We start from the raw sequence: 115,343 nt of genomic DNA on the forward strand, positions 1-115,343 counted from the left end.
CTGTGCACTCGAGGATCCGGTCCCCACCACGACGATGTCGGGGAGGATGCCCAGGGTGTCCCCCGGGTTGTAGGTGCGCTGCTCGACCTCGATACCGGCGAGCTCCAGACGGTGCGCAAGCGCACGCCGGTTACCGGTGTCCCCGTTCAGGGCCAGGTCGTTGGAGAAGAGTTCAAGAATGGAGACGGTCACGAGGCCGCACCTGCTTCCAGGTCCTTATAACCCAGGTACTTCCGGGTTGCCATCATCTGGTCATAGTCGAGGAAGAACGTGTGCCGTCCGCTCGCCGGGCGCGGCCCGTCGAGCACCGCCTGCACGGCCTCGGTCACGTCCGGGATGATCCGGTCAAAGGTCTTGCCCTCATAGGCCAGTCGGGTCGCGACAAACGCACCCTTGGGGCCCGAGATGACATCCACGTGCTTGATCTTGGACAGATCGGCGTTGTAGAGCCAGGAGGGGTCGTAGGACGACTCATCGTAGGCAAACAGCACCGAGTCCGGCTCATAGGTGAGCGAATCCAGGTTCAGCTGCAGCGACGCCAGGTTCTTGAGCATCAGGATCTCAACCTCGCGGTCACCCACGGTCATGATCTCGCCGCGACCGTACACGGTCTTACCCGCCTGGACGGCCTTCAGCGCGATGTTGACATCGAAGCGCTCACCCAGGGTGTGCGCGGCGAGGGTCAGCGTGGCGGCCACGTCGACCGCATAGTGCAGTCCGCGGCTCGGCATGGTGATCGGGTAGTCGGTACCGGCGAAGCGGATGACCGCCTCGTTGCCCGAGGCCGAAACAACCTCGGCGACCGGGTGCGCGCCGTTGGCGGACGCCTCGATCTCCGAGTAGTCCCGAGCCGAAGCCTGACCGTGCGGGGCGGAGGCCAGCGCCTCGGGGGTCGAACCGAAGTACTCCACCCGGTGCTTGCCGCCCTGCTCGAGCTCGGTACCGAGCTTGGCCAGGAAGTTGTCGTCACGGTTCAGCGCCACGTAGCCGTCCACCGCGTGGGCAATGTTACGGAACATGGTTGCGACCCGGTCGGGCTCACCGAAACGGTAGATCTGGTCAACCAGCAGGTTGAGGATCACCGCGGCGCGCGGACGTAGCTGCTCGGCAATCACCACACCGTAGCCCTCGTCGATCTCCAGGATCGCGATATCCGCGTCCAGGCGACCGGTCAGCGAGGTCTCCTTGAGCAGCGCCGAGGCGATGCCCTGGGGCATGTTGGCGCCACTGGGGTTGGTGAACACCTTGAGGCCGTGTGCACGCACAACGTCGGTCATGATGTTGGTGGTGGTGGACTTCCCGTTGGAACCCAGGATGAACACCACGCCGTGCGGGAGGCCCGCCGCCACGTCACGCATGACGTTGGGCGCGAGCTTCTGGACAACCACTCCTGGCAGGGCGCTGCCGCCCCCGCGCAGACGGGTCGCGAAACGCGCGGCCCGTCCGGCGAGGATCGGCAGGACATACTTCACGCCGCCCGGCTTACTCAAGGTAGTCACGCAGCGACTGCGAGCGGGACGGGTGGCGCAGCTTGGCCATCGTCTTCGACTCGATCTGACGGATCCGCTCACGGGTCACCCCGAAGGTGTCACCGATCTGGTCCAGGGTCTTGGGCATGCCATCCCCCAGGCCGAAGCGCATCCGGATCACGCCGGCCTCACGCTCGGAGAGCGAGTCCAGCAGCGACTCCAGCTGCTTCTGCAGCATGGTGAAGCCCACGGCGTCGGCGGGGACCACGGCCTCGGTGTCCTCGATGAGGTCACCGAACTCGCTGTCTCCGTCCTCACCCAGCGGGGTGTGCAGGGAGATGGGCTCGCGGCCGTACTTCTGCACCTCGATGACCTTCTCCGGGGTCATGTCGAGTTCCTTCGACAGCTCCTCGGGGGTGGGCTCGCGGCCCAGGTCCTGCAGCATCTGCCGCTGCACACGGGCCAGCTTGTTGATGACCTCAACCATGTGCACGGGGATACGGATCGTGCGGGCCTGGTCGGCCATCGCGCGGGTGATCGCCTGACGAATCCACCAGGTGGCATACGTCGAGAACTTAAAGCCCTTGGTGTAGTCGAACTTCTCCACCGCGCGGATCAGGCCGAGGTTACCCTCCTGGATCAAGTCCAGGAACTGCATGCCACGACCGGTGTAACGCTTAGCCAGCGACACCACCAGACGGAGGTTGGCACCGAGCAGGTGGCTCTTGGCGCGCTGACCGTCCTTGGCCACCCACATCAGCTCACGCTTGAGCTGCGGGGTCATGCCGTCGGCCTCGTTGGCGAGCTTGTCCTCCGCGAACAGGCCGGCCTCGATACGCATCGCAAGCTCAACCTCCTCGGCGGCGTTCAGCAGCGCAACCTTACCGATCTGCTTGAGGTAGTCCTTGACGGGGTCGGCGGTGGCACCGGTGATGGCTGCCGAGTAGACCGGAACCTCATCCTCGTCGTTCTGCGAGGACAGAACCAGGGCGTCCTGGGGCAGGTTCTCGGGAATGTCCGACTTCTTGTCGGTTTCCTCCTCGTCTGCGCCCTCCTCGATGTCGGGTGCGTCGAGAACCTCGTCCACCGCATCCTTCTTTGCGGCACGCTTGGTCGCCGGCTTCTTTGCCGGTTCGGCCGCGGCGGCCTTCCTTACTGGTGTTTTCCGAGTCGCCTTTGCGGGCGCTACAGTTTCAGCTTCGGTGGCTTCCGAAGCCTGCACTTTCTTGGTTGCCATGGAGGCACCTTTCAGTCTTGAGGAGGGGTACGTGGTATCCCCCACCCATCCTCAATCCACGATAGTTTTCGGACATTACGAGGACCCATGTCAAGTCCGAATGTGTTGCGCGGCGATTAAGCCACCTCACGCTCGGTCAAGAACGGGTCCTTCCTTCCATTATGCCATGCTTTGGAAGGCCTTTTTGCCACAACCCCTTGCGCCATGAGCAAAACATGGGGTAGTAGCGAGGGTTTTTGGCGGGGAGACGCTGAATTTAACCCCGGGATCTGGGTTTTTATTCCCCAACTGGGGATAGCTCAGGAGGCGTCCTGACCGTCGCGACCATCTTTGCGGCGCAAACGTGCAATCATCGCGACCCACACCGGGCCCACCTCGATCCCGTCCTCGGACAGAATCGAGCGGGTGCGACGACGCGCTCGGAAGAGCATCACCACGCCGAATGCGATCACTACAAACTGCACGATCATCGCGAAGCGGAACGAATGTAGGGAGTACACCTCGGCGGGCGGACCGCCGTGGCCGCCGACGAGGTCCAGGATCACCCCCATCAGGAACATGATCACGAAGCTCGCGCTGAATCCACCCACGTTCACCAGGCCGTTGGCCGATCCGAGTACCCGCGAGGGGTTATAGGTGCGGGCAAAGTCGAAGCCTATCAGCGAGCCCGGTCCCCCGGCCCCCATCGCGACCAGCAGGATGATGACCAGCCAGAGCGGCGGCGTACCGGGCCAGAGCAGCACGGCGGCCCAGGCCACGGCGATCGCGAAGACCAGGCCCAGCACGATATTGCTGCGCCGGTACGGATACCGTGCACTCAGCAGACCCAGCACCGGACCGATCGCGATACCGGAGGCCACCACCACGAGCAGCATCGCCGCCGCAAAGCCCTCGGTGAAGCCGAGTCCATAAACCATAAAGGGAATACCCCAGAGCAGCGAGAACACGGTGCCCGGGGACTGAGTGGTGAAGTGCGACCAGAACCCCAGCTGGGTTCCCGGGCGGCGCAGCGCCATCCCCAGCTCGCGGACCGATTGGCCCCAGGTGCCCACGGGTGGCGGAACCGGAGCGTCCCGCGGACGATCCCGCACGGTAGCCAAAACCAGGACCAGGGCCAGCACGCAGAGGGCGGCGGCGCTCAGGAACGCCGGGCTCCAGCCAAACCGGTGCAGCACCCAGGCAAAGGGAAGCGCCGAGAGAACCTGACCCAGCTGACCGATGTTTCCGATCCACTGCGAGAGCTGCGGGACCCACTTTCCGGTAAACCAGGACGAAATCAGGCGCAGCACGGACACAAAGATCGCCGCGTCGCCCGCGCCCACCAGGATGCGCCCGAGGACCGCAACCCCGAGCTGGTCGGCAATCGCCAGGATGACCTGGCCCACCGCGAGCAGCCCCAGACCGAAGAGGATCAGGACCCGTGGGCCCAGTCGATCGATCAGCACGCCCACCGGCACCTGCATGCCCGCGTAGATGACCAACTGCATCACCGCGAGGGTGGAGAAGGCCGCGGCGGAGGCATCAAAACGCTCGACGGCGGCAACCCCGGCGACACCCATCGTGGCGCGCTGCAGGACGGCCACCATGTATGCCAGGGCACCGATCCAAAAAACAATCCAGGAGGTGCGCGTATTCACCGATTCAGCTTATCGGGCGACTCGCAACGATTCGACCTGCCCCGCAAGCGCATCCAGTGCACACTTGTGATCCGCCGCTGCACGCTCGCGCACGGCACGCCGGGCAGGTGGCGCGGAGAAACCGTGAGGGAGCCGACAGGGCTGCACCTACCCTAATGCTGCCCGTCTCGGCGACGACCCCTCGGCGGCGGGGCTACTCCCCCGAATCGCGCAGGTCCTCGCCGTTGTCCTCACCATCGGGACGGCCGGCGAGGAAGCGCTCGAGCTCGGCGGCAATCTCATCCGCCGAGGGCAGCGATCCATCCATCGCCACAAACGGCGAGGCCGGCATATTCGATTCCATATAGGAATCGTGTCGCTCCTCAAGGGTGGCCACCAGGCGACGCAGTTCATCGTTGCCGGCGACCTGCTCGTTCAGGCGCTCGACAAATTCACGTGCCTGGTCGCGCAGACCGTCGGTGGGAAGGATCAACCCGGTGGCGGCCCCCACATACTCGATCGCCGCGATCAGCACGTCGGGGTACTGGGTGTCGCTCAGATAGTGCGGGGTGAGCAGCGCGAGACCGGCCACGGCGAGGCCGTGCTCGGTCAGGCGGTACTCCAGCAGGTGCAGGACGTTGGCCGGCAGCTGGGTCTGCGGACGCCAGACGGTCAACGACTCGATCAGGTCGGCCCGGGTTCCGCTCACGGTCACCGGGACCGGACGCGTGTGCGGCACCGGCATCGGCACCGCGTGCAGCCAGGTCGTGCGGGCGATCCCCAGGGTATCGATCAGACCGGTGATGGAGCGCACAAACGCCTCCCACCGGAAGTCGGGCTCATAGCCGCTCAGGAACAAGAAGGGCTGGGACAGCTCGTCGTGGACGAGGGTCAGCTCGAGGCGCGGCGGCACGTAGTCGGAGAGGTGGTCCTCGTCGAAGGTCGCGATCGGCCGACGGGCGCGGTAATCCAGCAGCGCGTCGTTATCGAAGGTGGCCACGACCCGGGAATCCAGGTTCTCCCGGACGAAATCGATGAACTGCGCCGAGGCGCTTCCGGCATCCGAATACCCGGTGAGTGCCACCACGAGATCCAGCCCGGCGGGGATGTCCGCGGGGTCAACACTGAGGGAAAAGAGTCGGTCGGAGTCAGCCATGGATCCACTCTAGGGCTCACAACCGGAACAATCCTCCGTTTTTGTCCGGTCCCGCTTTGCCATCAGCGAACACGCGTGCAACCCGCGCACACACGGGCGGTTTCGCGACACATGGGCATACCATGGTGGCATGACCGTTCCCGTTCTTAATATCTCCACCACCCCTGCCGATTCCGCGGCCGCGACCGTTCTGGTTCTCGCCGCCCACGGAACCGGCGACAACGTCACCCTGGTCGCACCGGCCGGCTTCGAGGCCGTGGCCAAGCTTGTTGGCCCGCTGGGCATTTCCGGCGCCGCCGACCGTCTGGTTCGCCTGCCCGCCGTGGCTGGCATCGCCGACACCCTCGCCGTGATCGGCCTGGGCGGCGAGCCCACCACCGATCGTCTGCGTTCGGCCGCCGGATCCGCGATCCGTCAGCTGGCCGGCGTCGAGCACGTGGCCCTGGCCCTGCCGATCGCCGATGTCACCGAACTCTCGGCCGTGACCGAGGGTGCCGCACTCGGCACCTACTCGTTTGTGGACTACCGTGGTGCCACCCAGGCCGAGCAGAAGAGCGCGGTGGAGACCGTGACCGTGCTGACCGAGGCCGGAACCGGTACCGAGGAGGAGCACCTGGCGATCATCGCCCGTGCCGCCGCCGTGGCCGAGGCCGTCTCGCTGGTCAAGGACCTGGTCAACACCCCCGCCAACGACATGTACCCCGCCAGCATGGTGACCGCGGCCACCCAGGCCGCCGAGGGCCTGCCCCTCGAGTTCACCGTCTGGGACGAGGAAGCCCTCGCCACCGACGGTTTCGGTGGCCTGAGCGGCGTCGGTCAGGGCTCGACCCGCGGACCGCGCCTGCTGAAGATCAGCTACTCCCCCGAGGGCGCCACCCAGCACCTCGCGCTGGTGGGTAAGGGCATCACCTTCGACACCGGCGGACTCTCGCTCAAGCCCGCCAACTCGATGCTGGGCATGAAGTTTGACATGGCCGGCGCCGCCGCGGTGCTGGGCACCCTGACCGCCGCCGCCGAGCTCAACCTCCCCGTGCGCCTGACCGGCTGGCTGTGCCTGGCCGAGAACATGCCCTCGGGTTCGGCGATCCGCCCGGGAGATGTCATCACCATCCGTGGTGGACGCACCGTCGAGGTCACCAACACCGACGCCGAGGGCCGCCTGGTTCTGGCCGACGGCCTGGTCGCCGCCGGCGAGGAGCAGCCCGACGCAATCGTCGACATCGCGACCCTGACCGGTGCCGCGCTGGTTGCCCTGGGTGACCGCTACATGGGTGTGCTGGGTGACGACGCCCTGGTCGAGTCGGTCATCGCCAACTCCAAGCTCGTGGGCGAGCCCGCCTGGGCCATGCCGATGCCCGCCGAGCTGCGCGGCATCCTGAACTCCAACGTGGCCGACATCATGAACGCCAACGTGGGAAACCGCAACGGCGGCATGCTCGTAGCTGCGCACTTCCTGAAAGAGTTCACGACCCCGCGCGCGGACGCTCCGGAGACCACGATCCCCTGGGCGCACCTGGATATCGCGGGACCCGCCGATAATGGCGGTTCCGCCTACGGCTTTACCGGCAACGGCGCAACCGCATCGGGCGTGCGTCTGCTGCTGTCGCTTGCCGAAGAATATTCGCGTAGGTAGTAAGGTTCTTATGGTGGCCTTTACCACCCAGGCGAGCCACACAATGGTCTCGCAAAAACAGCTCAATTCAAGACTCATGAGGGAGTAGCTCAGTGACGGAGCAGAATTTTGACATCGTCGTGCTCGGCGGTGGAAGTGGAGGCTACGCGGCAGCCCTGCGCGCAAGCGAGCTCGGCTTCTCGGTAGCACTGATTGAGAAGGACAAGGTCGGTGGCACCTGCCTGCACCGCGGCTGCATCCCGACCAAGGCGCTGCTGCACGCGGCCGAGGTTGCTGATGTCACCCGCGAGGCCGCTCAGTTCGGTATCTCCGCAACCCTGAACGGTGTGGACATGGCCGGTGTGACCGCCTACCGCGAGAACATCATCGCCAAGAAGTACAAGGGACTTCAGGGCCTGGTGAAGGCACGTAAGATCACCACCATCGAGGGTGAGGGACGCCTGGTCGCCCCCAACACCGTCCAGGTGGGCGACCAGACCATCGTGGGTAAGGATGTCATCCTGGCCACCGGTTCCTACAGCCGTTCGCTGCCGGGCCTGGAGATCGGCGGTCGCGTAATGACCTCCGAACAGGCGCTTGAGCTTCCCTTCGTCCCGGGTTCCGTCGCGATCCTCGGTGGCGGCGTGATCGGCGTCGAGTTCGCCAGCGTCTGGAAGTCCTTCGGTTCGGATGTGACCATCATCGAGGGTCTGCCGCACCTGGTTCCCAACGAGGACGAGGCCATCTCCAAGGGCCTCGAGCGTGCGTTCCGCAAGCGCGGAATCAACTACTCGCTGGGCATCCGCTTCCAGAGCGTCACCCAGCACGAGAACGGCGTTGTGGTCACCCTGGAAGATGGCAAGACCATCGAGGCCGAGATCCTCCTGGTGGCCGTGGGCCGTGGCCCCGCAACCGCAAACCTTGGTTTCGAAGAGGTGGGCGTGACCATCGATCGCGGCTTCGTGATCACCAACGAGCGTCTGCAGACGAACATCCCCAACCTGTGGGCCGTCGGTGACATCGTTCCGGGTCTGCAGCTGGCCCACCGTGGTTTCCAGCAGGGCATCTTTGTCGCCGAGGAGATTGCCGGTCTGAACCCGGTCATCATCGAGGACGTCAACATCCCCAAGGTCACCTACAGCGAGCCCGAGGTTGCCTCGGTCGGCTACACCGAGGCCAAGGCCAAGGAGAAGTTCGGTGCCGACGCGATCACCAGCTACGACTACAACCTGGCCGGTAACGGCAAGAGCGAGATCCTGGGCACCGCCGGAAACGTCAAGGTTGTTCGTGTGAACGACGGCCCCGTGGTCGGCGTGCACATGATCGGCGCCCGCGTGGGTGAGCTGATCGGTGAGGCACAGCTCGTTGTCAACTGGGAAGCACACCCGGAGGACATCGCGCCGCTGATCCACGCGCACCCCACGCAGAACGAGGCACTGGGCGAGGCGTTCCTGTACCTCGCCGGCAAGCCGCTGCACACCCTTTAGTACGCACCGATACATCCGCACACACAATTTAGGTTTTAAGGAGACAAGGTCATGAGTGAATCCGTGGTCCTGCCGGCCCTGGGTGAAAGCGTCACCGAGGGCACCGTTACCCGCTGGCTGAAGAACGTCGGCGACCAGGTCGAGGTCGACGAGCCCCTGCTCGAGGTTTCGACCGACAAGGTAGACACCGAGATCCCCTCGCCGATTGCCGGCGTTATTGAGGAGATCCTGGTAGAAGAGGACGAGACCGTCGAGGTTGGCGCCGTCCTGGTAAAGATTGGCGATGGCTCGGGCGCCGCCGCGGCTCCGGCCGCTGAGGAACCTGCTGCCCCCGCCGCCGAGGCACCCGCCGCACCCGCCGCACCCGCCGCACCGGCAGCTCCGGCCCCCGCTGCCGCTCCGGCACCGGTTGCCGCTCCGGCACCGGTTGCCGCTCCGGCACCGGTTGCCGCCGCACCGGCGCCGACCCAGGCCGTTGCACCGCCGCCCACCGCGGCCGTAAAGCCGGTCTCGGTTCCCGCCGCTGCTCCGGCAGCCGCAGCACCCGCCGCTCCGGCAGCCGCTCCGGCGGCAAACGCCGGTGGCAACGGTTATGTCACCCCGCTGGTGCGTCGTCTCGCACAGCAGCAGGGTGTCGACCTGAACACCGTCGTAGGCACCGGCGTGGGTGGACGCATCCGCAAGGAAGACGTCCTCAACGCGGGCACCGCCGCACCGGCAGCATCGGCTTCGGCCGCGGCCGCACCGGTCGTGGAGAACTCGCCGCTGCGTGGCACCACCGTCAAGATGAGCCGACTGCGCAAGGTTGTGGCCGAGCGTGCCGTGGCCTCGCTGCAGCAGACCGCCCAGCTGACCACCGTGGTTGAGGTCGACGTGACCAACGTCGCCATCCTCCGCGACAAGTTCAAGGGTGAGTTCCTGGAGAAGACCGGCGCCAAGCTGTCCTTCCTGCCGTTCTTCGCCCTGGCCGCCGCCGAGGCGCTGCGTCAGTTCCCGATCATCAACGCGACCGTAGACGGCGACAGCATCGTGTACCCGGCCACCGAGAACATCTCGATCGCCGTGGACACCGAGCGTGGTCTGCTGACCCCGGTCGTGCGCGATGCCGGTGAGCTCTCGCTCGCCGACCTGGCCACCGAGATCGGTGACCTGGCCGCTCGCACCCGCGACAACAAGCTGACCCCGGACGAGCTCTCGGGCGGAACCTTCACGCTGACCAACACCGGTTCGCGTGGGGCCCTGTTCGACACCCCCGTGGTCTTCCTGCCGCAGAGCGCCATCCTGGGTACCGGTGTGGTCTTCAAGAAGCCCGCCGTCATCTCCAACGGTGGCGTGGACTCGATCGCGATCCGCTCCAGCGTCTACCTGGCCCTGTCCTACGACCACCGCATCGTGGACGGTGCCGACGCCGCTCGCTTCCTGACCACCATCAAGGCACGCCTTGAGGCCGGGAACTTCGAGGGTAACCTCGGTATCTAACCCACGTTAGAACCCGCCTGGGCCGGGAACTCCGAACGGAGTTCCCGGCCTTTGTTGTTGGATGTGCTCTGGGCGTACACACAAGCCCTCGGCAACCGGTATCCTGGGAGTATGGCACGTAAGGAAAAGCCCGCAAAGGCGCAGAAGGAACCCGGTCGCTTGAAGCAGATGTGGCAGGTCTTCCAGATGACCCGCCGCTACGACTCGAGTGTCGTTTGGTACATGGCTCTGGGCCTGATCGGCGGAATCGTCGTGGGTCTGGCGATGGCCCTCTGGCTCGCCTCGGGCAGCGTATTTGGTCTTGTTCTCTGGCTGATCGCCGGCCTGTTCGCCGGTATCCTGATCGCGATGATCATCCTGGGCCGCCGCGCCGAGCGCGCCGCCTACGGTCAGATCGAGGGTCAGCCCGGTGCCGTGGGAGCGATCTTCCGCTCCTCGCTGCCCCGCGGATGGCGTGGCGATGAGATGCCGATCCACGTGAACCCCCGCACCCAGGACGCCGTGTACCGCGCCGTTGGTCGCGGCGGAATCGCGCTGGTAGCCGAGGGCCCGCAGTCGCGCACCAAGCGCCTGCTGGACGACGAGCGCCGCAAGGTCGCCCGCATCCTCCCCAACGTGCCGATCAACACGTACTTCGTGGGCCCGGACCCCGACTCGGTGCCGCTGCACCAGGTCCCCAAGACCCTGCGCAAGGTTAAGAAGAACCTCACCAAGCCCGAGGTCATCGCGGTGAATAACCGCCTGTCCTCGCTGGGGAACAACCTGCCGATCCCCAAGGGTGTCGACCCCTTCAAGGTTCGCCCGCAGCGCGCCCGCTAAATCCCCTTCTTTACAAAAACCGCCCACCGGATTCCGGTGGGCGGTTTTGTGTATGCGGATCGTCCGAAAGCGTGGTCCGAGTGGGCGCATGTGGGTTCGCACTCGGAGGTCCGGGCAGGCGAGTGTTGTTTCGCACTCGGAGCTCCGTGCGGGATCGAGGCCTCGATCTTGGTTGCGCGGCCTGCAATACAGGAAACAAAAGGGCCGAGACCGCGAGTGCGGTCTCGGCCCGAGACGTTTGAGGAACTAGGCGCGGGTGCGGATGAGCACGGTCCCGGCGACCTTGTCGTGGAAGCCTCGCTGGTCCGAGTCCCAGACCAGGGCGGGCACCACGAGCATCAGCAGCACGGTGCGGACCACGGGCTTCCAGAAACCGATCCAGCCGCCCTCCCCCAGCCGCACCAGGTGCAGCCCCATGATGCGGTGGCCGAGGCTTCCGCTGAGGGTGGGAATGAAGATAATCTGCAACACGCCGAAGGCCACATGGGTCCACAGCGTGCCCAGCGGCAGGCCGAAGGGCAGCAGCACCGCCGAGGCAATGGCCCAGTCGATACAGAGCGCAACGAAGCGTCTTCCGACACGCGCGATACTACGCGGGCCCTGATTGGGCAGCCCGAGCCGCTCGCCGGGGTACTTACTGGGTTCGAGTTCACCAAAGGTGGTGGGCCGTTTTTCACCTGACACACCTCAAGTTTACGGTGAGTAGACTCGTAACATGCCCGAAACATGGGTGACACCATCGGGAAATGACTGCTGCGTACGCTCGGAGCAGGATGTTCCCCCTGCCATCCCCCTCTGAACAGATTTTTGGAGCTCAAACAAAATGTTTACTGATTCCGCCGAGGTGCTTGCGTTTATTAAGGAAACGGACGTTAAGTTCGTTGACATTCGCTTCACCGACCTGCCCGGTGTCCAGCAGCACTTTAACATCCCGGCCGCGACCGTCGACGAAGACTTCTTCGCCATTGGCCAGCTCTTTGACGGTTCGTCCATTCGCGGATTCGCAAACATCCACGAGTCGGACATGCAGCTGATTCCGGACGTCACCACCGCCTACATCGACCCGTTCCGCAAGGAGCGCACCCTGGTCATGGTGTTCGACATCTACAACCCGCGTAACGGTGAGCGTTACTCGAAGGACCCGCGTCAGATCGCCCGTAAGGCCGAGGACTACCTGGCCTCCACCGGCATCGCCGACACCGCCTTCTTTGCTCCCGAGGCCGAGTTCTACATCTTCGACGACATTCGTTACGAGTCGAAGCCGCAGGGTTCGTTCTACTCGCTGGACTCCGACGAGGCCGCCTGGAACACCGGCCGCAAGGAAGAGGGCGGAAACCTCGGTAACAAGACCGGCTATAAGGGTGGATACTTCCCCGTCAGCCCGGTAGACAAGCACGCCGACCTGCGTGACGACATCTGCCTCAAGCTGATCGACGCCGGCCTGATCCTCGAGCGTTCGCACCATGAGGTTGGCACCGCCGGTCAGGGTGAGATCAACTACCGCTTCGACACCATGGTCCACTCGGCCGATGACATCCTGAAGTTCAAGTACATCGTCAAGAACACCGCCGAGCAGTGGGGCAAGACCGCAACCTTCATGCCGAAGCCGATCTTCGGTGACAACGGTTCGGGTATGCACACCCACCAGTCGCTGTGGCTGAACGGTGAGCCGCTGTTCTACGACGAGAACGGCTACGGCGGCCTGTCCGACACCGCTCGCTGGTACATCGGTGGTCTGCTCAAGCACGCCGGTGCGGTCCTGGCCTTCACCAACCCCACCGTCAACTCGTATAAGCGTCTGGTTCCGGGCTACGAGGCTCCGGTCAACCTGGTCTACTCGGCCGGTAACCGCTCGGCCGCGATCCGTATCCCGATCACCGGTACCAACCCCAAGGCCAAGCGCATCGAGTTCCGCGCCCCCGACGCCTCGGGTAACCCGTACCTGGCCTTCGCCGCCCAGCTGATGGCGGGCCTCGACGGAATCAAGAACCGCATCGAGCCGATGGCTCCGGTGGACAAGGACCTCTACGAGCTGCCCCCGGAGGAGGCCAAGGAGATTCCCCAGGTTCCCGCGAACCTGGAGGCCGCCCTGTCCGCCCTGGAAGAGGACCACGACTTCCTGCTCGCCGGTGGCGTGTTCACCCAGGAGCTCATCGAGACCTGGATCGGTTACAAGCGTAAGGTCGAGATCGAGGCGCTGGCTCTGCGGCCGCACCCCTACGAGTTCGAGCTGTACTACGGCGTGTAACTAGCCGCCTGACACACAACCCTCGGGGAGTTTTGCTCCCCGAGGGTTTTGTTTGTTCGCCGTGATTTACCGGGTTCGGCGCCGCAGGATCGTGGCACCCGCGCCCAGCAGGGCGAGCAGCAGCGCCGCGAGCACCACCGGGAGCCACTCGCCGGCGCCGGTCGCACCGAGCGGGCCAGTCCCCTGTTGCCCATCTCCCCGAGCCGCATCCGCACTCGGCCGAGTTCCCGGATCAAGGCCGGTGGGCTGCGTGGTTTCGGTCGGATCCGGCGAGGGCGACGGGGCCGGCGAGACACCGAGAACCGGAACATCGAGGATCTGCGTGCGTGCCCCTCCATTCCCGCCCTCGGCCAGGTTGCCCGTTGCGTTGTGCAGGTTGAGGAGCAGCACACGCGAATCCCACGCGGCGTCGGGAGCGCGGTGTACCCGCAGCTCGGTATCGGTCAGGGCCGGAAAGAGCGGACCCTGCTCCCCCGCCGCGCCATCCACCCAGAGATCCGGGTTGTTCGGGTCAAATTCGACTGACTCGGTCTGATCCACCGGCTCCGGCGTGCCCCCGGGTGCCCACAGCGCGGATGCCGTCCGCACCCGATACTTCAGCGCGCCCACCCGATCCGGCGCGATCCCCAGGGAGGCCAGGCTCACCGGCATCACCAGCACGTTGCTATCAAATGTGTTGGTGTCCACCGCTCCATCCACAAAATTGACCGGCTGAGAGTCAATGACCACGTTGTCGGCGGGGGTTGCGCCCAGACGCGTGAGCCGAATCAGCGGTAGATCCAGGGACACCTGACTCGCAAACGCCACATCCAGCAGGTAGTCGTCGGTGCCGCTCCCCGTGGTATCAATCAAGACCTCGAACGCCGAGCTCGGAGTGAGCGCCGCCCAGTTTCCCCAGGTTGCGATGCCGAACGTGAGGTTCCCGGTGGTCAGATCGCCGCCGGCCGCACGCAGGGCCGGGAGGGTCGTTGCGGCCCCCACGGCTCGCAGATCCAGCGCCCGCACCGAGGGAATCTCCGGGCCGGTCCCTTCGCCCGAGAGGTCGGTCCGACGCGGGCTCTCCGCCCCGAGCTGGAAAGGTGCCAACAGCGAGGTATAGCCGTCCGTGCCCAGGGTTCCCTGATTGAGCTCACGCCCACCGAGGGTCAGGGGCGTATCGCCGTCCCCCGGGCTCACCGGCGTAATCGCCGCCGAGATTTCCGCCACGGGTTTGGGCGCCGCGTGGACCGCGACCCGCACCGGGGGCTGTCCCGGCGTGGTGACCCGCACCCGGCCGGACACCTCCGAGAGCTCCTGCCAGGCCACACCCCAGGTGGAACCCGCCCGGGTGGCATCGCGCTTCTTTCGCAGCGCGGTCGGATCATCGATGCGCAACGTGAGGGGAACCCGAGCCGTATCGCCCGCCGCCACAACCACCGAATCGGGCAGATCCAGTGCTGCACCGGGTACCGCGGTTGCCGCCTGATAGGACAGAGCATAGGTGCGGGACGCGTTCGAGGTATTGGTCACGGCAATCTCCCGCGTCTCCGAGAACGTGTCCGCCCCAATTTCCCGCACCCCGAATTCGACGCTGATTCCCTCGGGTGACTCGGCGTCGGTGACCCGGGTTTTGATGGTGACCGCTGCCAGGGCGTTCACGCCCCCCGTGCCCACGCGTCCCGGGGCAAACGGTGTGTCTCCCAGGGTGAGGTCGCCGTCGGCGGCGTTCACAACCGCCGCCTTGAGCTCGCTGCCGCGCAACGCGGTGCCCTCGGCAGCCAGGGCCGCGATCCCGGCGACCAGGGGTGTGGACATCGACGTACCCGTGGCCACCCGGACCCCGGTGCCACTGCCGGCACCGGCCGACGCGATCTGCGTGCCCGGTGCCGCCACATCGGGCTTCACGACCCCGATCGACCCGTGGGGCCCTCGTGAGGAACTCTCGGCCAGCGCGCCGCTGGTGCCCGACTCTCCGCGCGCCACTCCGCGTCCCTCCGGGGACAGGCGCACCTGCAGCGTTCCGATGCTCGAGCGCAGGGCCTCGGAACTGGCGCGGGTCAGCTGGATACCGGGGATCGCCGCGATGCCGGCGATGCCCGCGTCGAAGGCATTCAGAGTCGAGTCCAACACCACGCCGCGGGCACCGGCCCGGGCGGCCGAGTCGAAACGCACGGCCGATCCGCATGCGCGGGTGTCCGCGTTATCGTCCCAGCGCAGCCACACCCAGTTACCCGAGACGCGGGCGGCATCGTCGACCGAGAACGGCTCACATCCCTCGCTATTCTCGCCCGCGGGCCCGGCAACAACGGTGCCGGTGAGGGCGGACGGGTCGGCGCCGGTGTAGTCGAAATCGGCGCTGTACTGGCCGGTGGTCTCGCCGGGTGTTGGCGCCAGCACCTCGGCGCTATCCAGCGCGAGGGTGGATCCGATCGAGTTGGCCACGGTGAGCGCCGCCGGCGCGTTGCCGGGAGAACCACCCACGTCATACAGGTCACCGGCGTTACCCGCCGCGATGACCGGCAATACGCCAAATCGGGCGAGCGAGGCGATCATCTCGTTTTCGGGATCATCCACCGGGGCGTAGTCGCTGCCCAGCGAGAGATTGACGATGTCCGCGTGATCATCAAAGTTTCCATCCCCATTGGGATCCAGCACCCGATCCAGCGCCTGCAACACCAGGTTGGTGCTCCCGGTGCAGCCAAACACGCGGTAGGCCAGGAGCTTTGCTCGTGGCGCCGCGCCGGGGCCGGGCAGCTGGGTGGCCACCTCGGCATCACTCAGCGCGGAGAAGTCGGTGTTCGAATCCTGGGCGGAACCGTCGGCCCGGATTCCGAACCCGGCGGCCGTCCCGGCCACATGGGTCCCGTGCCCGGCCGCGGCGCAGTCCAGCGGATTCGCGTCGGGGGTCGGAGTGGGTTGGAAGGTCGGGCTGTTGGGATTCGGGTCATAGCTGTCGCCGGCAAAGTCGTAGCCGCCACCAAACTTCCGGGGGTCAAAGAGGCCGGCGGGCGGGGTCTCGGCTGTCGATGCCTCGGCAAATGCGGCGGCGGTGCCGGGACCACCAAAATCGGCGTGGGTGTAGTCGATGCCGGTATCCACCACCGCGATCGTGATGCCCTCACCCGTCCGCCCGGTCTTGCGCCAGGCGGCGGCCGTCTGGGTATCCCGCACGCTCCCGGCGTTATAGGTGGTGGCTCCCCCGCCGCCCGGTCCGGTACCGCGTGGTGGCTCGGTTGGTGCGCCCTGCCGCGCACTCGGCGCAAACTTGGTGACGATGGGGGTCACCTTGGAAACCTCGGGCCGGGCACGCAGCGCGGCGATCTGATCGGGCGCGGCGGTCAGGGCGATGCCCGGGAGCGCATCCGTGGTCACATACAGCGGTTCGGCCCCGATCGAGGCGGCGATATCCCGCGCCTGCCCGCGGATTCCCTCGCGGCTCTCTAACGCCGTCCGGGTACTGTCGTCTCCCCGAGCTCGGCTCACCGCGGCAAAGGCGCCGGGCCCACGCAGCTGCACAAACACCGAGACCGGTGCCGTCGCGGGGGCCAGCCCGGCCCGAGTCTGGGTGGGCGTCTGAATGGGCGTCTGGGGAACCGCCCCCTGCGCGCGCACAAGCCGGTCGGCGTTACCCGGGGTGGGGTCCCGGGCCTCCGACCAGGCGGAACCGGCGGACACGACTCCCCCGCCAATGATCAGTGCCGCCAGCGTGGCGGCGGCAATTCCTCGTAGTAGGGCCATCAACTTCTCCATCCGTGGTGAGATTTCGGCGCTCACGCGGCAGAGGTCCGCGTGGTCTCGGGGAGAACATGCTGCGGGTAACTGGGACCGAACCTCCGGAGGCGGGACGCGGTCTTGGGGCGAAGCTAGGCGCGTTCACTGGCAGCTGGCATGAGATACAGCTGGTATCCCCTGTGCGCCCGGAAGGACCGTGCGCGGGCCCCGGATCCTCTCGGCGACACGCGGCACCCTAAAATAATGGTTGTGATCGATTCACGATCCCCAAACCGAGGAGTATTTTCCGTGACCGACCAGACCGTCGCTCCCCAGCGCCCCGCACCCCGTCGTAACTCGGCCGGGACCAGCACGATGGCCTACCTTATCTTTGCCAGCCGGTGGATCCAGGCACCGCTCTACCTGGGACTGATCATCGCCCAGGTAGTGTATGTCTACGTTTTCGGCGTGGAACTCTGGCACCTCGTGGAGCACGTTGTTACGGACGCCGCCCACATCGACTCCAACCTGATCATGCTGAGTGTGCTCGGCCTGATCGACGTGGTAATGGTCGCAAACCTGCTGATCATGGTCATCATCGGTGGCTACGAGATCTTCGTCTCGCGGATGCGCCTGGACGGCCACCCGGACGAGCCGGACTGGCTCGCCCATGTGAACGCCAACATGCTGAAGCTCAAGCTCGCCGTGGCGATCATCAGCATTTCCTCGATCCACCTGCTCAAGACCTTCATCGAAATCGGGAAGCTCTCCACCGATGGGAAGGGCCTCGGTGACACCGAGTCGGCGATCCTCTGGCAGGTCCTCATCCACCTCGCCTTCATCGTCTCGGCGATCGCTCTGGCGTTCATCGACAAGATGCAACACTCCTATCAGATGGCCGCATCACACTCGGCGGAGGCGATCGCGCTTAACGCGCCGGCCGATGCCCGTATTCCCGCCGAAAACCGCTAAATCACGGGGATTTTCACCCCAACCCCCACGGCCCGCTTCCTTCGACCTTGCCGAGAAGGAAGCGGGCCGTTGCGCAAGCCGCCAATTACAGGTGCATAATGTACGAGGTAATCATCCGGCGCACCCGTCGGGTGACGTTTTTATTGGGGAGCACAGCGTGCATAACGAAGTTTCGCCGGGAGATCAACGCTCGGCTAAACGCATCCTTCTCGGCGATCCACTGCCGACGGACAAACTTGAGGGCCAGCTGCTCTCGAAGAGACTGGCCCTGCCGATCTTCGCCAGCGACGCCCTCTCCTCGGTTGCCTATGCACCGCAAGAACTGTTAATGATCCTGATGATCGGTGGCCTGGCGTTCCTGTCGCTGGCACCGTGGATCGCCGCCTGCGTGGTTATCCTGCTGCTCGTGGTGATGCTCAGCTACCGTCAGCTGATCAAGGCCTATCCCTCCGGTGGTGGCGACTACGAGGTGGCACGGAAGAACCTCGGCGAGACCGCCGGACTGACCGTGGCCGCCGCCCTGCTGGTGGACTACGCGCTCACCGTGGCCGTGTCCATCGCCTCGGGGGTGGACAACATCATCTCCGCACTGCCGTTCCTGAACGAGTGGCGCGTCGAGCTCGCGATTGCCTTTGTGATCATCCTGGTCGCGGTCAACCTGCGTGGCGTCTCCGAGTCGAGCAAGCTGTTTGCGCTGCCGACGTATATCTTTGCCGGCAGCGTGTTCCTGATGATCGTGGTGGGCTTTGTCCGCATGACCCTGGGCGACGCCCCGGTGGCCGAATCGGCAAACTACACGGTTCACGGTGAAAGTCTCACCCAGGCCGCCATGGTGCTGCTGATCCTGCGGGCCTTTGCCAGCGGTTGTAGCGCGCTGACCGGCGTCGAGGCGATCTCCAACGGTGTCCAGGCGTTCCGCCTGCCCAAGATCCAGAACGCCCAGAAGACCCTGGTGGCCATGGGCGGGATCGCGATCGTCCTGTTCGCCGGCCTGACCGCCCTCGCGCTGACCACCGGCGTGCACTACGCCGAGAAGCCCTGCGACCTGCAGGGCTTTGCCGATTGTGCCTCGACCCCGCAGCGCTCGCTGATCGCCCAGGTGGCCTCGGCCACCTTCGGCGACGGCAGCTTCCTGTTCTTCCTGGTGCAGGCCGCGACCGCCCTGGTGCTGCTCCTGGCCGCCAACACCGCGTTCAACGGCTTCCCGATGCTCGGTTCGGTCCTGGCTCGCGACGGATACGCCCCCAAGGCGCTCAACACCCGCGGCGACCGCCTGATCTACTCGAACGGTGTGATCATCCTGGGTCTGGTCGCGATCGGCATCCTACTGGTTTTCCAGGCCAACCTGACCCAGCTGATCCAGCTCTACGTGATCGGCGTGTTCCTCTCGTTCACGCTGGGACAGTTCGGCATGGTCAAGCACTGGCGTCGGGTACGCCGCGAAAACAAGTCGGCACCGGGCTCGATGTCGGGCCTGCTGATTAACGGCCTGGGCGCCACGCTGACCCTGGTTGTGCTGCTGATCGTGACCGTGACCAAGTTCACCCACGGCGCGTGGGTGGTGTTTGTGATCATGCCGATCCTCGGCCTGCTGATGGCCGGCGTGCACCGCTACTACCGCGATGTAGCCCAGGAGATCCAGGTCGACCCGGACATTCGCTTCGGATCCGACGGCGACCTCGCCGTGGTCCTGGTGGGCCGCCTGGACAAGCCGACCCTCAAGGCGCTGGACTATGCCCGCGCCGCCAAGCACGACCGCCTGATCGCGCTGCACGCCTCGATCGATCCCGAACGCAGCAAACAGCTCAAGGCCGACTGGGAGGCGCTGAATCTGGGAATCGAGATCTCCTGCATCCCCTCGCCCTACCGCGACGTGGCGATCCCGGTCTCGAAGTTCATCAAGCGCGACCGGGTGGAAAACGGCCCGGCCGTGGTCACCGTATACATGCCCACCTATATCGTGGGCCACTGGTGGGAGCGACTGCTGCACAACCACCGCTCGCGCCAGATCCAGCAGCGCCTGCTGCTTGTCCACGGCGTCACGGTGAGCCTGGTGCCGTGGCTGCTGGACTCCTCGGAGATGATCTACGGTCGTCGCTCCCGTCCGCTGCCCGGAGACGCCCGCCGCGGCCTGCCGCAGCGACCGGCCCCGATGCGTCCCGCGGGGGCTCGGGTGTCCAACGGCGCGATGCGCCTGCCCGAGGGTGCGGTCAAGCCTCCGCAGGAACCCGGCGCGGACACGATCGCCAACACGATCGTCCCGGAACCCGAGGACAAGTAGGCCCGGATAAACAAAAAGCCGGCCGTCACGAGTGTTCGTGACGGCCGGCTTTTTGCGTGGCGAAAAACTAGCGCGACTTGGGTGCGCGAATCATGGAGATGTAGGAGATAACCCCGACAATCGCACCGAAGGCGATGCCCGCGATGGCGAGGAAACCGAGGACGTGCATGGTCCACTCGGCCGAACGCTCACCCTGGTTGACCAGCAGCGGCAGCACGATCAGGGCCAGGCCCAGGACGGCGCTGGCGGCTCGGTTGCCGGTGCTCAGGCGCTTCCAGAAGGCCAACAGAACCAGGAGCACACCGATCACGATGAGCACGGTGTTCACGATCGGGCCCACGGAGGTCTCGGGCGCGGTGGAGGTGGTGGCATAGTAGATGATCCCCGAGAGGAAGACACCGAGTCCGAAAACAGAGAAAAGTGTTCCCGAGCTCCGCTCGTCCGCCGGGCTCATCTCACGGCTGTGTGTAGTGGTCATAGAGACACGCTATCAATACCGACCGCTATCCGAGAAGCGGACCCACCGCGGTGACCCGGAGGACCGCCTCGCCGGCCTCCACGGACTCGGCCAGATCGACCACGGCCGAGATCCCCCAGTCGCCGTCCCCCTCGGGGTCCTCGAAGACCTGACGGATCTTCCACACACCCTCGGACTCGGCCGGGGACTGGTCCACGGTGAGCAGCTGCGGGCCTCGGGCGCTCGGTCCATCGCCGAGCGAATCGTAGTCGTCGTAGTAGGCGTCCATTGCCTCCGACCAGGCGTCGGCATCGAAGCCCGCGGCGCCGTCCAGCGCCCCGAGCTCCTCGAACCGGTCGCGGGCGGCCAGCTGGACCCGGCGGAACATCTCGTTGCGAATGAGCACCAGGAATGCCCGCGGATTGGAGAGGATGTTGCGCGGTGCAGGCGGGAGCGCCTGAGCCTGCGCCGCGTGCTTTTCGGGATCCGGGTGGGCGAGCTCCTCCCACTCATCCAGCAGGCTCGAGTCGACCTGGCGTACCAGCTCCCCCAGCCACTCGATGATGTCGCGCAGCTCCTCGCTCTTGAATTCTTCGGGCACGCTCTGGCTGATCGCCCGGTAGGCATCGGACAGGTAGCGCAGTACCAGTCCCTCGGAGCGGGCGATCTTATAGAAGCTCACGTACTCGGTGAAGGTCATCGCGCGCTCGTACAGGTCGCGCACCACGGATTTGGGACGCAGCTCGAAGTCGCGCGCCCAGGGACGCTCGGTGGCGTACATCTCAAACGCCGCATCCAGCAGTTCGGCCAGCGGCTTGGGGTGGGTGACCTCCTCGAGCAGCTCCATCCGCTCGTCGTATTCGATCCCCTCGGACTTCATCGAGTTCACGGCCTCGCCGCGGGCGAGGAACTGCTGCTGGTTGATGATCGGGCGCGGGTCATCCAGGGTGGACTCGATCACCGAGATGACGTCCAGGGCATGGGTGGGCACATCGGGATCCAGCAGCTCCAGCGCGGCAATCGCAAAGGGCGACAGCGGCTGGTTGAGGGCAAAATTTGCCTGCAGCTCGACGGTCAGACGGTACTGGATGGTGCCGTCCTCCTCGGTGAAGCGCTCGATGATGCCCGCGGACACCAGGGTCCGATAGATCTCAATCGCGCGCCGGGCCAGCTCAAACTGGCGCGTCCGAGACTCATGGTTGTCAAAGACCAGGGCGCGCACCCGGGCAAACGCGTCCCGACCGTGGGCAACCACGTTCAGGATCATCGAGTGGGTGATCTCCATATGGCTCACCAGCGTCTCGGGCTGCGCCTCGATGATGCGCTCGAAGCTCGCCTCACCCCAGGAGACAAAGCCCTGCGGGGCCTTCTTGCGGATGATCTTGCGCTTTTTCTTGGGGTCGTCGCCGGCCTTCTGAATCAGCTTGAGGTTTTCGATCTCATGCTCGGGGGCCTCGAGGACCACGTCGCCGGCGGTGTCGAAGCCCGCGCGGCCGGCCCGGCCGGCGATCTGGTGAAACTCACGCGCCTGGAGCTGGCGCATCTTGACGCCGTCGTACTTGGTGAGACCCGAGAGCAGCACCGTGCGAATCGGGACGTTGATGCCCACGCCGAGCGTGTCGGTGCCGCAGATCACCCGCAGCTGCCCGCGCTGAGCCAGCTGCTCGACCAGGCGGCGATAGCGCGGCAGCATACCGGCGTGGTGCACGCCGATGCCCATCCGAACCAGGCGGGAGAGGGTCTTGCCAAAGCCGGTGGTGAAGCGGAAGTCCCCGATCGCCTCGGCGATCTCGTCCCGCTGCTCTCGGCTGACGATCTTGACGCTGGTGAGCGCCTGCGCACGCTCGGCCGCGGCCGCCTGGGCGAAGTGCACCACGTAGATCGGTGCACGCTGGGTCTGTAGCAGCTCCTCGATGGTCTCCTGGACGGGAGTCTGCACGTAGCTGTAGTGCAGCGGCACCGGACGGGTCGCCCCGGTAACCTCGACCGTGTCACGACCGGTGCGGCGGCTGAGGTCGGCCTTGAGGTCGGTTACATCGCCCAGGGTGGCCGACAGGAGCAGGAACTGCGTCTTGGGCAGGGTCAGCAGCGGAACCTGCCAGGCCCAGCCGCGATCGCGGTCGCCGTAGAAGTGAAACTCGTCCATGACCACCTGGCCGATATCGGCATCCTCACCCTCGCGCAGCGCCTGATTGGCCAGAATCTCCGCGGTGCAGCAGATGATCGGCGCGTCGGCGTTTACCGCCGAATCCCCGGTGACCATGCCCACGTTCTCGGCACCGAAGGCCTCCACCAGGGCGAAGAACTTCTCGCTCACCAGCGCCTTGATCGGCGCGGTGTAGTAGGTACGCTCCCCCGCTGCCAGGGCGGCGAAGTGCGCGCCCATCGCGACCAGGGACTTCCCCGAGCCGGTGGGCGTAGAGAGGATCACGTTCGCCCCCGAGACCAGCTCCATCAGCGCCTCCTCCTGCGCCGGATACGGGGTGATCCCGCCCGTGGTAGCCCAGTCGAGGAAGGACTCGAAGACGTCGTCGGCGCTGGCCTTGGCGGCGTACAGCTCATCGATGCGCGTGGAGAGTCCGGGACGGGAAGGTGCTGCGGAGGAAGACATGGGTCCATTCTCCCAGAAACGCGGCCCCGGATGCCGCACACCGCACGGGTGCGCGCAAACACCACCGGGCAGACACACGCTATGCGTGCGCGCCCGATCGGGGTCCCACGATGCCCATCAGCGTTGATTCAAGCGCGGCATCTGCGCATTAGACCATCGGGTCTCCGCGGCACCCCCGGCCAAGATCGGAGGCCGCGCTACTGGCCGGTGCGGGTACCGCGCGTTCGAGGATGGTGATCGTACGGGTGAGGGTGATGGTGCCGAGATCGGGGGCGCTCATGCGCACGGTGACGGTGTGCTCGCCCGGGCTCTGGAAGACCATTTCCAGCAGCGGCGAATCGCTCGCGCGATCGAATGTCCCGTCGCCGGTGGTGTCGTACTCATAGTGCACCGCTGCACCCAGCGGCAGGCCGGATTCGGCGCCCAACACCATCGACTGGCCGACAAGCCCGGTGGTGGCCGAGTTCAGCGCGGGCAGCGGTGCCGGGGCCGGTGCCGCATGCGGGGCGCTGGCATCGGCGATGCCGTCCCGGGGTGCGGGACTCGGTGCCACCGGCCCGGCGGGTCGGTCCCCCGCCCAGAGCGCGGCGGCCACCTCGGCCAGTTCGCGCGCCTTGATGGCGCCCTCGAGGCCCTCCAGATAGTTCAGGTGCGGCTCGGGTACCGTGAGCAGCGCGCCGAGTCCCCAGAGCCAGCTGTAGCTGCACACGGGGTCGCGGGGGTGACACAGGGCGCTCTTATAGCCGGCGAAGTTGTAGAACCCGTCGGTTCGGGTACGCTGCTGCTCGCCCATCCACCAGCGGATGATGCCCTGGCCGGCGATCTCACGCTCATTACCCGCACCCGCTGGCTGCTGATACGGATCACCGAAGGTCAGGATCGCCGAAACCTGCCCGGGGAGCGCCTGGGCCAGCGTGCGCGCGGCCATCGCCCCCTGCGAGTAGCCGATCGCGATGTACCGGGTGCGACAGCCCACCGGCTGGGTCGCGGCAAAATCACGCATGACCCGCTCGGCGTAGGTGGCCCCGTGGGCGGCCGAGTCAATCATGTCGTCGAAGATCGTGGTGCGTGCCTGGATAGGCACCGCGGTGTAGCCGGTCTCGTCGCTGCCACCGACGCCGAGTACCGGAACCTGGCCGATCGAGAAACCCGCGGGCCACCCGGACTCGGGCTCGACCCCGCCCAGGGCATCCACCAGGCGGGCCAGGGTCGGCCCCTCCCAGCCGTTGGTGACGCGTCCCGAACGCGGGTACAGCGTGGGGGCACCCTCGAGCGCGCTCACGCCGGGTGCCAGGTTGGCCTCGCCGCTCCCGCGGAACGCCAGAATTGCCACCGGGGTGCACGTCGCCGAGTTCTGCATGCTGAAGCGCGGCAGCGAGGCCGCCTGCACCGGAACCGGCGCGACCACCGCGGGCAGGGCCAGTGCGCCGCACACCACCACCATGCTCAGAAACGAGCGTCCAATCGCACGAACGGTGCGCGGAGCGCCGCTTCCACTTAGCAGCCGCCGCCCCACCGCAAGCAACGCCGTGTGGGGTTTCACACGTGCGTTGGATTCGGGGTAACGGGGGTGCTTGCGGGGCACGAGAGACGGGCACTTTCTCTGGGTAAAGCTGCATTCGGGGGCAGTAGTGCTGGGTGATTCGATGGGGCAAATCGGGGTGGACTCCGGGGTGGGAGTCCGGTGTATCTCGGGTGAAACGATGGTGCTCGGTGAAACGATGGTGAGGGAAACACAAACGGGCTAGCGCTCGGGGGTGTCGCTCCCCCATCCATAAAACAGCTGTTCGAAGACCGCTCGGGCACGACGGGTGATCCGGAGGTAGTCCTGCTCCAGATCCCCGGCGGATCCGGCCGGATACTCCAGGATGCGGGCGATGCCCTCCAGTTGGTCTCGATCTCGGGGTAAAACGTCGGTAGTGCGATTCAACCACAGGGTCATGGCCGAGCGCATGCGCGACGCAAACAACCATGCTTTTTCGAGCTGATCGGCGTCTTCCTGACCCACAAACTGGTGACGCTGGGCGGCGTGCAGGGCATCCAGCGTGCTGGTGGTGCGCAGCTCGGGGATCCCGGCCGCATGCTCCAGCTGAACCAGCTGGGTGAACCACTCCACATCGCTCAGCGAACCGCGCCCCAGCTTCACATGCCGGGTGGGGTCGGCACCCTTGGGCAGGCGCTCCCCCTCCACCCGGGCCTTGATCCGGCGCACCTCGCGCAGCTCGGCCGCGTCGATGGACACGGGGTAACGCACGGTGTCGGCCAGCGCGGTAAAGTCCGCACACAGGGCCGGGTCGCCGGCGATCGGGCGGGCCCGCAGCAGCGCCTGCGCCTCCCAGGTGAGCGACCAGCGGGCATAGTAGGCGCGGTAAGAGTCCAGCGTGCGCACCAGGGCGCCATTGCGCCCCTCGGGGCGGAGGTCAAGGTCCAGATCCAGCGGGAGGCGGGCATCCTGACTCAAGCGGCTGAGCTCGGTGGCGATCTTCCCGGCCGCGCGGGCGGCACGCTCGGGGTCGAGGGCGACGGGGCGATACACGTAGATGATGTCGGCGTCCGAGCCGAAGCCCAGTTCACCGCCCCCGAGGCGTCCCATCCCGATGATCGCAAACTCCAGCTGGGTGCCGTCGAGGGTCGCGTCCTCGCGGATCAGATCCAGCAGGCCGCCGATGGTCACCTCGGTGATGACCGTGAGTCCGGTGGCGATGGTGCGCACGTCGCACACCCCGAGCACCGAGGCCAGGGCGAGTCGCAGGATCTCCCGGCGACGCACCCGCAGTACCGCGCGAGCCGCACGGTCGGGCTCGCTATAGCGGCTGCGGATCGCCCGGACCTCGGCCGCCAGCGCGGCCTCATCCCGCGGATGCATCAGGGTGTCGGATTCCAGCCAGGCCGCGGCCTCGGGGAACTTATCCAGCAGCTCGCCGATGAAGCGTGATCCGCTCAAGACCTTCGTCAGGCGCTCGGCTACCCCCGAGGAGTCCCGCACCATGCGCAGGAACCAGTGGGTGCTGCCCAGGGCATCGCTCAGCCGACGGAAGGCGAGCAGCCCGTAGTCGGGGTCGGCGCCGTCGGCCAGCCAGCGCAGCAGCACCGGGAGGAGGTTGCGCTGGATCGCCGCGCTGCGGGAAATGCCGTTGGTCAGCGCGGCAATGTGCGCGAGGGCTCCGGCGGGATCGCGGAAACCGATCGCGGCCAGGCGCGCGCCGGCGGCCGCGGTGGTCAGGCGGGTCTCGTCCATCCCCAGCTCGGCCACCGCGCTCAGCAGCGGACGATAGAACAGGCGCTCATGCAGCTGGCGCACCCGCTGCTTGGTGGCCTCCCAGCGCCGCACCAGATCGCCCCCAGAGGCGGCCAGGCGGGAGCCGCGGGCAAGGATGCGCAGGGCGTCATCCTCGCGCGGCATCAGGTGCGTGCGACGCATCTGCTGAAGCTGAAGTCGGTGTTCGAGGACCCGAAGCAGGCGGTAGTCCGCCATGAATTCGCCGGATTCCTCGCGCCCGATATATCCGGCATCCGCTAGGGCGCGCAGCGCGGCCACGGTGCCGCCCACCCGCACGCTCTCGTCGGCGAAGCCGTGCACCAGCTGCAGCAACTGCACGGTGAACTCGATGTCTCGCAGTCCCCCGGGGCCCAGCTTGAGTTGGAAGCTCACGTCTTCGGCCGGGATGTTGGCGGTCACCCGCTCGCGCATCCGCTGCACCGACTCAACAAAGTTTTCCCGGCCCGAACTCGCCCACACCAGCGGATCGATCGCCCGGTGGTAGCGCTCGCCCAGCTCGGCGTCGCCGGCCAAATGCCTGTGCTTAAGCAGGGCCTGGAACTCCCAGCTCTTGGCCCAGCGGTCGTAGTACGCGAGGTGGGACTCGAGGGTGCGCACCAGCGCGCCCTGCTTGCCCTCGGGACGCAGGTTGGGGTCCACCTCCCAGAGCGCGGGCTCGATCGCCGACTCCGAGATGCTGCGCATCAGGATCGTGGCCAGCCGGGTCGCGATCACGATCGCCCGCTGGTTGTCGATGTCGGCGTCCTCGGCCGCCTCGGCGACAAAAATGACATCCACATCGCTCACGTAGTTGAGCTCGCCGGCACCGGCCTTGCCCATGCCGATGATCGCCAGCCGGGTCGCGGCGACCTCGTCGCGCGGGAAGCGGGGCAGCTCTCCCGCGGGATCCGCGGCCACCGAGCGGGCGATGAGCAGCGCGGCCGAGAGCGCCGCGGCGGCCGCGTCCGAGAGCGCCCGGGCCACACCATCGAGCACATCGCGGGGATCCTCGGCCTCGGTGTCCACCCGGACGATGCGCAGCACCTCGCGCCGGTAGGCCACCCGCAGGGCGATGACCGCCTCACGCTCGGGCAAGCTCGCAAACCCGTCCTCCTCACCCACGGCGAGGGCCAGACGCTCACGCATCTCGCTGGCGGTGGGCAATACCAGGGTCGGTTCGGCCAGCACCCGGCTTTCCTCGGGGTGGCGCAGCAGGAATTCGGCCAGCCCCTCGGACACGCCGATGACCCGGATCAGCGCGCGACGCCAGAACGGGTCCTGGGCAATCTCGCTCAGCAGATCCGGTCGGGTCTCCCCCAGGCGCAGCAGTGTGCGCAGCGCCTCATCGGGATCGGCGGCCGCCGCGAACTCCTCCAGGGTGTCCGGCTCCACCGGCCACCCCACCTCACCCAGCTGCTCGATGAGGGTGCGGGCGGCGGTGAGCTCGGCAAACCCGATCCGCGCGAGGACACTGAGGCCCGTGGCCGGACGCGGCACCGCTAGAGAATTTCGATGTTCTTGGCGAGCTCGTACGGCGTGACCTGCGCGCGGTACTCGTCCCACTCCTGACGCTTATTGGCCAGCACGTAGTTGAACACCTGCTCGCCCAGGGTTTCGGCGACCAGCTCGGAACGCTCCATCAGCGAGATGGCGCTGTCCAGGCTCGAGGGCAGCGGGGCGTAGCCCAGCGCGCGACGCTCGGCGTCCGAGAGCGACCAGACATCGTCCTCGGCCTCCGGCGGCAGCTCATAGCCCTCCTCGATGCCCTTGAGGCCCGCGGCCAGCAGCAGCGAGTAGGCGAGGTAGGGGTTGGCCGCCGAGTCGATCGCGCGGTATTCAACCCGGGCACTCTGACCCTTATTGGGCTTATACAGCGGGACGCGCACCAGGGCCGAGCGGTTGTTGTGACCCCAGCAGGCGTAGCTGGGAGCCTCGGCGAGGTTGTTGCTGCCGACGCTGCCCCACAGGCGCTTATAGGAGTTCACAAACTGGTTGGTGACCGCGGTGATCTCCGGTGCGTGGTGCAGCAGCCCGGCGATGAACTGGCGACCCACCTTGCTCAGCTGGTACTGCGCACCGGCCTCGAAGAACGCGTTGGTGTCGCCCTCGAACAGTGAGAGGTGCGTGTGCATGCCCGAACCGGGCTGGTTGGACATCGGCTTGGGCATGAACGTGGCGTACACACCCTGCTCGATCGCGACCTCCTTGATGACCGTGCGGAAGGTCATGATGTTGTCGGCGGTGGCCAACGCATCGGCGTAGCGCAGGTCGATCTCGTTCTGTCCGGGACCGGCCTCATGGTGGCTGAATTCCACCGAGATGCCCAGGTCTTCCAGCATCCGCACGCTGCGACGGCGGAAGTCGTGTGCGGTGCCCCCGGGGACGTTGTCGAAGTAGCCGGCCGAGTCCACCGGAATCGGACCCTCGGGACCGATCTGCGCGGACTTCAGCAGGTAGAACTCGATCTCCGGGTGGGTATAGAAGGTAAAACCGCGGTCGGCGGCATGCGCCAGCGCACGCTTCAGGACGTTACGCGGATCGGTGTTCGCAGGCTGACCATCCGGGGTCGTGATGTCGCAGAACATCCGGGCCGTGGGGTCCTGGCCGCTGCGCCACGGCAGGATCTGGAATGTCGAGGGGTCCGGGTGGGCCAGCAGATCCGATTCGAACCGACGGGACATGCCCTCGATGGCCGAACCATCAAAGCCCAGGCCCTCGGTGAAGGCACCCTCCACCTCGGCGGGGGCGATCGCGACGGATTTCAAGGTACCCACAACATCGGTGAACCACAAGCGTACAAACTTCACGCCGCGCTCTTCAATCGTCCGCAGGACGAAATCTCGCTGCTTATCCATGGGCTCCTCTTTCCCGCGACCGCACGTGCTCGCTGTGTCTAGATTAGTGGTTCGAGCACCCCCGCCGGAATGGGGTGACGGGTGTTTCGCGCAGTCGAAACACCCTGTTTACATTGGACTAGTCGTTCTCGGCGTCCTCGCGTGCCCAACGCTCGGCATTTTCTCGCAGTTTGTCCATCGCGTGGGCGGCCTCCTCGCGGGTTTCGAAGGGTCCCACGCGGTCGGCGGCGGGCGACACGAGTCCCTGCTCCACCGCTCCGGTGCGGGAGTTGTACCAATACTGGGTTGTCGGATCGGTTGCCATAGTTCCTCCTTGATCAGGGCCTAGACTGATCCTATGCCTCAGGACTCCCTCGGAAACCTCATCCCCGGTATCGTCTCGCCGCAGCGTCACGTGCCCGCCCACATTCCGCGACCCGAATATGTGGGGAAGGCGGCGCCCGCCCCGTTCACCGGTTCGGATGTCTATTCGGCCGAGGATGTGGAGCGTATTCGTCGCTCGGGCCGCCTGGCCGCCGATGCGATCGCCCTGGTCGAGGAGCACGCGGTCCCCGGAGTCACCACCGACCGGCTGGACCAGATCGCCCACGACTTCCTGATTGCCCACGACGCCTACCCGTCCACGCTGGGCTACCGCGGATACCCCAAGTCGCTGTGCAGCTCGCTCAACGAGGTGGTGTGCCACGGCATCCCCGATGACACCGTGCTGCGCGACGGCGACATCCTCAACATCGACATCACCGCCTACCTGGACGGGTTCCACGGCGACACCAACCGCACGCTGCTGATCGGCAACGTGGCCGAGGAAACCCGCCTGCTGGTCGAGCGCACCGAGGAGGCCCTGCGCCGCGGCATTCGCGCGGTGGCCCCGGGTCGCGAGGTCAACGTGATTGGGCGCACCATCGAGGCTTACGCCAAGCGTTTCGGCTACGGGGTGGTCCGCGACTACACCGGACACGGTGTGGGTGCCGCGTTCCACTCGGGCCTCATCATCCCCCACTACGACTCGGCGCCGCGCTACAGCGACGTGATGGTCCCCGGCATGGTCTTTACCATCGAGCCGATGCTGACCCTGGGCGGAATCGAGTGGGATCTCTGGGCGGATGACTGGACGGTCACCACCCGGGACAAGAGCCTCACCGCGCAGTTTGAACACACCCTCGTGGTCACCGAAACCGGTGCCGACGTGCTGACCCTGCCGAGCGCAAAGTGAGCGCCCCGCACGCCGCACGCGCCGTCGGCATCGACATCGGCGGAACCGGAATCAAGGGTGGCATCGTGGATCTCGCCTCGGGCGAGCTGATCAGCGACCGGGTCAAGATCCTCACCCCCGAGGGTGGACGGCCCGACGACATCATCAAGACGGTCGCCGAAATCATCGACCGCCTGGGACCGGACGCCGAATCCGTCCCCCTGGGTGTCGCATTCCCGGCGATTGTACGCGGGGGAAAAACCATGTCCGCGGCCAACGTGTCCAAGGAGTGGATCGGCCTGGATGCTCACGCGCGCTTCGGCGAGGCGCTCGGACGTCCGCTGACCTTCGTCAATGACGCCGACGCCGCCGGTTTCGCCGAATCGGAGTTCGGGGCCGCCCGCGGCGAGGACGGGCTGAGCCTGGTTATCACCCTGGGCACCGGCATCGGGGCGGGCGCCGTCTACAACGGCACGCTGATTCCCAACTTCGAACTCGGCCACCTGGAGATCGACGGGCACGACGCCGAAACCCGCGCCTCCTACCGCGCCAAGGAGCGCGACGACCTGGACTGGGCCGAGTGGGCCGCACGCCTCCAACGCTACTTCGAGACGCTGGAGTTCCTCTTCTCCCCCGACCGCATCATCGTCGGCGGCGGTGTCTCCAAGCACCACGAGCACTTCCTGCCGCTGCTCACACTCGACGCCCCGATCATGCCCGCGGTACACCGCAATAAGGCGGGCATCCTGGGGGCTGCGGCCTTCGCGGCCCGCGCCCAGTAGACGCGGAAACACCGCGGCCCCTCCGAGTATTCGGAGGGGCCACGGCATTTTACGTGGTGGGAATGGGCCGACTCTTACGCCGGGTTCTGTCCCGAGGGAAATCCCTCATGGGCGACCATCTATCTAGGCCCGCCGTTGCCGACGGGCTCAAGCAATCTACCCGGAAACGGGACGAGCAGCCCCATGGTTTCCTGTCTGATCTTGCTCCGAGCGAGGTTTACCAAGCCGGCCGGGTCACCCCGGTCGCTGGTGGGCTCTTACCCCACCGTTTCACCCTTACCCCCGGAAAACCGGTGGCGGTCTATTCTCTGTTGCACTGTCTCGCGGGTTACCCCGGGTGGATGTTATCCACCGCCCTGCTCTGTGGAGCCCGGACGTTCCTCGTCATCGTTGCCGATGCCGCGATCGCCTTGCCGACCCATTCACCACTACTGTAGCGCGCGCGGCGCCCGCATCCCATTCGGGACCGGCGCGGCGCACGCCGCAGCGGCTAGGCCTGGGTCTGGCCCCAGAGGCCGGACTCCTCGGTGCGAACCATGATCGCCGAGCACTCGGGGCACTGCAGCACCTCGTCGAGACCGGCGTTACGCACGGCCTCCAGCTCGTTGCCGGTGGAGGCAATCTTGCAGGCACCACAGGCACCACGCTGGAACAGGGCCGCACCCACACCGCCGCGCGCCCGCACCCGCTCGTACAGGGCGAGCAGGGGCTCGTCCATGCCGATGGTGAGGTTGCCACGCAGGTTTTCCTGGGCCGAAAGCTCCTCGGCGATGACCTCAAGGGACTCGTCCCGGCTGGCCTCGACGGTCTGGATCTGCCCGGTAATCTCGGCCTCGGCGCTGCGGCTGCCGTCCAGGACGGCCTGGGCGGCCTCGACGGCCTCCATGCTGATCAGCTGCGCCTCATCCAGCACGCTGCGACGCACGCGCAGCGACTCCAGCTCGGCCTGAATGCCACTGAGGGCCTGCGGGTTGGCACTGCCGGATTCGATCAGCTGGTTGTCGCGGGCGATGCGTGCATCCACCACAACCGAGTCGGCCTCGAGGCGGTCCAGCTCCACCTTGACGTCCTCGAAGCTGCCGAGGTCGCGGGCCAGGGTTCCCCGGGCGGCGTCACGGTCGGCCTCCAACGAGGTCAGGGCGGCGAGCTCGGGCAGGCTGACTCGACGGTGGGCGAGCTTGGTGATCTCGGCGTCGATGGCCTGCAGGTCGAGGAGTTTGGCTTGCGCGGCGGCGGTGGCTTTCACGGGTTCTCTTTCGCTGGGAGTGGGAGGCATGGTGTCACTGGGTGACAACAAAGTCCCACGGGTCGGTGCGGATATCGCTCACCGTGACGGTGAGTTCGGGCAGGGAGGCACGGAGCTGCGCGGCGGCGGCATCCAGCCACAGCCATTCGCTTGCCCAGTGCGAGGTATCGATGAGTGCGGGGCCCGACCCCAGCAGCGCCTGTTCGCGCGCCTCGGATGCGGGATGGTGACGCAGATCGCTGGTGATGTAGAGGTCGGCACCGCGGACGGCGGCCTCGCCCAGCAGGGAGTCACCGGCACCGGCACACAGCGCGATGGTGCGGATCTCCCGGTCGTATTCTCCGGCCGCGCGGATTCCCGTCGCGGTCGCGGGGAGGATCTCGGCGAGCTCGCGCGCGATCTGACCCAGGGTCTTGGGCTCGGGCAGGGTGCCCACCCGGCCAATCCCGCGGGTCGGGGATTCACCGGGCAGGATGGGTGTGGTCTCGACCAGACCCAGGCGATCGGCAAGAACCTGCGAGGTACCCGCCTCGACCACATCGGCGTTGGTGTGGGCGGCCAGAAGGGCGGCGCCACCACGAATCAGGGTGTGGATGACCGATCCCTTATAGCGGTCGGCGGCCACCGAGGTCACCCCGCGCAGGAGGAGCGGATGGTGGGTGATCAGCAGCTGGGCACCCACCGCCAGGGTTTCGGCGGCGGTTTCGGCCACCGGATCCACCGCGAGGTGCACCGCGGAGACCTGCTCGCGTGGGTCGCCGGCGATCAGCCCGGACGCATCCCAATCGGATGCGCCACGCGCCGGCCAGAGGCGTTCGGTCACGTCGAGGATCTGCTGCAGTGTGTAGGTCACGACTCCAGGATACGGCCTCCCGGACCCCGCGCGCTCCGGGCATGCCGAGAACGCGGCGCACGGAACCGACGCGCGCGACGCTTCGACACACCGAGGCCACATTCAGACCCCGGGTTTAGGATTGAATCCCGTAGCGACCAGCGCCGTTCCCTGCTTCCCGTCCCCCGAACCGGAAGGAGGAGCAATGAGCTCCGATCACGAAATCAATTTCCGCACCCGCAAGTGGGTGCGTCCCGAGGATCTCAACGCGAATGGCACCCTGTTTGGTGGGAGCCTGCTGCGTTGGATCGATGAGGAGGCGGCGATCTACGCGATCCTCCAGCTGGGTAACCACCGCGTGGTCACCAAGCTGATCTCGGAGATCAACTTTGTCAGCTCCGCCAGACAGGGCGACATTATCGAGATGGGTCTGCGCGCCACCCACTTTGGTCGCACCTCGCTGACCATGCGCGCCGAGGTGCGCAACATGTTCACCCGCCAGTCGATCCTGACCATCGAGAAGATCGTGTTTGTGAACCTGGATGAATCGGGCACCCCGGTCCCCCACGGCTATGACACGATCACCCTGAATCGTGACCGACTGCCGCACGGCATCAGCCCCGCGGATATCGTGACCGTCTAGCCGACACACCCCGCGAACCCGAGGGTCCCCGACCCCAGGACCTCACGACCTCACGACCTCACGACCTCACGGGCCCACAGGCCCACAGGCCCACAGGCCCACAGGCCAGCATCGCCCCACGTCGCCCCCGGAACCCGCTTCCGGGGGCGACGCGTGTTTCCTCGACCGACAGATAGTAAATCCTTTTGATTTACTATAAAGTGGCATCAGAGCCCGAGCGCGAAATTCATGCTCGCCCGCACCGTCCACATCACCGTCGAAAGGACCCCCGCGTGACCTCCCCCCTGATCCTCTCCGGCAACGCCGCCGCCCCCGGAACCCCGCTTACGCACTACTGGAGCACCGTGGTCGGTGCCGGCCGCGCAAACGAGGGCCTGCGCGCCGACTGGCAGCGCCAGCTCACCGAAGCCCGCGCGGTTGCCGACTTCCGCTATATCCGCTTCCACGGACTCTTCCACGACGACATGTTCGTCTACACGGAAAAGGAGGACGGCACCCCGGTCTTCAACTTCCAGTACGTGGATGCACTGGTGGACGCGCTGCTCGACATCGGCATCCGCCCCTTCGTGGAGCTCGGCTTTAGCCCGCGCGCGCTGGCCCGGGAAACCGAAACCGTGTTCTGGTGGGGTGCCCACGGTGCCCCGCCCACCGACTCCGCACGCTGGGCCGAGCTGGTCGACCGCCTGATGCGACACTGGATCCGCCGCTATGGCCTGGCCGAGGTGCGCACCTGGTATTTCGAGGTCTGGAATGAGCCGAACCTCTGGGGCTTTTTCCACGGCACCCGCTCGGAGTACTTCGAGCTGTACCGGGTGAGCGCCGAGACGATCAAGGCCATCGACCCGGGTCTGCGCGTGGGCGGCCCGGCAACCTCCAACTTCGTGCCCGACACCCGCTTCGATGGGGAAAAGGAGGACTTCGGTGCGCAGATCGTGGCCGGCCGCGACGACCTGGACACCCTGGACTGGCGCCCGGTCTGGCTCGACGCCTTCCTGGAATACTGCGCCGCCCACAACCTCCCGGTGGATTTTGTCTCCACCCACCCCTACCCCACCGACTGGGCGCTGGATGAGCACGGCCAGGGCGAGAAGCTAACCCGCGGCGTGGATGCCACCCCGACCGATCTGGCCACCATTCGTCGCATCGTCGACGAGAGCGTCTACCCGAACGCCGAGATCCACCTCACCGAGTGGAGCTCCTCCTCCTCGCCGAGAGACCACACCCACGACACCGTGCCCGCGGCGACGTTTGTGGTGCGCACGATCCTGCACTCGATCGGCACCGTCGACTCGCTGGCCTACTGGGCCTTCACCGACGTGTTTGAGGAGGGTGGCGCCGGGGACGAACTCTTCCACGGAGGTTTTGGCATGTTTACCCTGCCGGGCATCCCCAAGCCGACCCTGCACGCCTACCGCATGTTGAACGGCCTGGGTGATGAGCTGATCGCGCGCACCGACGGCACGATTCTCAGCCGGGACGCGGAATCTGGGCGCCTGAGCGCGCTGGTCTACCACTATCCGAGTGAGCAGCCCAAGTCGATCCCCGCGTCCTTTGATTCCCGCGAGGTCGCCGATGCCAACGGTCGGATCGGCTCGCCACGGACCCTGAGTATCCGTCTGGAAGGGCTCGCTCCGAGCACCCGTTTCGAGGTGGAAACCCTGGATCTGGAACACGGCAACGCAATCGCCGAGTGGCGGAAACTCGGCGAGCCCGAGGCCCCGACCCGCGAGGAACTGGCGCTGATCAACCGCGGCGCGCGTGCCACCGCCCTTTTCACGGTTTCAGCCGATGAGAGTGGTATTCTCGCGAGTGAATTAGAGGTTTCCCCCTGGGCGATTGTTGCGTTGCGACAACTACCCTAGGCCCACGCAGCACGGTGTGGGCGACGGCAGCGCAGCCGTGGCCCACACCCCGTTCAGTCCCGGAAGGAAATTCGCCACCCATGGCCAGACCCTCGCACCTCACCGAGCAGACGCCGGTCTCCGCGCGCCGCGGCACCAACCTGCCCCGCCTCAAGAACTTCAACGAGTCGGTGGTCCTGGATTCGCTGCGTCGCGCCCCCGACGGGCTGAGCCGGGTCGAGCTGGCCACCGCGAGCGGGCTCTCGGCGCAGACGGTCTCGAATATCTGCCGCCGGCTGATCGATCAGGGCGTGATTCTGGATGAGGGCACCGTGGTTCCCTCGGCTGCCGGGGTCGGGGGCAAGCGGCGCACGCTGCTGCACCTGAACCCCGACGCCTACTATGCGATCGGTGTGCACCTGGACCCGGCGGTCGCCACCGTCGCGGTGCTGAACGTGACCGGCGCGGTGCTGGCCGAACGCCGCCACCCGATGCACGATGTGACCGAGCCCGACCGGGTTCTCGGAGATATCGCCCGCCTGGTGTCCGAGCTGATCGAGAGTGCGAAGCTTCCGCGGGACCGGATCCTGGGTCTCGGGGTGGCTGCCCCCGGCCCGATCGACCTGGATTCCGGGGTCATCATCGATCCCCCGCAGCTGCGGGGCTGGGGTCGTGTCCCCGTACGGGAGCGCCTGGCCGAACTGACCGGGCTGCCGGTCATTCTGGACAAGGACGTGACCGCCGCGGTCATCGCCGAGCGCTGGGCCGCCGGGCCCGCGGCCGCCGATGTCGACACGTTTGTGTTTTTCTATATCGGCACCGGATCGGGCATGGGCCTGGTGGTGAACGACACCGTGCTGCGCGGCGTCTCGGGCAACGCGGGCGAGGTGGGCGGATTGGATGCGTCCTGCACCACCCGAGACCTGGCGGAGGAGGGGGTGCGCCGCGGCGTGCTGACCGGGCTGAGCCTGCCCGTCTCCCCCACCGAGGCCGAGGACGCCCTGGTCGACCTGGTCCGCATCGCCCACGATGGTGACGCCGAGGCCCGCGACATCATCGACGGCTGGGCGCGCCGGGTTGGCCGCGGAGTTGCCGCCGCCGCAACCCTGGTGGATGCCCCACTGATCATCTTCGGCGGTCCCGCCTGGACCCTGCTGGCCGAACGATTCCTGCCGATCGTGCGCGAGATCGTGGACGCCTCCCCGTTTGTGGAGAAGACCCGCGAGACGGTGGTCACCACCAGCGCCCTGGGCGACGCCGTCGGCGCCATCGGCGCCGCCTCCCTCGTGCTCGACACCCTGCTCTCGGTCCAGCCGCAGTCGCTGGTGCTGCAGTAGGAACCGCCCAACCGCCGCCTCTCACGCAGGAACCCCGTTGTGATGTTTCACAACGGGGTTCCTGCGAATCAGGGCACCGGGGCTACGGACGCTGGGCCGCGCCGTCGGTCGCGCGCAGCAGGGCCCAGCGGTCGTGCTGTCCGGGGGCGGTGACCGGGTACTTCCGGGCGGCCGCCTCGTCGAAGTCCACGCCGAGGCCGGGCTTGGTGCTCGGGTAGAGCACGCCGCCCCGGGCGACCGGGGCACCGGGGAACACCTCGAGAGTGGCCTCACGGAATCCGGCCGCCTCCTGCACGCCGAATGCGTGGGAGGACACGTTCATCGCCACGTTCGCCGCCTGGCCGAGCGGACTGACGTCGCCCGGGCCGTGCGGGGCCGAGCGCACGCCGAACAGTTCGGCGGCCGCCAGGATCTTGCGGGTCGTGGTGAGCCCGCCCAGGGTGGGGATCCGTAGCCGGGCGAAGTCGATCGAGCGGGTGGTGAACAGGCGCGTGTACTGGGACGCCTCGGTGTACAGCTCTCCCACCGCGAGCGGGGTGGATCCGGCCAGGCGCATCTCGGCAAAGTGATCGGCGTCCTCGGGAGCCAGCAGGTCCTCCACGAAGAACAGCCGGGCGGGCTCAATCTCGGTCATGAAGCGCCGCGCCTGGGCGGGGGTCAGTCGCTCATGCGAGTCGTGCAGCAGCTCGACACCGTCGCCCACCAGCGAGCGGATCTCGGCCAGCACCGGCGGGACGTGGTGCAGGTAGGACAGCGAATCCCAGCGATCCTCGCGCAGGTGCCGGCGACGCTCCTCGGCGGCATCGGCGGCGGCGGTTCCGTAGGTGTCGGTCCCGGGCACGGCAACCTGCACACGCACGTGACGGTAGCCCTTCTCGGTGGCGGCCAAAACCTTGTCGGCAATCTCGCCGGCGGTGAAGCCATCCACGTGGGTGTAGGCGGCGGCACCATTGCGGGCGCGTCCACCGAAGAGCTCGTGCAGCGGCAGGCCCGCGCGCTTGCCGGCGATGTCCCACAGGGCCACGTCGATCCCGGCCAGGGCGTTATTGGCGATCGATCCACCGCGCCAGTAGCCACTATTTAGGAGTAGGCGGTGGATGTCCTCGATGTCGGCGGCGGGGCGGCCGATGATCATCGGGGCGAGGTAGTCGTTGACCACCGAGGCGATGGCCAGGGTGCGCTGCGGGTCGCTCGAACAGCCCAGTCCATACAGGCCGGGCACGTTGGTTTCGACCCGGACGATCACGTAGGGGCAGCCCTGTGGGGCGGTGAGGAAGGTGGTGACGCCGGTGATCCGCACGGTGTCGTCGCGGTCGAGGTCGGCGGGGTCGATGTCCCAGGGTGCGCGGGCCAGCACCACACCATCGGTGGGCTCGGCGGCGGTGAGGGCGAAGGGGAGATCGGGCGAAGTCGTCATTGTCTAGCGTTCCGTTTCGGGGTGGTGGCTGCTTTGCCAGGGGTCTTGGAAACGTGTCCCACACGGATTTTTGAATCCGCGTTGACACAGTCTATCAAATTGATTTAGATTCGTCATGTGTTCACCAACGACGGCAAACACCAACCCCCAGCGAAAGGCACCACACAGTGAAAAGACATCGGAGTCTCACACGAACAGCGGCTTTAGCCACAACCCTGACCCTTGGCCTCGCCCTCACCGCCTGCGCCTCCAGCGGCGATAACGCGGGAGGCGGCGACGGAAAGTCGCTGACCCTCTGGACCTTCAAGCAGACCCACGCCACCGCCCTGGAAAAGACCGCCGAGGATTTCAAGGCCAAGACCGGGATCACGGTCAAGGTGCAGGCGATCACCCCGGATGACGCGTTTGTCACCAAGACTCAGGCCGCCGCCAAGACCGGTGACTTCCCCGACCTGCTCGAGGTCCACTCGCGCGGCGAGGACTTCACCTTCGGCGCGGCCGGGCTGTTGGAAAACCTGGCGGACAAGATCACCCCCGAGTGGGACAAGAACTACCTCGAATCCGTGCGCAACGAGGGCACCGTGACCGCGGCGGACTTCAAGTCCTCGCAGGAAACCGGGTCGAAAATCGCCGGCGTCGAGGAGGGGCAGCGCCTGAGCGTGCCGCTGACCATCGGCACCTTCGGCATCGTCTATGCCAACAAGGAGCGTCTGGCCGCCGCGGGCATCACCGAGGCCCCCAAGACCTGGGAGGAGTTCATCGCCGCCCTGGATGCAGTCAAGAAGACCAACCCCGACAACGGCGGCGTGACGATCGGGCTCAAGTCCCCCTCGACCGGCCTGGAATGGTTGATGCAGCCGATGGGCTTCGGTCAGCTGGGCAAGGGCCCGTTCGAAGCCCTGTTCACGGATGACAAGTCCAAGAACTGGAGCTCGGAGAACGGCACCAAGGTGCTCAGCGAGTACAACAAGATCACCCCGTACTGGATGCCGGGCTCGCAGACCCTCGACATCGACCAGGCCGACCTGAGCTTCGCCCAGGGCAAGTCCTCGTTCCTGGTGGGTGGCACCTTCACGCTCTCCTTCCTCAACCAGAACGGTTTTGACACCGAGAACCTGATGACCTTCCCGGTCCCCCCGCCCGCCGACGGCGCGGTCAAGGATCTGGCGCTGGCTCCGTTCTCACTGACGGGACTCTCGCTGTCCTCCACATCCAAGAACAAGGATGCGGCGCTCAAGTTCATGGAGTTCGTCTCCGAGCCCGACAACGCCAAGAAGTTCTCCACCAACGCCCTCGACCTCGCCCCGGTTGACCTCGGCGCGGACCCCTCCACGGAGGTCGGCCCGGTTCTCGGTGCGATGATGGCGGCGTTCGGCGAGGCCGGACCCAACACCTACAACCCGGGCAACACCTCCTACCGTCCCAACCAGTACGACCCGGGTGACGTGGGTGCGCTGCTGATGAACATGACCCCGCTCGCCCAGACCGATCCGGCGCAGACCGGGTCCAAGATGGCCGAGCTCATCGACTCCTACTGGGTCACCCAGAAGGGCTAAGCAATGACCAGCCACGTTACTCCCGACTCCGCACTGCGCGGGGTCGGGGGTGACGGGGACCAGAACGGTCCCCGCCACTCCCCCCACACCGCGGCGGCCACCTCGTCGCCGCCCGCGACGGACGCCACCGCTCTCGCCGCCACTCCGGCATCCGCCACGGCTGCCGCGTCGAACTCCGCGCAGAAATTCGCTCAGAAATCCGCTCGGGGTTCCGCTTCGGGCCCGGCTAAGACGCGGCGCCCCCGCATCCGCTACAACCGCACCGAATCCCGCTGGGGCTACGCCTTTGTGGCCCCCGCCCTGATCCTGTTTGCGATCATGGGTGTGTATACGATCGGCTACGGCCTGGCGCTGAGCTTCGCCCGCTGGAACGGCTTTAGTCCCAACTGGGAATGGGTCGGCTTCCAGAACTTCACCGACCTTCTCTTCGGCAGCAAGACGTATGCACCCCGCGTGCAGGCGGCGGCCCTGAACACCCTGTGGGTGTGTATCGCGGTACCGGTGCTGACCATCGCGGTGAGCTTTCCGTTGGCCATCATCCTGAACTCGGCCAAGCGATTCCAGGGCATCCTGCGCTCGGTCTACTTTGTGCCCTACGTCACCACCGGCATCGCCGTATACCTGGCGTGGCAGTACATCCTGGAGCCCAACGGGGCGATCAACGGCCTGCTCAGGGTGCTGGGACTCGGGTCCCTGACCCAGCCGCAGGGCTTTCTCGGCAACCCCGATACCGCCCTGCCCACGCTGATCATCGTGCTGGTCTGGTCGGCGGTCCCGGTGGCCATGCTGCTCTACCTCACCGGTTTGCAGTCCCTGGACACCTCGGTGTTTGAGGCCGCCACACTCGACGGCGCGGGATGGTGGCGCACCAATACGTCGATCGTCTGGCCGCTGCTGCGTGCCACCACCGGCATCGTGTTCCTGCTGAACCTGCGCGATGCGCTGCAGGGCTTCCAAATCTTCCTGATCATGACCAACGGCGGGCCGGGCAACCACACCAACGTGCTAGGCCTGGAAACCTACCGCCTGGCGTTCCTGTCCGAGCTCTCCCCCACCCTGGGCTTGGCCAGCGCCCTCGGCTGGATGCTGTTCCTCGCCGCGCTCGCGATCGCCCTGATCAACCAACGACTCGAGAAGAGGGCCCAGTAGTGGTAGACCTCGCCCCCGCGCCCAGCGCGCGAAAAGCCCCCGCATCCTCGCCCTATACCCCCAAACCCTGGTACACCCGACTGTTTAACCTCAGCGGGAAAACCGTGGTGGGTCTGGTGCTTGGACTCTACGCGGTGGTCAGCCTGTATCCGTTTGCCTATATGGTCTCGGCGGCCTTCAAAACCACCGAGGAGGTCAACGCCGGCAACAACCTGATCCCGGCCAATCCCACCCTCGACACCCTGATCGACACCTGGAATCGGCTGCACTTCTTCGACTATTTCCTGAACAGCCTCTGGGTCACCGGGGCCACGACCCTCGGCGTGATCGTCATCTACTCCTGCGCCGCCTACGCCTTCTCGGTGCTGCGCTTCCGCGGCAAGACGCTGCTGTTCCGACTGTTCCTGGTGCTGCTGTTTGTGCCAGGCGTGGTCACCCTGCTGCCGGTGGTGATGTTGGAAAACGAGATGGGCATTCTGGGGACGCACCTGGGCCTGATCCTGCCCTTCATCAACGGATCGGCCCCGCTGGCGATCCTGCTGCTGACAAACGCGTTCAACGCGGTCCCCGGGGACCTGCGCGAGGCCGCCCGTGTGGACGGTGCCGGGGAGCTGCGCATTTTCTCGCGGATCTACCTGCCGCTGGCGCGGCCCGCACTGATCACCATCGCGCTGCTCACCGCGATCCCCACCTGGAATGAGTATCAGCTGACCCGCGTCTCGCTGAACGATCCGACTCGCTACACCCTGCCCATTGCCCTACAAAGCCTGCAACAGGGCGACACTGTTCAGTACAACACGCTCATGGCCGCGGCCCTGATCGTGGTGATTCCGATCATCATCCTGTTCTTCAGTCTGCAGCGCTACTTCGTGAACGGCCTCGTCGGGGCCGTGAAAGGTTAGGAACCTTCGTGAATACCATCTCCCCCACCCTCGTGATCACCGGTGCGGCCGGCGGGATCGGCGGTCCGGTCGCCCGGGCCGCCCTCGACGCCGGCTACCGGGTGATCGCCGCAGATCAGGCCCCGTTCGAACTGCCCGGCGCGGCCGCCACCCTGGTGGGCGACCTGCGCGACCAGGCGGTCGTGGATGCGGTGTTTGACGCCGCCGGGCCCGATGTCTATGCGGTGCTGCACCTGGCCGCGATCCCCTCACCCGGTCAGTTTGATGATCATGACACCCTGGTGCGCAACGTGTCCTCGGCCTACCGGGTGATCGGCACAGCCGGCGAGCACGGCGTCCGCCGGATCGTCGCGGTCTCCAGCGCCTCGGCCGTGGGCTTCGCCTGGGCCGACCGTGATCTGACCCCGGACTACCTGCCGGTGGATGAGGACCATCCGATCGTTGCCGTGGATACCTACGGCCTCTCCAAGGTGTTCATGGAGCAGATTGCCGCGTTTACCCACCGCCGCTGGCAGGTGCCGACCATCACGCTGCGCTTCCCATTTGTGGGCACCGGCGAGCGCCTGCGGTACCGCCTGGACGAGATGGCACAGTCCCCGGCAACGGGCAGTCGCGACCTCTGGGCGTGGCTGGACACCCGGGATGCGGTGACGGCGATTCTGCGTTCGGCGGAGGTGCCCTTCGAGGGGGCCGAGGTGCTTAACATCAGCGCACCGGACACCATGTCTCCCTGGCCCACGCGAGAAATCGTCGCGGCGGCCTTCCCGAGCCTGACGGTCCCGGACCGGGTCGGCGAATACGGCGGACTCTACGACACCACCCGAGCCGCAGAACTGCTGGGCCTCACCGAGTATCACGGCTGGCGTGCCGGTGCCTAGCGCGCCGGCCCTCGACTCCACAGGGGTATCTCAGGCTCCGGATTCGCACACCCTGGTTTCCCTCACCCGGGACTCGCTCGGCGCACAAATCGATCCGATCGGGGCGCGCCTGGACTCGCTGATCTATTCCCAAGACGGCGGCGATCCGGTCGAGCTGCTCTACCGACGTGAGCCCGAGCCGGACCTGCCCACGGATGCACCGGGGTCCAACGGGCAGTGGCACCGACGCTATGCCGGCGGCTGGCACACCCTGGTCCCGCACTCCGGAGATGAGCGCAGAGTGGACGGGATCGCCCAGCCCTTCCACGGGGAGGCAGCCTGGAAAACCTGGCGGGTTTCAGCGGCGACCACTGCCCAGGGCTCGGCAGCGCGGGTGCACGCGAGCGTGACGCTGGACACGGTTCCGATACTACTCGAACGTGTGTTCGAACTAATCGACACCACACTGCGGATCACCCAGCGCGCAACCAACCTCGGCGAGCGCCCGCAGCCGATCAGCTGGGCCGAACACCCGGCGTTTGCACCACCACTGGTGGGACCGGGGCTCGGCATCACGCTCGGCGAGAGCGTGCTCCCGCTGCACATCCCCGCGCCGCCGGAGACCCACGGGGCGTTTGCCGCGTATCCGTGCGGCGCCATCGGACGTGCGGTCCTGGATAATCCGGTATCCGGACTGCGCGCCACGCTGGAGTGGGATGCCGAGCTGTTCCCCTATGCGTTCATCTGGCAGGAGCACCGGGCATCGCAGGGCTCCCCCTGGCATGGGATCGCAGACGTTCTGGCGGTCGAGCCCTCGGTGCGTCCCTACGATCCCGAGGATGAGCGTCTGGGCCCGCTGGTCATCGCGCCGGGCGACACCATCGCCACCACCTTCACGCTGACCCTGGCCTAGGCAGCAAACGGACGGCACCCCGCTCGGGATGCCGTCCGTTTGTGTGGGCGCGGGTTTACCAGCCGGCGCGGAAGATCTGTCCGGTCTGCTCCCCGGCGACCGAGCGCAGGACCCACTGGGCAACCTGCGCCGCGGGGATCTGTTCGAAACCACGGAACGCTTCGTGATACCGCACGGACTCGGTAACCACGGTGGGGCTCACGGCGTTCAGCCGAATTCCCCGGGGCAGCTGGGGGGCAGCGCCCACCACAAATCCGTTTACGGCCGAGTTGATGGAGGATGCCGCAGCCGAGCCCGGCACGGGGTGGTCGCTGAGAATCCCGCTCACCAGGGTGAACGAGCCCCCGTCGACCACGTGCGCCACCCCGCGCTGCACGGCCTCAACCTGACCGAGGAACTTCGAGGTGAATCCCGTCTGGAAATCTTCTCGCGACAGCTCGGCCAACGGGGCAAATGGAACGGCACCCGAGAGCACCACCACCGCTTCAAACGGATCATGGTTGGCAAATAGCGCGTCCAGGGTCTCCGGTTCGGTGAGATTCACCGAGGGATCGGTGGAACGGCTGACGCCCAACACATCATAGTGCGCACTCAGTGCGGATACGGTAGCGCGACCAAGTTCGCCGGTTGCACCGATTACCAAAACCGTCATCAGTATTCCTTCCATTGCCGTGCAGCCTTGTGCGCACGTGGTCATTACAACCGAAATGCGGCCGAGATATTCCGGACTATGCCACGGCGTCGTACCGTTCCCGGGCGTCCTGCACGCCGCCCATGTGCTCGCGCGCCCAGTCCTCCAGCGCGCGCAGCGGCTCCTGCAGGGTTTCCCCCACCGGGGTCAGCGCGTACTCCACCCGCGGGGGCATCTCGGCATACACGGTGCGTCGCACCAGGCCGTCGCGCTCCAGGCCGCGCAGGGTCTGGGTGAGCATTTTTTGCGAGACCCCGTCCACCCGGCGCGAGATCTCCCCGAACCGGCGCGGTCCCTCGCCCAGCGCCCCGACAATGAGCACCGTCCAGCGATCGCCGATCCGATCCAGGAGCCGGCGCGTGGGGCAGTTTCGATCGTAGGGATCCATTGCCAACTGCGTCATTTTTCTTCTCATTTCGCCGAAAATGCATGGTTACCGCAAAGTGCCTACTTCACAGGGTCGCTTTACTCTCTTATCGTAACTAATGCGACGCCGAATACGGGGTACGCACACTGAAAGGACACACAATGACTCAGATCTCCATCCTCGGCGGCACCGGATACGCCGGATCCCACATTGCCCGCGAGGCGATTGCGCGTGGACTGTCGGTGCGCGCCTTCTCCCGCAGCCTGCCCGAGTCTCCGATCGAGGGCGTGGACTATGTGACCGGCGACGTCCAGGATCCCGCAACCCTGACCTCGGCCCTCTCGGGTGCCGACGCCGTCGTGGTTGCCCTCTCCCCGCGTGGCGGACAGGAGGGGAAGGTTGCCCCGCTAATCGCGAAGCTGGCAGCCGAGGCCGAAGCCGCGAACGTGCGGGTGGGTGTCGTGGGCGGCGCCGGATCGCTCCTGGTTGCCCCGGACGGACCGCGCGTGGTGGACACCCCCGATTTCCCCGAGGCCGTCAAGCCCGAGGCCTTCGAGATGGGCGAGGCGCTGGAGCACCTGCGCACCACCCCCGAGACCCTGGACTGGTTCTATGTCAGCCCGGCCGGTGGCTTCGGTGCCTGGGCCGAGGGTGAGAAGACTGGCAACTTCCGCGTGGGCGGCGACATCCTGCTGGTCGACGCGGACGGCAAGTCGGAGATCTCCGGTGCCGACTTCGCCCAGGCGATCGTGGACGAGATTGTCACCCCCACCCACAAGCGCGCCCGCTTCACCGTCGCCTACTAGGCACGAAAACACAAACGCACCCCGGGATTCCGGGGTGCGTTTGCATATGGTCCAACCTAGGCGCGCAGCGAGTCCGGCAGCGCCTCGTCGGTAAAGAGCAGCGCGAGGAATGCACGCATGGTCTCGGGCACGCTGGCCCCGGGGACCTCGATCAGCCACTCCTGCTGGATGCCATCCCACAGCGCCACCAGGGCGGTCGCCGCGAGCTCGGGGTCCACGCCCGGGCGCAGCTCGCCGGCGGCGGCATGGCGACGCAGCGCCCGCGCATAGCGGTCGCGCACCCGGACGAAGCGGTCGCGGAAGTATTCGCGCGCCGGGTGATCGTGGGTGGTCGCCTCCCCCACCAGGACCGCGTAGAGGGCGACGGGGTCGGGATTGTCCTCATTGGCGCGGGCAAGATCCACCACCATGGTCACGATGTCCGAGTCGCCCACCAGGTCGTCGCCGCGCTCATCACGATCGTGCAGCACTGCACGCAGAAGGGCCTCCTTCGTGGGAAAGTGGTGCAGGAGGCTGGACTGCCCCATCTCCGCACGATCCGCGATCTCCTGGAGGCTGCCGGAACGATACCCGCGCGCGGTGAATACCCAGGCGGCGGCGGCCAGAATCTGATTGCGTCGCTCGGCACTCTTGGCGTACGGGCCGCGCGGACCACGCTTCTTCGGGACAGTCATGACCCCCATGGTACAGCCCTCGCAAAAGTTTTTTGAACCAAAACCGTGTGTACGCTCGGTTTTAGTGTTAGTCTCGCTGCATCCCCCGAATTGGATACCCCATTCGACCCCAACCCACGACGATGTGGAGGCACCATGGTAGGACTCACCCGCAGGCAACTCCTCGGCTACGGCGTGGCCGGGTTGAGCGCGGCCCTTCTGGCGGGGTGCGCCTCCCCGGCGCTCACCCGACCCGGTGCCGCCACCCTCAAACCCGCCGCCCGTGCCGGCGAACGCGTCACCCTGACCTACTGGACCTGGCTCAAGGATATGCAGCAGGTGGCCAACATGTGGAACCGGGACAATCCCGACATCCGCGTCAACGTGGTGCCGATTCCGCAGGGCAACTCCGGCGGCTATCAGAAGATGTACGCGGCCCTCGCCGCCGGTGGTGGGCCCGATCTCGCTCACGTCGAGCTGCGCACCATCCCCGAGTTTCTGCTGGCCGGCGGACTCACCAACCTCTCCGACTATGGTGCCGACACCCTGAGCTCGCGCTATGACCCCACGCTCTGGGGTCAGGTCAGCTATCTCGACGGCGTCTATGGGATTCCCCAGGACTCGGGCCCGATGGCTCTCTACTACCATCGGCCGCTGTTCGACCGGGTGGGGGCCGATGCGCCCACCACCTGGGACCAGTGGGCGGACATCGCGGTGGAGCTGCGCAAAGCCAAGGCGTGGATCGACTGCTTCTCCCTCTCCGACGCGGGCCCCTTTGCCGCCTTCGCGACCCAGGCCGGGGCGCGCTGGTTCACCCGAGGTGCGGGCGGCTGGGAGATCAACCTGCTGGATGAAGCCACCCTGGAGGTGGCACGGTTTTTTGATTCGGCCCTGGACCGTGATCTGCTGATCACCGGGTATGGTGCCTTCTCCCCGCCCTGGTCTGCGGCGGCCGCCAAGGATCAGATCGCCAGCCTGACCAGCGCCAGCTGGGCCGACTCCATCCTCGCCGATGTGCACGGCGGAGCGGGAAAATGGCGGGTGGCACCGATGCAGCGCTGGGCTAACCGGGGGTTTGGATCAAGCGCGCTGGGCGGATCCACCGTCGCGGTACTAGCGCACTCCGAGCACCCGCATGAGGCGCTGCGGTTTGCCACCTGGCTCACCTCCTCCCGGGAGGGCATCGACGCGGAGATTGCCTCCGGGATCGGCTGGTCCCCCACCCCCGACTACATCGGTGCGGCGCGAACCCAGCCGGTGCCGTTTTTTGATGGGCAGAACTATAACGAGGAGATCATGCGGCCGGCCGCCGCCGATCAGAACCCGGACTGGGAATGGTGGCCGCTCACCTTCCAGTCTTACAACATCCTGGCCGACGAGTTCCGGAAGAAGGCCGGCGGGCAGAGCCTGGTGGACGGGCTGCGCAACGCCGAAAATCAGATCATCATGGCCATGAAAAACAAGGGCCTCACGATCACGAAGGCGGCCCGCTGATGTCCACACACACCCACACCGTCACTCCCGCACCAGCCGCACGGGCCGCATCTCGCCGCCGCGGGAATCCCCAACGGTCCACCCAGGCGGCGCCGTGGCTGCTGATCGGGCCGTTCCTGGCGCTGTTTATCCTCACCTTTGCCCTGCCGATCCTGATGGCAATCGTGTCCAGCTTCCAGCGGGTCGAGCGGCGCGGCCTCTTCGGCGAGGAGGGGGTGAGCACCGTGTTTGCCGGGTTCAACAACTATGCCCAGGCCCTCGGTGACGCTAACTTCATCACCTCGATTGGGCGGATGATACTGTTTGGGATCGTCCAGGTACCGGTCATGATCGCGCTGTGTACGCTCCTGGCGCTGCTGCTGGAATCCGCCTCGGCGCGCTGGCCCGGGGTTTTTCGGGCGGCGTTTTTCCTGCCGTATGGAATTCCCGGCGTGATCGCGACGATCCTGTGGTCCTTCCTCTATACGCCGGGGCTCAGCCCGCTGATCGATGCCGCCAAGATTGTGGGGATCGAGGTGGACCCGCTGGGGTCGGGCATGGTGCTGTGGTCGATTGCCAACATCGTCACCTGGACCTACACCGGCTACAACATGCTGATTGTGATCGCCCAGCTGAAGTCGATCCCCGGGGACATTTACGAGGCCGCGAAACTCGACGGTGCCGGTCCGGTGCGGATCGCCCGGAGTATCCAGCTCCCGCTTATCCGTCCGGCCCTGATGCTCACCACCGTGTTTTCGATCATCGGAACCCTGCAGCTCTTCGCCGAACCGCAGGTACTGGCAACGTCCTCCACCGCGATCGACAGCGGCTACACCCCCAACCTCGCCGCCTATACCAATGCCTTCGCGTATAACAACTACAACGTGGCCGCGGCCCAGGCGGTGCTGATCGCCCTGATCGCGTTTGCCCTGTCCTTCACCTTCCTGCGCCTCTCGAATCGGGGTTCAAAATGACCGCCACACCGCTCACCCGCCGCGCCTCCGGTGCCGCCGCCCGTCCCGCGGCACCCGCTCCCCGACGCCCACGCACCCCGGGCACTCATCCGGCTCGCACCATTCTGGTCACCGGAATCCTGGTGGTGGTGGCGCTCTACTTCCTGGTGCCGGTGTACTGGGTGGTCGTGGCCGCCAGCAAAACCAGCAGCGACCTGTTTGCCACCCCGGGCCTGCTGTTTTCGGGCCATGTGGCCCTCTGGGACAACATCACCCGGGTCTTCGGCTACGGCGAGGGGATCTTTGGCCGGTGGCTGCTGAACTCGGTGCTGTATGCCGGGGTGGGGGCGATTATCGCCACCTATGTTGCCGCCGCCGGCGGATACGCGCTGGCAAAGTATTCCTTCCGCGGCCGGGACACCATCTACGCGGCAATTCTGGGCGGCGTGCTAGTGCCGGGTACGGCAACCGCGCTGCCGCTGTTTCTGCTGTTCAGCTCGATCGGGCTCTCCAACACGTACTGGGCCGTCCTGCTGCCCTCGCTGGTTTCCCCGTTTGGTCTTTTCCTCTGCCAGGTCTATGCCCGCACCACGATCGATGACGGACTGATCGAGGCGGCACGCCTGGACGGGGCCGGGGAGTTGCGCATCTTCCATACCGTGGGATTGCGCATCCTGACCCCGGCGCTGGTGACGGTGTTCCTGTTCCAGCTGGTCGGGATCTGGAACAACTACTTCCTTCCGCTGGTGATGCTCTCCGATGAGAAGCTCTACCCGGTCACGCTGGGCCTGCAGAACTGGAACTCGCAGATCACCCGGCTGCCGGAGTTTTACGAGCTGACCACCGCCGGGGTGCTGCTCTCGATCATCCCGCTGGCCATCGCCATGGTTGTGTTGCAGCGCTTCTGGCGTGGGGGCCTGACCGAGGGGTCGATCAAATAGCCTGCCCCGATCCCTCGTTTCCTCCACAAACGCCCTCAGTACACAGACGACCTCAGCACACAGACACCCTCGACCCGCACTCGCCCCAGCCAAGGAGCACCCCATGACATCCACCACCCCAGGCCAGCCGTCCACCCCGGCCCGGTTCACCACCCCGGGCCAGCCCAGCACTCCGAGCAACACCACCACTCCTGTCAGCGGACACGCCCTCGTCTCCAACCGCGCCCCCTTCGGCGGACGCGTCCGCCCCGCCCGCGCCTGGCTCCACTCCGACGCCCCGAGCATCAGCCTGAACGGGCGGTGGGCCTTCCGCCTGCTGCCCACGGCCGATCCCCGCGGCGAGCACGTGGATGCCTTCGCCCGGCCCGAGACGGACACCTCGGGCTGGGATCGGATCGCCGTTCCCGGGCACTGGGTCCTCGGCGAGCGCCCGCACGGCGCCCCGATCTACACCAACGTGCAGTATCCCTTCCCGCTGGATGCCCCGTTTGTCCCGGATGAGAATCCGACCGGGGACTATCGGCTGCGTGTGGACGTGCCCGAGTCCTACCTGGATCGCTCGGCAACCGAGGCGATCATCCTCCGCTTTGACGGGGTGGAGTCCCTGGCCCGAGTGTGGTGGAACGGCAGCGAGGTGGGACACTTCTCGGGATCGCGGCTGGCCCACGAGCTCGACGTGACGGACCTGGTGACCGCGGGAGAAAACACGCTGGCGGTGCGGGTGCACCAGTGGTCGGCGGCGAGCTACCTCGAGGACCAGGACCAGTGGTGGCTGCCGGGTATCTTCCGCGATGTGACCCTGATCGCCCGCCCCGTCGGCGGCATCGAAGACCTCTGGCTGAACACCGCCTGGCGCGAGGGCATCGGCACGCTCACCCCCGAGATTCGGGCGGAGGCTACGGCCTTCCCGATCAACCTCAGCATCCCCGAGCTCAACCTGGCGATCACCTGGAACACGGCAAAGGAGATCGCGCCGGTTTCCGTGCCCGCCGCGGCCTGGTCGGCCGAATCCCCGACCCTGTATACGGCGGTGCTCTCGGCACGCGGGGAGACAATCGCCCAGCGCATCGGGTTCCGCACGGTGGAGATCCGCGGCGACCGGCTCCTGGCCAACGGCACCCGCCTGGTTTTCCACGGTATGAACCGACACGAGGCCCACCCCGATCGTGGCCGGGTATTCGACGAGGCGCATGCGCGGGCGGATCTGATCCGGATGAAGCGCTTCAACGTCAACGCGATCCGCACCAGCCACTATCCCCCGCACCCGCGCCTGCTGGACCTGGCCGACGAGCTGGGTCTGTGGGTCATGCTGGAAAATGACCTGGAGACCCACGGGTTTGAACTCGCCGGCTGGCGGAACAACCCGAGTGACGATCCGGCCTGGCGCGAAGCCTACCTGGATCGTATCGAACGCATGTTCGAACGCGATAAAAACCATGCCAGCATCATCATGTGGTCCCTGGGTAACGAAGCGGGAACCGGGGCGAATCTGGCCGAGATGTCGACCTGGCTGCACCATCGCGATCCCTCGCGCCCCGTGCACTATGAGGGCGACTACACCGGACGCTACACCGATGTGTACTCGCGAATGTACGCCTCGGTCCCGGAGACCCGATCGATCGGTGACGGCAGCACGAGCGAGCTCCTCGGCTGCACCCCGATCGAGGCGGCCCGGCAGCGCGCCAAGCCGTTCCTGCACTGCGAGTACGTGCACGCGATGGGCAATGGGCCCGGCGCGATCGATCAGTACGAGGACCTGGTTCGGGACTTCCCCCGCCTGCACGGCGGTTTCGTCTGGGAGTGGCGGGATCACGGCCTGCGCACCCACACGCCCGAGGGCACCGAGTACTTTGGGTACGGCGGCGACTTCGGCGAGGAGGTCCACGACGGCAACTTCGTGATGGATGGGATGATCTCCAGCGACGATATCCCCTCCCCGGGGCTGTACGAGTACGCGTCGGTGGTTGCCCCGGTGCGGGTCGACATCGCCCCCGACGGCACCTCCCTCACCCTGACCAACCGCCGCCATACCCTGGACACCGCGGACCTGCTGCTGCGCTGGACGCTCTCCTCGGACGGAATCGAGCGGGACGGTGGCGCCTGGCCACTCCCGCCGGTGAGCGCCGGGGAAACCTGGGCGGCCCTCGCGCCACCCGAACTCCTCGCGGCGATCGCGGAGATGGGTGCCGAGGCGCCGGGCACCGAGCACTGGCTGGGTGTGGACGTGGAGCTGCGAGCCGAGACGGCTTGGGCGCCGGCCGGGCACGTGGTCGCGCGCAGTCAGACGCGCCTGGGTGCACCGTTGCCTCCGGCCCCCGGTGCACACATCATCGGATGGCAGGATGCCGCGGCACCCACCGCGAACATCGGCCCGGCAATCCTGACCGAGGGACGCCTGAGCGCGCTCGCCGGTGCCGCGGTGTCCGGCCCGACCCTCTCGCTGTTCCGCGCACCCACGGATAACGATCGCGGGCAGAGCCAGGGCAGCCTCGACGGCGCCGACCCCACGCTCGACCGAGGCCACGGGATCGAGGCGCCGCCGCATGCGGCCACCTGGGAGGCCCATCGGCTGCACCTGCTGCGCGCTCGCCGTGTGGGCAGCGCCCACACCCCCGATGCCGCAAGACTCCTGGAACGCTATGCCGCACCCTCCTCCCCCGAGGGGATGCGGATGGAAACCCGGTGGGAGCGCGTGCCCGGTGAGCCGGATGCGGTACTGCTGAGCGTGGATATCGTCCCGGATTCGTCCTGGGACCTGACCCTGCCCCGGATCGGGGTGCGCCTCGAGCTCCCCGGTGATGTGGATCACGCGCGCTGGTTCGGCACCGGCCCGCTGGAGTCCTACCCGGACACCCGCACCGCCGCCCGGGTTGGCACGTTCGAGGCACCGCTGGACGAGTTGACGGTACGCTACGCCCGCCCGCAGGAGAGCGGGCACCGTTCGGATCTGCGCACCCTCACCCTCTCGCGCGCCGGCGTCCCGTGGCTCCACCTGACCACGCTTCCGGATGCGGCGGGTCGCCTGCCGGGGTTTGGACTCTCCCGCTGGAGCGCCGAGGAGCTGGCCCGGGCAGCGCACTGGCACGAGCTTCCCGAATCCAACCGGGTGTTCCTGACCCTGGATGCCGCGCACTCGGGGATCGGATCGCGCGCCTGCGGCCCGGATATCTGGCCGGAGTTTGCGCTCCGTGCCGAGGCTCGCACCATCCGCGTGATCCTCCGCCCGGCGTCATAAAGCCCCGCACGCGTCCGGGTCCCCCATCGAATTGGCCCGGGCGCGTGCGGCCCGAGACTCCGACGCACGTCTCGGCCAGATAACACTTATTCTCCATTGTCAGCGATTTGGTTGTGCGGGCGACCAGGGGAGCATGGTCTCCGACTACTTCAACTCATCGATGGCGTTAACGGATCCCCCCCCAGAAACACTCGGGAAGAGGACGAAGTTTTTGTTGACCCTTTGAGAAAGTACACATCATGGACTGTCTAGCTAATACCGGCTTCGACTCCTGGCCGCTGCTGATCGCGGCACTTGTGGTACTAGGCCTTGGCCTCTACCTCGCTCTGCGTGCACGACACACCAGGTCGGGACGTGCGGCCCTCATCGCGCTGCCGCTGCTTCTGGCCCTGGGGTTGGCCACCCAATCGGCGCCGCCCGCCACGGCCGCGTCGGGAGCGGTTCCCTGCGCCTCGGCGAGTGCACCCACCCCGGCATCGGCTTCGGCGACGCCGTCTCCGTCGCTCACCCCCTCGGCCATCCCGAGCACCTCGCCCACCCCGCCGAATGACCCCACTCCGACCCCGACACCCACGCCCACTCCCGCGGGATGCCAGCAGGTCAACGATAAGTCGGACACCCTAAAGAACACCGACGGCGACGATAAGCCCGACTTCATCGACCTGCAGAGCAACCGCCTGGACTACGACATGTACCTCGTGGGCAACGCCGACCTCGACATCCTCGGGGCCGGATTCCTCAGTCCCGGCGTGGACATCGACCACGACGGCATCATGGACCAGGTCGACACCGACACCGCCCACCGCGGTTCCCCCGGCGCCGTGCACGCCACCTGGTAGCCACTGGCTCACCACACTGCGGGGCAGTCATTCGTTTCCTCGAATGGCTGCCCCGCCGTTTTATATGTGAGTGCGCCGAGGTCTGACCAAAGAGCGCACAACCAAAAAGACCGCCACCCAATTTCTTGGGTGGCGGTCTTGTTTGTGGGCCCTACCGGGATCGAACCGATGACATCCACGGTGTAAACGTGGCGCTCTACCAGCTGAGCTAAAGGCCCTTCGTTGCCGTAGCAACAAGATTTACAATAGCAGGATCCCGGGGCCCGGTGGCAATTCGGGCCCCGGCCCGGGCGCGCCGTCATCGCATCTCCCGGGCAAACTCCAAGCGGAACCCAAGCCACGAGGCGACCGCGGGTACGCGCCGCCCGCTATCCCAGCTGTGCCAGCGCCTCACGATAGCGCTCGATCGCCCGCGGCTCCCCCGGGCCCGTGATGAACGCGTCGCGAATGACGCCGTCGGTGCCGATCACAAAGGTCGCGCGTTCGGCCACGCCGCGGGACTGATCAAACACCCCGTAGGCCGAGGCGATCTCCCCGTGCGGCCAGAAGTCCGAGAGCAGGGAGAAGGTGTAGCCGGCACCATCTGCCCAGGTACGCAGCGCCCACTTGGAATCCACGGTCACCACGAGCAGCTCGGCGTTCACGGCGGCAAAATCGGCCAGGTTATCGCGCAGCGCATCCAGCTCCCCCGTGCACACCCCGGAAAAGGCCAGCGGCACAAAAACCAGCACCACGGGACGGGTGTCGCGGAATGCACTCAGCCGAATCTCTTCGCCAAACTGGTTCCGCAGATCAAAGTCCGGTGCCGGAGACCCAATTTTGCGCATCTTTTTCCCTCTGTTCGCCGCGGAAACTCTACGTTCACACTACCCGAGCATAAAAAACCTGCCGGGCGAATCACGTTAATGCCCTCCGGGTCGGTAGGCTTGGAGGAAACGTGCACAACCTTTGTATCCCAAATGCTGCGCGCGCTAAAACCCACTAAATGTTCGGCACGATCTGCCATGAAAAGAAAGGTCGACGGTGACTGTAAACGACCAGGACCCGTACTCCGTCAACAACTTTGACGTCGATCCGGAAGAAACCGCCGAGTGGCAGGAGTCCCTCGACCAGCTCGTTCACACCCAGGGCCCGGCCCGCGGACGTGACATGATGATGAGCTTGTTGAAGCGCTCCCGCGACCTCCAGCTGGGTGTCCCGATGGTTCCGACCACGGACTACATCAACACGATTGCTCCGGCCAACGAACCCGAATACCCGGGTGATGAGGCCATCGAGCGCCGCTACCGAGCGTGGAACCGCTGGAACGCCGCGATGACCGTGCACCGGGCCCAGCGCCCCGGCATCGGTGTCGGCGGACACATCTCCACCTACGCGGGTGCCGCAACCCTGTATGAGGTGGGCTTCAACCACTTCTTCCGCGGCCAGGACCACGCCGGCGGCGGAGACCAGATCTTCTACCAGGGCCACGCCTCCCCCGGCGCGTACGCACGTGCGTTCCTCGAGGGCCGCCTGACCACCGATCAGCTGGATGGCTTCCGTCAGGAAAAGTCGCACGCCGGTGGGGGCCTGAGCTCCTACCCGCACCCGCGTCTGATGCCGGACTTCTGGCAGTTCCCGACCGTGTCGATGGGTCTGGGACCGATCAACGCGATCTACCAGGCACAGGCCAATAAGTACCTGACCAACCGCGGAATCAAGGACGCCTCCGACCAGCAGGTCTGGGCCTTCCTCGGCGACGGTGAGATGGACGAGGTCGAGAGCCGCGGTCAGCTGCAGGTTGCGGCAAACGAGGGCCTCGACAACCTCAACTTCGTGATCAACTGCAACCTGCAGCGCCTGGATGGACCGGTGCGCGGTAACGGCAAGATCATGCAGGAGCTGGAGAGCTACTTCCGTGGCGCCGGCTGGAACGTCATCAAGGTTGTCTGGGGACGCGAGTGGGATGACCTGCTGGCCCGGGACGCCGAGGGCGCCCTCGTCAACCTCATGAACGAGACTCCCGACGGTGACTACCAGACCTATAAGGCCGAGTCCGGCGCGTTTGTGCGCGAGCACTTCTTCGGCCGTGACCCGCGGACCGCGGCGCTGGTGGAGAACTACTCCGACGACCAGATCTGGGGCCTCAAGCGCGGTGGCCACGACTACCGCAAGGTCTACGCGGCATTCAAGGCGGCGAGCGAGCACAAGGGTCAGCCCACCGTGATCCTCACCAAGACCGTCAAGGGTTACGGCCTCGGCCCGACCTTCGAGGGCCGCAACGCGACCCACCAGATGAAGAAGCTGACGCTGGAAGACCTCAAGCTCTTCCGTGACGCCATGCAGATCCCGATCACCGACGCGGTGCTCGAGGAAAACCCCTACCAGCCGCCGTACTACCACCCCGGTAACGACAACGAGGCGATCGAGTACCTGCACGAGCGTCGTCGCGCGCTGGGCGGCTACCTGCCCGAGCGTCGCAGCAAGTACACCCAGCTGAACCTGCCCCAGGACGATGCCTACCGCATCGCCAAGAAGGGTTCGGGCAAGCAGGAGATCGCCACCACCATGGCGTTTGTTCGACTGCTCAAGGACCTGCTGCGCTCCAAGGACTTCGGCAACCGCATCGTCCCGATCATCCCGGACGAGGCCCGTACCTTCGGTATGGATGCCTTCTTCCCGTCGGCAAAGATCTACAACCCCAACGGTCAGCACTACACCTCCGTGGACCGCGAGCTGCTGCTCGCCTACAAGGAGTCCCCGCAGGGTCAGATCGTGCACGTGGGTATCAACGAGGCCGGCGCACTGGCCGCCTTCACCGGACTGGGTACCACCTACTCGGTTCAGGGCGAGGCTCTGATCCCGTTCTACGTGTTCTACTCGATGTTCGGATTCCAGCGCACCGCCGACGCCATCTGGGCCGCCGGCGACTCGATGGCTCGCGGATTCATCGTGGGTGCTACCGCCGGTCGTACCACCCTGACCGGTGAGGGCCTGCAGCACGCCGATGGTCACTCGCCGCTGCTCGCGTCGACCAACCCGGCCGTGGTGTCCTACGACCCCGCCTACGGATACGAGATCGGCCACATCGTTCGCGATGGCCTGGACCGTATGTACGGCGGAAACCACGAAGACCCCAACGTCATGTACTACGTCACCGTGTACAACGAGCCCTACGTGCAGCCGGCCGAGCCGGAGAACCTGGACGTGGATGGCCTGCTGAAGGGTATCTACAAGCTGCGCGATGGCGGCGAAGGCGGAGTCAAGGCTCAGCTGCTCGCCTCCGGTGTGGCGGTCCCCTGGGCTCTCGAGGCTCAGGAGCTGCTCGCCACCGACTGGGGTGTGTCCGCCGATGTCTGGTCGGTCACCTCGTGGTCGGAGCTGCGTCGCGAGGGTCTCGCGGTCGAGGAGCACAACTTCCTCTACCCGAACGAGGAGCCCCAGGTTCCCTACCTGACCACCAAGCTCTCCGGAGCCGAGGGTCCGTTCGTGGCCACCAGCGACTACATGCACGCCGTTGCCGACCAGATCCGTCAGTTCGTCCCGGGTGACTACGCCACCCTGGGCGCCGACGACTTCGGCTTCTCGGACACCCGTGCGGCTGCCCGTCGCTACTTCAAGATCGACAGCCACTCGCTGGTTGTGCGCACCCTGGAGCAGCTGGCGAAGCAGGGCAAGATCGACCGGGCCGTTGTCGGCCAGGCGATTGAGCGCTACCGTCTGCTGGATGTCAACGCCGGTACCACCGGTAACGCCGGCGGCGACGCCTAGGCGGTTCGGACACAGATGAAGGAGCGTACCAAGGCAGAAACCCTGGCCTGGCTGCGCCGGATTTCCGGCGAGCTGGCCACGGTTACCCTCGGCAAGCTTGAAGAGGACCTGCCCTGGTATGCGGAGATGCCGCCTGGGCGACGATCGGCCGTTGGCCTCGTCGCCCAGGCGGGCATCACCTCCTTCATCTCCTGGTACGACGATCCACGCTCCACCCCGTGGATCGCGGCCGACGTGTTCGGGGCGGCTCCACGTGAGCTGCTGCGATCGGTCAGCCTGCAACAAACCCTTCAGCTGATCCGCATCACCGTCGAGGTGGTTGAGGATCGGGTGAAGAGTGGTGGACAGGGTCTGCGTGAGGCGATCCTGCTGTACTCGCGGGAAATCGCGTTTGCCGCGGCGGATGTGTATGCCCGCGCGGCCGAGGCCCGCGGTCTCTGGGATGCCCGGCTGGAAGCGCTCGTGGTGGATTCGATCCTCGCGGGCGAGGCCGACGATGAGCTCCCCAGCCGCATTGCTGCCCTGGGCTGGCACGGTCACGGCGAGGTTGCGGTCCTCGTGGGCACCACCCCCTCCCAGCTGGATGTTGACCAGCTGCGACGCGCGGCCCGCCACATGGCCGCCGACGTGCTGATCGGTGTGCAGGGCGGACGCCTGGTCCTGGTGATCGGCCGCTCTACCCCGCGCGATCAGATCCCCGAAGAGGAAACCATCGGCACCTCTCCGGCCAAAACCTTCTTTGAAATTGCCAGCCAGCTGGCCCCCATGTTTGGCGCCGGACACCTGGTTCTCGGCCCCGAGGTGGGCACCCTGGTGGAAGCCTCCCGCAGCGCCCGCGCAGCTCTCGCCGGCTTCGCCGTGGCCCGCTCCTGGCGCAACGCCCCGCGCCCCGTGGCCGCGGACGATCTGCTGCCCGAGCGCGCGCTGGCCGGCGACCCGATCGCCCGGCAGACCCTGATCGAAAAGGTCTACCGTCCGCTCCAGGCCCACTCCAACGAGCTGGTGCTGACCCTCTGGTGCTACCTGGATAACGGACGCTCGCTTGAGGCCACCGCCCGCGAACTCTTTGTGCACCCCAACACCGTGCGCTACCGCCTGAAGCGCGTCTCCGAGGTCATCGGCTGGGATGCCACCGGTGCCCGCGAGGCGCTGATTCTCCAGTCGGCCCTGATCCTCGGCTCGATCGGCGAGCCCGAGCAGCGGCGCAAGCGCTAACCCGAAGTGGGAGACGGCCCACCGGCGCGGAGCTCGATCCGCGTGCCGGTCGTGATGGCGCGGCGAGAAGTCTTCATGTTATGTTTCTGAGATCGCGACGATTGAACAGGAGGTGATACCCGTGTCCGCAGTATCCACACCGGGTGCCTCCCGCCCATCACGCGCGAGGTTCTAGGCGACCAGGGTCGTCCGGGAGAGCACCCGCAATCCTTCGGGAAAGGCTCACCATGCACACCTCACACACATCTTCTCAGCGTCGGATCGATCGCGCGCTTGTCCTCGGCGGAGGCGGTTCTACCGGTAATGCCTGGCTGATCGGCGTCATCGCCGGGCTTGCGTCCACCGGTCTGGACGTCGCCTCGGCCGACCTCACGATCGGCACCTCGGCGGGAGCCACGGCCGCCGCCCAGCTGACCGGCGACTCCCCCGCGGCCCTCTTCGAGGCGGCGCTCGCTGCTCCGCCGATGCGCCTGGGCCCAGGCTCGTCACAATCGGACGGCTCGCGCCCGGTCGCCTCACAATCCGACGGCTCACGTCCGGTCACCTCACATCTGGAGGCGCTCACCCGCACCATCGCCGCCTCGGCTGACCTTGCGGACTTCCGCCGCCGCATCGGCACCCACGCCCTGGAACGCGAGGCGGACTCGGACGACAGCTGGTCGAGCGGTTGGCGCGACACCGTGGCGGCCCGGCTCCCCCGCGCGCACTGGCCCCGGGACCGCGAGATCCTGCTCACCACTGTCGACGCCCGCACCGGCGTCCCCCGAGGGTTCTCCCGGGGCGATCGCCTGGACCTGATCGATGCAGTCGCGGCGAGCTGTGCGAGCGGTCTACCCTATCGGATCGGCGATCACGCGTATCTCGACGGTGGCTTCCGAGCCAACGCCGAGAACGCCGACCTCGCCGCCGGGGCCGAGCGCGTGCTGGTGCTCTCGCCCTTCGGTGGGCGCTCGCTGCACCCCGAGGACTGGGGCACCCACCTTGCCGCCCAGGTTGACGCCCTCCGTGCGGGCGGCAGCCGGGTGGAGGTCATCGTCCCGGACGCCGAATCCGAACACCTGTTTGGGTCGAGCGCGATGAACCCGAGCCTGCGCCCGGACGCCGCCAGGGCGGGCTTTGAGACCGGCCGCGAGCAGGCCCCGAGAATCCAGGCACTGTGGAACGAGTAGTTCCCACTCCGATCGGCGGGTGATACGCAGGAGGCCCCGGATCCGATGCCGGATCCGGGACCTCCTGTCTTCAGACGCTAGTGCGCGGGCGTCGGCTCGGCATCGGCCCGCGGACGCACCGCCGGAGCCAGGAAGATTGCCACGGCGACCACCGCGAGCACTACGATCATCGCCGAGCGCAGGCCATAGTGCTCGCCGAGGAAGCCGAGCAGCGGCGGACCCACCAGGAAGGCGATATATCCGGTGGTGGCGACCGCACTCACCCGGCGCGCCGGGTCCTCGCCCGGCTCGCCGGTGTCGCCGGCGGCGGAGATGGTCAGCGGGAACCCGAGCGAGGCCCCCAGACCCCAGAAGAACACGGCGATTCCGGCGAGCACCGGGTTGTCCACGAAGACCACCAGGGCGATTCCGATCGCGCCGGCCAGGGCGCTCCCACGCACCACGGCGACCCGGCCGAAGCGGTTGATGACCGCGCCGCCGGTGAAGCGTCCGATGGTCATCGCCAGTGCGAAGCCGGTGAACACCAGCGAGCCCCAGGCGGGATCGTAACCGTGACCGTCGACCATGAGCAGCGGCAGCCAATCATTGGCCGCACCCTCGGCCAGGGCCATCGCCAGCACGATCGCGCCGATCAGCAGCAGGCGGTGGTCCTTCCACAGCGGGCGACGCACCGGATAGATCGTCGCAATGCTGCCGGTGTCGGTCGTGTCACGCTGACGCCCAAACCCGCTGGGCACATAGCGAATGCCCCAGATAATGGGGAGCAGGCAGATCGCCGCAATTATCACCAGGTGCAACGCCACCGGGAAGTCCATCGCCGTGAACAGGATGCCCAGGCTCGCCCCCACCACGGTCCCCAGCGAGAACGCGCCGTGCAGGTAGGGCAGGAAGGAGCGTCCGGAGAGGCGCTCGATCTCGGCCCCCTCGACGTTCATCGCGATCTCGGCGAGCCCCTGGCCCGCGCCGAACACGGCCAGCCCGATAAACGCACCGATGCCGCTACTCAGCAGCACTCCGCCGCCGATCAGCGCGACGCCGCCCACGATGCACAGCAGACCCAGCAGGGTCACCGGCTTGGTGCCCAGACGGCGCACCAGCGGGGCGGATCCGAGGATTCCCGCCATCGATCCGATGGACAGCCCAAAGAGGATCAGTCCCATCTGGGCGGTCGACGCCTCGAGCTGATCGCGAACGGCGGGCGTCCGGGTCACCCAGGAGGCCAGCGAGATACCGGGGATAAAGAAGAAGGAGAGCAGCGCGAGGCGGCGGCGGGCCAGCTCGCGCGAAATGGGCGCGAGGGTGGTCGTGGCGGAGGTCATCGGGGAATCCTTGTGGGGCGAAGTGGCGGGGTGATGGCGGCTGTGGCGCACCGGACACCGGTAAGTGTACAAGCGTACACCTCCGGGACACGTGCGGTAAAGTGAAAAGGAACACCCCGATCAAAGGACCCTGGATGGCCACCGCCCACCGCCCGAAAGATCCGCAGCGTCGCGAGAAGATCATCGCGGCAACCCTCGACGTAATTGCCGAGCACGGCATCGCCGGCACCACCCACCGTCGCATCGCCGCGGCGGCCGAGGTCCCCCTGGGGTCGATGACCTACTACTTCTCCGGCATGGAGGAGCTGCTCACCGAGGCCTTCATGCTGATGGCTACCACCGTCTCTCGTCGCTACATGGAGATCATGGATGCGGCCACCACCCGCGAGGAGGCTCGCGAGGCCGTGGTCGAGGTCATCACCGGCGATATCTGGGAGACGCCCAGGACGCTAACCCTGAGCTACGAGCTCTATGCGTTCAGCGTGAAAAACGAGCGGGTGCGCGAGGTGATCCGACACTGGATGTCGCAGAGTCGCGTCGCGATCGGTCGCCACTTTGACCCGATGACCACCTACGCACTGGACGCCGCGGTGGAGGGCCTCACCATTCACCGGTCGTTTCAGCCCGAAATCACGCGGGAAACCGTGCGTGAAATCGTGGACCGCCTCACCCGCGAGGACGAACCGCCGGCGCGTCTGTAGGACTCCGCCAAACAAATTTCCATTTTTTATAAGAGAGTCAACACCGAAAGCGTCCAAACCCTTGGCAAGATAGAGGGGTGATTGTACTTGTATGTCCCGGACAGGGATCCCAGACCCCCGGTTTCCTGACCCCCTGGCTTGAACTGCCCGGCGCACGCGAGCTGCTCGCGTCCTACTCCGAGGCCGCCGGGGTCGATCTGATCGCCCACGGCACCGAGTCCGACGCCGACACCATCCGCGACACCGCGATCGCCCAGCCGCTGATCGTGGCCGCGAGCCTGCTGGCCCTGAACGCCCTGCGCGAGGCCGCCCCCGACGCCGTCATCGGCGGAGTGGCCGGACACTCGGTGGGCGAGATCGCCGCGGCCGCCGCCTCCGGCGTGCTGAGCGAAACCGATGCCCTGAGCTTCGTGGCCGCCCGCGCCCGCGCGATGGCCACCGCCGCGGCCGCCGTCCCCACCGGCATGAGCGCCGTCCTGGGTGGCGGCGACGAGGTGGTCGAGGCCGCAGCGGCCGCCGTAGGGCTCTCCCCCGCCAACTACAACGGTGGCGGACAGATCGTCGTGGCCGGCGAGTTTGATGGGCTTGAGGCCCTGTCCGCAACCCCGCCCGCCGGTGCCCGCGTGATCCCGCTGCAGGTGGCCGGAGCCTTCCACACCCGCTACATGGAATCCGCCCGCGAGGTCCTCAAGGACGTCGCCGCGAACGTAACCCCGGCCGACCCGACCCTGCCGCTGTGGACCAACAACGACGGCCGCCAGGTCGCCTCCGGCCAGGAGTTCCTGGATCTGCTGGTCACCCAGGTTGCCTCCCCGGTGCGCTGGGATCTCTGCATGGAGTCCTTCGCCGCCGCCGGCATCACCGGCCTGATCGAGCTGGCCCCCGCCGGTGCGCTGGTGGGCCTCGCCCGCCGCGGCCTGAAGGGCGTCCCCACCGTCGCCATCAAGTCCCCGAGCGACATTGCCGCAGCAGTCGAGCTGCTCACCGCACACGCGGAAGGAAACGCATCATGACCCGTCCCCAGCTTCGCCAGTCCACCGGCCCCCAGTTCACCCGCATCCTCGGCATGGGTGCAGCCCGCGGCGAGCTCGTGGTTCCGAACTCCGAGATCATCGAGCCGATTAACTCCTCGGATGAGTGGATCCAGCAGCGCACCGGCGTGATCACCCGCCACCGTGCCTCGGCCGATGTCCTGGCGATCGACCTGGCCACCGAGGCCGCTATGGAGGCCGTCGCCAACGCCGGGATCGAGCCCGGCCAGGTGGACCTGGTGATCATCGCAACCATCAGCAACGTGCAGCAGACCCCGTCGATGGCCACCGTGGTTGCCGACCGCATCGGGGCCAACCCCGCCGCCGCCTACGACTTCAACGCCGCCTGCGCGGGCTACGCCTACGCGGTGGCCCAGGCCGACGCGCTGATCCGCGCGGGTGCCGCCCACTACGCCGTGGTGGTCGGAGCCGAAAAGCTCTCCGACATCATCGACCCCACCGATCGCAGCATCTCGTTCCTGCTGGGTGACGGCGCCGGTGCGGCCGTGATCGGCCCCTCGGACTACCCCGGAATCGCCGCTACCGTCTGGGGCTCCGACGGTGCCAACGCGGACAAGGTGGGCATGAACGCCACCCTGATCGAGTACCGCGACGGCAAGGCACCCTGGCCGACCCTGCGCCAGGAGGGCCCCTCGGTCTTCCGCTGGGCCGTCTGGGAGATGGCCAAGGTTGCCCGCGAGGCACTCGAGGTGGCCGGGATCACCGTCGATGACCTCGCCGCCTTCATCCCGCACCAGGCAAACATGCGCATCGTGGATGAGTTCGCCAAGCAGCTCAAGCTTCCGGAGTCCGTGATCATCGCCCGCGATATCGCGACCACCGGCAACACCTCGGCTGCCTCGATTCCGCTCGCAGCCCACCGTCTGCTGCAGGAAAACCCGCAGCTTTCCGGCGGTTACGCCCTGCAGATCGGCTTCGGCGCCGGCCTCGCTTTTGGCGCGCAGGTGGTTGTACTTCCGTAGATCTCGGCACGTTATTGCCGCAAACACCCGTGATTCGCATACACTGTACGACGGTCACTCGATATTCAAGGAGAAAAATAATGGCACTGTCCACCGAAGAAGTACTCGCCGGCCTGGCTGAACTGGTTAACGACGAGACCGGTATCGCCGCCGATCAGGTGGCCCTGGAGAAGTCGTTCACCGACGACCTCGACATCGACTCGATCTCGATGATGACCATCGTGGTCAACGCCGAGGAGAAGTTCGACGTGAAGATTCCGGACGACGAGGTTAAGAACCTGAAGACCGTCGGCGACGCCGTCAGCTTCATCGTTTCCGCTCAGGCGTAGCCCCTCGGGAATTGCTCAGGCCCGGCCACTGGTCGGGCCTGATCTGCCCCACTCCCCCCGTTTTATTTTGACGAAAGAGTTCATCGAATGACCAAGCGAATCGTCGTCACCGGTATCGGCATCACCAGCCCCCTGGGCGGTACCACCGACGAAACCTGGACCAACCTTCTTGCCGGCAAGTCCGGTGCCTCCCCGCTCGAGCAGCCCTGGGTTGAAGAGCTGGGTCTGCCGGTCACCTTCGCCGCGCAGGCCGCGACCAAGTCCGTGGATGTTCTGGCCCGCCAGGAAGTCAAGCGCCTCGACCCGTCGAGCCAATTTGCCCTGACCGCCGCCCGCGAAGCCTGGGCCGACGCCGGAACCCCCGAGGTTGACCCCGAGCGCCTGCTGGTCGACTGGGCCACCGGAATCGGTGGCGTGTGGACCCTGCTGGACGCCTGGGACACCCTGCGCGAAAAGGGCCCGCGACGCGTACTCCCGATGACCGTTCCGATGCTCATGCCCAACGGCCCCGCCGCCGCAATCGGCATGGACCTGGGTGCTCGCGGTGGCGAGCGGACCGTGGTGTCGGCGTGCGCGTCGAGCACCGAGTCCCTGGCCAACGCCTATGACCACCTGCAGCAGGGCCTCGCCGACGTCGTGATCGCCGGTGGCTCGGAAGCCGCGATCCACCCGCTGCCGCTGGCCTCGTTTGCCGCGATGCAGGCGCTCTCCAAGCGCAACGATGAGCCGGCCGCCGCCTCGCGTCCCTACGATGTGGATCGTGACGGCTTCGTGCTCGGTGAAGGTGCCGCCGCCCTCGTGGTGGAGACCCTGGAGCACGCCCTAGCACGCGGCGCCAAGATCTACGCCGAGCTGCTGGGTGGCGCCGTCACCTCTGACGCGTACCACATCACCGCTCCGGACCCCGAGGGTACCGCCGCCGCCCGCGCGATGCGCGCGGCCGTGGAGAACGCCGGCTACTCGCTGGATGAGGTGGGCCACATCAACGCCCACGCCACCTCGACCCCGGTCGGCGACATCGCCGAGTACAACGCCCTGCGCGCCGTCTTCGGCGACCGCCTCGGCGAGATTGCCGTGACCGCAACCAAGGCATCGACCGGGCACCTGCTCGGTGGTGCCGGTGCGATCGAGGCCGCGTTCACCGCCAAGGCACTGGCCGAGAAGGTCATCCCGCCGACCATCAACCTGGACAACCAGGACCCGGCCATCGAGCTGGATGTCGTGACCGAGCCGCGCCCGCTGGGCGATGAGCCCGTGCTGGCGATCTCCAACTCGTTCGGCTTCGGCGGACACAACGCCGTGGTGGCCCTGCGCACCTACGTAGCCTAGTCTTCGGACACACGCATTCGGCGGCTCGTCTCCTTGGGGAGGCGGGCCGCTGTTTGGTATGCGCGCCGCTACTGAACAGGACCGAGCTCCGTGCCGTGCGGTGCCGAGGGTTGGCTAGCCGACGCGGTGCAGCCAGGTGACCGGGCCGGCCTCGCTCGCGCCGCGGAACACGTCGAGTTCAAGGTCCCAGGTGGTGCCGAGTAGCTGGTCCATCCGCTCATGCAGCCGCTGCGGCTGGTCGATGGCCTCGGCCAGGGCGAGCCGGATCCGGTTCTCGCTCACGACCACGTTGCCACCGGTATCGGTCTGCGCCGAGTGCATGCCCTGATCGGGTGTGTACATCCAGCGGTGTCCGTCCTGTCCCGCGCCGGCATCCTCGGTAACCTCGAAGCGCATCTGCTCCCAGGTGTGCAGGACCGTGGCCAGGCGGGCACCGGTGCCCGGGGCCGCGGTCCAGGCAAACTCGGCGCGCAGCGCACCGCGCTGAACGGGCTGGTCGATCCAGTCGAGGCCCAGCGCATGACCAATAACGCCTCCGACCGCCCACTCGATATGGGCGCGGAACGCGCGGGGGGCGGAATGGATGAACACCATCCCTCGACTCAGTCTTTCGTTGTTCTGGATGGACACGGGATTCCCTTCGTTTGTGGTGATGCGTCTTCCCCTACGCACCCAAACGAATTTCCCGGCAATCCGGCCCGTCTCAGTCATTATGTGCAGATGCGTCCAGTGGATGCAAGCGTTTTGCCGCCGTCTTCCCTATACTCGGTAGAAGATAACCGCTTGAGCGAAAGGCATCACGTGTCCGTGAAGGGCTCCCTGCTGGCAATCCTGACCCTCGGCCCCGCCTACGGGCTGCAGATTCGCGACGAGCTCACGCTGCGGGCGCCGCATCGGGCGGGCATCAACGTCGGCCAGATCTATGGGACGCTGGATCGCCTCCTCACCGCCGGCCTGCTCCGCTCGGCCGGGCTCACCGAGGACGCCCTCCCCCTGTACGAACTCTCCGACACGGGCATCGCCCTCGCCGAGACCTGGACTACCGAGCCCGAGCAGGTGCAGGCCCCGGACTGGATCGACATGCAGGATCAACTGTTGATCACCGCCTCGCTGCCCGGTAGCGCCGAGAACGTGCGTGCGCTCCTGGTGGGCTACCGCGCCGCGTGGTCGGCCTGGGCCGAGGTCACTTCGGAAACGGATCCCGCCCCCGCGGCCCAGCCGTTTGTCGCCGCCGCCCGTTCCGCGCAGACCGAGGCGGCACTCGCCTGGATCGATCGGGTCGGACCCGAGCTTGCCTCCGGTCGCGCCCTCGAACGCGCGGCGCGGCCGCTGCGACCACGCCGCGGGCGCAAACCCACGCGCGGCGTCACCGCATAACACTCTTGTAGGGCGGGCGGGACTTGAACCCGCGATCGTTCGGTTATGAGCCGAATGCCTTAACCAGCTTGGCTACCGCCCCAGGTTGTGTCCCCGAGGGAACACAACGGTCCTATCTTATCGCCAGCGGAGCCGACGACACGACGAGGCTCCCGGCTATTCGGCCGACTGTTCGGCACCGATTTCGGTGACCGGATCCACAACCTCTTCGCCGCGATACAGCGCCTCGAAGGTGTTGAGGGTGCGCTCGATATCGTGCGGCGCGATCAGGCGCAGCGAGGCGTTCTTGAACGCGTTGAGCTTGTCGGTGTCGGCCGTCAGCACGTCGGTCAGCTTCTCGGCCAGATCGGCCACATTACCGGGCTCGAACAGGTGGCCGTTTTCGCCGTCGTGCACCAGGTGCGGCAGCGCCATCGCATCGGCGGCTACCACCGGCAGCGCGGTGGACATGGCCTCCATCGTGGCGATCGACTGCAGCTCGGCAATCGAGGGCATCGCGAACACGGTGGCGTCGGTGTAGGCCTGGCGCAGCTCCTCATCGGTCACATACCCGGCGAAGTGCACCCGCTCCCCCAGACCCAGCTCGCTCACGAGCTCCTGGAGCGCCTTCTTCTGGTCGCCGCCCCCGATGATGGTGAGCTTGGCGTCGAGTTCGGGGGCGAGGCTGGCCACGGCGCGGATCAGCACGTCGATCTGCTTCTCGCCGGTGATCCGACCGACAAACAGAATCCGGTTCTCGGTGCGCGGCTCGAAACTCGGCGTGTAGCGCGAGGAATCGATACCGCAGGAGATCGCGTGGACGTCGCGAATGTTGGTGTAGCGCTCGAGGAAGTCGGCGGCGCGACGGGTCGGGGTGGTCACCGACTCGGCCCGGCCCAGGGCACGCTCGGCCAGGCGCCAGGCCCAGGCGATCAGCTGCTTCTGGAAGGCCTGCGGGACCATCGTGAACTCAAGCATGTTCTCGGGCATCACGTGGTTGGTCGCCACGATGCGGATGCCGCGCTTCTGTGCCTGCACCGAGAGTCCCCGGCCGATCACGAAGAAGGACTGCGAGTGAACCACGTCGGGCTTGAGCTCATCCAGAACCTTGGCCGCGTTGCGGTTGATGGTCCACGGCAGGGCAAACCGCAGCCAATCGTGCGGGTACCAGCGCACGCTGAACAGGCGGTGCAGGGTCATCCGCTGGCCCTCGTGGGGCTCGGTCCAGGTACCGTGGCGGTAGGAGGCGGCGGGGGCAACAACGTGGACGTCGTGTCCGCGGGCGACCAGGCCGGCGGCGAGACGCTCGGTAAACCGGGCGGCACCGTTAACGTCGGGGGCGAACGTGTCGGTTCCGATCACGATGCGCAGCGGCCGCTTTGCCGGAGTCGTCTCGGCGATGTGCTCGGGACGGTTTTCGGTTGAGTCGGTCAAGATGTGGAGGTCCTCCATGATTGCCGGTTTCAGACCGGTCTGCTGAGGCCAAACTGCGGCCTCGGGGTCACCCTATTCTAACGGCTCCGACCATCCCAACGCTTGTTATCCATGCGTGTGTGGCGCGAAGATCAATCGCTGGTATGAGGTTTAGTTTGCCACCTGCGGGTGATGCCGGGCGAGTTGGAACACTCCCCAGACCGCGATGGCCCCCGCCACGATGAATCCGATGATGGCCCACAGCGGCGCGCCGTCCGCCTCGCCCAGCACGATCACGGCGATGGCCACGGCGACCATCGGATCCACAACCGTGAGCCCGGCGATCACCAGGTCCGGCGGGCCCGACGCGTAGGCGTTCTGCACGAAGTACGCGCCCAGTCCGGTTCCGGCGAGCAGGCCGACGATGCAGATCACGGTGAGCCAGTTGAAGTCCGAGGCCTGCACGCGGCTGATCACAACCTTGGCCAGGGTCGCCACGAAACCGTACACCATTCCGGCGGAGATGATGTAGAACAGGGCGCGGGCGCGGGTGCGGAAGATCGCGAACATGGTGCCGAGAATGAGCAGCACCACACCGAGGATAATCAGGATCGTGATGAGCTTTTCGTCGGTCACCGGCTTTTCACCGCTGACGGTTGCGGCGATGCCCACAAACAATCCGATACCCAGCACACAGGCGGCAATCGAGATGATGCCGGCGCGAGTCATCCGCACCTTGGACACACGCGAGTTAACAATCGCGGTCACCACGAGCGCGATCGCTCCCAGCGGCTGCACCAGAATCAGGGGCGAGAAGGCCAGCGACACCAGCTGGAACACGATGGCCAGACCGAGCATCAGTGTGCCGATCACCCAGGACGGACGCTTGAGCAGCAGCGTCAGCTGGCCGAAGTTCAGCCCGTTTTTTCCGGTACCCTCGGTGGCGTTATCCACCTTGTTGACCCCGCGGTGCTGGAACTGCGCTCCAAGCGAAAGGAAGACGGCACCCACGATGGCGATGGGGACACCGATCATCTGGGTGGGGTTCTGGAAGGTCTCCAGACTGACCTCGGTCAGGAAATCTAGTACGGGGCTCACCCATTGAGCCTACCGTGAGCCGCGCGAAAGATAGGGTAGTGGCATGGCTATTCTTCCCATTTGCATCAAGGGCGAACCGGTGCTGCACACCCCGGCCGCCCCGGTGACCGAATTCGACGCGGAGTTGCGTACCCTCGTCGAGAACATGTACGAGACCATGGACGCGGCCCCCGGCGTCGGCCTGGCGGCCCCCCAGGTGGGCGTCGGCCTGCGTCTGTTTGTCTACAGCTACGAGACCCCCGAGGGTGAGCCCTGGCGCGGCGTGGCGATCAACCCGACCCTGCTGATCAGCCCGGCCGAGCCCGGCGAGCCGGACGAGGACATCGAGTCCGAGGGCTGCCTGTCCTTCCCGGGTGAGCGCTTCCCGCTACGCCGCTCCGAGCGCGCGGTACTGTCCGCCGTGGACCTGGACCAGAAACCCTTCACCCTGGATGTGACCGGATGGCGTGCGCGGATCCTCCAGCACGAGTACGACCACCTCGATGGATATCTCTACCTGGACCGCCTGGGCACCGGTGACTGGAAGACCCAGGACCGCCTGACCCGCAAGTACCGCTGGGGCGTTCCCGGCCTCAGCTGGACTCCCGGCGTGGACGACATCGACGCGTAGGTTTTCCGACACCACCACCAAAACGGGCCCGTCCACTTTCGTGGACGGGCCCGTTTTTTGTCCGGGGTATTAGCGTGTGAGGGTGCTGATAACCCACACCACGCCGACCAGGACGATCAATCCGATCAGGGTGTAGCGCACGGCTCCGCGTGCGATGCGTGCGGCCCGGCGGGTGCGTTCTTTTTCGTAATCGCTCATGCCCGTTCCTTCCCGCATAAAACAATACGCGCCGGGAGGACCCGGCGCGTATCAGTGGCTCCCCGACTTGGATTCGAACCAAGGACCTGCCGGTTAACAGCCGGCTGCTCTGCCGCTGAGCTATCGAGGATTACGGCGTTTGTTGCTACATCAGTTACTTTACTACAGGCCCGCGGCGCGCTTCAATTCGAGACGAAATCTGGGCGTGTCCCACATGTTTCCGGGAAACCGACCCGGCCGCCGACGCACCGCTCGCCCATGCCAGGCGGCAGAAATGAAGGTGCGAATGGTCCACTCCAGGGAAAGGGCGCACTATGACGCCCCCTCGCTTTCGGCACTCTGGGTACTGAAACCCCCGGGCCTTCGCAGGGGAGCTTCGCCGCGAGTTTTGGGGTACTAAAAAGCCCCGGGAAGGTGGAGCTTCCCGGGGCTTAGCTCCCCGACTTGGATTCGAACCAAGGACCTGCCGGTTAACAGCCGGCTGCTCTGCCGCTGAGCTATCGAGGAAGATGCCTGCTGGCGTGTTACTACTGTAGCAGCGCGATTGGGCCGGAACGAAATCGAGCGCGCCCCGGGCGATTCGTGTCGCATACACGCCCCGGGGCGTGCGCGAATGCTAGGCCGAAACGGGCTTGGCGGGCCGTGGAGCGCCCTCGGCGTAGGCGACCGGGGTTCCGCGATCCAGGGTCAGGATCGGCAGCGCCACGGAGCCACACAGGTCCGGTTCGTTACTGACCAGGAGGACGGTTCCGCCCTCGGTCAGCAGGCGGGTGATCGCGTCGGCGATGGCCGGGCGCACGTTGGGGTCCAGGCCCGCGGTGGGCTCATCCAGAATGAGAAAACTCGGGTCCCCGGCCAGCTGCAGGGCCAGGCCCACCCGCTGACGCTGACCGCTGGAGAGCTCATTGGCGAAGCGGTCAAGAACCGAGAGCGGGAGGCGGGCGTCATCCAGCAGGTGTGCAACACGCTGCCCCACCGCCGGATCATCCAGACCCGGATTGTGCTGACGTACCCGCTGGGCAAGCCCCGCCGCGACCGTCTGCATGCCCAAGATCGCACCCTGTTCCCGCTGGGGCAGGTACCCGATCCGGGCACGGGCACGCTTGCGGGCGCCGTGTCCGAAGCCTCTCAGGGGTGCGCCGAGCACGCTTCCGGTGCCCCCGATCACGCGCGCGGGTGCCCCCGGACGCAGGCTCAGGATGCGGGCGAGGGTGGATTTGCCCGAGCCCGCACCACCGGAAAGGACCAACCCCTCCCCCGCACCGACCTCGGCGGAGACACCGGAGAGCGCCACGTGTGCCGCGTGGCCGGGGCGCATCGGATACCCGATGGACAGGTCATCGAGGGACAGCACGGCGGTCATGAATTACTCCGATCGCAGGGTGCGACGCTCGGCTTCGAGCGCCATCAGTTCGGTTTGAACCGCGCGGTAGGCCTCGCGGTCGGTGGGGTCGGTGCGCTGCAAACGTCCACGCAGCTCATGGGACTGCCGCAGCAGATCACGATCGATCAGCGCCACGGTGATCCCGTTAACGTAGCCGCCGAGCTCGTCGGCACCGCGCTGCGGTATCGGTGCGATGGCCAGTTGTTCCACCAGGGTACGAATCGGCACCGGGACGGTGGCGGCCACTGTCTGGAACCAGTCGGGCTGGCCGAAGCGGTCGAGGGTCGCGGCGATCCCGTCGCGGACGATGGCCAGCGCGGGGTTCACAAACCCCGTGTGCATCGCCCGTGCCACCAGTTCCACCGGCACGGTTTCGGGATGCTGAAGCACGGCCATGATCGCGTCACGCTCCAGGCGCGTCACCGGATCCGAGGGCAGGTCGCGCAGCGACACCGGGGGTTCATCCAGGATGATCACCTCGGCCGAACCCTGCGCGGCGGACTCCATCCCCGCGGACGGCACCGCCGGGGCGGGCAGCTCGCGGCCGCGCGCGGGGGCCGCCTGCTCCCCGCGGCCGGGCTTGGCGCGCGCCACGGCCGACTGCACCTCGGGCAGGTCCATCCCCAGCTGACGCGCGAGCACCCGGGTGTAGCCGGGGCGAATCGCCGGATCGCGGATCTCGGCAATCACCGGGGCGGCCACGCGCAGCGCGCCCACCCGACCCTCGACACTCTCCAGGTCGTATTCGGAGAGCAGCTGCCGGATGACAAACTCAAACATCGGCTCCTTGTTATCCAGGAGCGCGCGGACGGCCGCGTCACCGCGCGCCAGGCGCAGGTCACACGGGTCCAGGCCGTCGGGGGCGACGGCCACATAGGTCTGGGCGGAGAAGCGCTTCTCCTCGGCAAAGGCGCGCATCGCGGCCTTCTGCCCGGCGGCGTCGGGGTCGAAGGTGAAGACCACCTCGCCGGTTCCGGAGTCGTCCCCCATGATCCGACGGATCAGGCGAATGTGCTCGACCCCGAACGCGGTGCCGCAGGTGGCCACCGCGGTGGTGATCCCGGCCAGGTGCGCGGCCATGACGTCGGTGTAGCCCTCGACCACCACAACCTGGCCGCCACGGGAGATATCGCGCTTGGCCAGATCGAGCCCGTAGAGCACCTGGTTCTTGTGATAGACCGCGGTCTCGGGGGTGTTGAGGTACTTGGGGCCCTTATCGTCCTCCAGCAGGCGACGGGCACCAAAACCGATAGTCTGCCCGGTCACGTCGCGGATGGGCCAGACCAGGCGGCCCCGGAAGCGGTCGTAGACGCCGCGGTCTCCCTGACTGACGAGACCGGCGGCGATTAGTTCCTCGACCGTGAAGCCCTGCGCCTTGAGCGCATTGGTCATCCGATCCCAGCTCTTGGGCGCGAAGCCCACGCCGAAGTGTTCGGCGGCCACCGGATCAAAACCGCGCTCCCCCAGGAACTTTCGTCCGGGTTCGGCGTCGGGGGCGCCGAGCTGCTCGCGGAAGAACACTCCGGCGGCGGCGTTGGCGGCGAGCAGACGGGCGCGCTGTCCGTGATCGGAGCGACCGCTGCCGCCCTCCTCGTACTGCAGCTGGATACCCGCGCGGGACGCCAGGCGTTCGACGGCCTCGGCGAAGGACACGTGATCGATCTTCTGCAGGAACGAGATGGCATCGCCGCTCTCGCCACAGCCGAAGCAGTGGTAGTAGCCCAGCTGCGGACGCACGTGGAAGCTCGGGCTGCGCTCATCGTGGAAGGGGCACAGGCCCTTCATCGAGCCCACACCGGCGGATTTCAGCGTGACGTGATCCCCCACAATGTCCGCGATGTTGGTGCGCGACTTTACCTCGTCGATATCGCTCTGTCGGATCAGTCCTGCCATTGCTCCAGTCTAGTCCCGCGGGCCGACATCCGGGGCCCGGACGCGCGCGGTCCCACCCCCGTAATCAGGGGTGGGACCGGGAAACGCGGTGCGGACTAACCCAGGCGCTCGAAGCGGCTGATCGCGGCCTGATCCGTCAGGCTTGCAACCTGATCCACCACGACCCGACGACGCTGCGCATCGTCCTCGGCGGCGGCCCAGTCGGCGGCGAAGCCGATGTCCAGCAGCTCGGGTCCGCGCTCGTAGATGGTCTCGGCGAGGGTGGTGAGGATGTCACGCTGCTGACGGTAGATCGGCTGGCGACTTCCGCGGCTCATCACGAATGCCGCCACGATGCCCTTGAGTACGGCAATCTCGGCGGCGATCTCGTGCGGAACCACGACGTCGGCGTTGAACCGGATCAGGCTCGCGGCGGGGAACGCCTCCCGGGTCGCGAGGGTGGCAGCCCCGGCGAAGCGACCGATCATGTCGCTGGTGAAGGTTTTCAGGCGCGCCTGGGCGGGCCGGGAGCCATCCCAGGCGGTGAGCCAGCTGGGGGCCTCGCGGATGCGCTCGAAGGCGGAACCGAGATCATCGATAGTGAACTCGTCGCCCGCCCACTCGCGAACCTTGACCAGCAGGACCTCGTGTCCGGCACGCGAGGCCAGCATGGCCGGATCGATATACTCGCCCACCACCGCATCCTCGAAGTCGTGCACCGAGTAGGCGATGTCATCGGAGAGGTCCATGACCTGCGCCTCGATGCAGCGGCGGCGATCCGGTGCCCCGGCGCGCAGCCACTCAAACGCCGCCGAGTCCTCGTCGAAGAACCCGTACTTGGCGCGCCCGCCGGGGTCGGCGACCGCCTGCGCGGCGGGCCAGGGATACTTGCAGCTCGCGTCAAGGCTCGCCCGGGTGAGGTTCAGACCGTAGGCACGCCCATCCGCCCCAAAGACCTTGGGCTCAAGCCGGGTGAGAATGCGTAGGGTCTGCGCATTGCCCTCGAAGCCGCCGATCTGCTCGGACCAGTCGTTGAGCGCACGCTCCCCGTTGTGCCCAAAGGGCGGGTGACCGAGGTCGTGGGCGAGGCAGGCGGTGTCCACCACGTCCGGGTCGAGGCCCAGGGCAAGTCCCAGCTCACGACCAACCTGGGCGACCTCGAGTGAGTGGGTCAACCGGTTGCGGGCGAAGTCCAGCCCCGCGGTGGGGCTCAGCACCTGGGTCTTTGCGGCCAGGCGGCGCAGCGCGCTGGAGTGCAGCAGGCGCGCGCGGTCGCGGGCAAAGTTGGATCGGTGCGACTTATGGGTCTCGGGGAACCACCGCTCGGTGTCGGCGGCCGAGTAGCCGCTATCCACCGCTGGTGTCTCCGGCACCCTCGGTCAGGCGCTCACGCTGGTCGCCCTCAAGCTCGCGCGAGTTCAGCCAGTTTTCCGGCAGCACCACACGCTTGGGGCTTCCGGCACGGCCTCGCTGACCCTCGGCACCCTCGGTCGGATACGGGGCATCGCCAAGGCGCTCAACCAGCTCATCCACCTCGGCGAGGCTCGACACCAGCGCCAGGGCGCTGCGAATCTCGCTGCCCACCGGGTAGCCCTTGAAGTACCAGGCCACGTGCTTGCGGATGTCGCGGCAGCCACGCTCCTCGCTCTCGAAGAACTCGGAGAGCAGTTCGGCGTGACGACGGAAGGCCTGCGCCACCAGGGCCAGATTGGGGCGGTGGCGCTCCTCGGAGCCGGTGAACGCGGCGGCCAGGTCGCCGAACAGCCACGGCCGTCCGAGGCAACCGCGACCCACCACGACGCCGTCGGCACCGGTCTCGCGCATCATCCGCGGGCCGTCTTCGCCGCTCCAGATATCTCCGTTGCCGAGCACCGGGATGCTAGTCACGGTTTCCTTGAGTCGAGCGATCGCCGACCAGTCGGCCTGACCGGAGTAAAACTCGCTCGCGGTACGGCCGTGCAGCGCGACGGCCGAGGCACCGGCGGCCTCGGCGATCCGGCCGGCATCAAGATAGGTGAGGTGCTCGGGGTCGATGCCCTTGCGCATCTTCACGGTGACCGGCAGGTCCCCGGCACCGCGCACGGCGGACTCGACGATGTCCTGGAACAGATCGAGCTTCCACGGCAGCGCAGAGCCGCCACCCTTGCGGGTGACCTTGGGGACCGGGCAGCCAAAGTTGAGGTCGACGTGGTCGGCGAGGCCCTCATCGTTGAGGATCCGCACGGCCTTATAGACGGTCGGGGCATCCACGCCGTACAGCTGAATGCTGCGGGTCTTCTCGGACGGATGGTGGGCGATCAGCCGCATCGTCTCGGGGGTGCGCTCGACCAGGGCACGCGCGGTAATCATCTCGCTGACGTACAGGCCGGCACCGTATTCACGACACAGCCGGCGGAACGCGGTGTTGGTAATTCCGGCCATCGGCGCGAGAACCACGGGCACGTCGAGGGTCAGGCTGCCGATACGCAGCGCGGGGGCGGGAGCAACAACTGAAGTGGACATCGCATCAATTCTCCCAGATGATCGCGCGCGCGGCGAACTCGAGGCCCGGGAGGCGGACATTTACCGTTCACAGCACGGATATACTGGAGTTTGCTATACGCGCTGATCGGAGCTTTTTCTCGTATGACCCTGCACGGCCCCACCCCTGCTTTTCACGCCGGTTCCGATGGAACCGACGCGGCACTCGCATCTCGTGCCCAGGGGGGATCGTTCCGTGACCGGATCACCCTCTACTACACGCTGACCAAGCCGGGGGTCCTCTACGGCAACGTGCTGACGGCCGCCGCCGGCTTCCTGCTGGCCGCCCGCGGGCAGGTGGATCTGTGGCTTTTCGCCGCGCTGATCATCGGTACGACCCTGGTGATCGCCGCCGCCTGTGTGCTGAACAACGTACTGGACCGCGATATCGACACCAAGATGGAACGCACCCGCAAGCGCGCCACCGTGAGCGGCGGCGTGGGGGTCCGCAATGCGGTGATCTTCACCATCGTCCTGTTTGTGGTGGGTAACGCGATGCTGATCGCCTGGACCAACTGGCTCGTGGTCGCCGTGGGTCTGGCCGGTTTTGTGGTCTACGTGGTCTTCTACGGCATGCTCTCCAAGCGCCTCTCGATCCACGGCACCCTGGTGGGCAGCGTCTCCGGCGCCGCGCCGATCCTCGCCGGATACGTGGGCGTGACCGGATCGATCGACGCCTCGGCGATCCTGGTCTTCGCGATGCTGTTCTTCTGGCAGATGCCCGAGTTCTACTCGATCGCCGTCTACCGTCGCGACGAGTATGCCGAGGCAGGTATCCCGGTAATCTCGGTGGTCAACGGGATCAAAAACACCAAGACGCAGATCTTCTGGTACACCCTGGCCTTCGTGGTCTCGACCCTGCTACTGCCGGTGTTTGGACACGTGGGGATCATCTACACCGTGGTCATGGGTGCGCTGGGCCTCTACTGGCTCTGGATCGGGTTCCTCGGTTTCCGCGCCAAGGATGACGACGCCTGGGCTCACCGCATGTTCCGCTTCTCGCTGATCATGATCTTGGCCCTGTGCCTGATGCTCTCGATCGGCCCGATCATCCCCTAGTTTTTGCGGCAAAAAGCCCCGCCCGGCGTAAACCGGGCGGGGCTTTTTCTTACCCGTTACGCCTGGGGGGCGTCGATCGCGCCGCCGAAGCGACGATCGCGGCCGATGTAGATCCCGATCGCCTCCCACAGCTGCTCGCGGGAGAAGTCGGGCCACAGGGTGTCCAGGAACACCATCTCCGCATAGGCCGACTGCCACAGCATGAAGTTCGAGGTGCGCTGCTCCCCCGAGCTACGCACAAACAGGTCCACATCCGGCATATCCGGGAGGTAGAGGTGCTTGGCGATAGTCTTCTCGGAGATGGAGCCGGGCTTGATCTTGCCCGCCTTCACGCCCTCGGCGATTTCCCGCACGGCATCGGCGATCTCGTTGCGACCCCCGTAGTTCACACACATGGTCAGGGTCAGCACGGAGTTAGATTTGGTCAGTTCCTCGGCGTACTTGAGCTCCTTGATGACCGACCCCCAGAGCTTGGGGGTGCGCCCGGCCCAGCGCACCCGCACGCCCCACTCGTTGAGCTGGTCGCGCCGACGGTGCAGCACGTCGCGGTTGAAGCCCATCAGGAAGCGCACCTCATCCGGGGAGCGTCGCCAGTTCTCGGTCGAGAAGGCGTACACCGAGAGGTGCTTCACGCCGGCCTGGATCGCGCCGGCCACAACATCGAGCAGCGCGGCCTCCCCCGCCTGGTGACCCTGGACCCGCGGCAGGCCACGGGCGTTCGCCCAGCGACCGTTGCCATCCATCACGATGGCCACGTGCTCGGGCACCCCGGCCCGCGGGAACTCGGGCGGATAGATGCCGGTCCAGTCGATCGGGCGATACGGGACCGCGTCGCGGTGGGTAAAGGGCTTCGGGGTCATGCGGTGGCCTTCGGCTCGGGAACGGACGGGGGCGTGGACTGCGGCACGGCCGCGACGGTGTGAGCCTGGGATCCGTCCAGGTGGTCGAGGGAGCGGAGGCTGCGATCCAGGTGCCACTGGGCGTAGGCGGCGACGATGCCGCTGGCGCGCTTTTGTACCTGCTCGGGGACATCCTCGGTGAGGTCCCAAGCCCCGGCGAGGAGCGCGATCAGGAGCTCACGGGTGGCATCATCGAGGATCGCGGCACCCTGCGGGGCGCAGTCGGAGCACACGGCGCCACCCACCTGCACCATCACACGGGCGTGCGGGCCGGGACGACCACAGCGGGCACAGTCTTGGAAGCTCGGTGCCCAGCCGGCAATCGAGAGGGCGCGCAGCAGGTAGGAATCCAGGGTCAGCGTGGGGCTGTGTTCGCCGCGAGAGAGGGAGCGGAGGGCACCCACCAGCAGCAGATATTGGCGCTGAGCCGGATCGGTTTCGGTCAGCCGGTCGGCCGCCTCCACCATCGCGGTCGCGGTGGTGTAAAGCGCATAGTCGGCCACGATGGGGGCACCATAGGAGCCGAGGGTTTCGGCCTGGCTGATGGTGTCGAGGGTGCGACCCTCATAAAACTGAATGTCGGCCACCATAAACGGTTCGAGCCGGGCACCAAACTTCGAGCCCACCTTGCGCACCCCCTTGGCGACCGCGCGAACCTTCCCGTTATTGCGGGTCAGCAGCGTACAGATACGGTCGGCCTCGCCCAGCTTATGGGTGCGCAGAACCACTGCCTCATCACGGTAAATTGCCACACCCCTATTATCCGCTACGCCGGTGACACCGGGCGAACCGGGCGGCCGTGTTCGGTTGATCCTCCCAGGATGACCCGGGCGGCGTCATGCGCGTCGTGTCCACTGGAATCCGGGCGAAACTGCGTGTTAGATGGGGATGTGACCCCTCTGTTTGTGATCCCCCTGTGGCTGGACCTGACCGCCGTCGCCATCGGCGCGGTGCAGGGCGCGATGTTCGCGGCACGCTTCCGGGAGAATCGCCTGGATCTCCTCGGGGTCGCGATCATCGGTCTGGTGATCGGCCTCGGCGGCGGTCTTGCCCGCGACATCCTGATCAACCAGGTTCCCGCCGCACTCTCGACCAACTGGTATCTGCTGACCGCCACGGGTGCGGCGTTTGTGGGCATGCTGCTGCTGCGCGTGTTCACCCGGATGAATGCCATCATCATCACCCTCGATGCGCTGACCATCGGCATGTTTGCGGCGATCGGGTGCGCCAAGGCGGTGGCCGCCGGGCTCCCCGAGGTTCCCGCGGTATTTGTCGGGGTCATCTCGGCGGTGGGCGGATCGGTGGTGCGCGACATGATGCTCAACCTGCCGATAGCACTGATGCACGTGGGCTCACTCTACGCGGTGGCTGCCGGCGCGGGCACGATCTTCATGCTCGCGGCCATGCACCTCGAGGTGCCGATCGTCTGGGCAGCGGTGGGCTGCGTACTGATCACCACGATGGTGCGCCTGCTCTCGGTCCGCTTCGGCTGGAGCCTGCCCGAACAGCGCGCGCTCAGCTCCTGGGCCACCTGGCGTCGCCGCGACTCGGACGCCTCGGGTGCCGGCGCTGCCCTGGGCACCGGCCCGCGCGACTCGGGCTGGCGTCGCTGGCTTCCCCGCATCCGCCGCTAACCTTTTCCCCGAAACGCCACGGGCCCGCACGATGTGTGCGGGCCCGTGGTGTGAGGGTGGAGGCTAGGCGTTGACCAGTTCCGGTTCGGCATCCACGCGCGAGCGCAGGGCGCGGTTCACACCCGAAACGATGGCCTTGAGCGAGGCGGTTGAGGAGTTGGAATCGATACCGATGCCCCACAGGCGCTGGTCGCCCACGCGCAGCTCCAGGTAGGACGCGGCGGCCGCGTCGCCACCGGCGCTGAGGGCGTGCTCGACGTAGTCGTACACCTCGACGTCGATGCCCTGGGCAGCCAGCACGTTGACAAATGCGGCGATCGGGCCGTTGCCGGTCGCGGTCTGGTCGGCGACCACGTCGCCGTCGCGCAGGGTTGCGGTCAGCTCGGTTGCACCGTCGCGGCTCGAGGTGTGGGTGTCGCGCAGCTCGAAGCGGCCCCACTTGGCGGCGGCGTCGGCGGCGGGCAGGTACTCGTCCTGGAAGATGTTCCAGATGTTCTCGCTGGTGAGCTCGCCACCCTCCGAGTCGGTCACACCCTGCACCACGCCGGAGAACTCGATCTGCAGCTTACGCGGCAGGTCCAGGCTGTGGTCGGCCTTCAGCAGGTAGGCCACGCCGCCCTTGCCTGACTGCGAGTTGACCCGGATCACGGCCTCATAGGAGCGACCCAGATCCTTGGGGTCCACCGGCAGGTAGGGAACGGCCCAGACGATGTCGTCCACGCTCTTGCCCTGCGCCTGGGCGTCGGCGGCCATGGCCTCGAAGCCCTTCTTGATGGCGTCCTGGTGGGAACCGCTGAACGCGGTGAACACCAGGTCTCCGGCCCACGGGCTGCGCTCGGGCACCGGCAGCTGGTTGCAGTGCTCGGCCGTGCGCTTGACCCGGTCGATGTCGGAGAAGTCGATCTGCGGGTCGATGCCCTGGGTGAACATGTTGATGCCCAGGGCGACCAGGTCGACGTTTCCGGTGCGCTCACCGTTGCCAAACAGGCAGCCCTCGATGCGGTCGGCACCGGCCAGATAGCCCAGCTCGGCGGCGGCAATCGCGGTGCCGCGGTCGTTGTGCGGGTGCAGCGAGATCAGCACGTTCTCGCGGTTGTTGATGTGACGGCCCATCCACTCGATCGAGTCGGCGTAGACGTTCGGGGTGGCCATTTCCACGGTCGAGGGCAGGTTGATGATGACCTTGCGCTCGGGGGTCGGCACGAAGACCTCGAGGACCGCGTTAACCACCTCGACAGCGTATTCCAGCTCGGTTCCGGTGTAGCTCTCGGGCGAGTACTCGTAGTAGACATCCGTCTCGGGGATGGTCTCCTCGTACTTCTTGCAGAGCTTCGCACCATCCACGGCCAGCTGGGTGATCGCGGCCTTATCGGCGCGGAACACCACCTCGCGCTGCAGCACCGAGGTCGAGTTGTAGAGGTGAACGATGGCCTGCTTGGCACCCTTCAGTGACTCATAGGTGCGGGCGATCAGGTGTTCGCGGGCCTGGGTCAGGACCTGGATAGTCACATCGTCCGGGATCGCGTTTTCCTCGATCAGGCTGCGCACGAAGTCGAAGTCGGTCTGGCTCGCGCTCGGGAACCCAACCTCGATCTCCTTATAACCCATCTCGACCAGCAGGTCGAACATGATGCGCTTGCGCTCGGGGCTCATCGGGTCGATCAGCGCCTGGTTTCCATCACGCAGGTCAACCGCACACCAGCGCGGGGCCTGGGTGATTTCCTTGCTGGGCCAGGTGCGATCGGGCAGATTCACGTTGATCTGCTGGGAGTACGGAACGTACTTGTGGATCGGCATGGCCGAGGGCTTCTGGTTGTTCTTCATTGCGGGAATCTCCTCAAAAACTATGGGTGAAGCCAACAAACGCCGCGACGAGAGGGGCTTGAACTAAGCCTCGTCGCGGCAGCTAAGGAGCAGACCCGCAAAGAACACGCTTACACAGTACCACCAAAACGCCACGCCCCGAGACACCCGTACCCCGAATGACACGCGGTCGTTCGGGGTACGGACGTCTGGCTTAGACGTGTCGATCGGCCTTGGGAAGCAGCCATCCGCGGTCCTGAGCAATACTGACCCGCACAAAATCCATCGGGTGCAGAATCTCCTCGACCGCCGGGTCGAACACCGAGGCAACCACGGTCCCCGAATCGGTTTCAATCTCGTATTCGACGCTTTCACCATGGAAGATGGTGGTGAGCACTCGGCCGATGTTACCGTTGACTTCCTCCGCTACAACCGGCCCCGAGAGCCGCACCGATTCGGGTCGGATCATCAGTAGCACCTCGGTGTCGATGCCAACACTCTCTCGGCAGGCGGTATCAAATTCCTCGCCCAGCACGAGAACCCGCGCTCGACCACCGCTCGGCTCGGCGAGAACCGTTGCGTCCAGGAAGGTGGCTCGGCCGATGAAGTCGGCTACAAAGACCGTGGCCGGGCGTCGGTACACTTCCTCGGGCAGTCCCACCTGTTCGATCCGACCCCGGTTCATGACCACGATCCGGTCAGAGAGCGTCATCGCCTCATCCTGATCGTGGGTGACAAAGATGCTGGTAATCCCCAACCGGCGCTGCAGGCGTCGAATCTCATTACGCATCAGCACCCGCAGCTTGGCATCGAGATTGGACAGCGGCTCATCAAAAAGCAACACCTTCGGCCGCATCACCAGCGCCCGGGCCAGGGCCACCCGCTGCTGCTGTCCCCCGGAGAGCTGATGGGGCGCACGGTCGGCATAGTTCATCAGGTTCATGATGGTCAGTACCGTGTCCACCTCCTCGTTCAGGCGCTTTGCCGGCGTGCGCTTGAGCTTGAGGCCGTATGCGACGTTTTCGCGCACCGAGAGATGAGGGAACAGGGCGTAGGACTGGAAAACCATTGACATCGGCCGCTGATTGGGGAGGACCTGAATCATGTCGGTCCCATCGAGCTCCAACGAACCCGAGGTGGGCTCCTCGAATCCGGCGATCATGCGCAGGGTCGAGGTTTTCCCGCATCCAGAGGGACCCAGGAGGGTGATGAACTCCCCCGGTTTGATATCCAGCGTGACCGAATCCACGGCCAACGGATCCCGCGGCTTAGAACCGTAACGCTTGGTGAGGTTGGTGAGGGTGATACGTCCCGAGCCGGAGCCGGATTCGGGACCTACGGCTGTAATGAGGGCATCGGTGTCGTCAACGACGGTGTGTGCGACCACGGAAGATCACCTTTCGAACAAGAAGATTGAGAACAAGAATGAGGCTGAGCACGATGATGATGAGGACGGTGCAGTAGGCGAATGCGTTGCCAAAACGGCCGGAGTCCACCTCGGCCAGGATCTGCGAGGTCATGATCTTGATGCCCGGAGTCGTGAGGAACACGATCGGTGAGAGCGTGGTCATCGACCGCGCGAAAGCGTAGGTGAGACCGGAGACCAGGGCCGATTGAATCAGGGGCAGCGTCACCGTGCGGAAGGTGGTGCCCGATCCGGCGCCGAGGGAGGTAGAGGCCTCCTCGATGGCCGGATGAATCTGGTTCAAGGCGGCTATACCGGCGCGCTGGCCCGAGGGCAGGGACCGGGTGATGTACACCATGACGATTGCAATTCCACCGGAGAAGGCTGCCGTTCCGCCGGCCAAGGCCGGCAGGATCTGAAGACCAAAGATCGTGGTGGGAGTGATGTAACTGAGCGCATACCCGATGCCGAGCACGGTGCCCGGTACCGCGAGTCCCAGCATGCCCACAAAGTCCAGCAGCCCCGAGGTGCGGCGCAGCTTTCTCACCACAAGCCAGGCAATCAGCATGCCGAGTACCCCGGCGATCGGAGCGGCAATGAGCGCCAGGCTGGCCGTGTCAATCATGGCCTTGGACCCCAGCCCGGTGAGGACAAACTGGAAGTGCTCCAGGGTAAACGCATTATTCACTCCGGGGACCTTCATGAAGCCTCCGGCCAGCACCGTGAGATAGATCGTGATGATCAGGGCGCTGATTACCCCCACGATGGCAAGCACCGGAATGCGAATGCTGCGGGCGGTGATCTGCTCGGTGTGCCCGGTGGGCTTGCCCGTGACGGTCACCACGCTGCGCTTGGACACCCAGTATCGCTGGACCAGGAACACCAGCAGGGCGGGCAGCAGAATCGTAAGCGAATAGGCAGCGCCGGCGCTGGTGTTGTAGTCACCGGTCACCGCCAGATAGGCGCGGGAGGCCAGGACCGTGTAGTCCCCACCCAGAACCAGCGGGTTTGCCAGATCGGCAATAGATTCGACAAAGAGCAGCAGGAAGGAACCGGCAAAACCGGGTACCAGCATGGGTACCGTTACCGAGAAAAACACCCGCAGCTTATTGGCGCCCAGACTCGACGCGGCCTCATCGAGGCTGGGATCCAGACTCTCCAGCATCCCGCGGAAGTTCATATAGGCAACCGGGAAAAACGAGAGCGACAGGACCAACACGAGTCCGGGCAGCCCGTAGATATCGCCCTTGATCCCGAACAGCCCATTGCTAATGGCACCGTTGCGTCCAAACAGGGTGATCACCGCGGTTGCAACGGCGAAGGGCGGGGCCACGATGGGAACCATGGCCAGCAGATGGAGTAATTTCTTCCCGCGAAACTGAATCCGCGTTTGAGCATAGGCGAACAAAAAACCGATCAGGGTTCCGGTGACACCGACGATCAGGCCCAACACCAGGGTGTTGAGCACGATGCGATGGTTGGCGGGCTCGGTGACGATTCGGCCCAGCACCGCGAGGCCGTCGGGAGCAAACGCGGCCGACAATAGGCTCACTACCGGATAGCCGATCAGGAGTAACAGAATCAGCGCTACGGCCGATCCCAAAATGATCACGCTGCGATCGGCACGGGCACGGGTACGTTTGGGCGGAGAAATCCGGGCGCTCGCGGCGGGCGGGAGGAGCCCACCCGCCGCGGGGGTCAGTGTTGTTGTCATGGTGATTCCGGGCGACTACTCCTTGGGAGCGGGCGCCACCTCCGCATCAAACTTCGCCGTCAGGGCGTTTCGGGCGGTGCCGGCGGCATCGATATCGGCGTGCACGAGCTTGAGCTTTTTCAGATCCACCATGTCGTCGGTGATCGTGGCGTCGGGATTGGTCGGCACGCTGTAGCTGCCGACGGTGGCCGCGAGGTCCTGAGCCTGCGCGGTGAGGGTCCAGTCAATAAACGCCTTGGCGCCCTCGGGGTTACGGGCATTTTTGATCAGCGATACCGCTCCCACCTCATAACCCTCGCCCTCCTTGGGGAATGTGGTTGTGAGGTTTGTGAAACCCTCCTTGATAAATTTTTGGCAGTCCTGGGCAAAGATGATGCCGGTGGCAACCTCTCCGCGGCCGGCCATCTGCCCGGGAGCGCTGCCGCTCTTTGAGTACTGGAGAATGTTTGAGTGGAGCTTGGCGAAGTATTCAAGCGCCTGGGCCTGGTCCCCGTTATCTAGTTCTACGTGGGTCCACAGGGCCTGGTAGGCGGTGCCCGAGGTCCCCGGGTGCGCCATCGCGATGTTGCCCTTGAACCGGGGATCCAACAGGTCGTTCCAGGAGGTCGGAGCCTTGGCCCCGATTTCCTTCAGCACATCGGTATTGGAGCAGAAGCTCAACGCCCCCACATAGACCCCGGTCCAGCGATCCTTGGGGTCCTTATACTCATCGGCGATCTGGTCGGCGTTGGGCGAAACGTAGGGTTCGATCAGTCCCTGCGCATCGGCGGCGAGGTGGCCTTCGGCCCCGCCCCCAAACCAGGCATCAAATTCGGGGGTATTGCCGGTGGCACTCAGCCGGGCCACGGCCTCACCCCCACTCAGGCGAACGTAGTTGGCGGGATAGCCCGATGCCTTGGTGAACTCGGCGGCGACAAGCTGGCACCAGTCCTCCTGCGGGCTGCAGATAAAGGTGACCGGCTTCTTCGCGCCGGCGGATTCGCTTCCCGGCGCCGTTTGGGAACAACCGGTAAAGAGAGCAAGGCCGGTGGCGGCGGCCAGAACGATGGTGAGTGGGGTGCGACGCATGGGGATAAACTCCTTCGTTTAGGTGCGTGCGAACTGCTGTGCGACTCCCACACTAGATTCGGGAGAACCACGCGTTCGTGACAGAGCGGTGACGTTTGGTGACAGTCCTGTCACCAAACCTCCTGCCGGTTCGGGCGCGCCGTTAGGGCTGAGCGCGAAGGATATATCCGGTACCGCGTACACTCTCGATCACCGCGGCGCTCCCCGGAACGGCGGCATCAAGCTTGTGTCTGATTCGATAGATCGCCGCCTTGATCATCTCCCGTTCGCCGATCCGATCCGACTCGCCCCAGCCCAGCAAGAGCAGCTGCGCAAAGCTCAGGATGACACCGGGGCGGCTCATCAGCGCCGAGAGAATCTTAAACTCGTTGGCGGTCAAGAGCACGCGCTCGTTACCGATAATCATGTCGTGGCTGCTTGGGTCCAGTTCGATCCCGCCCGAGGCCGTCATCAGGGCCCCGGCTGACTCGGAGCGCCGGACCAGTCGCTGGGCCCGAAGGGCAAGCTCACGCGGGTGAAAGGGCTTGGCGATGTAGTCGTCGGCCTCGGCCTCTAGCCCGGCGATTCGATCGGACACCTCCCCCTTGGCGGTGACCAGAATGACGGGGATGTCCCACCGCGCCTTGATCCGGCGGCACAGCGTGATTCCCGAGATACCAGGCAGCATCACGTCGAGAACCACGAGGTCCGGACGGGACGTCTGCAACTCGTTCCACGCGGTCTCGGCCGAGGTAAAGAGGGCCGTCTCAAACCCCTGGGTCTCCAGGGCAAAGCCGACAATATCGGCCATTGCCGGTTCATCGTCCACAACAAACGCAATCGGACCGCGCTCAGCCATGCGACACCGGACGTCGATTTCGCCCACCCTCCGACGCGGCAGTAGCCGAGACGGGTGCCTCCAGCGGAAGCGTAAACATCATCGTGGTGCCCTTTCCGGTGATCGTATCCACATAGATTCGACCACCGTGAAGCTCAATAAACTGCTGCGAAATAAAGAGTCCAATGCCGGTTCCGTTTCCCAGTGGTTTTCCGCTGGAAAAACGTCGAAACAGACGCTCACGCTGCTCCGGGGACATGCCTGCACCCCCATCACTGACGGAGATCATCACCTCTCCCTCACCGGGAACGATGCGCACCTCGACCCGGCCGCTGGCCGATTCGGTGGAGGCGGCGTTATTGATCAGGTTGATGAGCACCTGACGAATAAGCTGTGGATCGATCTCCGCACCCACCGGTGCTCCGGGAGCATCCAGGACGATGGTTGCTGCGGAAATCTGGGCCAACTCCTCCACGACGTTGCGAAAGAGCACGCGCAGGTCGATCTTCGACCGCTCCACCGAAAACAGCCCCGCCTCCAGCCGCGCACGAATCAACAGCTGCTCGGAGAAGGTGTGCATGCGCACGGCGTTATCCTCGATCCGTCGCACAAACATCGCCTGTCTCGGCGTAAGGGGGCCCGCAGACTCCTCGGCCAAAAGCTCCGCGGCCCCCTGAATGACCGCCAGCGGGGTTCGAATCTCGTGGCTCAGGACCGAGGCCTGATCGGCTCGACGAGTGTCCAATTCGGCGAGCCGCGCCAGGCGGTCGCCATCCGCACGATGTGCGCGGCGGGTTTGGAGAATCGCCACCCAGAGCAGACCCAGCGCCAGGGAAGCAAGCAGATAGCCGGGGTTTTCAGCATGCACCACAATAAGAGCCACCGCGGCGAGGGTGGCAATGCCCGATCCGATCATCAGCGACGGTGCCGACAGTCCAGCAAACCTCATGCGCTCAGCATAACCGACGATCACTCACAACTTTTCGCGCCACAAAACACCCGTGCGCCCCGAGAAATCGGGGCGCACGGGTGAGATGAATAAATCTCGAGAATCAGTCGGCGGCAAGGGCAGCCACCGCGCTACCGCGGGTTGCTCGGCGTGAGGGGGCCAGCGAGGCCCCGATCGCCACCAGGATCGCGAGCGCCAGGATGATCCCGAACACGCCCCAGGGTATCGCCGGGGTAACGAGTCCGTGTCCGAGCTGGGCACCGAGGGTTGCCTGCGCTCCGCACCAGCCGTAGAAGGTGCCCAGCACGAGTCCGAATCCCACCGAGACCAGCGTCATCTGGGCCGACTCGGCCACGATCATCCGGCGGATCTGCCCCGTGGTGAAGCCCAGGGTGCGCAGGAGGCCCAGCTCGGGAGCCCGCTGGATCACACCGAGGGCCAGGTTATTCACAAGACCCACCGCGGCGATGAGCGCCGAGAATCCGAACAGGCCGGAGAAGATTGCCAGGGTCATGGTGAGGATCTGGTTCATCCCCTCGGCATACTCGGGCTGCTCATCGGCAATACCGATCATCATCTGCACGTACGACGAGCTGGCCACCGCAAACATGCTCACCAGGGTAACCCCGATTACGATACCGACCATGCTGCGCGCACTGCGCTCGGGATAGCGCACCGCATTGGCCGCGGCGATCCGGGATGCGGGACTGCGGCCCATCCAACCACCGGTGAGACGCAGCAACGCCGGCATCAGCACGGGGGCAAACATCACGATACCGCTGAAGGAGAGCACGCCTCCCACCAGACCCACCAACACCCCGAGCGGCGACACCAGGCCAAGCACCACGCCACCAAGCAGCGCCAGAAGTCCGCCAATCAGCAGCACGGTGGCACCCACGCGGCGTCCGCGGGCCACCGGCCGAGTCGGATCCGCGGCGGCCACGGTGAGCGCCTGAATCGGGGTGACCTGGGATACCCGCTGCGACCCCACCCAGGAGGCCAGGTACCCCATCGCCACGGTGATCATCAACGGGGCTTTCAGCAGCGGATCCAGCACCTGATAGGGGATATCAGGCAACACCCTGGAGTCCACCAGCATCGGCACGATGATCAGACCGGCGATGACAACTGGGACCGTGCCGAACACCGCACCGAGGGCGGCACAGACCAGCCCCTCGCGGGCGATGCCGCGGCGCAACCGGGAGGAATCTGCCCCGATCAATCGGTATAGCGCAATCTCACGCACCCGCCCGGCGATCACCGTGGCCACCGTATTAGCCGTGACCACCGCCGAGACGTACACGGCAATTGCAAAGAAAACGGCGCTGACGATCAGTACGGTAATCCGTACCGAGTCGTGCTCGCCGGCCAGCTGGTGGGCGGAGATCGCCGAGGAAAGCACCCCGGTTCCAATCACCAGGGCCACACCAAAGGCCGCCGAGAGCGCGGCGACGATCATGCTCGCCCGGTAGTCACGCAGTCTCATTCGGGACTTTCCCGCTCCCCCACGTGCGCCGGTCGAGCGGTATTCGGCCGGCGAGGACGCCCGGTTGTCCGCGGTGTCCAGCCGGCTCACGCTGCCTCCTCCAGGGAGAGCATGAGGGCGGACACCTCGGCGGCACTGGTCTGCCCGATGTCATGACGCAGGGAACCATCGGCCAGCACCACGATGCGGTTGGCATAGCTGGCGGCAATCGGATCGTGGGTCACCATCGCGATGGTCTGCCCAAAGCGAGCGCACGCATCGGCCAGCAGGGTCAGCACCTCGCGGCCGGTCCGTGAGTCCAGCGCACCGGTGGGCTCGTCGGCAAAAATGATCTCGGGACGGGTGGCCAATGCCCGAATGATCGCCACCCGCTGCTGCTGGCCGCCGGAGAGCTGATGCGGGCGGTGGTTGAGCCGATCGCCCAGACCCAGGCTGTGGCACAGGTCGGTGATCCACGCACGCTGAGAGTCATCGATGCGACGCCCGCCCAGCTCGAAGGGCAGCACGATGTTCTCCCAGGCGGTCAGGGTGGGCACCAGATTGAACGACTGGAAAACGAATCCCATGCGGTCGCGGCGTACGCGGGTCAGTGCCGCGTCATCGAGCGCGCCGATCTCCGTGTCGCCGAGCCACACGCGCCCCGAGGTGGGGGAATCAAGCCCCGCGGCAATGTGCATCAGCGTGGACTTACCCGAGCCCGAAGGTCCCATGATCGCGGTGAAACGGCCGCGCTCGATGTTGAGGGTTACCGAGTCGAGGGCCACCACGGCACCCGAGCCGACCCCGAATGACTTAGTGACCGCGTCGAGGCGGGCGGCGAGCACGGGGCTGGAAGAAGAAGTGGTCATGTAACCACTGTAGAAATCTCGAGTTTTCCCGGCATCACGCGGCGGAGGTAACCCACGTCATCCCCCAGGATCATGCGTATGGCACCCCCATCAGCACCGCGGATGAGCGAACCCCGAACGCGCCGTGTGCGAACTAGACTTCTCGTACATCGAATCCCCGGGAGGAGCCACAACATGCGGATTTTGAGCCTGGTAGTGCTGGGCGTTCTGGCCACCGTGGGACTGACCGGATGCGCGTCCGGCGGCACATCGGACCCCTCCGCAACGTTCTGCACAGGCTTTCAAGATTCGTGGAATACCTTCGGCAGGGGCCAGGCCACCGACGGCTCGGAAGAGTCGGCAATCCGGGCCAGCCTGAGCCTGCAACAGGAGTGGGAGGACCTGTTCGCATCGAACCTCCCGGATCGAATCACCGATCTGGGACTCACCTCGAAGTTCGTTGCCGCGTGGAACGCGACGACGCGGGTCGAGCGTCAACCGGCGGAAGAGTCCCTGACAAACTCCGCGCAGATCCTCGCCATGGAGTGTTCAGCATCGGGCACCGAGATCACGCTGGCGCCACTCACCTATCCGCTGCGGCCGAGCGTGCGCTAACGCGACTACTGCTCGTGCGGAGTGTTGAGGCCGTGCTCGTAGGCGAAGACCACGAGCTGCACGCGGTCGCGCAGCGAAAGCTTGGCCAGCACCCGGCTGATGTGGGTCTTGACCGTGGCCTCGCTGAGGAACTCATGCGTGGCGATCTCGGTGTTGCTGAGGCCCGCGGCCGCCAGCCTGAAAATCTCGGTTTCGCGTCCGGTCAGCGTGGCGAAGGACTCGGGGACCGCGCGGGCCGCCGGTGCCGCCGAGACCGAGCTGAAGAGGTCGTGCACGGCGCCCGGGGCGATGACCGCGCTGCCCGCAAACACGGTCCGGATCGCCGCGAGCAGGAACTCGGGCTGGGTGTCCTTGAGCAGGAACCCGCTGGCCCCGATGCGCAGCGCGCGGGCGGCACCCTCATCCAGATCGAAGGTGGTGAGCACCACGATCTTCGGGGCGGGTTTCCCGGAGCGGTCGGCCTCCTCGAGGATGGCCGCGGTGGCCGCGATCCCATCCAGGTTGGGCATCCGCACATCCATCAGGACCACATCCGGTGCGGTGTTGCGCACCAGCTCGATGCCCTCCTGACCGTCGGCGGCCTCACCGGCAAACTCCAGGTCCGGCTGGGAGTCGATCAGCATCTTGATCCCGGCGCGGAATAGCGACTGATCATCAACGAGGGCGACACGAATCGCGGTCATGGGGTTTCCCTTCACGAGGAAGTCGGGCGGACGGCGCCCGCGGGCATATGAACCGTCACAACAAAATGATAGGCGTTGCCGGCACTCGGCGGGGTGAAGGCGACCGAGCCACCCGCCAGCGCGGCGCGTTCCTGCATCCCGGGCAGGCCGTGGCCGCCCGAGCGCGGGGGCAGGCCGGGGTTGGGTGGGAGCGTGGCATTGTCGATATGCACGGTGAGGGCCCCCGGTCGCCAGTGGAAGGCGAGGAGCACCGGACGGGCACGATCCCCGTGCCGCAGCGCGTTGGTCAGCGACTCCTGCACGATCCGATAGAGCGCGATCTGCTGGCCGGTGGGCAGCGGAATCAGCTCGCCTGATTCGATGTAGTGCACCTCGAGGCCGGTGGATCGCATCTGCTCGATCAGACCACCCAGGTCGCTCAGCACCGGCTGCGGACCATCGCCCTGGCTATGGCGCAGCTCGCTCAGCAGCAGTCGCACATCGGTCAGGGCGCTGCGCGCGGTACCGGCCACGGTTTCCAGCGTTCCGGCGAGGGCGTCGGGATTGCCGCGGTGCACATAGCGTGCCCCGTCGGACTGGGCGATGATGACCGCGAGCGAGTGCGCCACCACATCGTGCATGTCGCGGGCGATGCGGTTGCGCTCCTCGAGGGCAAACATCGCCTGCTGGGCGGCGAACTGCTCCCGCTCGGCCAGATAGCGTTGACGCCCCTCGGCGCGGGCCCGGCGTCCGGTGCGCACCAGCAGACCGATGGTCCAGGACAGTGCCAAGACCACCACGGCGGCCACCGCGGCCAGGGTGCCAAACACTGCGATAGTCCGCATGGTGTTCTCGGAGTCGGACGGAGTCCCCCGCACGATGATGAAGGCCGTGTAGTATCCGGCCAGGAGTCCGCCCACCAGGGCCGAGCCGAGTCCGAACCAGCGGGACGCACGCTCGGCATAGGCGCCGGTGGTGTAGAGGACGGCAAGGATCGCCGCATTCGCCAGGGTTGCGGGCAGTCCCGATGAGAGCTGCACGATGACCCCGACCCAGGCGATCAACAGTGCGAGGCCCGGGGAGAATCGGCGCAGCCCCAACGCGCTGACCATGGCCAGGACCAGGATTAGGCCGGGCAGTCCGTCGCCATAGCTGAGCGGCACCACGATGGCACCAAAAACCACGGCGACCACGAGGTCGACCACAAGCTGGATGCGCGTAAGCTGCCGGAACACGAAGCCCACGCTACCCGGCCACACCCAGGTGCGGGTCATAGATACCCCCTCCGGAGGCGAAGATCACTCTCGCGATGTATTTTGCGAGATCGCGGCTAGAATCCCAGGCGGCCGAGCTGGTTCGGGTCGCGCTGCCACTCCTTAGCCACCTTGACCCGCAGCGAGAGGAACACCTTACGGCCCAGCAGGTCCTCGATCTGCTCGCGGGCCACCTGGCCCACCTCGCGCAGACGCTGGCCCTTGTTCCCGATGATGATGCCCTTCTGGCTGTCACGCTCCACAAAGAGGTTTGCGTAGATTTCCAGCAGATCCTTGTCCTCGCGCTCGACCATCTCGTCGAGGGTCACCGCGAGCGAGTGCGGCAGCTCATCGTGCACACCCTCCAGCGCGGCCTCGCGGATAAATTCGGCGATGCGGTCCTCGTCCGACTCATCGGTCACGGTCTCCTCGGGGTACATGGCCCCGCCCACCGGCATGAGCTTGATCAGCTCGTCGGTGAGGATGTCCAGCTGGTCGTCGGTCACGGCCGACACCGGGATGATCAGGTCCCACTCGCGCAGCTCCTGCACGGCCAGCAGCTGGGCGGCGATACTCGCGCCGCCTGTGGTGTCCACCTTGGTGACGATCGCGACCTTCTTGGCACGCGGGTAGAGGTCCAGCTGCTCGTTGATGAAGCGGTCGCCGGGGCCGAGCTTCTCGTTGGCCGGCAGGCAGAACCCGATGACGTCCACGTCACCCAGGGTGTTCTGCACCAGGTCGTTCAGGCGCTGACCCAGCAGGGTGCGCGGACGGTGCAGACCCGGGGTGTCCACGATGACCAGCTGGCCGTAGTCGCGGTGCACGATGCCGCGGATCGCGCGACGGGTGGTCTGCGGCTTGGCGCTGGTGATCGCGACCTTCTCGCCCACCAGGGCGTTGGTCAGCGTGGACTTGCCCACGTTCGGGCGTCCCACAAACGAGACGAATCCCGAACGGTACTTGGGGAAGCCGCCGCGGGGCTTGCGGGTGGGTTCTTCGGTGGTCATACTGTGTCCTCTGTGGGGTGTTGGGGTGGAGCGTTCGGGGCTAGTTATCGCCCGGTGCGTCCGGAAGTGTGGGGATCGAGGCCTCGGCGATCAGCGCACGCGTGACCAGCACGGTGGTGACCCGGCCGCGCCGTCCATCGGTGCGTTCGGCGGTGAGTTCCAGGCCGCCGACGATGGTACGCGCCCCGGCCTCCGGCAGGCGACCCAGCGACTTGGCGATCAGGCCGCCGACGGTGTCCACGTCCTCGTCGTCCAGCTCGATGTCAAAGAGTTCGCCCAGCTCGTCCACGGGCAGGCGCGCACTCACACGGAAGTTGCCGGGGGTGAGTTCCTCAACCTCGTTGGAGTCGGAGTCGTACTCGTCGGAGATGTCGCCGACGAGCTCCTCGATGATGTCCTCCATGGTGACCAGGCCGGCGATCCCGCCGTACTCGTCCACCACGAGGGCCAGGTGGTTGGATTCCAGCTGCATGCGGCGCAGCAGGTCGTCGGCCTTGGCCGAGTCGGGCACAAACACCGCGGCGCGGGCGGTTTCGCGCACCTCGCGCTCGCGGGCAGCCGCATCCCCCTCGTGGGCGATACGGGCGATATCACGCAGGTAGAGCACACCGACGATCGCGTCGGCCGACCCGTCGATAACCGGGATCCGCGAGACACCGGTGCTCAGGAACAGGCTCATCGCCGCATCCGCGGTGGCGTCGGCATCGATCGTGATCATGTCGGTCCGGGGCACCATGATCTCCCGAGCGATGGTCTCGTTGAACTCGAAGATCGAGTGGATGAGCTCGCGGTCATCCTCCTCGAGCACGTCCAGCTCGGTAGCCTCGTCCACCATCGAGAGCAGCTGCTCCTCGTTGTTAAACGACACCGAGCGGGTGGTGCCCGGGGTGACCCGGTTGCCCAGGTGAACCAGTGCGTTGGCCAGCGGACCCAGCAGCACCCGCACCGCGTGCAGCAGCGGGGCGGCAACCTTGAGCAGGCCATCGGCGTGCAGGCGTCCCACCGTACGCGGGCTCGCCCCGACCAGGATGAACGAGACGATCGTCATCACCAGGGCCGAGATCGCCAGCGCCAGCCAGAAGTTGTCCAGCTGCGAGGAGATCTCCAGGGTGATCAGCACCGCGGCGGTGGACTCGGCCATGATGCGGATAAACGCCAGGGCGTTCAGGTGCGCGCCGGGGTCGGCGGCAATCGCCCGCAGCGAGCGAGCCGAGCGCGAGTTTTCGGCGAGTTCCAGCAGGTCGCTGCGGGACTTCACCGTGATCGCGGCATCCCCCGCGGCCATCAGGGCGGCGAAGGCCACCAGGAACAGGGCGACGATGGCGGTAATCAGCTCACTCATGCGGCGCTCCGGTGTGCTGCGGGGCAGGGTCTATGGTCACTCATTGGCGGCCTAGGACCGTCGCTCCTGCACGTGGAAGCCGAGCAGGATATCGCGCTGGATGCCAAACATCTCGCGCTTTTCCTCGGGCTCGGCGTGGTCATAGCCGAGCAGGTGCAGGATGCCGTGGGTCGTGAGCAGCAGCAGCTCGTCCAGGGTCGAGTGTCCGGCGGTTTCCGCCTGCGACTCGGCGACCTGCGGGCACAGCACGATGTCGCCGAGCAGGCCCGCGGGGGTCGGCTGCTCGGGGGTACCCGGGCGCAGCTCATCCATCGGGAAGCTCAGCACGTCGGTGGGACCGGGCTCATCCATCCACTGCACGTGCAGCTGCTCCATGGCAGCCTCATCCACGGCGACGATGTTGAGGTCGGCCTCGGGGCTCACGTGCATCGCGGCCAGGGCAAACTCGCCCAGGCGCTGCAGCGCGGCCTCGTCAATCTCGACGGCCGACTCGTTGTTGATTTCAATGCTCATGAGCTGGTGCCCCTCCTGGGGTTGCGGCCGCTCGGACCGCCGGTTCCGGTGCGCTTTTCGGCACGCTGTGCAAATTCGGCGGCACGATCTCGCTCGTGCCGGGCGGCGATCTGGCGAGCGTCATACTCGCCATAGGCGTCAACGATGTGACCCACGAGGCTGTGGCGCACCACGTCGTCGCTGGTCAGGTTCGCGAAGTGAATGTCTCCCACCTCGGAGAGCACCCGCTGGGCGACCTTGAGGCCGCTCAGTCCGGTGCCGAGGTCGACCTGGCTGGCGTCGCCGGTGATGACCATCTTCGAGTTGAAGCCGAGCCGGGTGAGGAACATCTTCATCTGCTCGGGGGTGGTGTTCTGCGCCTCATCGAGGATCACAAACGCCTCGTTCAGGGTGCGACCGCGCATATACGCCAGCGGAGCCACCTCGACGGTGCCGGCCGCAAGCAGCTTGGGCACGGTTTCGGGATCCAGCATGTCACCCAGGGCATCGTAGAGCGGACGCAGATACGGGTCGATCTTGTCGCTCAGCGTCCCGGGGAGGAAGCCCAGCCGCTCCCCCGCCTCCACGGCGGGACGGGTCAGGATGATCCGCGAGACCTCCTTGCGCAGCAGCGCCTGGACGGCCTTCGCCATCGCCAGATAGGTCTTACCGGTACCGGCCGGCCCCAGCCCAAACACGATGGTGTACTCGTCGATCGCGTCGACGTAGTCGCGCTGACCGGCGGTCTTGGGACGCACTGCCTTGCCCTTGCTGGACACGATGCTCTGGCCCAGCACGTCGCTGGGACGCTGCTCACCATCGGTGATGATCTTGATCGAGGCGGTCACATCGGCGGGCTCGATGGTGTGTCCACCCTGAACCAGGGCGATCAGCTCGGCGATCAGTTCCTCTACCCGGGCCACATCGTGGGCCAGCCCGGCCAGGGTGACCTCGTTGCCGCGCACGTGCACATCCACCGCGGGGAAACGCCCCTCGATGGTCGAGAGCAGGCGGTCCTCGGGGCCCAGCAGGTGGACCATCGCAACCCCGTCGATCGGGATGCGTCGTTCGATGCGGTTGCTGCCGACCGGGGTGTCTCCGGTCGAGGGCACGTTAGGCACCAAGTCGCCCCTCTTCCAGCTTGCCGGAGAGGACGTGGGCGTGCACGTGGAACACGGTCTGACCGGCGTTGGCACCGGAGTTGAAGACCAGGCGGAAGCTGCCGTCGGCGTGTTCGTTGGCGATGTTCTGGGCGAAAAGCACCAGCTCGGCGAGGAGTTCGGGGTCGGCGGCGGCCAGCTCGGCCACCGTCACATACTCTTCGGTTTTGGGCACAACCAGGATGTGCACCGGTGCCTGCGGTGCGATGTCGCGGAAGGCAATCAGGTGATCGGTTTCGGCGACGATGTCGGCGGGGATCTCTCGGGCGATGATGCGGCTAAAGATACTCGGCTCGGTGGCTGTCATAGCTCCATACTAGCGATCGGGGTGAACGTACGGGGTGTGCGCGCCGAAGAATTCACCGCGCACACCCTCCGAAGACCCGCTCCTACCACCGACCCAGCGCCGCGGTGATGACCGCGAGCGCCGCGGGGCCCGCGGTCGAGGTGCGCAGAATCGTGGTGCCGAGCACCACGCGGTGCGCGCCGGCCTGCTCCAGCGCGTCCAGTTCGCGCGCCGAGATACCACCCTCGGGTCCCACCACCAGCACGATCGGCCGGGTGTCGGCGGCCTCGCGCGCGGCCATATGCGCGGTCAGCGCGATCGGCGCGGTGGGATCCAGCACCAGCACATCGTGGTCGGCGGCGAGGGCTGCAACCCCGGCGAGGTCCAGCAGGTCGTGCACGTGCGCGAGGTGCGGACGAATCGACTGCTTGGTCGCCTCGCGGGCGATGGTCGCCCAGCGCGCCCGGCCCTTGACCTTCTTCTGCGCATCCCAGCGCGAGATGCTGCGCTCGGCCGCCCACGGGTACACCCCGGACACGCCGAGTTCGGTGGCCGCCTGGACCGCCATCTCGTCCCGGTCCCCCTTGGCGAGGGCCTGCACCAGGATCAGCTCGGGGGTCGGCAGCGGGTGCACCTCGACGCTCAGCGCCTCGGCCTCGAGCAGACCCGGGGTCGAGACGGTCACGCGGGCACCGATCAGCAGGCCCGCACCGTCGCCGAGGAAGATCTCCTCACCGACGCGGGTCCGGTTGACGGTCACCGCATGCTTGGCCTCGGCACCCTCCAGGGTGATCGTGTCACCCACGGCGGGCACCCCGACAAAATCGCGCAGAAATAGGCTCGACATGCTAGCCGCGCAGCTTATCGCGGAGCTTGGCGAACAGACCCTGCTGGAACTCGCCCAGCGCGGCGGTCTTGTCCTTGCGCTTGGCGGCGAAGCTCTCGATCAGCTCACGCTCCCGGTGGTCCAACTTGGTCGGGGTGATCACCTGGATGCCGATACGCAGATCGCCGCGGCCGTGGCCGCGCAGCTTGGTGATGCCGCGATCGCGCACGGTGATGACATCCGAGCTCTGCACGCCCGCCTTGATCTCGACTTCGAGGTCGCCATCGAGGGCGTGGATCGTGGTGGTTGAGCCGAGGATCGCCTCGGTCATCGGCACCTCCAGGGTGCACAGCAGGTCGTCGCCGTTGCGGCTGAAGACGTCGTGGTGGCGCACCTTCATTTCCAGGTACAGGTCACCGTTCGGGCCACCGGCGGGGCCGATCTCCCCCGAACCGGGCATCTGCAGGCGCAGGCCGGTGTCCACGCCGGCGGGGATGTCCACCGAAACGGTGCGGCGGGCGCGCACGCGGCCCTGGCCCTGGCAGCCGACGCAGGGGTTGGCGATGATCGTGCCGTATCCGCGGCAGGACCCACAGGGGGTCGAAGTCATCACGTTGCCCAGCAGGCTGCGAACCGGACGCTGGATCGTGCCCGAACCACGGCAGATGTCGCAGGTCACCGGCTGGGTGCCGGGCTGGCAGCAGGAACCCTGACAGGTCTCGCACAGCACCGCGGTGTCGACCTCGAGGTCGCGGTGGGTTCCAAAGACCACCTCGCCAAGGTCGAGTTCCACCCGAAGCAGGGCGTCCTGACCGCGCTCGCGACGCGACTTGGGGCCGCGCTGCTGGCCGCCGCCGCCGAAGAACTGCTCGAAAATATCGCCGAATCCGCCGAAGCCCGCGTCGCCGCCCTGGCCGGTCTCGCCGCGGTCATAGCGGGCACGCGAGTCCGCGTCGCCCAGCACATCGTAGGCGTGGGTCACGAGCTTGAAGCGCTCCTGCGCCTCCTCGGAGGGGTTCACATCGGGGTGCAGCTGACGAGCCAGCTTGCGGTAGGCCTTCTTGATGTCTTCAGCCGATGCGTCCTGCGAAACGCCCAGTACCTCGTAGTGGTCAGCCACCCGTGATCCTCCATGGTGGCGACGCCGAAGCGTCGCGCAATTGATTGTTGTGGCCAGCGGCCCGCGATGGGCAGCGGCCGGTTGAACGGCGGCGTAAACGCCGCGGGGTTAGTTCTCGCCGAGTTGGCGGGAAAGATAGCGTGCCACGGCGCGAACCGAGGCGATGTTGCCCGAGTAATCCATTCTGGTGGGTCCGAGGACCCCGAGACGGGCAATTTCGCCCGCAGAGGAACGGTAGTTCCCCGCGACGATCGAGGTTTCGGCCAGGCCGAAGGGTTCATTCTCGCGGCCGATCCGGGCGGTGATGCCCGCCGCATCGATGCTCATCTCGCCAAACAGGCGCATCAGCACCACCTGCTGTTCGAGGGCTTCCAGGACCGGATAGATGCTCCCGGCGAAGTCCTCCTCGCTGCGAGCAAGGTTCGCGGTGCCCGACATGACCAGGCGATCCTGGCGGTATTCGGCCAGCTGTTCGTCCAGCGCATCGCAGATTCGATCCACCAGACCCGGGTGTCCGGGAACCCCCAGCGCCCGCACCCGCACGAGCACCCGCGAAGCATCCTCGACGCTGTGACCGAGGAGTTCGTGGTTGATGCGCACCTTGAGGTCGTCCACGTCCTGGGTGGACAGCGGCGCGGTCACCTCGACCGTGCGCTGCTCGACCCGACCGTTATCGGTAATGAGGACAACCAGGAGACGGGCATCCCCCAGCGAGACCAGCTCGACGTGCCGCACCTGCGCGCGGGCGAACGAGGGGTACTGCACGATGGCCACCTGGTTGGTGAGCTGAGAGAGCAGACGCACGGTGCGCGAGAGCACATCGTCCAGGCCCACCCCGTCGCCCAGGAACTCCTGGATCGCCCCGCGCTGCGCGGGAGACAGCGGGCGCTGCTCGGCCAGGTGGTCCACAAACAGGCGGTAGCCCTTATCGGTGGGAATGCGGCCCGAGGAGGTGTGCGGGGCATGAATCAGCTCCTCATCCTCCAGCTGAGCCATATCGTTGCGGATCGTCGCCGCCGACACCCCGAAGGAGTGGCGCTCGACGATCGCCTTGGAGCCGACGGGTTCACGGCTGGACACATAGTCCGAGACGATTGCGCGAAGGACGGCCAGGCCACGCTCGGAGACCATCGGTCACCTCCATCTCATCGCGACTTCCCCGGGGAAATCTCATCGCATTCGTTGTGGGACGAGTCCGAGCCGAAACGGATTGGCACTCGTCATCACTGAGTGCTAATTCTAGCTCGCTCCGGCGTCCGGTTCCAATCTCTGACACCCGGTGCGGGGGCACTTTGGCGCCCAATCCGACGGTTTTTGGTGATAGTCGGTAATCAGACGTATCGAATTTACCTCGCGGCGGTTATCCTGATTCCACTATGAGCGATCACACGCAGTCGAACCCCGAACCCTCGGACGCCAACCAGCCCGGCGGCGCGGTGCCGCCGCTGCCGCCCACGCCTCCGCAGGGCGGGCAGCCCACTCCGCCGCCCGGATACCCGCAGCCGGGTGCCGCGCAGCCGGGATATCCGGCACCGGGTCAGGCTCAGCCGGGCCAGCCGCAGCCGGGTCACGGCCAGGGTCAGCACGGGTACCCGCAGCCGGGTGCCGCGCAGCCGGGCTACGGGCAGCCGGGCTACGGGCAGCAGCCCGGCTACACCCCGCCCGCGAGCTCGGCCCCGCTCACCCCCGAGAACGACCGCCTCTGGGGGTCGCTCGCACACTTCGCCGGCATCTTCGGCCCGATCATCGTGCTGATCGTGTGGCTGATCTTCCGCGACCGCGGCCCGTTTGTGAACCAGGAGGGCAAGGAGGCGCTGAACTTCCAGATCAGCGCCTGGCTCCTGGGCATCGCCCTCGGCATCGTGGGCGGGATCACCAGCTTTATCGGTATCGGCGTGATCCTGCTGATGCTGGTGTGGCCGGTCGGCATCGCCGCCTTCGTTTTTGCGATCATCGGCGGCGTGAAGACCAGCAGCGGCGCTCCCTACCGCTACCCGCTGACCTTCCGCTTCATTCCCTAGGTTGGATGTGCGGAACGGTCGGCCCCATGGGGTCGGCAGTTCCGTATTTTTGCGGCGCATTCAGTCCCAACCGCACGCTATCCTGGAGGCATCATGAGCGATCCCACGCAGTCCACCCCCGCCCCCGGCGAGCCACAGACCCCTGCTTTCGCCCCGGCGGATGATTCCGAACCCGTCTACCCGCACTTTGATTCGGCGGCATGGGCCCAGGCACCGTCCACGCAGATCGACTACACACAGATGGATGCCGCGGCGCTCGCCGACTCCATCACCGCAGCGCCGGACCCCACGCCCGCCCGAGCCGCGTACTCCACCGGACAGACCGGTGCCGGGACCTATTCGGTGCCCCTGCCCGCCGTGGCGCCGATCACCGATGCACAGGACCGCTTCTGGGGCTCGGCCGCACACTTCGCCGGGGTGCTCGGGCCGATCCCGGTGCTGATCATCTGGCTCACGCTGCGTCGCCGCGGCCGGTTTGTGAATCAGGAGGGCAAGGAGGCGCTGAACTTCCAGCTCTCCGCCTGGATCCTGATCAGCGCACTCTTCCTGGTTGGTGGGCTAACGTTGCCCATCCTGATCGGGTACGCACTCATTCCCCTGGTTATCGTGGTCCAGTTTGCCGAATTCATCTTCGCCATTATCGGCGGCTCGAAGTCCAGCGGCGGCAGGCCCTACCGCTATCCATTTACCTACCGCTTCATCAAGTAGCGCGCACAAAACCGGCCACCCAGGGGTGGCCGGTTTTGTGTCTGGGTGCTCCGTGCTAGCGTTCGGACGCGAATCGGCTGGGGCGTCGCTCCAGTCCGAGCCGCCCGGCGAGAGTGGCGTCCCCGGCGCTGTCTTCCCGAGCAGGCAAAACCCCGCCGGCCAGCAGCGCGTGCAGCCCGGCGGTATCGGTCCGAATCTCCGCACCGACGATCCCCGGGGTTGCTCGCCAGGCGGCAATCCGAGCGGCAAGACCGGGGGCATCCTCGCCGGCGAGTACCACGATCAGCCGCGCGGTGGTACCCGCGGGATACTCGGCAAGGACCGCCTCCGCATCCGCCTCGTCCACCAGGATCACATCGGGCGCCGTGGTTTCGGAGGGTCCGCTCCACAGGTCGCGCGCGGATGCCGCGCTCTCGGCGCGGGCGAATATCGGGGGCTGACCCTGCGGCGGACGCGGGGTGATCAGCGGCCCCTTCACCCGAAAATAGCGACCCTCATGCGCGATCTCATGCACCCGGGAGCTGTCCACATACTGACCGGTGGCCACGTCTCGCACCGTCGCGTCATCCTCCCAGGAGTCCCAGAGCTGGCGCAGCACGTGGGTAAACTCGGCGGCCTGGGCGCGCAGACCCGTCTCGTCAAGATCACTCGCCGCGGGGACCAGTCGGTCGGCGGTCGCATTTCTCCCCCGCTGCACCAGGGCGCCCGCGCGACCCTCGCTGACAAAGTCGAGGGTGGCCACCTGTTTGGCCGCGTGGAAGGGCTCCACATAGTGCGCGGCCACGCCGGGGATCAGTGCGATCCTGGCGGTGCGACGTGCGAGATAGGCGAGGGTCTCCCCGGCGGTGGCGCGCGGCACGCCGTCGCCGGGGCCCAGGAGCGCGTCGTCGAGACCGATGTAGTCGATCCCCGCGGACTCGGCCGCGCGGATCAGGTCCACCAGCTCGGCAATCCCCGATCCGTCCGCGGCCGCTCCGATCGGATCATCACCCAGGTGCACGCCGATCACAAATCTCTCGGTCATCGCGCGCCGCCCGACAGCGTGATCGACTCGGCGGTATCCACGACGGCCGCCGGTGCATCACCCCAGGCCTCGGCGCCGATCCGGCGCAGCCGCTCGGTAATCTCCGGACCACCCACCTGCCCGAGTACCCCGGCATAGTAGAGTCCGCGGGCGCTGGCGCCGGCCGCAAGTGCGATCTCGTGTTCGCGCCCCAGGTCGGTGCCAAACATCGCCGGGTCGTCGGTGTTCACGGTGACCGGCAGCCCGGCGGCCACCAGCGCACCAATCGGGTGGTCCTCGAGTCGATCGATGACGCGGGTACGCAGGTTGGAGGTGGGGCACACATCCAGCACGATGCCGCGCTCGATCAGCTCGGTGACCAGGGCCGGATCCTCGATCGCGCGGAACCCGTGCCGAATCCGGTCGGCACCCAGCAGATCGATCGCCTCGCGCACCGACTGGGCACCGTCATCCTCGCCCGCATGCGGGACCGAGGCCAGTCCGCCGTCGCGGGCAATCTGGAACATCCGGGTGAACTTAGAGGTGGGGGCCGCACGCTCGCGTCCCCCCAGGCCGATCCCCACGATGCCGCGGTCGCGGTAGCGGACGGCGTCGCGGACGATCTGCTCGCTGAGCTCGGCGGGGCGATTGCGGTCCACATCCGGGGTCAGGCGCACGATCACGCCGGTCTCCTCCAGCGCCTCCTGGATGCCGTCGGTAAACCCGGTGAACAGCTCATCGGGATCGATGCCGCGCACATAGTACTGACCCGGCGAGAAGATCCCCTCCAGATAGACGGCACCAAAACTCGCCGCCTCGCGGGCGTAGTCCACCACCACGCGGCGGTAGTCGTCCGGATTGAAGAGCACGTCGGTCGTGACGTTCCACACGTTGATGAAGTGGTTGAAGTCGGTGAAGTTATAGAAGCTCTCGAGCTCCTCAAGACTGTCCACCGGCAGGGTGACGCCGTTTTTTCGGGCCAGCTCAAACAGGGTGTGCGGTCGGACGGCACCCTCCAGGTGCACGTGCAGCTCGATTTTGGGGGCGGGGGTCGGGGACGTCATCCGATGGCTTCCTTGGGTGAATTTTCGGCGATGCTCGCCTGTTCGGGGTGAATCATGCTGGCCACAAACTGCCGGGTTCGGGGGTGGGTGGGATGGTCAAGAATCTGGGCGGGGGTGCCCTGCTCCACGATCTCGCCGCCGCTGAGAAAGACAATCCGATCGGCGATGGTGCGAGCAAACTGCAGCTCGTGCGTCGCGAGGATCAGGGTCAGCCCGAGGTCGCGCAACTCGCGAATTAGGGCGAGCACCTCCCCCACGGTTTCGGGATCCAGCGCCGAGGTGACCTCATCCAGCAGGATCACCTCCGGTTCGGTGGCCAGAGCGCGCAGGATCGCCACCCGCTGCTGCTGCCCGCCGGAGAGTCGGTCGGGATACTCGTTGGCCTTTTCGGCGAGCCCAAACCGGGCCAGCAGCGCCCGAGCCTTGGTCTCGGCGGCGGCCTTGGAGAGCCCGCCGAGTTTGCGCGGGGCGAGGGTGATGTTTTGCAGGACGGTCAGGTGCGGGAACAGGTTGAACTGCTGGAACACCATGCCCACGCGGCGGCGCACGCGGTCGCGTCCGCCACGTCCGGCCTCCCCGGTCACCGGTTCGCCGTGCACCAGGATCTCGCCGGCGAGGCTGTCCTCCAGCAGGTTGATCGTGCGCAGGAGCGTGGACTTGCCGCAGCCGCTGGGGCCGATCAGCGCGATCACCTCGTGTGGAGCCACCTCGAGCGAGACGTTTTTTAGGGTCAGGTTCTCCCCATACGCCTGGGAGAGGTTGCGGATGCTGACCGCCGCGACCGCGCTCATACCGCCCCTCCCATACCGCGGCGCAGCTGGGCGCGGCGCAGCAGGTGGTCGGTCAGCCGGGTCAGCGGGATCGTGATGCTCACAAACAGCACCGCCGCCACCAGATAAGAGGTGAAGTTAAACGTGGTGGCCGAGTACGCCTGGGCGGCCCGCGAGGCCTCCATCGGGCCAATTACCGAGATCAGCGCGGTCTCCTTCTGCAGTGCGATGAATCCGCTCATCAGCGGCGGCACCACGCGGCGCACTGCCTGCGGCAGCACGATGTACCAGAGCGTGCGGCCGTGACCGAAGCCCAGGGCTCGGGCGGCGGCACGTTGACTGGGATGGATCGACTCGATGCCGGCCCGGTAGGTCTCGGCGGTGTAGGCGGCCGAGGTGAGCACGCAGCCCACCGCACCCCAGAACAGCGGCGAGGAGCTCAGCCCCTCGATCCGCAACGCGGGAATACCCATGCCGAGCATCAGGATGACCAGGATCGCCGGCAGCCCGCGGAACAGGTCGATATAGCCGATCGCGAACGCCCGCAGCGGGAAAAACACCGGCGAGGACAGGTTGCGCAGCAGCGCCAACCCGAGGCCCACCAGCAGCACGATGGGTTCGAGGATGATGAACAGGGTCACATTCAGCAGGAATCCGTCCCACACCTTGGGGAAGGACAGCACAAAGTGTTCGGGGCTGAGGAACGCCGCCCGGAACGACTCCCAACCGGCCGAGGAGGACAGCCCGAATCCGAGGACCGCCAGCAGGGCCAGCGTGCTCACGGTGGCGATCAGCGCCGAGCGGCGCACATCCGCGCGCCTCCACCACACCGGTCGTACCAGCAGCGCCCGCAACTCTGCGTCGCTGAGTTTCGGCGGGCCGGGGCGGCCCACCGGCGGTGCCGCCTGAGCCTCCTGTTCCGTCGGGGTGGGCGGACCCGTCTGCGCCGTCCGCGCTCCATGGTCCGACTGCTCTGCCTGAGCGGCCTGGTCCGACTGCTCCGCCTGAGCGGCCACCCGATCGTCGATGCTCACGCGTCTCTCCCCTCGGCGAGGTGATCGTGGATCGTGCTCCCCGCATATTCGGTGCGATAGACACCCAGTTCCTGCAGCTCGGGAATGACCCGGTCCACAAAGGCGTCGAGCCCGCTGGGCACCACCGAGGGGTTCACGACGAAGCCATCGGCGGCCCCGGTCTGCACCCAGTGGTTAATCTGATCGGCGACACTCTTGGGGGTGCCCACGAAGTCACGACGGGCCCGTACCTCCCCGAGCAACGCGCGGGTGGAGAGCCCGCGCTCGCGCTGCAGGGTGCGCCAGGACTCCACCAGGACGCGGGCGTCGCGTTCTCCGCCAACCTGTCCACGGGTGAAACGGTCGGCGTGCTCCCAGTCGGGATCCTGGGTGGGCAGCGGGCCATCGACGTCAAAGTCGGTGAGGTCGATCCCCCACACCTCCTCCAGCAGGAACACGGCGACCTTCGGGGTGACCTCCTGCAGTCGCCAGTCGGCGGCGATCTCGCGCGCCTCCCGCTCTGTGTCCCCCAGCACAAACGAGGTGGACGGCAGGATAATCAGGTCGTCCAGGCGGCCCGCGGCCCGACGGCGATCCCGCAGATCCGCACAGAACTCGCGGGACGCCTCGATGCTGCGCCGGCCGGCGAAGATCACGTTGGCGTGGGCGGCGGCCAGGTCGCGACCCTCGGGGGAACCGCCGGCCTGGACGATTGCCGGTCCGGGACCGGGCAGCGGAGCGAGCCCGGCGGCGGCCTCGGCACCGGACCAGAGGCGGGCGGTTTCGGCCAGGAACCCCTCGGCTTGCCGGTAGCGATCGGCGTGGGCAACCATGCGTCCGGGACGGAAGTTGGTGGAGGCACCCACGCCGAAGCTGGTGTGGGAGGTCACCACGTTCCACCCCGCGCGTCCTCCGGAGAGGCGATGCAGCGTGGCCAGGCGGGTGGCCACGTCGGTGGGGTCGGAGAACGTGGTCCCGATCGTGGCGACCAGCCCGATCCGCTCGGTTTCGGCGGCGAGGCCGGCGAGCACGGTGAGTGAGTCTGGCTTGTCGAGGATCGCGTGCTCCACCACCCGACCCCGGTGCTCCTGGAGCCAGTTCGCCTCGGCGAGGAACACAAAGTCGAACAGGCCGCGCTCGGCGCTGCGGGCGAACCGGGCAAAGTCGGCGAACTCGATCTGGCTGCCGGCCTCGGGATGCCCCCAGAGTGTGTGGTGGTGGTCATTGGGGTAAAACGCACCGAGGTGCACCCGGCGCAGATTCGCGCCCGGTGCACTCTCGGGTGGGGGATTGAGTGGTGAAGCCATTGTTACTGGGTGTACTCCTGTACCTGCTCGGGCAGCGGCAGCCACTCCTTTTCCAGCTTGTCGATGGTGCCGTCGGCACGCAGCTGGGTCAGGGCCTCGTCCACATAGGGCACCAGCGGGCTGTTCAGGTCAAACACGAAGCCCATGCCCTTGCTTACGCCGTTGTCCTTGAGCAGGCCGGCGATCTTGAGGTCCTTGTACTGGTTGAGCACCACGTTCTGGCCGATCTGCAGGTCCACCACGATCGCATCCACCTGGCCGTTTTCCAGCGCCTGGGTGCTCAGGGCCACGGTGTCGAAGGACAGCACGTCCTTGGGCTTGATGGTCTGGGTGATGTAGCTGTCCTGGGTGGTTCCGGCCACGGTGCCGAAGCGGTACTTGGCGAGGTCTGCCACGCTCTTGGCCTCGAGGGCCGGGGAGTTGTCCTTGGTGATCACGACGCTGCGGGAGACATAGTAGGGGTCGCTGAACGAGACGGCCTTGGCGCGCTCATCGGTGATCGAGACCTCCTGGGTATACAGGTCGAAGTCCTTGGGACCCGGGGTAAAGGAGGCCGCAAAGGCGGTGTAGCCCCACGTGACCTGGTCCTTTTTGAAGCCGAGCTTTTCGGCGACCGCGTAGGTCAGCGCGCTCTCGAAACCCTTGCCGTTATCGGGCTTATTGTCGATGAACCACGGCGACCACACCGGGTCGTCCACGTGAACGGTCAGCTCGCCGTCCTTCACCAGCTTGAGCTTGGCCGGATCTCCGAGGGTGACCTTCTCCGCCGAAGCCGAGGAGGACGGCGAGGATTCCGGGGCGGCGGAGGAGGAACACGCGCTCAGCGTGAGGGCGGCCAGGGCGGTCATCCCGATCAGCGCCAGGGTGCTCCGGCGGCGAATACGTGAGTGGGTCATGCGTGCTCCTTCGGTGAATCCCCACGACATACGCCAGCCGGGGTGGGACTGCCTCCAGGGAGGAAGGGGGGATGGCATCACTTTAGGAATCTCCTCGAAGTTTCCAACATCGGTGACGCTATGTCACGCAACATTGCACACTGTGACGCGGGGGTATTGCGCGCGGCCCGGAGTTGGGAGGATGGCGGGATGACGTCTTTCCACACGGACGCGCAATCGCATGCCGCCGACTCCCCCGCCATCCCCCTTTCGGTCCTTGACCTGGTCCTCATTTCCGAGGGTGGGAACGCCGCCGGTGCCTTCGCCGATACCGTTGCCCTCGCCCGCTCGGTCGAGGCCGCCGGCTACCGGCGATACTGGGTGGCCGAGCACCACCTCTTTCCCGGCGGTGCCGGGGCGGCCTCGGTCCTGCTGACCCCGACCATCGCCCAGGCCACCGGGTCCATCCGGGTGGGCACCGCGGTCATCATCGTGGACCACCACACCCCGCTTCAGGTGGCCGAGGTCGCCGGTACGGTGGCCGCGCTCACCGGGCGCGGATTCGATCTGGGCATCGGCCGCGGCGGCCCGAGCGCCGAGCAGCGCGAGCGTGGGCGGCAGACCAACGCGGCCCTGGAGGCCGGGACCACCCGTCCCGGCCCGATCGGCGAACACCGCGAGGTGGACGGCGTGGTGATCCCATCCTGGGTGATCACCCCGTTCAACGATGCGCGCGCGGGCCTCAACGACCGCCTGCTCAACCGCTTCCCCGGCAACCCCACCGATTTTGGGGCGCAGGTGGATGACATCCTCGGCTTCCTGCGCGGCACGTTCACCGCCCCCGGCGAGGTGCCCGCGGACGTGCACATCACCGCGTCCCCCGCCGAAGGTGCCGACGTGGAGGTCTGGGTGCACGGCAGCTCGGCCGGCGTTTCGGCCGAGGTAGCCGGGGCGAACGGGCTGCGATTCGGGGCGAACTATCACGCGCTCCCGCAGAACATCCTGGAGACCGTCCGGGCGTATCGTGACGCGTTTGTCCCCTCCGCCGAACTGGATTCCCCGTACATCGCTGTCTCGGTGGATGTGCTGGTCGCCGACACCGATGAGGAGGCACAGCGCCTGGCCAAGCCGTTCGAACGCTGGCTCTACTCGATCCGCACCGACTACGTGGCCGGCCCCTATCTGAGCCCCGAAACCGACGCCGAAAACCCGCTCACGCCCGAGCAGGCGCTGCTGGTCTCCGACCGGGTCGCCACGCGCATCGTCGGCTCCCCCGAAACCGTCGTTTCACGCCTGAAAGCGCTTCAACAGGCCACCGGAGCGGACGAGTTTGTGATCACCACCCAGGCGCACAGTCTCGCCGTGCGCGAGCACTCCTACCGCCTATTGGCTGAGGCCTGGCCCTCGGCCTGACCCCCAAATCCCACCGCGATTGCGGATGCGAACCCCTTCTCGGGTATCGCATCCGCAATCGTCGTTTTGTCCGGGTACTCCAAGATTTTCTGCTTCCTGAGCCGGCAAACCGGCCATAGCCTCGCTATACGGTCACCCAAACGGAACATCGCAGTTCCGCCGGAGATCGGGGACCGGCAACGAGGCCGGCCCTCACACAGCAAAGGAACCGTCATGAGTATGAGAACTCACAGTAGAGCTCGAACCGTCATCACCCTGCTGAGCGCCGGACTTCTCCTCGGACTCACCGCCTGCTCCTCGGGTATGGAAGCACCCGGCGAAAGCGGCGCAGCCGGAGGAAAAAAGGATGGCCCACTGACCATCGCCTACCTCCAAAAGCAGGGCGATCAGCAGTACTTCGTCGACGAGGCCGAGGGGGCAAAGGCCGCGGCAAAGGAGCTGGGGAACGTCACCATCAAGGTGGTCAACCTCGGCGTGGATGCCAATAAGGCCATCAGCGAGATGGATTCGGTGATCGCCCAGAAGGTGGACGGCATCATCATCGTGGTTCCCGATCAGCAGATCGGGCCGCAGGTGCTGGACGCCGCCAAGGCCGCGGGTATCCCGATCATGGCCTCGGACGACGTGATCCAGGATGCGGCGGGCAAGGATGCCCCGTTCGCCGGATTCGATGGCACCGCCATGGGCACCAAGGTCGGCGAGGAGGCCGCACGCCTCTACGCCGAGTCCGGCTGGACCGCCGAAAACACACGCATCCTCTCCGCCGGCAAGCTGGACCTCTCGGTCTGTAACCAGCGCATGGACGGTGCCGCGGCGGCCTTCACCAAGGCCGTGGGTGCCGACGGCCCGCAGACCATTCAGATCGGGACCGATAACTCGGCCACCGACGCCCAGAATAAGGCGGGCGCGGTCATCACCGCCAACGCCGGGGTGCAGAACTGGGTGGTGTGGGGCTGCAACGACGAGAGTTCCACCGGTGTCGTCACAGCCCTGCAGAACTCCGGGGTGTCCCCCGCAAACATCAACGGGGTGGGCCTCGGCGCCTACCTCACCTGCAAGGACTGGTCGGCGGGTCAGACCACCGGTAATAAGTCGGCCCTGTACATCTCGGGGGTCGAGGTGGGTCGCGCGGCGGTGACCTCGATGGTGGACCTGCTGCGTAACGGCACCGCGCTGCCGCCCGCCACGATCGCCAAGACCGAGATCGTGGACGCCGGCAACTGGAAGGAAAAGGGCGTCGCCTGCACCTAGGCCACCCGTCGGTGGGGTCGCGCGTCGGCCCCACCGCTCCCCCACCACGCACCTTCACCGTCGAAAGGATCGCGCCATGAGCGCACTCGCTCCCCTCACCATCCCGCCAACTGCCGCGGGCCAGGTGGTATTCAGCGCCACCGATATCACCAAGAGCTTCGGCCCGGTGGCCGCCCTGTCCGGCGTCAGCCTCGAACTACGCGCGGGCGAGGTCACCGCCCTGATGGGGGAAAACGGGGCCGGCAAGTCGACCCTGCTGAAAATCATCACCGGTGACTATCAGCCCGATACGGGCACCCTCACCCTGCACGGCGGCCCCGTTCACTTTGGCGAACCGCGCGAATCCCGCACCGCGGGCATCCGGGTGATCGCGCAGGAACCCGAGATCATCCCCCACGTGAGCGTTGCCGAGAACATCTTTGTGGGGCTCCTGGGTACGCGCGGCCCGATCTTTCGCCGCCGCGAGCTGATCGAACGCGCACGTACGGCCCTCGCCGAGTTCGGGTTTGCCGGGGTTATCAGCCCCGAGGCCCTGGGCAGCGAGCTCTCGGCGGCACAGCGTCAGATCGTCGAGATCATGCGTGCGGTGGTGGATCATCCGGCGGTCATCTGCTTTGACGAACCCACCTCGTCCCTCGGCGAGGAGGAGGCGGCGATCCTCTTCGATCTGATTCGCCGACTCCGCTCCGACGGGGTCGCGATCGGGTACGTATCGCATCGCATGAACGAGATTTTCAGGCTGGCCGATGCGATCACCGTGCTGCGGGACGGCCGCCTGGTGGGGACCAAGCGCACCGAGGATACCGATCACGATGATCTGGTGCGGATGATGGTGGGCCGCGACCTCTCCCAGATGTTTCACCGCGAGCCGGTCACCCCCGGTGCCACCATCCTGAGCCTGAACGGCGTGGGCAACGAGTTTGTTCACGACATCACGCTGAGCGTGCACGCCGGCGAGGTGGTGGGCATCGCCGGCCTGGTGGGTGCCGGGCGCAGCGAGCTGCTCAAGACCATCGTGGGTGATTTCGCGGTTGAGTCCGGTGATCTGGGGGTTGGTGGTAAAACCGTCACCTTCCACACGCCGGCTGACTCGGTCGCCGCCGGGGTCGGGTTTGCCCCCGAGGAGCGCAAGGCCGAGGCGCTGATCATGCAGCGCTCGGTCCGCGATAACATCGCCCTCGCGGTCCTGGGCCAGATCTCCCGGGGGAGGTTTGTCAGCTCGACCCGCGAGGAGGAACTCGCCCACGGGTTTATCACCAAGCTGGGGATCCGTACCCCGAGTGATCGCCAGCTGGTCAAAAACCTCTCCGGCGGCAATCAGCAAAAGGTTGTCCTGGCCCGGTGGCTGGCGACCAAGCCGCGGCTCCTCCTGCTGGACGAACCCACCCGCGGTGTGGATGTCGGTGCCAAGGCCGAAATCTACGCGATCATCGACGAACTGGCACGCGCGGGGGTCGCCATCCTGATGGTCTCCAGCGAACTCCCCGAGGTACTCGGCCTCGCCGACCGCGTCTATGTGATGGCCTCCGGCCGCATTACCGGGGAGCTCTCCCGGGAAGACGCCACCGAGGAATCCATCCTCGCCCTCGCGATGGACTAGCCTCGCGTCCCCATTTTTCCTCTCTCAGGAAGGAGGCACCCCGTGCCTACCCAAACGGTCTCCACCAGCTCCCCCACCCGCGTTTCCCCCGCCGACTCCCCCGGATTCTTCCGCCGGTTCCTCACCGCGATGGGCGTGCAGAACATGTCCCTGCTGATGGCCATCGCCTTCGTGGTGCTGGTCATCGGCACCCAGAACCCGCTGTTTTTCACCGTCCCCAACCTCAAGGTCATCGGAACCGCCATCGCCATTTCCGGCTTGCTCGCGGTGGTCCAGACCCTCGTCATCATCATGGGCGGTCTGGATATCTCGGTGGGATCGATCGCCGGCCTCGCCTCTGTGACCAGCGCGATGATTTTCACCTCCGCCGGGCCGCTGATCGGCGTGGTTGGGGCCGTGGGAATCGGGCTGCTGTGCGGCCTGATTAACGGCTGCATTATCGTCTTCGGCCGGGTGAATCCGGTGATCGCCACCCTGGCCACCCTCGCCGCCTATAAGGGCATCGCCCAGCTCATCTCCGATGGCCGCGCCCAGGGCTACACCGGGGCCGACCCGTTCTTTGTGTTCCTCGCCCGCGGCAGCGTGCTGGGGGTCCCCACGCTGATTTGGATCCTGGTGGTCATCGCGCTGGGCATCCACGTACTGCTGCGGTACACCACGATGGGGCGCAATATCTACGCGGTGGGTGGGAACGATGTGGCCTCGCGCCTGGCGGGCATCAACATCAACCGCTACATTCTGGGCATCTACATGATGACCGGTGCCGTCGCCGCCCTCGCGGGCATCCTGATCACCGCCCGGACCGGATCGGGGCAGCCGGTCTCCGGCTCCGAGGGACTCGAACTCGAAGCCATCACCGCCGCGGCCCTGGGTGGTGCTGCCCTAAAGGGTGGCAAGGGCACCATCGCCGGGACGATCCTGGCGGTCATCCTGCTCGGCATCCTCACCAACGGCATGACCCTGCTCGGGGTGAACTCGTTCTGGCAGAACGTCGCCAAGGGTGGCCTGCTGGTCCTGGCGGTGGTGCTCCAGCAGCTCCGCTCGGGTGAGCGTCGAATCGGACTCCCGGGCTAACTCGCCGCTACACAAAACCGGGGTGCGTTGTCACGCACCCCAGTTTTGTGTGTCAGGCGGCGGTCTGCCCGGGCGGTTAGCCCACCAGCGCGCGCACCACCGCGTCCGCCAGCAGGCGTCCGCGGAGGGTCAGCTGCAGGCGGCCGCGCAGCGCAGCGGGGCCCTCGATCAGGCCGTCGGCGATCAGGCGCGGGATTTCGTGGCGCGCGTCGGCGTCCAGTCCGGCGATCGCGATGCCCTCGGCGGTCCGGGATTCCAGCAGGATCCGCTCCATCTCGCGGGTCTCATCGTCCAGCACCTCGCGCCCGAGGCCCGGGGAGATTCCCTCGGCCATGCGCTGGGCGTAGGCGGCCGGATGCTTGACGTTCCACCAGCGCACCCCGCCGACGTGGCTGTGCGCGCCGGGTCCGATGCCCCACCAATCGGCACCGCGCCAATAGGCGAGGTTATGCCGCGAGCGGGTTTCCGGGGACACCGACCAGTTGGACACCTCGTACCAGGAGAATCCGGCGGCCGAGAGCGCCTGATCGGCGTACTCGTACATGTCCGCCTGCAGGTCCTCATCGGGTTCGGGCAGCTCGCCGCTACGGATCTGGCGGTGCATCTTGGTGCCCGGCTCGACGATCAGCGAGTAGGCGGAGATGTGGTCGGGTCCGTAGCTCAGGGCCGCGTCCACGCTGCGCTGCCACTGTTCCAGGGTCTCCCCCGGCGAACCGTAAATCAGATCCACGCTCACCTGCAGGCCAACCTTTTTGGCCCACTCAACCACGAGCGGCACACGCTCGGGGGTGTGGCTGCGATCCAGGGTCGCCAGGGTTTCCGGCACGGCCGACTGCATTCCGAAGGACACCCGGGTGAATCCGGCATCCTTGAGGGTCTGCAGGTAGACCTCATCCACCGAGTCTGGGTTGGCCTCGGTGGTGATCTCGGCATTCGGGGTGAATCCGTGGGTGTCGCGGACCGCGTGCAGCATGCGGGCCAGATCATCCGCGGGCAGCAGGGTCGGCGTTCCGCCGCCAAAAAAGACCGTATCAACCGGGCGCACCGCTACCTCGGCGGCGTCGAGTACCCGCTTGGACAGCGCGACCTCGGCGATGGCCTCATCGGCGTAGTCCACCTGCTTGGCACCGCGCAGTTCGGTGGAGGTGTAGGTGTTGAAGTCACAGTATCCGCAGCGGACCCGGCAGAACGGCACGTGCAGATAGAAGCTGAAGGGACGATCCTCGCTGCCGATACGCGCGGTGGCGGGCAGAGAGCCGTCGGTGGGGGCGGGATCTCCGAGGGGTAGTGCTCCCATTAGGTGGTGGGGCTCGCCCACGTCGGGGACAGCGCACGCATATACGCGGTGGCAATCGCCGTCATCCGGGCACGACCCAGCGGCGGGAAGGCGCGATACTTGGCCCCGATCGGGCGCATGAAGGAGCGCACGGTGAACCACACGGAGTCATCGTCCCGCAGCTCCACCATGAACGATTCTTCGCCACTCATCTGAGCGGTAGAAACCGTCCCATAGGCGAACGCGGTCGAGTTCTGGTTCTCCACCAGGTACACCACCCGGATCTTGGATTCCAGGTTGTAGCGGCCGATCTTGCCACGCAGCTTGGCGGTGGTACCGGCATCCAGGAACGCGCTGCCATCGGGGGCAAAGCGCTGCTCGCTGTGTCGACGGTTGGGGGCAACGGCGTTACCCTCATCGTCAAACTGAATACCGGTGTACTCGTTTCCGCTGCCCGGACGCACATCGTGCACGTCGATCCCCGCGTCACGCTGCACGCCCCAGCTCAGCAGCGTCGATGCTGCGGCCTCATAGCGTTCGCGTCCACTGCCCAGACGGATGCTGTCCTCGGCGGGCACATAGCCCTGCGGCGGGTACTGCATCAGGTCGGCAGCCTGGGTGGCCCCGACTGCGGCATAGTCAACGGGCTGGTCTTCGAAATTACTGCGGCGCATCCCCTACTTCTTTTCTGTCTGCTTCGTTCCGCGATCAATTCTTCGGCCACCGGGCGGCCTGATTGGGGCACGCCCGAGCGGCGAGCACGGTTAAGTCTAACCCGAGCTCGCCGCCGTGGGGTGTTACTTCTTACCCTTACCGGATTCCACGTCACCTGACAGCGCGGCGATGAAGGCCTCCTGGGGCACCTCCACACGACCGACCATCTTCATGCGCTTCTTACCTTCCTTCTGCTTCTCCAGCAGCTTGCGCTTCCGGCTGATGTCACCGCCGTAGCACTTGGCAAGAACGTCCTTACGGATCGCACGAATGGACTCGCGGGCGATGATGCGGGCACCAATCGCCGCCTGAATCGGCACCTCAAACTGCTGACGCGGGATCAGCTTGGACAGGCGCTCGGTCATCAGCACGCCGTAGGAGTAAGCGTTGTCGCGGTGCACGATCGCACTGAAGGCGTCCACGGCCTCGCCCTGCAGCAGGATGTCGACCTTCACCAGGTCGGCCTCCTGCTCACCCGAGGGCTCATAGTCCAGCGACGCATAGCCCTGGGTGCGGCTCTTCAGGTGGTCGAAGAAGTCGAACACGATCTCGGCCAGCGGCATGTTGTAGCGCAGCTCGACGCGATCCTCACCGAGGTAGTCCATGCCCAGCAGCGCGCCGCGGCGGCTCTGGCACAGCTCCATGATGGTGCCGACGTAGTCCTTGGGGGCCAGGATCGC

At 66.4% G+C, this 115,343-nt stretch carries 100 protein-coding genes, 4 tRNA genes and 1 other RNA gene (2 of these 105 only partly in view); 42 read left to right on the forward strand and 63 right to left on the reverse strand.

All coding sequences use genetic code 11. The annotated features are described in order from the left end of the window. The 5 genes from IE92_RS0104050 to IE92_RS0104070 all read right to left on the reverse strand — a co-directional run. Positions 1–192 carry the 5' portion of a type 1 glutamine amidotransferase gene (locus tag IE92_RS0104050; RefSeq protein ID WP_051701872.1) on the reverse strand. The gene continues 528 nt to the left of window position 1, outside the view, so the window shows 192 of its 720 coding nt (coding positions 1–192); it begins with the start codon at positions 190–192; the stop codon falls past the left edge of the window. After that, a complete protein-coding gene (locus tag IE92_RS0104055; RefSeq protein ID WP_156027384.1) occupies positions 189–1,499 on the reverse strand; it encodes a Mur ligase family protein in 1,311 nt (436 codons plus the stop codon). The genes IE92_RS0104050 and IE92_RS0104055 overlap by 4 nt, the downstream gene beginning before the upstream one ends. Next, on the reverse strand, positions 1,483–2,706 hold the full coding sequence (locus IE92_RS0104060) for an RNA polymerase sigma factor (RefSeq protein ID WP_030143595.1): 1,224 nt from the start codon (positions 2,704–2,706) through the stop codon (positions 1,483–1,485). The genes IE92_RS0104055 and IE92_RS0104060 overlap by 17 nt, the downstream gene beginning before the upstream one ends. 299 nt (positions 2,707–3,005) lie before the next feature. Beyond that, positions 3,006–4,343, reverse strand: a complete 1,338-nt coding sequence (locus IE92_RS0104065; protein ID WP_030143596.1) for an MFS transporter — start codon at positions 4,341–4,343, stop codon at positions 3,006–3,008. A 193-nt stretch (positions 4,344–4,536) separates the two neighbouring features. After that, positions 4,537–5,478 (reverse strand): proteasome assembly chaperone family protein, encoded by a 942-nt coding sequence (locus IE92_RS0104070; RefSeq protein WP_030143597.1) that lies wholly within the window; start codon positions 5,476–5,478, stop codon positions 4,537–4,539. A 130-nt stretch (positions 5,479–5,608) separates the two neighbouring features. Between IE92_RS0104070 and IE92_RS0104075 the strand changes: the two genes are divergently transcribed. From IE92_RS0104075 to IE92_RS0104090, 4 genes are all read left to right on the forward strand, one after another. Further along, positions 5,609–7,111 (forward strand): leucyl aminopeptidase, encoded by a 1,503-nt coding sequence (locus IE92_RS0104075; protein ID WP_030143598.1) that lies wholly within the window; start codon positions 5,609–5,611, stop codon positions 7,109–7,111. Between the two features lie 92 nt (positions 7,112–7,203). Further along, a complete protein-coding gene (gene lpdA / locus IE92_RS0104080) occupies positions 7,204–8,577 on the forward strand; it encodes a dihydrolipoyl dehydrogenase (RefSeq protein ID WP_030143599.1) in 1,374 nt (457 codons plus the stop codon). Between the two features lie 51 nt (positions 8,578–8,628). Continuing rightward, positions 8,629–10,056, forward strand: coding sequence for a 2-oxoglutarate dehydrogenase, E2 component, dihydrolipoamide succinyltransferase (sucB, locus tag IE92_RS0104085; RefSeq protein ID WP_030143600.1), 1,428 nt, complete (start codon positions 8,629–8,631; stop codon positions 10,054–10,056). A gap of 111 nt (positions 10,057–10,167) precedes the next feature. Next, positions 10,168–10,875 (forward strand): DUF4191 domain-containing protein, encoded by a 708-nt coding sequence (locus IE92_RS0104090; protein ID WP_030143601.1) that lies wholly within the window; start codon positions 10,168–10,170, stop codon positions 10,873–10,875. Between the two features lie 246 nt (positions 10,876–11,121). Here IE92_RS0104090 and IE92_RS0104095 read toward each other — a convergent pair whose 3' ends face one another. Beyond that, positions 11,122–11,559, reverse strand: coding sequence for an RDD family protein (locus IE92_RS0104095; RefSeq protein ID WP_030143602.1), 438 nt, complete (start codon positions 11,557–11,559; stop codon positions 11,122–11,124). A 139-nt stretch (positions 11,560–11,698) separates the two neighbouring features. Between IE92_RS0104095 and glnA the strand changes: the two genes are divergently transcribed. Next, positions 11,699–13,123 carry a type I glutamate--ammonia ligase gene (gene glnA / locus IE92_RS0104100; RefSeq protein WP_030143603.1) on the forward strand — a complete coding sequence of 475 codons (1,425 nt, stop codon included), beginning with the start codon at positions 11,699–11,701 and terminating at the stop codon, positions 13,121–13,123. A gap of 66 nt (positions 13,124–13,189) precedes the next feature. Here the strand turns inward: glnA and IE92_RS0104105 are convergent, their stop codons facing one another. Beyond that, the gene (locus IE92_RS0104105) at positions 13,190–16,840 is read right to left on the reverse strand and encodes a S8 family serine peptidase (protein ID WP_052367278.1); all 3,651 of its coding nucleotides are present in this window, start codon (positions 16,838–16,840) and stop codon (positions 13,190–13,192) included. A 282-nt stretch (positions 16,841–17,122) separates the two neighbouring features. Here IE92_RS0104105 and IE92_RS0104110 point away from each other — a divergent pair, with 282 nt between their 5' ends. Both IE92_RS0104110 and IE92_RS0104115 read left to right on the forward strand, forming a co-directional pair. Next, the gene (locus tag IE92_RS0104110) at positions 17,123–17,785 is read left to right on the forward strand and encodes a TIGR00645 family protein (RefSeq protein ID WP_245601210.1); all 663 of its coding nucleotides are present in this window, start codon (positions 17,123–17,125) and stop codon (positions 17,783–17,785) included. A gap of 157 nt (positions 17,786–17,942) precedes the next feature. Next, complete coding sequence (locus IE92_RS0104115; RefSeq protein ID WP_245601211.1) at positions 17,943–20,066, forward strand: APC family permease; 2,124 nt, start codon at positions 17,943–17,945, stop codon at positions 20,064–20,066. 67 nt (positions 20,067–20,133) lie between these two features. Here the strand turns inward: IE92_RS0104115 and IE92_RS0104120 are convergent, their stop codons facing one another. The 6 genes from IE92_RS0104120 to IE92_RS0104145 all read right to left on the reverse strand — a co-directional run bounded on the left by IE92_RS0104120 (position 20,134) and on the right by IE92_RS0104145 (position 29,552). Then, positions 20,134–20,544 carry a hypothetical protein gene (locus IE92_RS0104120; RefSeq protein ID WP_030143607.1) on the reverse strand — a complete coding sequence of 137 codons (411 nt, stop codon included), beginning with the start codon at positions 20,542–20,544 and terminating at the stop codon, positions 20,134–20,136. 25 nt (positions 20,545–20,569) lie between these two features. Further along, entirely contained in the window at positions 20,570–23,134 is a 2,565-nt protein-coding gene (locus tag IE92_RS0104125) for a DEAD/DEAH box helicase (protein ID WP_030143608.1), read from the reverse strand. Positions 23,135–23,282: 148 nt separating this feature from the next. After that, positions 23,283–24,677 carry a cutinase family protein gene (locus tag IE92_RS0104130; RefSeq protein ID WP_156027385.1) on the reverse strand — a complete coding sequence of 465 codons (1,395 nt, stop codon included), beginning with the start codon at positions 24,675–24,677 and terminating at the stop codon, positions 23,283–23,285. Between the two features lie 201 nt (positions 24,678–24,878). After that, positions 24,879–27,890: a bifunctional [glutamine synthetase] adenylyltransferase/[glutamine synthetase]-adenylyl-L-tyrosine phosphorylase gene (locus tag IE92_RS0104135; protein WP_030143610.1), complete on the reverse strand. Its 3,012-nt coding sequence runs from the start codon at positions 27,888–27,890 to the stop codon at positions 24,879–24,881. Positions 27,891–27,892: 2 nt separating this feature from the next. After that, a complete protein-coding gene (locus IE92_RS0104140; RefSeq protein ID WP_030143611.1) occupies positions 27,893–29,248 on the reverse strand; it encodes a glutamine synthetase family protein in 1,356 nt (451 codons plus the stop codon). A 118-nt stretch (positions 29,249–29,366) separates the two neighbouring features. Next, the gene (locus IE92_RS0104145) at positions 29,367–29,552 is read right to left on the reverse strand and encodes an SPOR domain-containing protein (RefSeq protein ID WP_030143612.1); all 186 of its coding nucleotides are present in this window, start codon (positions 29,550–29,552) and stop codon (positions 29,367–29,369) included. Between the two features lie 33 nt (positions 29,553–29,585). Between IE92_RS0104145 and map the strand changes: the two genes are divergently transcribed. After that, positions 29,586–30,461, forward strand: coding sequence for a type I methionyl aminopeptidase (gene map / locus IE92_RS0104150; protein ID WP_030143613.1), 876 nt, complete (start codon positions 29,586–29,588; stop codon positions 30,459–30,461). Continuing rightward, positions 30,458–31,222 carry a polyphosphate--glucose phosphotransferase gene (ppgK, locus tag IE92_RS0104155; RefSeq protein WP_030143614.1) on the forward strand — a complete coding sequence of 255 codons (765 nt, stop codon included), beginning with the start codon at positions 30,458–30,460 and terminating at the stop codon, positions 31,220–31,222. Before map ends, ppgK begins: the two co-directional genes overlap by 4 nt. A 59-nt stretch (positions 31,223–31,281) precedes the next feature. On the opposite strand, the gene rnpB is transcribed toward ppgK, so the two are convergent. The 3 genes from rnpB to IE92_RS0104170 all read right to left on the reverse strand — a co-directional run bounded on the left by rnpB (position 31,282) and on the right by IE92_RS0104170 (position 33,321). Continuing rightward, an RNA gene (gene rnpB / locus IE92_RS17185) (RNase P RNA component class A) lies at positions 31,282–31,643 on the reverse strand. 69 nt (positions 31,644–31,712) lie between these two features. Further along, positions 31,713–32,468, reverse strand: coding sequence for a zinc ribbon domain-containing protein (locus IE92_RS0104165; protein WP_051701869.1), 756 nt, complete (start codon positions 32,466–32,468; stop codon positions 31,713–31,715). Positions 32,469–32,502: 34 nt separating this feature from the next. Next, positions 32,503–33,321: a Nif3-like dinuclear metal center hexameric protein gene (locus IE92_RS0104170; RefSeq protein WP_030143617.1), complete on the reverse strand. Its 819-nt coding sequence runs from the start codon at positions 33,319–33,321 to the stop codon at positions 32,503–32,505. Positions 33,322–33,505: 184 nt separating this feature from the next. Here IE92_RS0104170 and IE92_RS16400 point away from each other — a divergent pair, with 184 nt between their 5' ends. The 3 genes from IE92_RS16400 to IE92_RS0104185 all read left to right on the forward strand — a co-directional run bounded on the left by IE92_RS16400 (position 33,506) and on the right by IE92_RS0104185 (position 37,121). Beyond that, entirely contained in the window at positions 33,506–33,943 is a 438-nt protein-coding gene (locus IE92_RS16400) for an acyl-CoA thioesterase (RefSeq protein WP_081864069.1), read from the forward strand. Positions 33,944–34,215: 272 nt separating this feature from the next. Next, positions 34,216–35,805: a GH39 family glycosyl hydrolase gene (locus IE92_RS0104180; RefSeq protein WP_043321992.1), complete on the forward strand. Its 1,590-nt coding sequence runs from the start codon at positions 34,216–34,218 to the stop codon at positions 35,803–35,805. Between the two features lie 80 nt (positions 35,806–35,885). After that, positions 35,886–37,121, forward strand: coding sequence for an ROK family transcriptional regulator (locus tag IE92_RS0104185; protein WP_030143620.1), 1,236 nt, complete (start codon positions 35,886–35,888; stop codon positions 37,119–37,121). An 82-nt stretch (positions 37,122–37,203) separates the two neighbouring features. Here the strand turns inward: IE92_RS0104185 and IE92_RS0104190 are convergent, their stop codons facing one another. After that, positions 37,204–38,538, reverse strand: coding sequence for an enolase C-terminal domain-like protein (locus tag IE92_RS0104190; RefSeq protein WP_030143621.1), 1,335 nt, complete (start codon positions 38,536–38,538; stop codon positions 37,204–37,206). A gap of 167 nt (positions 38,539–38,705) precedes the next feature. On the opposite strand from IE92_RS0104190, the gene IE92_RS0104195 reads away from it, so the two are divergent. From IE92_RS0104195 to IE92_RS0104215, 5 genes are read left to right on the forward strand one after another with little or no spacing between them, the layout of a single operon-like run. Beyond that, entirely contained in the window at positions 38,706–40,094 is a 1,389-nt protein-coding gene (locus tag IE92_RS0104195; RefSeq protein ID WP_081864068.1) for an ABC transporter substrate-binding protein, read from the forward strand. A gap of 3 nt (positions 40,095–40,097) precedes the next feature. Further along, complete coding sequence (locus tag IE92_RS0104200; protein WP_211250748.1) at positions 40,098–41,243, forward strand: carbohydrate ABC transporter permease; 1,146 nt, start codon at positions 40,098–40,100, stop codon at positions 41,241–41,243. Continuing rightward, positions 41,243–42,145, forward strand: a complete 903-nt coding sequence (locus tag IE92_RS0104205) for a carbohydrate ABC transporter permease (RefSeq protein ID WP_211250749.1) — start codon at positions 41,243–41,245, stop codon at positions 42,143–42,145. The genes IE92_RS0104200 and IE92_RS0104205 overlap by 1 nt, the downstream gene beginning before the upstream one ends. Positions 42,146–42,153: 8 nt before the next feature. Beyond that, positions 42,154–43,023 carry an NAD-dependent epimerase/dehydratase family protein gene (locus tag IE92_RS0104210; RefSeq protein WP_030149826.1) on the forward strand — a complete coding sequence of 290 codons (870 nt, stop codon included), beginning with the start codon at positions 42,154–42,156 and terminating at the stop codon, positions 43,021–43,023. Continuing rightward, complete coding sequence (locus tag IE92_RS0104215) at positions 43,016–43,915, forward strand: aldose epimerase family protein (protein ID WP_156027386.1); 900 nt, start codon at positions 43,016–43,018, stop codon at positions 43,913–43,915. The genes IE92_RS0104210 and IE92_RS0104215 overlap by 8 nt, the downstream gene beginning before the upstream one ends. A 55-nt stretch (positions 43,916–43,970) precedes the next feature. On the opposite strand, the gene IE92_RS0104220 is transcribed toward IE92_RS0104215, so the two are convergent. Next, entirely contained in the window at positions 43,971–44,567 is a 597-nt protein-coding gene (locus tag IE92_RS0104220) for a short chain dehydrogenase (protein ID WP_030143627.1), read from the reverse strand. A gap of 76 nt (positions 44,568–44,643) precedes the next feature. Next, entirely contained in the window at positions 44,644–45,009 is a 366-nt protein-coding gene (locus tag IE92_RS0104225) for a winged helix-turn-helix transcriptional regulator (RefSeq protein WP_030143628.1), read from the reverse strand. Positions 45,010–45,134: 125 nt separating this feature from the next. Between IE92_RS0104225 and IE92_RS0104230 the strand changes: the two genes are divergently transcribed. Next, entirely contained in the window at positions 45,135–45,779 is a 645-nt protein-coding gene (locus IE92_RS0104230; protein WP_030143629.1) for an NAD(P)-dependent oxidoreductase, read from the forward strand. 56 nt (positions 45,780–45,835) lie between these two features. Here IE92_RS0104230 and IE92_RS0104235 read toward each other — a convergent pair whose 3' ends face one another. Then, the gene (locus tag IE92_RS0104235; RefSeq protein ID WP_030143630.1) at positions 45,836–46,453 is read right to left on the reverse strand and encodes a TetR/AcrR family transcriptional regulator; all 618 of its coding nucleotides are present in this window, start codon (positions 46,451–46,453) and stop codon (positions 45,836–45,838) included. Between the two features lie 135 nt (positions 46,454–46,588). On the opposite strand from IE92_RS0104235, the gene IE92_RS0104240 reads away from it, so the two are divergent. The 5 genes from IE92_RS0104240 to IE92_RS18160 all read left to right on the forward strand — a co-directional run bounded on the left by IE92_RS0104240 (position 46,589) and on the right by IE92_RS18160 (position 53,873). Then, on the forward strand, positions 46,589–47,926 hold the full coding sequence (locus IE92_RS0104240) for an extracellular solute-binding protein (RefSeq protein WP_030143631.1): 1,338 nt from the start codon (positions 46,589–46,591) through the stop codon (positions 47,924–47,926). Further along, on the forward strand, positions 47,926–48,879 hold the full coding sequence (locus IE92_RS0104245; protein ID WP_030143632.1) for a carbohydrate ABC transporter permease: 954 nt from the start codon (positions 47,926–47,928) through the stop codon (positions 48,877–48,879). Before IE92_RS0104240 ends, IE92_RS0104245 begins: the two co-directional genes overlap by 1 nt. Beyond that, positions 48,876–49,799, forward strand: a complete 924-nt coding sequence (locus IE92_RS0104250) for a carbohydrate ABC transporter permease (protein WP_030143633.1) — start codon at positions 48,876–48,878, stop codon at positions 49,797–49,799. The genes IE92_RS0104245 and IE92_RS0104250 overlap by 4 nt, the downstream gene beginning before the upstream one ends. 103 nt (positions 49,800–49,902) lie before the next feature. Continuing rightward, the gene (locus IE92_RS0104255) at positions 49,903–53,034 is read left to right on the forward strand and encodes a glycoside hydrolase family 2 TIM barrel-domain containing protein (protein ID WP_081864066.1); all 3,132 of its coding nucleotides are present in this window, start codon (positions 49,903–49,905) and stop codon (positions 53,032–53,034) included. 239 nt (positions 53,035–53,273) lie between these two features. Next, positions 53,274–53,873, forward strand: a complete 600-nt coding sequence (locus IE92_RS18160; protein ID WP_030143635.1) for a hypothetical protein — start codon at positions 53,274–53,276, stop codon at positions 53,871–53,873. Positions 53,874–54,018: 145 nt separating this feature from the next. Here the strand turns inward: IE92_RS18160 and IE92_RS0104265 are convergent. Next, positions 54,019–54,091 (reverse strand) — tRNA-Val (locus tag IE92_RS0104265). 150 nt (positions 54,092–54,241) lie between these two features. Continuing rightward, positions 54,242–54,700, reverse strand: a complete 459-nt coding sequence (locus IE92_RS0104270; protein ID WP_030143636.1) for a peroxiredoxin — start codon at positions 54,698–54,700, stop codon at positions 54,242–54,244. A gap of 196 nt (positions 54,701–54,896) precedes the next feature. Here IE92_RS0104270 and aceE point away from each other — a divergent pair, with 196 nt between their 5' ends. The 3 genes from aceE (at position 54,897) to IE92_RS0104285 (ending at position 60,007) form a co-directional block, all read left to right on the forward strand. After that, entirely contained in the window at positions 54,897–57,623 is a 2,727-nt protein-coding gene (gene aceE / locus IE92_RS0104275) for a pyruvate dehydrogenase (acetyl-transferring), homodimeric type (RefSeq protein WP_030143637.1), read from the forward strand. A gap of 15 nt (positions 57,624–57,638) precedes the next feature. Next, a complete protein-coding gene (locus IE92_RS0104280) occupies positions 57,639–58,838 on the forward strand; it encodes a PucR family transcriptional regulator (protein WP_030143638.1) in 1,200 nt (399 codons plus the stop codon). Between the two features lie 227 nt (positions 58,839–59,065). Then, positions 59,066–60,007, forward strand: coding sequence for a patatin-like phospholipase family protein (locus IE92_RS0104285; RefSeq protein WP_030143639.1), 942 nt, complete (start codon positions 59,066–59,068; stop codon positions 60,005–60,007). Positions 60,008–60,084: 77 nt separating this feature from the next. On the opposite strand, the gene IE92_RS0104290 is transcribed toward IE92_RS0104285, so the two are convergent. Further along, positions 60,085–61,377, reverse strand: coding sequence for an MFS transporter (locus IE92_RS0104290; protein ID WP_342666405.1), 1,293 nt, complete (start codon positions 61,375–61,377; stop codon positions 60,085–60,087). Positions 61,378–61,460: 83 nt separating this feature from the next. Between IE92_RS0104290 and IE92_RS0104295 the strand changes: the two genes are divergently transcribed. From IE92_RS0104295 to IE92_RS0104315, 5 genes are all read left to right on the forward strand, one after another. Further along, positions 61,461–62,027: a TetR/AcrR family transcriptional regulator gene (locus tag IE92_RS0104295; protein WP_030143641.1), complete on the forward strand. Its 567-nt coding sequence runs from the start codon at positions 61,461–61,463 to the stop codon at positions 62,025–62,027. A 77-nt stretch (positions 62,028–62,104) separates the two neighbouring features. After that, on the forward strand, positions 62,105–63,040 hold the full coding sequence (locus tag IE92_RS0104300; protein ID WP_030143642.1) for an ACP S-malonyltransferase: 936 nt from the start codon (positions 62,105–62,107) through the stop codon (positions 63,038–63,040). After that, positions 63,037–64,041: a beta-ketoacyl-ACP synthase III gene (locus IE92_RS0104305; RefSeq protein WP_030143643.1), complete on the forward strand. Its 1,005-nt coding sequence runs from the start codon at positions 63,037–63,039 to the stop codon at positions 64,039–64,041. The genes IE92_RS0104300 and IE92_RS0104305 overlap by 4 nt, the downstream gene beginning before the upstream one ends. An 80-nt stretch (positions 64,042–64,121) precedes the next feature. Continuing rightward, positions 64,122–64,370, forward strand: coding sequence for an acyl carrier protein (locus tag IE92_RS0104310; protein WP_030143644.1), 249 nt, complete (start codon positions 64,122–64,124; stop codon positions 64,368–64,370). Between the two features lie 87 nt (positions 64,371–64,457). Then, a complete protein-coding gene (locus IE92_RS0104315; protein WP_030143645.1) occupies positions 64,458–65,699 on the forward strand; it encodes a beta-ketoacyl-[acyl-carrier-protein] synthase family protein in 1,242 nt (413 codons plus the stop codon). A 114-nt stretch (positions 65,700–65,813) separates the two neighbouring features. Here the strand turns inward: IE92_RS0104315 and IE92_RS0104320 are convergent, their stop codons facing one another. Beyond that, on the reverse strand, positions 65,814–66,329 hold the full coding sequence (locus tag IE92_RS0104320) for a DUF3145 domain-containing protein (RefSeq protein ID WP_342666406.1): 516 nt from the start codon (positions 66,327–66,329) through the stop codon (positions 65,814–65,816). Positions 66,330–66,482: 153 nt separating this feature from the next. Here IE92_RS0104320 and IE92_RS0104325 point away from each other — a divergent pair, with 153 nt between their 5' ends. Further along, positions 66,483–67,076 (forward strand): PadR family transcriptional regulator, encoded by a 594-nt coding sequence (locus IE92_RS0104325; RefSeq protein WP_162178484.1) that lies wholly within the window; start codon positions 66,483–66,485, stop codon positions 67,074–67,076. Between the two features lie 8 nt (positions 67,077–67,084). On the opposite strand, the gene IE92_RS0104330 is transcribed toward IE92_RS0104325, so the two are convergent. The 3 genes from IE92_RS0104330 to IE92_RS0104340 all read right to left on the reverse strand — a co-directional run bounded on the left by IE92_RS0104330 (position 67,085) and on the right by IE92_RS0104340 (position 69,566). After that, positions 67,085–67,158: transfer RNA gene (locus tag IE92_RS0104330), tRNA-Ile, on the reverse strand. A 74-nt stretch (positions 67,159–67,232) separates the two neighbouring features. After that, on the reverse strand, positions 67,233–68,489 hold the full coding sequence (locus IE92_RS0104335) for a glycosyltransferase (RefSeq protein ID WP_030149821.1): 1,257 nt from the start codon (positions 68,487–68,489) through the stop codon (positions 67,233–67,235). Between the two features lie 150 nt (positions 68,490–68,639). Continuing rightward, on the reverse strand, positions 68,640–69,566 hold the full coding sequence (locus IE92_RS0104340; RefSeq protein ID WP_030143649.1) for a DMT family transporter: 927 nt from the start codon (positions 69,564–69,566) through the stop codon (positions 68,640–68,642). Positions 69,567–69,609: 43 nt separating this feature from the next. Here IE92_RS0104340 and def point away from each other — a divergent pair, with 43 nt between their 5' ends. Further along, positions 69,610–70,176 (forward strand): peptide deformylase, encoded by a 567-nt coding sequence (gene def / locus IE92_RS0104345; RefSeq protein WP_030143650.1) that lies wholly within the window; start codon positions 69,610–69,612, stop codon positions 70,174–70,176. 69 nt (positions 70,177–70,245) lie between these two features. Here the strand turns inward: def and IE92_RS19025 are convergent, their stop codons facing one another. From IE92_RS19025 to dusB, 7 genes are all read right to left on the reverse strand, one after another. Further along, positions 70,246–70,374: a hypothetical protein gene (locus tag IE92_RS19025; protein WP_255505810.1), complete on the reverse strand. Its 129-nt coding sequence runs from the start codon at positions 70,372–70,374 to the stop codon at positions 70,246–70,248. 55 nt (positions 70,375–70,429) lie between these two features. Beyond that, positions 70,430–70,504, reverse strand: a tRNA-Asn gene (locus IE92_RS0104355). Between the two features lie 305 nt (positions 70,505–70,809). Then, positions 70,810–70,881, reverse strand: a tRNA-Asn gene (locus IE92_RS0104360). Positions 70,882–70,990: 109 nt separating this feature from the next. Then, positions 70,991–71,737, reverse strand: coding sequence for an ATP-binding cassette domain-containing protein (locus tag IE92_RS0104365; protein ID WP_051701862.1), 747 nt, complete (start codon positions 71,735–71,737; stop codon positions 70,991–70,993). Positions 71,738–71,740: 3 nt separating this feature from the next. Then, on the reverse strand, positions 71,741–73,651 hold the full coding sequence (gene dnaG, locus IE92_RS0104370; protein ID WP_030143652.1) for a DNA primase: 1,911 nt from the start codon (positions 73,649–73,651) through the stop codon (positions 71,741–71,743). Positions 73,652–73,746: 95 nt separating this feature from the next. Beyond that, positions 73,747–75,003 (reverse strand): deoxyguanosinetriphosphate triphosphohydrolase, encoded by a 1,257-nt coding sequence (locus IE92_RS0104375; protein ID WP_030143653.1) that lies wholly within the window; start codon positions 75,001–75,003, stop codon positions 73,747–73,749. Continuing rightward, entirely contained in the window at positions 74,978–76,132 is a 1,155-nt protein-coding gene (gene dusB, locus IE92_RS0104380) for a tRNA dihydrouridine synthase DusB (RefSeq protein ID WP_030143654.1), read from the reverse strand. The genes IE92_RS0104375 and dusB overlap by 26 nt, the downstream gene beginning before the upstream one ends. A gap of 123 nt (positions 76,133–76,255) precedes the next feature. On the opposite strand from dusB, the gene cyoE reads away from it, so the two are divergent. Continuing rightward, entirely contained in the window at positions 76,256–77,209 is a 954-nt protein-coding gene (cyoE, locus tag IE92_RS0104385; RefSeq protein WP_051701860.1) for a heme o synthase, read from the forward strand. Positions 77,210–77,265: 56 nt separating this feature from the next. Here cyoE and IE92_RS0104390 read toward each other — a convergent pair whose 3' ends face one another. Together IE92_RS0104390 and recO are read right to left on the reverse strand one after the other, a co-directional pair. Further along, positions 77,266–78,069, reverse strand: coding sequence for an isoprenyl transferase (locus IE92_RS0104390; protein ID WP_030143656.1), 804 nt, complete (start codon positions 78,067–78,069; stop codon positions 77,266–77,268). Then, entirely contained in the window at positions 78,066–78,860 is a 795-nt protein-coding gene (gene recO / locus IE92_RS0104395; RefSeq protein ID WP_051701858.1) for a DNA repair protein RecO, read from the reverse strand. The genes IE92_RS0104390 and recO overlap by 4 nt, the downstream gene beginning before the upstream one ends. 138 nt (positions 78,861–78,998) lie before the next feature. Between recO and IE92_RS0104400 the strand changes: the two genes are divergently transcribed. Further along, a complete protein-coding gene (locus IE92_RS0104400) occupies positions 78,999–79,742 on the forward strand; it encodes a trimeric intracellular cation channel family protein (RefSeq protein ID WP_051701856.1) in 744 nt (247 codons plus the stop codon). A 63-nt stretch (positions 79,743–79,805) separates the two neighbouring features. On the opposite strand, the gene leuA is transcribed toward IE92_RS0104400, so the two are convergent. The 8 genes from leuA to IE92_RS0104440 form a co-directional block, all read right to left on the reverse strand. Next, positions 79,806–81,566 carry a 2-isopropylmalate synthase gene (gene leuA, locus IE92_RS0104405; protein WP_030143659.1) on the reverse strand — a complete coding sequence of 587 codons (1,761 nt, stop codon included), beginning with the start codon at positions 81,564–81,566 and terminating at the stop codon, positions 79,806–79,808. A gap of 193 nt (positions 81,567–81,759) precedes the next feature. Then, positions 81,760–82,932 (reverse strand): ABC transporter ATP-binding protein, encoded by a 1,173-nt coding sequence (locus IE92_RS0104410; protein ID WP_245601213.1) that lies wholly within the window; start codon positions 82,930–82,932, stop codon positions 81,760–81,762. Beyond that, positions 82,910–84,664 (reverse strand): ABC transporter permease, encoded by a 1,755-nt coding sequence (locus IE92_RS0104415; RefSeq protein ID WP_051701855.1) that lies wholly within the window; start codon positions 84,662–84,664, stop codon positions 82,910–82,912. The genes IE92_RS0104410 and IE92_RS0104415 overlap by 23 nt, the downstream gene beginning before the upstream one ends. A 15-nt stretch (positions 84,665–84,679) precedes the next feature. After that, the gene (locus IE92_RS0104420) at positions 84,680–85,732 is read right to left on the reverse strand and encodes an ABC transporter substrate-binding protein (RefSeq protein WP_030143662.1); all 1,053 of its coding nucleotides are present in this window, start codon (positions 85,730–85,732) and stop codon (positions 84,680–84,682) included. A 142-nt stretch (positions 85,733–85,874) separates the two neighbouring features. Beyond that, on the reverse strand, positions 85,875–86,570 hold the full coding sequence (locus tag IE92_RS0104425; protein ID WP_030143663.1) for a response regulator transcription factor: 696 nt from the start codon (positions 86,568–86,570) through the stop codon (positions 85,875–85,877). Further along, entirely contained in the window at positions 86,563–87,498 is a 936-nt protein-coding gene (locus IE92_RS16405) for a sensor histidine kinase (protein WP_156027388.1), read from the reverse strand. The genes IE92_RS0104425 and IE92_RS16405 overlap by 8 nt, the downstream gene beginning before the upstream one ends. Positions 87,499–87,601: 103 nt before the next feature. Beyond that, positions 87,602–89,074, reverse strand: a complete 1,473-nt coding sequence (locus tag IE92_RS0104435; RefSeq protein WP_245601214.1) for an ABC transporter permease — start codon at positions 89,072–89,074, stop codon at positions 87,602–87,604. After that, positions 89,071–89,832: an ABC transporter ATP-binding protein gene (locus tag IE92_RS0104440; protein WP_030143666.1), complete on the reverse strand. Its 762-nt coding sequence runs from the start codon at positions 89,830–89,832 to the stop codon at positions 89,071–89,073. The genes IE92_RS0104435 and IE92_RS0104440 overlap by 4 nt, the downstream gene beginning before the upstream one ends. A gap of 174 nt (positions 89,833–90,006) precedes the next feature. Between IE92_RS0104440 and IE92_RS0104445 the strand changes: the two genes are divergently transcribed. Beyond that, on the forward strand, positions 90,007–90,426 hold the full coding sequence (locus tag IE92_RS0104445; RefSeq protein ID WP_030143667.1) for a hypothetical protein: 420 nt from the start codon (positions 90,007–90,009) through the stop codon (positions 90,424–90,426). A 5-nt stretch (positions 90,427–90,431) separates the two neighbouring features. Here the strand turns inward: IE92_RS0104445 and IE92_RS0104450 are convergent, their stop codons facing one another. From IE92_RS0104450 to hrcA, 10 genes are all read right to left on the reverse strand, one after another. Next, positions 90,432–91,109: a response regulator gene (locus IE92_RS0104450; protein ID WP_030143668.1), complete on the reverse strand. Its 678-nt coding sequence runs from the start codon at positions 91,107–91,109 to the stop codon at positions 90,432–90,434. 11 nt (positions 91,110–91,120) lie between these two features. Then, complete coding sequence (locus IE92_RS0104455; protein ID WP_051701851.1) at positions 91,121–92,362, reverse strand: sensor histidine kinase; 1,242 nt, start codon at positions 92,360–92,362, stop codon at positions 91,121–91,123. A 56-nt stretch (positions 92,363–92,418) separates the two neighbouring features. Beyond that, a complete protein-coding gene (era, locus tag IE92_RS0104460; RefSeq protein WP_051701850.1) occupies positions 92,419–93,348 on the reverse strand; it encodes a GTPase Era in 930 nt (309 codons plus the stop codon). A gap of 40 nt (positions 93,349–93,388) precedes the next feature. Beyond that, a complete protein-coding gene (locus tag IE92_RS0104465) occupies positions 93,389–94,690 on the reverse strand; it encodes a hemolysin family protein (protein ID WP_051701847.1) in 1,302 nt (433 codons plus the stop codon). Between the two features lie 51 nt (positions 94,691–94,741). Beyond that, on the reverse strand, positions 94,742–95,203 hold the full coding sequence (gene ybeY, locus IE92_RS0104470) for an rRNA maturation RNase YbeY (RefSeq protein ID WP_030143672.1): 462 nt from the start codon (positions 95,201–95,203) through the stop codon (positions 94,742–94,744). Continuing rightward, on the reverse strand, positions 95,200–96,303 hold the full coding sequence (locus tag IE92_RS0104475) for a PhoH family protein (RefSeq protein WP_051701846.1): 1,104 nt from the start codon (positions 96,301–96,303) through the stop codon (positions 95,200–95,202). The genes ybeY and IE92_RS0104475 overlap by 4 nt, the downstream gene beginning before the upstream one ends. Continuing rightward, on the reverse strand, positions 96,296–96,649 hold the full coding sequence (locus IE92_RS0104480; RefSeq protein WP_030143674.1) for a histidine triad nucleotide-binding protein: 354 nt from the start codon (positions 96,647–96,649) through the stop codon (positions 96,296–96,298). Before IE92_RS0104480 ends, IE92_RS0104475 begins: the two co-directional genes overlap by 8 nt. An 82-nt stretch (positions 96,650–96,731) precedes the next feature. After that, positions 96,732–97,475 (reverse strand): 16S rRNA (uracil(1498)-N(3))-methyltransferase, encoded by a 744-nt coding sequence (locus tag IE92_RS0104485; RefSeq protein WP_030143675.1) that lies wholly within the window; start codon positions 97,473–97,475, stop codon positions 96,732–96,734. A gap of 1 nt (position 97,476) precedes the next feature. After that, entirely contained in the window at positions 97,477–98,574 is a 1,098-nt protein-coding gene (dnaJ, locus tag IE92_RS0104490) for a molecular chaperone DnaJ (protein WP_030143676.1), read from the reverse strand. Positions 98,575–98,682: 108 nt separating this feature from the next. Beyond that, positions 98,683–99,705, reverse strand: coding sequence for a heat-inducible transcriptional repressor HrcA (gene hrcA, locus IE92_RS0104495; protein ID WP_030143677.1), 1,023 nt, complete (start codon positions 99,703–99,705; stop codon positions 98,683–98,685). A gap of 245 nt (positions 99,706–99,950) precedes the next feature. On the opposite strand from hrcA, the gene IE92_RS19030 reads away from it, so the two are divergent. Both IE92_RS19030 and IE92_RS17140 read left to right on the forward strand, forming a co-directional pair. Then, positions 99,951–100,595 carry a DUF4870 domain-containing protein gene (locus IE92_RS19030; protein WP_051701844.1) on the forward strand — a complete coding sequence of 215 codons (645 nt, stop codon included), beginning with the start codon at positions 99,951–99,953 and terminating at the stop codon, positions 100,593–100,595. A gap of 93 nt (positions 100,596–100,688) precedes the next feature. After that, on the forward strand, positions 100,689–101,303 hold the full coding sequence (locus tag IE92_RS17140) for a DUF4870 domain-containing protein (RefSeq protein WP_051701843.1): 615 nt from the start codon (positions 100,689–100,691) through the stop codon (positions 101,301–101,303). Positions 101,304–101,358: 55 nt separating this feature from the next. Here the strand turns inward: IE92_RS17140 and IE92_RS17145 are convergent, their stop codons facing one another. The 6 genes from IE92_RS17145 to IE92_RS0104535 are packed head-to-tail and all read right to left on the reverse strand — an operon-like array spanning position 101,359 to position 107,356. Beyond that, positions 101,359–102,327: an LLM class flavin-dependent oxidoreductase gene (locus tag IE92_RS17145; RefSeq protein WP_051701842.1), complete on the reverse strand. Its 969-nt coding sequence runs from the start codon at positions 102,325–102,327 to the stop codon at positions 101,359–101,361. Beyond that, positions 102,324–103,370 (reverse strand): adenosine deaminase, encoded by a 1,047-nt coding sequence (gene add, locus IE92_RS0104515; protein WP_081864063.1) that lies wholly within the window; start codon positions 103,368–103,370, stop codon positions 102,324–102,326. The genes IE92_RS17145 and add overlap by 4 nt, the downstream gene beginning before the upstream one ends. Then, entirely contained in the window at positions 103,367–104,161 is a 795-nt protein-coding gene (locus IE92_RS0104520; protein WP_030143682.1) for an amino acid ABC transporter ATP-binding protein, read from the reverse strand. Before IE92_RS0104520 ends, add begins: the two co-directional genes overlap by 4 nt. After that, on the reverse strand, positions 104,158–105,174 hold the full coding sequence (locus tag IE92_RS0104525; RefSeq protein ID WP_211250750.1) for an amino acid ABC transporter permease: 1,017 nt from the start codon (positions 105,172–105,174) through the stop codon (positions 104,158–104,160). Before IE92_RS0104525 ends, IE92_RS0104520 begins: the two co-directional genes overlap by 4 nt. Then, complete coding sequence (locus tag IE92_RS0104530; protein WP_081864062.1) at positions 105,171–106,460, reverse strand: LLM class flavin-dependent oxidoreductase; 1,290 nt, start codon at positions 106,458–106,460, stop codon at positions 105,171–105,173. The genes IE92_RS0104525 and IE92_RS0104530 overlap by 4 nt, the downstream gene beginning before the upstream one ends. A 2-nt stretch (positions 106,461–106,462) precedes the next feature. Next, entirely contained in the window at positions 106,463–107,356 is an 894-nt protein-coding gene (locus IE92_RS0104535) for an ABC transporter substrate-binding protein (RefSeq protein WP_051701838.1), read from the reverse strand. 189 nt (positions 107,357–107,545) lie between these two features. Here IE92_RS0104535 and IE92_RS0104540 point away from each other — a divergent pair, with 189 nt between their 5' ends. From IE92_RS0104540 to IE92_RS0104555, 4 genes are all read left to right on the forward strand, one after another. Continuing rightward, complete coding sequence (locus IE92_RS0104540) at positions 107,546–108,748, forward strand: LLM class flavin-dependent oxidoreductase (protein WP_051701837.1); 1,203 nt, start codon at positions 107,546–107,548, stop codon at positions 108,746–108,748. 213 nt (positions 108,749–108,961) lie between these two features. Beyond that, positions 108,962–109,999 (forward strand): substrate-binding domain-containing protein, encoded by a 1,038-nt coding sequence (locus IE92_RS0104545; RefSeq protein ID WP_211250751.1) that lies wholly within the window; start codon positions 108,962–108,964, stop codon positions 109,997–109,999. A gap of 76 nt (positions 110,000–110,075) precedes the next feature. Further along, entirely contained in the window at positions 110,076–111,599 is a 1,524-nt protein-coding gene (locus tag IE92_RS0104550) for a sugar ABC transporter ATP-binding protein (protein WP_081864060.1), read from the forward strand. A 42-nt stretch (positions 111,600–111,641) separates the two neighbouring features. Continuing rightward, positions 111,642–112,673 (forward strand): ABC transporter permease, encoded by a 1,032-nt coding sequence (locus IE92_RS0104555; RefSeq protein ID WP_030143689.1) that lies wholly within the window; start codon positions 111,642–111,644, stop codon positions 112,671–112,673. 76 nt (positions 112,674–112,749) lie between these two features. Here the strand turns inward: IE92_RS0104555 and hemW are convergent, their stop codons facing one another. The 3 genes from hemW to lepA form a co-directional block, all read right to left on the reverse strand. Beyond that, on the reverse strand, positions 112,750–113,970 hold the full coding sequence (hemW, locus tag IE92_RS0104560; protein ID WP_030143690.1) for a radical SAM family heme chaperone HemW: 1,221 nt from the start codon (positions 113,968–113,970) through the stop codon (positions 112,750–112,752). Beyond that, positions 113,970–114,623, reverse strand: a complete 654-nt coding sequence (locus IE92_RS0104565; protein WP_030143691.1) for a DUF1990 domain-containing protein — start codon at positions 114,621–114,623, stop codon at positions 113,970–113,972. The genes hemW and IE92_RS0104565 overlap by 1 nt, the downstream gene beginning before the upstream one ends. Positions 114,624–114,746: 123 nt before the next feature. After that, positions 114,747–115,343, reverse strand: partial view of a translation elongation factor 4 gene (gene lepA, locus IE92_RS0104570; RefSeq protein ID WP_030143692.1) — the end only. It continues 1,260 nt past the right edge of the window; only the last 597 of its 1,857 coding nucleotides appear in the window; its start codon lies beyond the right edge, outside the window — the gene reads right to left on this strand; the stop codon is at positions 114,747–114,749.

The sequence above is a fragment of the Mycetocola saprophilus genome (assembly GCF_000718085.1).
GTDB lineage: Bacteria > Actinomycetota > Actinomycetes > Actinomycetales > Microbacteriaceae > Mycetocola > Mycetocola saprophilus.

Coding starts and splice junctions, on each gene's coding strand:
- dusB (WP_030143654.1), bottom strand. CDS start 76,132: ATGTCCACTTCAGTTGTTGCTCCCGCCCCCGCGCTGCGTATCGGCAGC.
- IE92_RS0104240 (WP_030143631.1), top strand. CDS start 46,589: ATGGTAGGACTCACCCGCAGGCAACTCCTCGGCTACGGCGTGGCCGGG.
- IE92_RS0104315 (WP_030143645.1), top strand. CDS start 64,458: ATGACCAAGCGAATCGTCGTCACCGGTATCGGCATCACCAGCCCCCTG.
- IE92_RS0104120 (WP_030143607.1), bottom strand. CDS start 20,544: ATGACCACTACACACAGCCGTGAGATGAGCCCGGCGGACGAGCGGAGC.
- IE92_RS0104565 (WP_030143691.1), bottom strand. CDS start 114,623: ATGCGCCGCAGTAATTTCGAAGACCAGCCCGTTGACTATGCCGCAGTC.
- IE92_RS0104285 (WP_030143639.1), top strand. CDS start 59,066: ATGCACACCTCACACACATCTTCTCAGCGTCGGATCGATCGCGCGCTT.
- IE92_RS0104225 (WP_030143628.1), bottom strand. CDS start 45,009: ATGACGCAGTTGGCAATGGATCCCTACGATCGAAACTGCCCCACGCGC.
- map (WP_030143613.1), top strand. CDS start 29,586: ATGCCTCAGGACTCCCTCGGAAACCTCATCCCCGGTATCGTCTCGCCG.
- IE92_RS19030 (WP_051701844.1), top strand. CDS start 99,951: ATGAGCGATCACACGCAGTCGAACCCCGAACCCTCGGACGCCAACCAG.
- hrcA (WP_030143677.1), bottom strand. CDS start 99,705: ATGGTCTCCGAGCGTGGCCTGGCCGTCCTTCGCGCAATCGTCTCGGAC.
- IE92_RS0104145 (WP_030143612.1), bottom strand. CDS start 29,552: ATGGCAACCGATCCGACAACCCAGTATTGGTACAACTCCCGCACCGGA.
- glnA (WP_030143603.1), top strand. CDS start 11,699: ATGTTTACTGATTCCGCCGAGGTGCTTGCGTTTATTAAGGAAACGGAC.
- add (WP_081864063.1), bottom strand. CDS start 103,370: ATGACGTCCCCGACCCCCGCCCCCAAAATCGAGCTGCACGTGCACCTG.
- IE92_RS0104540 (WP_051701837.1), top strand. CDS start 107,546: ATGACGTCTTTCCACACGGACGCGCAATCGCATGCCGCCGACTCCCCC.
- leuA (WP_030143659.1), bottom strand. CDS start 81,566: ATGAAGAACAACCAGAAGCCCTCGGCCATGCCGATCCACAAGTACGTT.
- IE92_RS0104185 (WP_030143620.1), top strand. CDS start 35,886: ATGGCCAGACCCTCGCACCTCACCGAGCAGACGCCGGTCTCCGCGCGC.
- IE92_RS0104245 (WP_030143632.1), top strand. CDS start 47,926: ATGTCCACACACACCCACACCGTCACTCCCGCACCAGCCGCACGGGCC.
- IE92_RS0104105 (WP_052367278.1), bottom strand. CDS start 16,840: ATGGCCCTACTACGAGGAATTGCCGCCGCCACGCTGGCGGCACTGATC.
- IE92_RS0104390 (WP_030143656.1), bottom strand. CDS start 78,069: ATGACCCCGAAGCCCTTTACCCACCGCGACGCGGTCCCGTATCGCCCG.
- IE92_RS0104090 (WP_030143601.1), top strand. CDS start 10,168: ATGGCACGTAAGGAAAAGCCCGCAAAGGCGCAGAAGGAACCCGGTCGC.
- IE92_RS17145 (WP_051701842.1), bottom strand. CDS start 102,327: ATGACCGAGAGATTTGTGATCGGCGTGCACCTGGGTGATGATCCGATC.
- IE92_RS0104485 (WP_030143675.1), bottom strand. CDS start 97,475: ATGTCGAGCCTATTTCTGCGCGATTTTGTCGGGGTGCCCGCCGTGGGT.
- IE92_RS0104305 (WP_030143643.1), top strand. CDS start 63,037: ATGACCCGTCCCCAGCTTCGCCAGTCCACCGGCCCCCAGTTCACCCGC.
- IE92_RS0104255 (WP_081864066.1), top strand. CDS start 49,903: ATGACATCCACCACCCCAGGCCAGCCGTCCACCCCGGCCCGGTTCACC.
- IE92_RS0104310 (WP_030143644.1), top strand. CDS start 64,122: ATGGCACTGTCCACCGAAGAAGTACTCGCCGGCCTGGCTGAACTGGTT.
- def (WP_030143650.1), top strand. CDS start 69,610: ATGGCTATTCTTCCCATTTGCATCAAGGGCGAACCGGTGCTGCACACC.
- IE92_RS0104545 (WP_211250751.1), top strand. CDS start 108,962: ATGAGTATGAGAACTCACAGTAGAGCTCGAACCGTCATCACCCTGCTG.
- IE92_RS0104250 (WP_030143633.1), top strand. CDS start 48,876: ATGACCGCCACACCGCTCACCCGCCGCGCCTCCGGTGCCGCCGCCCGT.
- dnaG (WP_030143652.1), bottom strand. CDS start 73,651: ATGGCAGGACTGATCCGACAGAGCGATATCGACGAGGTAAAGTCGCGC.
- IE92_RS17140 (WP_051701843.1), top strand. CDS start 100,689: ATGAGCGATCCCACGCAGTCCACCCCCGCCCCCGGCGAGCCACAGACC.
- hemW (WP_030143690.1), bottom strand. CDS start 113,970: ATGGGAGCACTACCCCTCGGAGATCCCGCCCCCACCGACGGCTCTCTG.
- cyoE (WP_051701860.1), top strand. CDS start 76,256: ATGACCCTGCACGGCCCCACCCCTGCTTTTCACGCCGGTTCCGATGGA.
- IE92_RS0104295 (WP_030143641.1), top strand. CDS start 61,461: ATGGCCACCGCCCACCGCCCGAAAGATCCGCAGCGTCGCGAGAAGATC.
- IE92_RS0104480 (WP_030143674.1), bottom strand. CDS start 96,649: ATGACAGCCACCGAGCCGAGTATCTTTAGCCGCATCATCGCCCGAGAG.
- IE92_RS0104280 (WP_030143638.1), top strand. CDS start 57,639: ATGAAGGAGCGTACCAAGGCAGAAACCCTGGCCTGGCTGCGCCGGATT.
- IE92_RS0104450 (WP_030143668.1), bottom strand. CDS start 91,109: ATGACCGCGATTCGTGTCGCCCTCGTTGATGATCAGTCGCTATTCCGC.
- IE92_RS0104530 (WP_081864062.1), bottom strand. CDS start 106,460: ATGGCTTCACCACTCAATCCCCCACCCGAGAGTGCACCGGGCGCGAAT.
- IE92_RS0104425 (WP_030143663.1), bottom strand. CDS start 86,570: ATGGCTGAGCGCGGTCCGATTGCGTTTGTTGTGGACGATGAACCGGCA.
- IE92_RS0104535 (WP_051701838.1), bottom strand. CDS start 107,356: ATGACCCACTCACGTATTCGCCGCCGGAGCACCCTGGCGCTGATCGGG.
- IE92_RS0104220 (WP_030143627.1), bottom strand. CDS start 44,567: ATGACGGTTTTGGTAATCGGTGCAACCGGCGAACTTGGTCGCGCTACC.
- IE92_RS0104190 (WP_030143621.1), bottom strand. CDS start 38,538: ATGACGACTTCGCCCGATCTCCCCTTCGCCCTCACCGCCGCCGAGCCC.
- IE92_RS0104415 (WP_051701855.1), bottom strand. CDS start 84,664: ATGACAACAACACTGACCCCCGCGGCGGGTGGGCTCCTCCCGCCCGCC.
- IE92_RS19025 (WP_255505810.1), bottom strand. CDS start 70,374: ATGAGCGATTACGAAAAAGAACGCACCCGCCGGGCCGCACGCATCGCA.
- IE92_RS0104060 (WP_030143595.1), bottom strand. CDS start 2,706: ATGGCAACCAAGAAAGTGCAGGCTTCGGAAGCCACCGAAGCTGAAACT.
- IE92_RS16405 (WP_156027388.1), bottom strand. CDS start 87,498: ATGAGGTTTGCTGGACTGTCGGCACCGTCGCTGATGATCGGATCGGGC.
- IE92_RS0104440 (WP_030143666.1), bottom strand. CDS start 89,832: ATGACCACTTCTTCTTCCAGCCCCGTGCTCGCCGCCCGCCTCGACGCG.
- ybeY (WP_030143672.1), bottom strand. CDS start 95,203: ATGAGCATTGAAATCAACAACGAGTCGGCCGTCGAGATTGACGAGGCC.
- IE92_RS0104270 (WP_030143636.1), bottom strand. CDS start 54,700: ATGCGCAAAATTGGGTCTCCGGCACCGGACTTTGATCTGCGGAACCAG.
- era (WP_051701850.1), bottom strand. CDS start 93,348: ATGACCACCGAAGAACCCACCCGCAAGCCCCGCGGCGGCTTCCCCAAG.
- sucB (WP_030143600.1), top strand. CDS start 8,629: ATGAGTGAATCCGTGGTCCTGCCGGCCCTGGGTGAAAGCGTCACCGAG.
- IE92_RS0104550 (WP_081864060.1), top strand. CDS start 110,076: ATGAGCGCACTCGCTCCCCTCACCATCCCGCCAACTGCCGCGGGCCAG.
- IE92_RS18160 (WP_030143635.1), top strand. CDS start 53,274: ATGGACTGTCTAGCTAATACCGGCTTCGACTCCTGGCCGCTGCTGATC.
- IE92_RS0104200 (WP_211250748.1), top strand. CDS start 40,098: ATGACCAGCCACGTTACTCCCGACTCCGCACTGCGCGGGGTCGGGGGT.
- IE92_RS0104070 (WP_030143597.1), bottom strand. CDS start 5,478: ATGGCTGACTCCGACCGACTCTTTTCCCTCAGTGTTGACCCCGCGGAC.
- IE92_RS0104520 (WP_030143682.1), bottom strand. CDS start 104,161: ATGAGCGCGGTCGCGGCGGTCAGCATCCGCAACCTCTCCCAGGCGTAT.
- IE92_RS0104445 (WP_030143667.1), top strand. CDS start 90,007: ATGCGGATTTTGAGCCTGGTAGTGCTGGGCGTTCTGGCCACCGTGGGA.
- IE92_RS0104365 (WP_051701862.1), bottom strand. CDS start 71,737: ATGACCGCCGTGCTGTCCCTCGATGACCTGTCCATCGGGTATCCGATG.
- IE92_RS0104230 (WP_030143629.1), top strand. CDS start 45,135: ATGACTCAGATCTCCATCCTCGGCGGCACCGGATACGCCGGATCCCAC.
- IE92_RS0104455 (WP_051701851.1), bottom strand. CDS start 92,362: ATGACCCGCACCTGGGTGTGGCCGGGTAGCGTGGGCTTCGTGTTCCGG.
- IE92_RS0104140 (WP_030143611.1), bottom strand. CDS start 29,248: ATGGATAAGCAGCGAGATTTCGTCCTGCGGACGATTGAAGAGCGCGGC.
- IE92_RS0104465 (WP_051701847.1), bottom strand. CDS start 94,690: ATGAGTGAGCTGATTACCGCCATCGTCGCCCTGTTCCTGGTGGCCTTC.
- IE92_RS0104235 (WP_030143630.1), bottom strand. CDS start 46,453: ATGACTGTCCCGAAGAAGCGTGGTCCGCGCGGCCCGTACGCCAAGAGT.
- IE92_RS0104420 (WP_030143662.1), bottom strand. CDS start 85,732: ATGCGTCGCACCCCACTCACCATCGTTCTGGCCGCCGCCACCGGCCTT.
- IE92_RS0104125 (WP_030143608.1), bottom strand. CDS start 23,134: ATGTCTTCCTCCGCAGCACCTTCCCGTCCCGGACTCTCCACGCGCATC.
- IE92_RS16400 (WP_081864069.1), top strand. CDS start 33,506: ATGAGCTCCGATCACGAAATCAATTTCCGCACCCGCAAGTGGGTGCGT.
- IE92_RS0104075 (WP_030143598.1), top strand. CDS start 5,609: ATGACCGTTCCCGTTCTTAATATCTCCACCACCCCTGCCGATTCCGCG.